The following is a 115,343-nucleotide window of genomic DNA, read 5'->3' on the forward strand; positions in this document are numbered from 1 at the left end:
GCTGCGCGTGTGCCGCTGTCGAAGTTGTCTGAAGAGAATGTGCCCATGAACGGCATTTCGAGGTGGGTGTGCGGATCGATGCCACCCGGCATGATGTAACAGCCGGTCGCATCCAGGGTTTCGTCACCGGACAGGTTGGGGCCGATTTCGACAATGCGGCCACCTTCGATTTTCACATCGGCTTCGTAGGAAAGATCGGCAGTTACAACCGTACCGCCCTTGATCACTTTGCTGGCCATTTGTGTTCCCCTTCTCGTTTGTTCACTCGTCCGGTGTGTTGCGCCGGAAATTTCCTTCGTCAGCCTGCCTCATGGACAGGTTTGTACCGGTGACGTCAGATCCCGGTCTTTCAGGATCATCGCGATGTTCTGCCGCGCTGCGACTTCGCAGGCTTCTTGAAAGTCTATCGGCCGGTCCGTGTATTCTGCATCGAAGATCGGCTTGCCTGCCCGGACATAGGCGTTGACGTCGTCGCACCATTTGTCCTGAAAACAGCTTTCGGCGATCAGGAAGTCCATGTGGCCGATCAAATCGGCAGTCAGGTCGGGCACATTCTTCTGCCCGATGCCGAGATCGAGAGAATGAGCAATGGCGGCCAGTCTGGCGACATAGGCAACAACGTCGTCTGCGGTGATCGGAAACCCGCTGTCGTTGTCATGAACGTCCATGTTGTCAGGTTCAATCGCGTCGAAACCCTCGTTCCTGCAGGCTTCGAAGCGGGATTTCATGATCGGAAGCAGGACATCAAGACGGCGGATATCGAGAAAACGCTCGTCCGGCCAGTCTTCATAGGTTTTGCCGAGCACGTCATCCGGAAATACCTTGAAATCCTCGGAGGTATTTTCTAGGGTTCCGATGCTGACATAGCAAATGGTGCGGACACCTTTTTGCCTGAGAGCTGCCAGGTCATCCGGCGTCACAAGGTCTGGGTGCAGATCCAGAACCCTGACTTTCCTGTCGAGATCGACCGGCTCAGTGAGCTGCCAGTCCCAGCTGTCTCCAACGGAAAAGGCAAAGGCAGGTGCTGCGGCCCAAAAATGGGCGCAGACCATTGCCAATGCCTTTCCGTTAAAAGTCATGTTCCTCTCATTTCCCTGTAACGGGCCTCGGTTCAGGTCCGGGGCAGCCAGGTGTTCGCTCAATCCGGTCGCTGGCGCGACAGGTTGGCCGATGTTTGTGCTATTCCACGATCCCCGCTGTTTCGACCACTGCGTGGAACAAGACATCAGCACCCGCTTTCGCCCAATCCTTGGAGATCTCTTCTGCCTCGTTGTGCGACAGACCGTCGACGCAGGGGCACATAATCATCGCAGTCGGCGCGACCTTGTTGATCCAGCAGGCATCGTGACCGGCGCCGGAGATGATGTTTTGATGGGAATATCCAAGACGCTCGGCAGCGTTGCGAACCGCCTCGACGCATCCCTTGTCGAATTCTACCGGGTCGAAACCGCCGACTTTTTCAAATTCGACGTCCAGTCCCATGTCATCGCAGATCTTCTTGGCGCCTGTCTTCAGCCGATCTTCCATATCCTTGATGACGGCGAGATCCGGAGAGCGGAAATCGATCGTGAAGACAGCCTTGCCGGGGATCACGTTTCGTGAATTCGGGAAAACCTCGATGTGGCCGGCAGCTCCCACCGCATGTGGAGCATGCGACCAGGCGATTTCATCAACCAGTTCAAGAATGCGGGCCATGCCGAGGCCGGCGTTCTTGCGCATGGGCATCGGCGTGGAGCCCGTGTGGCTGTCCTTGCCGGTTACCGTCACTTGCGTCCAGGAAAGGCCCTGGCCGTGGGTCACGACACCAATATCCTTGCCCTCGGCTTCGAGGATCGGACCCTGTTCGATGTGGAGTTCGAACATTGCGTGCATCTTGGTCTTGCGCGCACCGACTTCTTCATCGCCAACCCAGCCGATGCGCTTCAACTCGTCGCCGAACTTCAAGCCTTCGTGGTCGGCCCGGTCATACGCCCAGTCCTGTGTATGAACACCTGCAAAGACGCCTGACGCAAGCATTGCCGGTGCAAAGCGAGTGCCTTCCTCGTTGGTCCAGTTGGTGACCACGATCGGGTGCTTGGTCTTGATGCCGAGATCGTTCATGGTTCGGATGACTTCCAGTCCTCCGAGTACACCCAGAACGCCGTCATACTTGCCGCCGGTCGGCTGAGTATCGAGGTGCGAGCCGACATAGACGGGCAGGGCGTCCGGGTCTGTTCCCGGCCGCGTCATGAACATGTTGCCCATGGTGTCGACCGCCATGGTCATGCCGGCTTCCTCGCACCATTTCTGGAACAGCTTGCGGCCCTCGGCGTCGGCATCGGTCAGCGTCTGGCGATTGTTGCCACCGGCAACACCCGGACCGACCTTTGCCATCTCCATCAGACTGTCCCAGAGGCGTTCTGCGTTGATCCTCAGGTTTTCGCCGGGGGCTGCCATGCTTGTGTCTCCTAAAACGTGTCTTTGTCTCTGGTCTTGCCGGATATCAGTCGATCGCGTTCAGCACGCTGCGCAGCTTGCCGAACAACTCGTCGATCTGTTCCTTTGAAATGATCAGGGGTGGGGACAGCGCGATGATATCGCCTGTCGTGCGGATCAGCAGCCCGTCGTCGTAGGCCTTCAGGAACGCCGAGAACGCCCGTTTCGTCGGTTCCCCTGCAATTGGCGTCAGTTCGATTGCGCCAATCAGACCGAGGTTGCGAATGTCGATGACATTCGGGCAATCCTTGAGTGAATGCAGACCGTCTTCCCAATATTGGGCAAGGTCAGCCGCACGTGTCAGCAGGCCTTCTTCGTCGTAGGTGTCGAGTGTTGCAAGAGCGGCTGCGCAGGCGAGCGGATGCGCGGAATAGGTATAACCGTGGAACAGCTCGATCATGTGTTCCGGGCCAGTCATGAACGTATGATAGATGTCGGACGTACAGAACACCGCCCCCATCGGGACGACGCCGGACGTCAGGCCCTTCGCTGTTGTGACAAGATCCGGCGTTACACCGAAGAAGTCAGTCGCAAACGGTGACCCCAGACGACCGAAACCGGTGATAACTTCGTCGAAAATCAGCAAAATGCCATGCTGAGAGCAGATTTCGCGCAGGCGCTCCAGATATCCCTTGGGCGGGATCAGAACGCCGGTCGATCCGGCGACCGGTTCAACGATGACAGCTGCGATGGTCGATGGATCATGAAGCTGAATGATACGGATCAGCTCTTCGGCATATTCAGCGCCGTTTTCCGGCATGCCGCGGGAGAATGCATTGCGCTCGGGATCGTGCGTATGGCGCATGTGGTCGACGCCGGTGAGCATCGTGCCGAAGGTCTTGCGGTTGGAGACGATGCCGCCAACCGATATGCCGCCAAAGCCGACACCGTGGTAGCCACGTTCACGGCCAATCAAACGGGTGCGAGTGCCCTGACCGATCGCGCGCTGATAGGCGAGCGCGATCTTCAGTGCGGTATCCACGCTTTCAGATCCGGAATTGGTGAAAAAGACATGGTCCAGCGGGGAGGGCATCATGGCCGCGAGGCGCGCAGCAAGTTCAAATGCCTTGGGATGGCCCATCTGGAAGGCGGGCGCATAGTCCAGCTCGGCAATCTGCTTCTGGACCGCTTCAACGACCTTGGGACGGGAGTGACCGGCGTTGCAGCACCAGAGGCCGGCCGTGCCGTCGAGAACCTGTCGGCCGTCGGCGGTGGTGTAATGCATGTCCTTGGCCGACACGAACATGCGTGGGGCCTGCTTGAATTGCCGATTGGCCGTGAACGGCATCCAGAAAGCTTCGAGATTGTTGGTGGCAGCCTGGCTCGATGCTGACATACGTCCTCCTTGCGACCCTTCGTGCTTGAAGCGGCCGACTGTTGCTGATTTGTGATGGAAGGAATAGCACGCGCACTGCGTCAACGGCAGTGCCGACTGCGCTGGTCCTCTCCCCACACTGTTCCCTGGCGTTCCGGATGGGCTTTTGCCTCTTTCCCGTTCGCCTAAATCCTCTGTCTGGCCTTGCAGCCGCCCCGGTTTGCCGGGATTTCCGAACTGGCCGATGGCTGCCGTTTGTTCAAGACATCCCCATTGCGAGGGACGGATCAATCGACTAGCCTTCTGACCATCTGGTCAATTTACCCTAGGAGGGATTTGACCAAATGGTCAAGATGCAAATCCGGTCGTCATGACTAATTTCTGGTCATTCTCTCCGGTGCTGAACTTGCCAGTTGTGAAATCGGTGTTTTTTCCGGAAAAATGCCGTGTGAATTGGGTGTAGGGTTGGGACCCTTCGCGGCAGAAAGCGGAACGGTAGATGGCAGATTTGGGCGAGCAGACGCAGGCATCCTTTAAATCAGGCGGGCTTAGCCGGATCCAGGAAAAGAACCGGTCCCTGATTCTGGAGGCGGCGCTTGGCGAGTTTTCCATGAAGGGATTTTCCGGCGCGACAGTTGAGCGGATCGCTGCAGATGCGGGAATGTCGAAGTCCAACCTGCTCTATTATTTCTCCTCCAAGGAGGCGATCTATAGCGCGACGCTGGCCCATATTCTGGAGGTATGGCTTGCCCCTTTGAAAACGCTCAATCCGGATGGGGAGCCGGCGCAGGAACTGGCTGCCTATATTCGCCAGAAGATCGAAATGTCTGCCAGGTTTCCGGAAGCCTCAAAGCTGTTTGCCAACGAAGTGATGCAGGGCGCGCCACAGATATTGCCGATCCTGCAAACGGATCTGAAGCGTTTGGTGGCCGAAAAAAGTCAGGTGATCGAAGACTGGATAGCGGCAGGCAAGATGCGAAGTGTCGATCCTGTCCATCTCATCTTCACGATTTGGGCAACCACCCAGCATTACGCGGACTTTTCGGTGCAGATCAAGGCGTTGACCGGGAAGGACCTTTCCGACGCCGCCTTCCAGGCCGAAACGGAAGCCGCGGTGACGTCGCTTATCTTGAACGGTGTCGGCCTGAAGTTGCCGACCGAGAGCGATCAGGCGGTATGAGCGGCGAGACGGACGATCCCTTTGCTGCTTCAAAGATTGCGGTGACCGGACGGCTGTTCATCCTCAAGGAGGATCTCACAGAAGATTTCATTCGCGCCTCCGGGCCTGGCGGGCAGAACGTCAACAAGGTCTCAACGGCAGTTCAACTTCGGTTCGACCTTGCCGGCAATGAAACACTTCCCGAAGACGTCAAGACGCGAGCGGCGAGGCTTGCAGGCAGCCGGCTGACACTGGGCGGCGAGATCGTCTTGCAGGCGGATCGGTTCCGGACCCGCGAACGGAATCGGGAAGACGCGTTGGAGCGTTTGCTGGACTTGCTGCGAAAAGCTACGGAAAAGCCGAAACCCCGCAAGGCCACGAAACCGACCCTCGGATCCAAGAAGCGTCGTCTCGACGCCAAGAAACAACGTGGTCAGATCAAGAAAATGCGCGGCCGTTCAAGTGGTTACGACGGTTAGCGGACGTAGAGCATGGCGTCGATTACATGACCGTGCCGTACATGCGTGCAGCAACCCTAGATATATTTACCTATAGTTCACGTTAAACAAGATTCAAGAAGATGTCGCTAGTGTGGTGCGGGAAAACACCTACCTAAAGGCGATTTCTTATGACGTTGTTATTGCCGCAAAGTGACTGGCGAGAAATCGTCGACGCATTTAGTCGTTCTCAAGCGATCATACAATTCAAACCCGATGGCACAATTTTGGAAGCGAACGAGAATTTTCTCAGGACCTTCGGGTATTCACTGGATGAAATAAAAGGACTACATCACAGGATGTTCGTCGATCCGGACTATGCGAAGTCGTCCGATTATGAACGTCTTTGGATCGCTCTGGCGAAGGGAGAGTTCCAGTCTGCTGAATTTGCCCGGATTGCCAAGGGAGGCAAGGAAGTCTGGATCCAGGCAACCTACAATCCGGTCATCAGCAGGTCGGGGACCGTTCGTAAGATCGTCAAGATCGCGACCGATATTACCGAGAAGAAACGAAAGGCGCTTGAAGCCCAGGGGCAGATAGATGCAATCAACCGGTCGCAAGCCGTTATTCAATTTGATCTGGACGGCACGATCCTCGATGCGAATCCGAATTTCCTGAAGTCGCTCGGTTACGAACTTTCGGAAGTGAAGGGCAAGCACCACAGCCTGTTTTTGGATCCGGAAGATCGAAACAAGCCAGAATACAAGGCTTTCTGGCGCAAGCTTGGAGAAGGGGCTTACCAGAGCGGCGAGTTCAGACGCCGGCACAAGGACGGTAGGGATATCTGGATCCTGGCTTCCTATAACCCGATCCTAGATGCCGCCGGACACCCGTTCAAGGTCGTGAAATTCGCGACCGACGTAACCTCCGAAAAGCTTCGAAACGCCGAATATGAAGGTCAGATCGCAGCAATCAGCCGTAGCCAGGCGATGATTTCCTTCACCAGGGAAGGGATCATTCTCGACGCGAACGAGAACTTCCTGCGTACGACCGGGTATTCTGCCGCTGAGGTGGTCGGTAAACATCACCGCATGTTTGTGTCACCCGATTACGCACAGAGCAAGGAATATGCCTCGTTCTGGAAGGAACTGGGGGACGGGAAACATACGTCGGCCATCTATCAGCGCTACGGCAAGAGTGGCGATCCAATCTGGCTGCAGGCGACCTACAATCCGATCTTCGACGCGTCCGGTCGGCTCATCAAGATTACCAAGTTTGCCACCGACGTTACGCAGAACATGAAGTCACGACAGACAGCCATTGCGGCCGCCGAGGAGACACTTGGGACTGTTGAGCAGACAGTTGCTTCTGCCAGGGAAATTACCGGCTCTGCACAAGATGTGTCGCGTGGAATGGACGAGGCGCAGCGCGCGGTCGATGACATGCAAACCCGCTCCGAAGCAGCCGGAAGGTCCACCGAAACTCTCCGCAATGCTGCGGCTTCCATGGACGATGTCGTGCAGCTGATTTCGAAAGTTGCGGATCAGATCAACCTATTATCTCTCAACGCAACGATAGAGGCCGCCCGCGCAGGCGAGGCAGGACGGGGCTTTGCTGTTGTGGCGAACGAAGTCAAGGATCTCGCGAGCCAGACATCTCAGGCAACAACGCGCATTTTCGCCGAGATCGAGGAGATGCAGACCGTTGCGGGAGCTGTAGATGAAGCGCTGAAGGCCATCCAGTCGTCAATCACCGAAGTGCAGGAACTGGTTCAGGGAACATCAACTGCAGCAGAACAGCAATGCGCCGCAACTGACGAAATCAGCAGCAAGTTGATGCTCGCATCCGAAAATGTTGCGTCCGTCTGCAGCAATCTGGACAATTGGGTCGTCGGCATGGAAAACCGGCGGAAAAGCGAGCGAACCCGCGTTCATCAACATGCCGAAATCAGGTTTGGCGACAATGAGTACCTGCAGTGTTCGGTGAGGGACATTTCCGAAACCGGAGCACGGCTTCATCTGACAAATGCCGGAAATGTTCCGAGCCAGTTCACACTTCATTTCAACGATGGAAAGGCTGAAAGAAGTTGCCGCCTTGTGCGCAGGGATGGCGACAACATCGGCATAGAATTCGTGAAGAACGTTCTTGCGTTGAGCGCATGACGGCCAAGTTTCAAATATCCCGTTCTGCCCGAGTAATGCCGTGGGTGATCAGACGATCGATGATCTCCGGATAGCTGACGCCACTTGCAGCCATCGCTTTGGAATACATGCTGATATTCGTAAAGCCGGGGATGGTATTTAGTTCGTTCAGCAGGAAATTCATTTCCTGCGTCACAAAAAAATCGACGCGGGCCATGCCGTCGCACCCCAGGGCCCTGAACGCCCTTGCCGCCAGATCCTGCATCCGGCCTTCGACATCGTGCGGCAAATCTGCAGGTACCTTCAAGGCCGCGCCATCTTCGTCGACATATTTTGCGTCATAGGTGTAAAAGCCATGGCTTTCGGCAGGAACAATTTCGCCCGGCCTGGAGACGAACAGTGTGCCGTCGCTTTCCTCCAGAACCGCGAACTCGATTTCGCGACCAAGAACGAACTCTTCGGCAAGAAGCTTGTTGTCGTGCTTGAATCCTTCCTTCAACGCGGCCTCAAAATCGTCTGCCGTCTGAACCTTGCTGACACCGACCGAGGAACCCTGGCGGGCAGGTTTGATGAATACGGGCAAACCAAGTTCGCGCTTCAGGCGTTCGAAGTCCGGCACATCGTCCGGCCGAATTGTGAGTGATTTGGCCGTGGGGAGGCCGGCCTCGATGAGAAGCCGTTTTGCAAGATCCTTGTCGAGTGCATTTGCGGACCCTGCGATACCGCATCCAACGAGCGGAACCCGGGCGACTTCAGCAAGTCCCTGTACCGCACCATCTTCGCCATGGAGGCCATGAAGCACGGGAAAGACCGCGTCAAGCTTGGCAAAGTCACGAGGCAACCCGTTTTCATCCAGTGCAATCACTCGGCCACAGCCACCTGGAACCGGACAGATTTCAATGCCAGTTGTCGGCCGGCTCAAAAGTCCATTCTCAAAATTGCTCAGCAGCCATTGTCCTTCACGGGTGACGTAGACCGGAACCGCGTCATACTTGGAAGGATCGAGCGCGTTCATGACATTTGTGGCGGAAAGGACCGAGACTTCGTGTTCCGCAGATCGCCCGCCAAACAGGATGGCTACACGCAGTTTTTGAGAAAGATGGGCCAAAAAAGGTCTCCGATAGAATCGAATATGCAAATCAAAAGCTGCATCAGCGATAGCGCGATATTGTGGCTACGCAAAGTCTGGCTGGCGGCGTACTCGGGTCCAATTCACTGAGACCCGGTTTGGACGCACGATAAGACAGTGTTGTTAGCAAATGGCACCGTTTCGCCAGGACGAAGGAGAGGGGGCAGGGATGGTATCTAGAAACACCGGGCTGCCCGGAAAAACCGAACAGGCGCCTTACCTTGATGAACTGACCTTCATGGGGAGTATCAAGCCCCATTGTGTCGCCTGGGAGGTACCAAACACTTCAAAGCCTGCCTTCTCATACGCTGAAATGGCACGAGTGTTGTCCGGGTGGGGATCGGTCGCAACGACCGGGACGCCGGCCTCGAACAGTGCCTTCAGGTGCTGCGCGATAAACGCAGGGCCGTGCCCTTTACCTGTCATGTCTGCTTCGCCGATGTACTGATCGATGCCCCGAGATCCCTTGGGTAGCGAGAAAAAATGGTGATCTTCCCAGTCGTGAACGCTGTAGTCCTGCAAGTAGGCGAAGGGGCGCTGGGTTGTCTCAACAATCCAGCGCTTCACCCGAGTGTCTTTGAGTTTTTGCGCAGTAAAGGGCTCGGCCGTGTCCCACCACTTGCGGACATGCGGTCGCGACTGCCATTCCGCCAAGAGAGGTAGATCTGCCGGGGTCACTTCTCGAAAAGTGTAACGTTCGCTTGCTGACATATCAGAACAATATCATACAGACATAAGCACCGGCGTCAGGCGCGTCGATACTGTGTGCGGTTCAGACTAGCTGCGAGAAGTGCAGTGTTTTTCGGGGAATAATCTAGTAATAACAGTAGCTTATTAACTTGTGCGGGAAGGGGTGTCCAATCCGGATCTGTGATCTGCCGGAGATGAGAGGCATTGTTTGAGGCAGGTTTTGAACCGCCGCAAAGGCCATTTTCACTCGGCAACGACTTCTTTTCCGGGGGGGCATTTGGCTGGCATAAGATGCTGATTTGATTAGAGTTAATGGTAAGATCTTATTGGAAAAGCAACCGTGGACAATATGGAAATCGACCGAAACACAGTTGCGCTTCTCATACGCCAGCAGTTTCCACATCTTGACCATCTACCAATTGAACCGGTTTCCCAACAGGGCTGGGACAATGCCACCTTCAGGCTCGGTGATGCTCTTTCCGTGCGTCTGCCACGAAATGAATCCTATGCCGAAGCAGTGAAGAAAGAAGCGCGTGCGCTGACTGTCTTGGGTGAGCATCTGTCCGTTGAAGTGCCGAGTGTCGTCGCTGTCGGCCTGCCAAGCGATACATTTCCGCTACCGTGGTCGATAAGGCGTTGGGTCGAGGGAGATACACTTGAAAGCGCTGACGGTGTGAATCCGGAAACGTTCGCGGTTTCGCTTGGCAAAACCCTGTGCGATTTGAGAGCGATCGTTACGGATAGCGGGCTCCTTGCGGGGAAGCACTCATTCTATCGGGGTTGTCATCCCAGCGTTTACGGCGACGAAGTTCAAAAGAGTTTGGATATCCTCGGCAGCAAGGTGGACGCAATGCGGTGCCTTGAAGTCTGGCAGCGTGGCATGACGTCGGCCTGGACGGCCAGGCCCGTCTGGTACCACGGAGATGTAGCGGTCGGAAACATCATCGTCACCAAAAGCGTCGTCAAAGCTCTCATAGATTTCGGAACCTGCGGTATCGGTGATCCTGCCTGTGACTTCGTTATGGCCTGGACGTATTTCGATCCCGAAAGCCGGAAGATTTTCCGGGATGCGTGCGAGGTAGATGATCAGACCTGGCAACGGGCCAGAGCATGGGCGCTTTGGAAAGCTCTGGTTTGCAAGTCCGGTCTTTCAAGCCCGGACACCGATGGAACGCAAGCCAAAGCTCTGCAAGCTATCTGCAATGACGTCGACTAGCCGACACAGCCAAGGTCCAGCGCTTGAGCGATGGTGAGAAAGCCCGATAGGTGACATTTGTTGCTGGGAAGATGGAGGGGTCCCAATCCACATCACTAATTCGCATAATCAATATTATGGAACATTTATAGCAAGGCGTGATTGCCTCGCTTTGCCAATGCCTTAGTGATGGATACGTTTGGCGTTGCCAGTCAGTTTGTGTTGCTGAGCGTCATTCCGCGCCTCAGTCGTTCTGTCGTATAGATCAATCGCTGTCGTCCGCGTCGACCACCTTGCGAGAGATTTCAAAGGAAAAGCCCGCCCGGCACATTGCAGCCAGATCCTTGTCGCGCCGGTCATCTCGCGTTCGTGTGGTTCTGTATGGACCAAGCCGCCTGCGTCTTGCGAAGATCCGAGCGGCTTCCTCGTCGCTGCGTTCGTCTTGTGCCAGCACCGTGTGTATCGTTTCTCTGTCAACGCCTTTGGCAGCCAACTGAGCTTCGATTTTTCGCGTTGAGCCACCGCGGCGCCGCAGCCCGGCAGTCTTGGTTTCCGCGTAGGTCTTGTCGTTGACGAGACCTGTCTGAACGCATTTTTCAACGACTGCATTGATCAAGTCGGCATAGTCGGCCGGATCGAGTTCCAGGCTCATGCAGGCTTTCAAAACCTTGCGTTCAAGAACCTTGCGAAGATTGGCGGCCGATGTCGCATAGCGTTCCAGGTAATGAAGCGCAGACTTGATCAGCCGATCTTCCGTCGGTTGTTTGTAGCGTGGCTTACCAGCCATCGGTGGTTAGAGCGCTTTCTTTGCCTGTGCCTGTGTCTTCAACGGACAGGAGCATACCATCATAGGCAGGTTCTATGGTTTCAGGCAGTTCCGCTGACAGGACTTTGTAGTCCAAGTCATTGTGAAGATTGGTGAAAATGGTGCGTTTGGGAGCAATTCTGGAAGTCCAGGACAGCGCATCCGCCAGGCAGAAATGGCTTGGATGAGGTCTGCGGCGCAAGCAATCCAGGATCAGAAGATCCAGGTATTTCAACTGGTTGAGGCTGTTCTCCGGGATGTCCGAGACATCGGGGATGTAAGCTGTGTCACCAATGCGAAATCCGAGCGCATTGATCTCTCCGTGGACAACCTCGAAAGGTTCGAAGGTGATCGGACCGCCGTTTCCCTCAATGGTGACTGGCGTATCCTGACGAAGATCACGGCGTTCCAGAATGGGCGGATAGTTGGAGCCTGCCGGTGTTTCAAAGCAGTAGCTGAATGCTGTGAGTGCCCTCGCGCTTGTCGCTTCGTCCATATAGACGGGAACTCTTTTGCCGGATTGCACCCAAAAGGCCCGTAAATCGTCGATACCGTGCAGATGATCGGCATGCGAATGTGTATAGACAACCGCGTCCAGGTGCTTGACGTTGGCAGCCAGCAATTGCGACCTGATGTCGGGGCCGCTGTCTATCAACACCGTTGTGCACTCGTTATCCACACGCTTTTCCACAAGAAGCGCACAGCGGCTGCGGCGGTTCTTCGGTTCACCGGGATCGCAATCGCCCCAATCATTGCCGACACGCGGCACGCCTCCGGAAGAGCCGCATCCTAGAATGGTCAGCGTCAAGGTCATGAAGCAATCGCTTTTGTCTGCTGGTTCTGACGAGGCACCTTGCTGAAGAGCCTGAAGAAATTCTCTGTGGTCTGCCGCGCAATCTCTTCTTCCGATACGCCCCTGGTTTCCGCCAGAACCGCCGCAGTCATCGCTGTATAGGCTGGTTCGTTGCGTTTGCCGCGTCTCGGCTGCGGTGCGAGATATGGGGCGTCGGTTTCCACCAACAATCGGTCAGCCGGCAAGTCACGGGCAATGTCACGGATCTCTTCCGAGCGCTTGAAAGTCAAAATTCCGGAAAAGGACACATAAAGGCCAAGCTCTATTCCGGTCAGTGCAAGGTCTCGGCCGGACGAAAAGCAATGCAGCAGGGCCGGGAAGGCCCCCTTCCCCATTTCTTCGCGCAAGATGGCTGCCATATCGTCATCCGCGTCGCGTGAATGAATGACCAATGGCAAGCCGGTGCGCCGTGCGGCTTCTATGTGGATGCGAAGGCCTTCCGCCTGTGCATCGCGCGGGGCCTTGTCATAGAAGTAGTCGAGACCGGCCTCGCCGATGGCGACCACCTTGGGGTGGTTCGCCAATTGCACGATTTCATCGGCTGGAATGCCGCGCTCCGTGCCGGCGTTGTGCGGATGGGTGCCAACCGAACAATAGACTTCCGGATATTCCTCGGCGATTGCCAGAACCTGGTCAAACTTGCGGATGTGGGTGCAGATGGTGACCATCAGTTCCACGCCGGCCGCCTTGGCCCGCGCGATCAGATCGGCACGTTCGCCGTCAAAATCCGGGAAATCGAGATGGCAGTGGCTGTCGACAAGCATTGAGGATCCAAATGAGTTTGATCGGTATGGCGCATATAGGTGGTACTGCCGCCTTTTAACAAGAGAATCAGGGCTTGCCCAAGTCACGAACTCTCGCTCGTGACGATTTCCAATCTGTGTTGCCGCCTGGTGGGCCTTGACGGGTCAGGCTGCACGCAAAGCGAAGAAAAAATCCAGCACGACCTGTTTCTTGTCGAGATTGAGCGCGTCCGCATCCCGGATCGCCTTGTTCATTTTTTCCCAGATCTCGACGATCCCATGTGCGTCACGCACCCCCTTGCCGAGATCCCGGCGCATACGGTCATGCAGCCAGATCTGAACGATGTGCTGAAAGCTCTCCCAATTGTCGGATTGGCCGCGTGCGGCCACCAGATCCGCCAATGCATGCGCAGCGGCAAGATCGAGCTGTTGCGGACGGTCGGCGAGCTGACGAACGCCCTTGGCTATTGCAAGACCATCTCCCGAAAGCAAAGTGATGGCAGATCGCAAGCTGCCGTCGGCTGTTTGAGCGAGTTCACGAAGGTCATCCGCCGAGGCAACCGATCCGCCAGACAGGTCGTGCAGGCCCTGACCAACCTCCTGCTCGCTTAAGGGATCCAGATCGAGGCGCCGGCACCTGGACCGGATTGTCGGCAGCAGCCGGCCTGGTGCATGGCTCAGCACCAGGAACAGGCATCGTTGCGGTGGTTCTTCAAGGATCTTCAGGAGCGCGTTGGCGGAACTGATGTTCATGTCGTCCGCAGCATCGACAATGCAGATCCGCCAGGCCTTGGCGGATGCTGTGGTACCGAAGAAGGAAACGGTTCTGCGCACCTCATCTACCGGCAAGTCGGCTTTGAACCGTTTGGATTTCTCGTCCCAGGGGCGACGCAAATGCAGAATGTTCGGATGCCCTCCTGCCTTCAGCTGTCGGGACACTGGATGGTCGGGCGCAACCGCAAGGTCGTGCGCGGCGGCAACCTGCTGTCCGAATCTGTCCGGATTTGCGATCACGAAACGCGCGAAACGAAAGGCAAGCGTCGCCTTGCCGATCCCCTTCGGACCGCCCAGGATCCAGGCATGGTGAAGTCGCTCGGACCTGTAGGCCTCCAGAAGAGCCTGTTCCGTTTTGGTGTGTCCGATCAGGATGTCCCGCTCATGGGGCAACGGATAGCCAGGAAGAGCATCAACTTCAGGAATGTCGATCGGTGCATTGGCACGGGCCATCAGTGCGCCTCTTCAGCAGTGACGCCCGATGCGCCGCCTTCATTCAGGTCGCCGGCAAAGGTTTCCTGCACGGCATTGCGAATGGCCGTTTCGACCTCAGCAGGCTCCCTGGCACCGTCGATCACGGCAAATCGATAGGATTCGCTTCTTGCGAGTTCGAGAAAAAGCTCACGTCTTCGCTGATGAACCTTGAGCTCTTCCCCTTCGAACCTGTCTGGGCCACCGCTGTCATCCGTGCGAGAACGTTCCGCTACACGTCCAAGCCCGACTTCTACCGGAACGTCGATGAGGATCGTCAGGTCGGGATAGATGCCGGCAACAGCGGCCGTTTCCAGCAGTTTCAGATAGTCGCGATCAACGCCCGCCTCGCCCTGATAAACCCAGGTCGAATCGGCATAGCGGTCGCAGAGAACCCAGTCGCCACGCTCCAGTGCCGGTTTGATGGTGGTATCCACGTGGTCTGCGCGTGCCGCGGCAAAAAGCATTGCTTCGCCGCGAGGACCGAGGTCCTTTGCGCCGCCAGACAACAGCATTGCACGGATCTTCTCGGCCCCTGGCGAGCCGCCTGGTTCGCGGGTTACGACAACGGATAGCCCCAGACCTTCAAGATAGGTTTTCAGGCGGGCGATCTGGGTCGATTTTCCGGCCCCCTCGCCACCTTCAAAGGTAATGAAATGTCCTGGCACCCTATCCCGGCTCCGCTAGTTCTTGTTGGTCTTTGTCACCGGCTTTAGCAGCAATTGCAATCTTTGTGCACCGTTTACCCGATCCAGCCGAACAGCAGCTCCTGCAGGCCGTCCAGAGCCCTGCCGATCATGGTGCCTTCCGCAACAGCGCCACCGGTTACCAATGGAGAGCGGTAGACGATCCCATCCTTGCCGATGACCCGGATTTCGCCAACCTGCTCTCCAGCGTTGACTGGCGCGGGGAGCGGTCCGTTGTAGATAACGCGTATCCTGTAATCGAGTGTGCCACCTCGTGGCAGCAGCACGTCAACGCTTTTCTCGGACACCAGCGGAACACTGCTGGTCACACCGCCAAACACCCGGCCGTCCGCAACAACATCGCCCGATGAAAACAATGTCTGGACGGAAAAATACTCCCAGGCGCCTTCGATGACCTCCTTGAGTGTCTGAAGACGGTGTTTGTCCGACGAAAGACCCGCAACCGCAGCAATAACTCTGCGCCCATTCCTGTCCACCGAACCGAGGCCGGAATATCCTGATTCTGCATCATTGCCGCCGCCGAGGCCGTCAAGGTTGCGGATTTCACCGAGCAAGGGGTTCTTGTTGCGCTGGAAAATCTTGTTCCAGGTGAATTCCGGGATAGCGAACATCGGATAAAGATCCGCGTGGCTCTCCAGAATGTACTCCGCAAGCCTTGCCTGATCACGGACAGTGGTCTGGCTTGGGACCTCCGGATAGCCAGTCGGGTTGCCGAAGCGGCTGTTCTTCATGCCGATGGATTGCGCGAATTCGTTCATGCGCACAGCAAACGCTTCTTCGGACCCGTCCAGACATTCGGCAAGCACGATGGCGGAATCGTTGCCATTGTGAACCAGCAATCCCTTGAGCAAGTCTTCTACAGAGATATCGGATTTGATGGCGGCGAACATTGTGGCACCACGACCCGAGGGAGCGCCGCCGGTTCGCCAGGCGTGTTCGCTGACCTTGCAAGTCTGATCAAGCGAAAGATCGCCTTCTTTCACTGCCTTGAAAACCGTTGCGGCTGTCATGACCTTGGCGAGAGCGCCGGGAGCGAAAGGCTGGTCAGGTTCCTTGGCAAAAAGGATTGTGCCGGAGCCGGGCTCATAGAGGAAAGCCATCGGAGCTTTCGTCACGATGGTTTCGGCTGCATTCCCTGGGAGAGCGAACGCAGAGACGACAAAAAAAGCAGAAAACGCCCCTCGCCCGACAAGGCGACGAGACGCTCTCAAAAATCCGGATACAGAATATGCGGAGGCCATGAACCGCTTGCCCTAATTATAGATACAGGCGCGGCGTGTGGAAGAAGCCGGACCTACTCCGGGTTCCGGGCCGATTAGCCGTCGTTTTCCAGTTTGACCACCAGCTCACGCATCGAAAGGCCCGTGTCGGCCACATTTGAAAGCAGCGAATGCGCGTCGGAAATTCGGCGGTTCGCAGCAAATGAGGAAATTGCACTGCCTGACACGAGACCTGCGGACGTTCCCGGAGCCGGGACGCGCAGCACGCCGAGTGTTCCTTCCGCGGGCGCAAGACCCGGAGCGGAATAGGCCGATTCGACCGGCTCGAAGCGGTTGTTGGACGCAACTTCGATTGTCGGCTTGCCGGCTTCGAATGCCTGCGCCGGATCGAAGGCAACCGTCAAGGTTGTCTGCTTCGCCCGGAAAGCCGTGGTCGTGGATGCGGTGGTCAGATAAGGACGTGCGCTTGGCGCCGGAACAGCCCCGAAGGTGACCTGCGGTGTGATTTGCTGAGGCGCAACCTGCTGCGGTTCGGCCTGTGCCAGCATTGTGCCCGGCATTGTCGCGCCAGGTTCGACCGCACCTGGGCCACGGTAAGAGGCCATAAGGAAGCCTTCGTCCTGTCCGTGCAGCGGTGCACGGCCAACGTACTCGACCTTTACCTTGCCGATGCCGGCGCTCTTGGTGCCAAGCATCGTTGCTGCGCGTTCAGACAGGTCGATGACGCGGTTGCCGTGGAATGGGCCGCGATCATTGACGCGAACGATCATCGAGCGGCCGTTTTCCACGTTCGTCACGCGGGCATAGGACGGCAGCGGCATCGTCGTGTGCGCAGCGGTAAGGGAGTTCCGGTCGAAAACCTCGCCGTTGGCTGTCTTGCGACCGTGGAAAGTCGGCCCATACCATGAAGCCAGACCGGTCTTCTTGTAGTCCGGGTCTTCCTTTGGGTAGTACCACTTGCCGGCAATCTTGTATTTCTTGCCGACGATATAGCGTCCGCCACCTTTCGGCACGGGTTGGCCTTCGGCAACCATTTTCGGGCTGCCTTTGACACCATATTTTTCCGGGCTGAATTTTGATTTCTGCTGCTGCGGCGCGGTGCTGCAGGCTGCCACGGCCGAAACCGCTGCTGCCACAATCAATCCCGTGCGCAACTGGGCGCTGAGTTTCCGTGCAGGACGCGATTTACCATCAAGCGTCACAGCTGGTTCCCCTGAAGACGTTCCTGCCACCTGGTTTGTCACCCGGCAAGATTTCCCGCCTGTCCCTTGCATACTGCCGTCCTACTCACTTACGCGCTGGCGGCCCCGCAGCTCACGCGATCATTCCGGCGTGTGGTTCGGTCCACACCGGTTTTCAAGGCATTGTTCCGATCTTCAGATCAGTCCCCGCAAGACGCACTAGCCCCCGCTGCACATCCCGCATATGCCCTTGTTAAAGCGTAGTTTTATTACTTCAAAGTAAACTGCCCGTCGAGGCCGCCGCGTTGCCCAAATTCAACTCTCCACCGGATTCAGACGACCCGAGGTTCATTTCTCAACGTCTGTTTGTTGTAACAGTCTGAAATATATGACTAAAAACTACGTCAATTTGCCTGCTGCCGGCTGTTGCGCACAGGACACAGGTGAGAAGAAATCGTCATTCGGATCAGTTGTGACGTACATCACATTCAGACCTGTCAAATCAGCCTAGGGTGAACTCATTGCTGATGACCGCCCTGTCACAGCAATGCTGGACCCCACCTCCAGCTTCGGCCGCCGGTTCAAAACCCTGCCCACGACACCGGACCGGCGGCCCCTACCCTTTGGCGATGTTCCTGCGCCCGCACTGCCCGTCCTGCCCCTGTGTGCAAGCGGCGCGGGAACATCCCAAAGGAGCTTGATTTCCCCGCACATCCACACGATTTCGCCCGCCTGAACTTCATGCTGGTGATTCCGGCTTGACTTTCCGAGTGAGAAAAAGGAAACGGTTTGCACAGCCGGGCCGCCAAGGCACCGGCATGGTGAGGTGGCCGAGTGGTTTAAGGCAGCGGTCTTGAAAACCGCCGTGCGTGAGAGCGTACCGTGGGTTCGAATCCCACCCTCACCGCCATTCTTTTCCCAGCACATTTCAATTTGATCCGGCGGCTGATGAACATGTACGTCGGTATCACGCGTAATTTGATGCAGATTTCTCTTTCCCCTATCATCTGATCCGGAGGAACCGTCGCTTGTTGCGGCGGCGGCTACTGGGAGGAGATAGCCGTCATGTCAGTGATGCACGAGCCCTGGCTTGTTGCGCTGTCCCTGGTGATGGCCTTTCAGGGTAGTTTCGTGGGCTTGAACCTTGCCGTTCAGGTTCGCAGCGCGATTGACCCGAGACGTCGGCTGTTGCTTGCAGGGGCAGCATTGACCGTCGCCCTTGCCATCTGGTCCATGCATTTCGTCGGAATGCTGGCAGCCCGTCTGCCTGTCGCCGTTGATTTTCTCGTTCTGCCGACACTGCTGTCGTTTCTCGTCTGTGTACTCGTTGTCGGCATTGCTGTTTTCGCAGCGAGCAATGCGCGGCTGACTCCGATTCGCCTCGGCCTTTCCGCTTTTGTTATGGGAAGCGGTATTTGCACCATGCATTATCTCGGCATGTATGCCCTGCATGGGTCTTTGCGCATGGAGCATGACCCGGCCTACGTCTTTGCCAGCTTCCTGATTGCCTTCAACGCAGCCGGTCTCGCCATGTGGCTTCTTTTTGGCCTCGGCCGCCGCCCTCCTCTCGTCATTTCGGCAGCGGTTCTGGCGCTTGCGATTTCAGCCATGCATTACACGGCCATGGCAGGATTGACCTATGAAACGCTGCAACCGGTTTCAGGTACTCTTGCGCCAGCCCTGAGCCCCGGAATGCTGGCGATTCTCGTTTCCTGCGTAGCATTTCTGGTGTCGGGCTTGTTCCTGCTGGCCCTCGTTCCAGCCCAGGAAGACCAGACCGATAGCGGCATGGTCAGGAACCAGCAGCCAGAGGAAGGGCTGCCTGCGGCAAGTGAAGACAAGCAGGGCCAGTCAGCGCAAGCCGCAATGGCTGTTAGCGGCAAAACCGCATCAGGATTGCAGGCGGCGGCTCAAGCGGTCCGGCCAGGTCAGCCACTTGGCAAGGGAATGCTGCCGATCGAGCGGGACGGCCAGAAGACCAAGATCGGCGTGCTGGACATATATGCCATTCACGCGGACGCTCATTACACGCGTCTTTACGATGGCAGCAGAGAATTCTTCTGCCCTCTTTCCATCAGTGAAGCGGAACAGCAGCTTGATCCGCGCACTTTCAACCGTGTCCACCGAAGTCACATCGTCAATCTCAGCCGCGTTGTCAGCTACAAGCGCTCCGGTGACGGTGGAGTTCTTATCCTTGCCGGCCATGCGGGGCAGAGTGTTCCTGTCAGCCGGTCTCGTTGGGGGCGGGTGAAAGCGCGATTGAAGGCGCTTGGGCAAAACAGGCATCAAAGCCACGCGGGCCATGAACAGCCCGCTGCCGCCCAATAATAAGATCATCGGTTAGGTTCACTTTCGGTGTTGCAGTGCATGCAAGGCCGCAAAATACGCCGTTCGTGCAAATGGGCATCAAGCGGACACTCTTCATGGTGGTGGTATTTGCGGCCTGGTCCTCTGTTGTAAGCTATTGTAATTAATTTGCTTTCTTGAAATCATCTGAATTTAAGCCGTGAAATGCGTCAGAAGAGCTGTCGCAGTTCGTGCAGGACAGCACGTCATCCGTGTGGCTAGACAGGCTTTTTGTGCAAGCGTTCTTGAGTGTGCGCCGCACTGTTCCGCACCCTTCTCAAACGTGAACAATTCGGCCGTTTCCAGCGTCCGGATACGACGTTGCCGGTGAAAGGCGAAACCAATCGCTTTTCGGGAAGACCGGCATCCGGCCCAGAGGTGGCCGGCAGATGGAGGAGAAAGACGTGATACCTGGTGCATTCACCTATCACCGGCCATCGTCCGTGGCGGAAGCTGTCGCGATCCTGGTCAGCCATGGCGACGAAGCGCGGCCACTGTCCGGTGGCCATAGCCTGATCCCCATGATGAAGTTGCGCATGGCAGCGCCAGAACATCTGGTCGACCTTGGTGGCATTGCCGATCTCAAAGGCATTTCCGACGACGGCGGCACGATCACCATTCGCGCCATGACCACGCAGCATGAGCTGATCGCCTCGGACCTCTTGGCGTCAAAACTGCCGATCATTCGCGAAACGTCGCTTCTCATTGCCGATCCGCAGATCAGATATGTCGGCACCCTTGGCGGAAATGTCGCCAATGGCGATCCGGGCAACGATATGCCGGCGCTGATGCAGTGCCTGAATGCGACCTATGTTCTGACCGGGCCGGACGGCGAACGAGAAGTGCCTGCACGCGACTTCTATGAGGCGGCCTATTTCACGGCTCTTGCGCCTGAGGAAATTCTGACAGCCGTTCGTATACCCGTCCCGCCTGCAGGGCACGGCTATGCCTATGAAAAGCTGAAGCGCAAAGTTGGCGACTATGCGACAGCCGCAGCTGCCGTGGTCCTGACGTTGGAAGGTGGCAGTGTGTCCTTCTGTTCGATTGCCCTCACCAATGTCGCGGATACACCGCTTTTTGCGCAGGAAGCCGGAGAGATTCTGGCTGGTTCGACGCTCGATACGGCAACCGTTGCCCGCGCGGTCGCGGCGGCTGAGGCGATCACCGAGCCCGCTTCGGACGGACGTGGGCCTGCAGAATATCGCACCAAGATGGCAGGCGTGATGTTGCAGCGGGCGCTCGCAAAAGCCGCAAGACGCGCATCCAACTGAACCAGGATCGAGGGAACCGACTATGAGCGATATTGAACAGATCCCGGTCACCATGACCATCAACGGCAAGAAGGTGCAGCGTTTTGTTGAACCGCGCACGCTTCTGATCCATTTCCTGCGAGAGGACCTCAACCTTACAGGGCCGCATATCGGTTGCGAGACCTCTCATTGCGGTGCTTGCACGGTTGAGCTGAACGGCATGTCCGTGAAGTCCTGCACCATGTTTGCCGTTCAGGCAGACGGCGCGGAACTGACCACCATCGAGGGCATGGCCAATGCGGACGGTACCTTGTCCGCGCTTCAGGAAGGCTTCCGGCAGATGCACGGGCTGCAGTGCGGCTTCTGCACGCCGGGAATGATCCTGCGTGCACACACGCTGCTGAAGGAAAACCCGAACCCCACGGAGGAGGAAATCCGCATGGGCATTTCGGGCAATCTTTGCCGCTGCACCGGTTACCAGAACATCGTCAAGGCGATCCAGTACGCCGCTGCGAAGCTGAATGGCACTGAATTTCAGGAGGCTGCAGAATGAACGACATGACCCCGACACGGGAACAGCGCGAAGCCGCCCTGGAAGGCATGGGCTGCAAGCGCAAGCGTGTGGAAGATATTCGCTTCACGCAAGGCAAGGGCCAGTATGTCGATGATGTGAAACTGCCCGGGATGGTGTTCGGCGATTTCGTCCGTTCTCCCTATGCCCACGCCAAGGTCACGAAGATCGACGCTTCCGAAGCGTTAAAACTCCCTGGGGTGATCGCCGTCCTGACGGCGGAAGACCTGAAAGGCGTCAATCTTGCGTGGATGCCGACACTCGCCGGTGACGTGCAGATGGTGCTGGCCGATGGCAAGGTGCTGTACCAGAACCAGGAAGTCGCCTTCGTGGTGGCCGAGAACCGCTATATCGCCGACGATGCCATTCAGCTGGTGGAAGTCGAATATGAAGAGCTTCCCGTCCTGACGGATCCTTTCAAGTCGATGGATCCGGACGCTCCGGTTCTGCGGCCTGATCTCGACGGCAAGATGGAAGGCGCGCACGGGCCGCGCAAACACCACAACCACATCTTCACCTGGGAAGTTGGCGACCAGGAGGAAACCGACCGAGCCTTTGCCGAAGCCGATGTCACCATCAAGGAGCTGATCTCCTATCACCGGACGCACCCCTCACCGCTCGAAACCTGTCAGTGCGTTGCATCGATGGACAAGATCAAGGGCGAGTTGACGGTCTGGGGAACGTTCCAGGCACCCCATGTCATCCGAACGGTGGCCTCTCTGCTCTCGACTATTCCGGAGCAGAAGATCCATGTGATCGCGCCTGATATCGGCGGCGGTTTCGGCAACAAGGTCGGGGCTTACCCCGGTTACATCTGTGCCATTGTCGCCTCCATCGTCACCGGAGTCCCGGTGAAGTGGGTCGAGGATCGGATGGAGAACCTTTCGACAACGTCCTTTGCTCGCGACTATCACATGACCGCGGAAATCGCTGCGAAGAACGACGGTACCGTCACTGGTCTCAAAGTGCATGTTCTGGCTGACCATGGCGGCTTTGATGCCTGTGCCGACCCGTCGAAATGGCCGGCTGGTTTCTTCAACATCGTGACCGGGTCCTACGACTTCCCAGCAGCGCATCTGGCTGTCGACGGGGTCTATACCAACAAGGCACCGGGTGGCGTCGCCTACCGCTGTTCGTTCCGCGTGACGGAGGCGGCCTATTGCATCGAGCGAGCGATGGATATCCTGGCCCAGAAGCTCGACATGGATCCGGCGGACTTGCGGATGAAGAACTTCGTCAAGCCGGAGCAGTTCCCCTATCACTCGGCCCTCGGCTGGGAATATGACAGTGGCGACTATCACACCGCCATGCAGAAGGCGATGGACACGATCGGCTATCGCGAGCTGCGCGCCGAACAAAAGGCCAAGCAGGAAGCCTTCAAGCGCGGCGAAACCCGCGAGATTATGGGCATAGGCGTGTCGTTCTTTACCGAGATCGTCGGTGCTGGACCGTCCAAGAATTGCGATATCCTCGGTGTTGCGATGTTCGACAGTGCCGAAATCCGCGTGCACCCGACCGGCTCGGTGATTTCCCGCATGGGCACCAAATCGCAAGGCCAGGGGCATGAAACCACCTGGGCGCAGATCATCGCCACGGAAATCGGTATTCCGGCCGCCGATATCATGGTGGAGGAAGGCAACACGGATACCGCGCCCTACGGTCTGGGGACCTATGGTTCACGCTCCACACCTGTCGCCGGTGCCGCGATTGCGCTTGCGTCTCGCAAGATCCGCAATAAGGCGCAGATGATCGCGGCGCACATGCTGGAAGTTTCCGAATACGATCTGGAATGGGACGTGGACGGCTTCCAGGTGAAAGGCAATCCGCAGGCACGTAAGTCCATGAAGGAGATTGCCTGGGCTGCCTATCACGCTCCGCCACCGGGCATGGAACCGGGTCTTGAAGCGGTCAGTTATTATGACCCGCCCAACATGACCTATCCTTTCGGCGCCTACCTCTGTGTAATGGATATCGACGTCGACACCGGCGTTGCAAAGACACGGCGGTTCTATGCGCTGGACGACTGCGGCACCCGGATCAACCCGATGATCATCGAGGGCCAGGTCCACGGCGGTTTGACCGAGGCCTTTGCCATCGCGATGGGTCAGGAGATCCGCTACGACGAGATGGGCAACGTGCTGGGGGCGTCCTTCATGGACTTCTTCCTGCCGACGGCGGTCGAAACACCGCACTGGGAAACGGATTTCACTGTCACCCCCAGCCCGCATCATCCGATCGGGGCAAAGGGTGTGGGCGAAAGCCCGAATGTCGGTGGTGTGCCGGCCTTCTCCAATGCGGTCAACGACGCCTTCAAGTTCCTCGGATCGACCCATATCCAGATGCCGCATGACGCATGGCGTATCTGGCAGGCGGCCAAGGACCTGGGTGCACACGCATAAAGCACTTCTTACCGCAGGCTGGCTCCTCCGGGACAAAGCCTGCGGTGACGTTCCGATCGTCCTCTCGTGACTGATTCTGAATCAGCACCTGAAAGACGATGGATGCGACCTTCTCACCGAACGGACCAGCATGACCCAGACCAAGGATCAGATAGCGCTTCAACTCGCGGATGCCGGTTATATCGCGGACGAAGGTCTTGCGACGGCACTTCTCCTGACCGGAATGCTCGGGCGGCCGCTGCTTCTGGAAGGAGAAGCCGGCGTCGGTAAAACGGAAGTGGCGAAGGCTCTGGCGCGTCTTGAGAACACCGATCTCATCCGCCTGCAGTGCTATGAGGGCCTCGACCGTTCCGATGCCATCTACGAGTGGAACTATCAGCGCCAGCTTCTGGCCATCAAGGCGCGGGAAGGGTTTGGCGACAGCGCGGAAACTGTCGAGGAAGCGATTTTCTCCGAGAAATATCTACTGGAACGCCCCCTTCTGGCGGCCATCCGAAAGGACGTGCCGCCGGTTCTGCTGATCGATGAAATCGACCGGGCAGATGAGGAATTCGAGGCATTCCTGCTTGAGATCCTGTCTGACTTCCAGGTGTCGATCCCGGAACTCGGAACGGTTCAGGCAGTTACAATCCCACGCGTGGTTCTGACCTCAAATGGTACACGCGAACTGTCGGACGCATTGCGCCGGCGTTGCCTTTATCATTTCGTCGATTACCCCTCGCCCGACCGCGAAACACGAATTCTGCTGGCGCGTGTCCCGGATATTGATGCCGCTCTCGCCCAACAGATCGCCGAACTCATGAACAAACTGCGCAAGGAAGACCTTGTGAAGGTTCCAGGCGTTGCCGAAACCATCGATTGGGCGGCTGCTCTTCTGGGACTTGGTGCCAGGAACTTGCAAGACAGCCGGGAACTTGTTTTTGAAACGCTTTCCTGCGTTCTGAAAACCCGTGAAGACAGCGCCAGGGTCAGCCGCGAAGTCACCGACAGGTTGCTTGGAAAGGTGGCTTGAGCAATGTCCGGCCTTTTCCTTGAAACCAGAGCAGACATCGGGCCGATCCTGAGGCTGCGGCTGGCCGGGTTTGTCCGCTCGCTGCGTGACAGCGGCTTCAAGGTCGGATTGGCCGAGACCCGTGATGCCAGCCGGTTGCTGTGTTCGCAGGTAATACAGCGCCCTGGAAGCCTGAAGGCTGCCTTTCGCAGTCTTTTTTGCGGACGCTTGTCCGACTGGCACCGTTTCGACGACATTTTCGACGCCTATTGGACCGGCAAGGGCGTCAAATCTGGGGTGAAGGTCACCGGGACCAGCACGCGCAAGGGCATGAAGACCATTCGCGAGCTGATAGACGCAAGTGGTAACCGCCAGGAGACAATTGCGGGCGACGTCGAACGCCTTCCCGGTGAAGAGGATGAGGCGAGCAACGACGCTCCCTCCGGGCGGCGGGAAGGCGCGAGCATTGCCGCAAACCTCGGCAAGGTGGATTTTCGAGATCTCCACGATCCGGACGCCCTTAAGCAGGCCCATGACCTTGCCGAACGTCTTGCCCGTGCGATGCGCATACGTCTGACCCGCAGGGATCGTCAGAAACGAACAGGCCGAAAGCTGGATCTGCGCCGAACCATCCGGCGTTCCATTGCTCATGGCGGGACCCCCATCGAGCTTGTGCGTAAAGGCCCACGTGAGAAACAGCTCCGGCTGGTGATCCTGCTCGATGCGTCCGGATCGATGAACAACTACACGGGTGTCTTCACTCGGTTCGTGCACGGCTTGCTGGATAACTTCCGCGAAGCCGAAGCGTTTGTCTTCCACACACGCCTTGTGCATGTCTCGTCGGCTCTTTCCGAGCGCGATGCAGGCCGTGCGCTCGATCGCATGGGCCTGATGGCACAGGGGATCGGCGGCGGCACGAAGATCGGCGCGGCGCTGGCCGACTTCAACAGATGGCACACCGCCCGTGTCGTCCACTCGCGCACCTGCGTCCTGATCCTGTCGGATGGCTACGACACAGGCGCGCCGGAAGCACTTGGCGATGAGATGGCAAGGTTACGGCGGCGCTGCAGGCGCATTGTCTGGCTCAACCCGCTGCTTGGCTGGCAGGGATATGAACCGACAGCCGGGGGCATGGCCGCCGCCTTGCCTCATGTCGATTTCTTCGCGCCAGCCCATAACCTCGCCAGCCTTGAAGCCCTAGAGCCTTATCTTGCGAGACTTTGAACGATGGGAGATGTCGAGATGAAACATTCTGTTCCCGTGTCCGGCAAAGAGGCCGCGCCAGAGGTCGTGCAGGACCTACCCCGCCTGATGAACCGTTTGCAGGGTGACAACGAACCCTTCGTTCTGGCAACCGTTGTACGCACCATATCGGTGACCGCAGCCAAGGCGGGCGCGAAGGCCGTGATCGACAGGAATGGGGATATTGTCGGCGGCTGGATCGGCGGTGGCTGCGCAAGATCGGCTGTCATCAAGGCGGCAAGGTCCGCTTTTGAAGATGGTCAGACACGATTGATCTCCCTTCAACCGGCGGACCTGCTGGCCGAGATCGGCGTAGAAGCCGGTGAAGAGCGCGAAGGCATTCAATTTGCCAGGAACATGTGCCCAAGCCAGGGGACCATGGATATCTTCATAGAACCGGTTCTGCCGCGGCCCATGCTTGTCATCTACGGCGCCAGTCCGGTTGCCGTGGCCCTTGCGAGCCAGGCGCCGTCCATCGGGTTTGACCTGACCTTCTGCGCACCTGCAGAAGACCTGCCCGTCTTTTCAGGTGCGGGCAAAAGAGCAGAAGGGTTTGACAGTCCCGTTCGAAGCAACGGGCAGATCTACTCCATTATTTCGACCCAGGGGCGCGGCGATCTGGCGGCCCTGAAGGCAGCTCTTCTGACGGATGCGCGCCACATCGGGTTTGTCGGGAGCCGCCGGAAGATTGCTGCCCTGAAGGCGAAATTGCGCGACGAAGGCGTAGCGGACCAGACCCTCGACCGGATCGAGGGGCCCGCAGGCCTCGATCTGGGAGCCATTGCTCCGGAAGAAATTGCACTCTCCATTCTGGCAGAACTCCTGATGATCCGCCGCAGCGGACACCGCCAGACCAACATCCATCACATTTGACCCCACCAGGGAAGCAATCACATGCAAATGAACGACAGTCAGCGGATCGAAGCTCCAAAGCACAAGGTTTGGGAGGCATTGAATGATCCGGAAGTCCTGAAGGCCTCTATTCCGGGATGTGAAGACCTGATCAAGCATTCCGATACTGAACTTGAGGCGAAGGTTCGTCTCAAGGTGGGCCCGGTAAAAGCAACTTTCGGCGGCAAGGTGACGCTCAACGATCTCGATCCGCCGAACGGTTACACCATTGAAGGCGAAGGCTCCGGCGGGGTAGCCGGCTTTGCCAGAGGTGCTGCAAAGGTTCATCTGGAAGAAGACGGTCCTGACGCGACGATCCTTCACTACGAGGTCGATGCGAAGGTTGGCGGCAAGCTGGCGCAGCTTGGTGCCAGATTGATCGATTCAACCGCCAAACGGCTTGCCGGTGAGTTTTTTACAGCCTTCGGCGAACAGGTCGCCCCGGGGAAACCGGCTGCGACGAACGAAGTGGAAGCCGATACCGCGCCAGCAGACGCTTCTCCTTCAGATGGCGAAGAGAAGAAGGGATGGATCAAAGGCCTTTTCACCGGCAAGAAAAAGCAGAACGTGGCTGGTGACGAGGATAAGATCGACGAACCTGCGGAATAAATCCCGACTGCAAGAGCCGCTTGCCTGGCTCTTGCAGATGTTCAAACCGGAGGAATTGTTATGGCACATACCGAAGTTCAAGCCATGAGTGGCATTCGCGAAATGATGCGTGATCCATCTCTGGTTCTGGCGCTCGTCACCGGTTCGGCCTTGACCGGGTTTTTGCTGGTGGCGCACGCCTGTTGTCTGGGCATCACCGACCAGCATTTCCTGCCGTTGGTTCAGATCTGCTCTTTCACCGGCTAAGACTGTTTTACGATAGATCAGCACAGCCTGCTTAAGGTCTGGGCATGGTGCATTCTTCACCATGCTGCCCATATTCTGCTCAGAATACCATTTGCTTTTGATTGGTTTTGACGAGTTCAATCCAGATTCTATTTCTTAAATTATTGAAACAATGTACGAAATTACCACCTTCGCCTTTCTGGCATTCCCCTTGCTTTGGTCATGATGTGCAGCGCGCCTAGGGATCCGGTCGCAAGACGACGCAGGACCGAGAGGTGCAAGCCGGTTGAGAGGCATATGCCGACATAGACCGGTGACACGGCGGGACAAAAACCCGGGAGACAACTGCACGAGGTTTCGCGCGCGCGAACCTGCTCCCGGCCGTGCGCAAAAACCTCATGACGTAAGTCCGGTTCTGATGACCGGGCCCAAGACAGGAGACGCGCACAGATGTTGAAATCGATTGCCAAAGCTTCCCTCCTCGCCGCAGCGCTGACGCTGCCACTTTCCCTCACTTCGGCCAGGGCCGAGGAAAAGACGGATTTCAAGGTCTGCTGGTCCATCTATGTCGGCTGGATGCCCTGGGGTTATCTGCAGGACAGTGGCCTCATGAAGAAATGGGCCGACAAATACGACATCTCCGTCGAGATCGTTCAGATCAACGACTACGTGGAGTCCATCAATCAATACACCGCGGGGGAATATGACGGTTGCTCCATGACCAATATGGACGCCCTTTCGATCCCGGCAGGCGGCGGTGTCGACACGACTGCGCTTATCGTCGGCGACTACTCCAACGGCAACGATGGCATCATCCTGAAGGACAAGACCGAGCTGGCCGATATCAAGGGACAAAGCGTCAACCTGGTGGAGCTTTCCGTCTCTCACTACCTGCTCGCACGGGCGCTCGACACGGTTGGTCTCAGTGAACAGGATTTGACGGTCGTCAACACATCCGATGCAGACATGATCGCTGCCTATCAGACGCCGGATGTCACGGCAGTGGTCACCTGGAACCCGCTCCTGTCTGAAATCGAAGCGGAAGCAAATGCCACCAAGGTGTTCGACAGTTCCGGCATTCCAGGCGAAATCATCGATATCATGATGGTCAATACCGAGACGCTTGCGGACAATCCCGCCTTCGGCAAGGCTCTTGTAGGCGCCTGGTACGAACTGATGGGGATCATGTCGTCAGACAGTGACGAAGGCATCGCGGCACGCACCGCCATGGCCGAAGCCTCCGGCACGGACCTTGCCGGCTACGACGCGCAGCTCGCGACGACCAAGATGTTCTACACGCCCGCAGAAGCGGTCGCGTTCACCAAGTCCGCTGAACTTCCCGAGACGATGAAATTCGTTGCCGAGTTCCTTTTCGACAAGGGCATTCTGGGTGAAGGGGCACCCAGCCCTGAATTCGTCGGCGTCTCTTTCCCGGATGGATCGATCTATGGCGATACCGGAAACGTGAAACTGAAATTCGACCCGAGTTTCATGACGATGGCAGCAGAAGGCACGCTCTAGGCTTCCTTTGCTGATCCGGTGTTCCGGCGCCTCGGCGCCGGAGCCGCAGCCATAGACTGATCGGACCGTTTCATGCGTATCATCAACCGGAAACCCTCCCGGGTCACCGCCCTGGCGCTTGGGCTCCTGCCTTTCGTGCTGACATTGGTCGCCTACGTGATTGCCAGCCATTATCGCCGGCTCGACAATCCGGCGGACAAGCTTCTCCCCTCCATCACCAGCATGGGAGAAGCCTTCTGGCGCATGGCGGCAGTGCCGGACCGGAGGTCGGGAGACCTTCTGCTCTGGTTGGATACTTTCGACAGTCTCTGGCGTCTTGGGACAGGGATGGCAGTGTCGACGCTTCTGGCAATCTCCCTTGGCATTGCAATCGGCTTCATTCCCCATATCCGAAGCGGACTGGCACCTTATCTCGCGACATTCTCGCTGATACCGCCGATCACCATCCTGCCGATCCTGTTCATCACCTTCGGTCTTGGCGAACTCGCGAAAATCGCCCTGATCGTGATCGGAACGGCACCGGTGATGATCCGTTCCACGGCCCAGGCGGTTCTGGACATTCCGCGGGAGATGATCATCAAGGCGGAAACACTTGGGGCCAGCGTCTTGCAAATGGTTACGCGGCTCGTGTTGCCGCAGGTGCTTCCGCACCTGATCACCAGCCTGCGGCTTTCTCTCGTGCCAGCGTGGATCTTTCTGATTTCAGCCGAGGCCATCGCCTCCACGTCAGGGCTTGGGTACCGGATTTTCCTGGTGCGTCGCTATCTCGCGATGGATGTGATCCTGCCTTACGTCGTCTGGATCACGCTGCTGGCCTTCCTGCTCGACAGAGCCCTGCTCCTCCTGTCGCGCCGCGCTTTTCGCTGGCACCATCTGGGAGGTGACGCGCTATGAACACTGCGTCCAAACTCTCGGTCCAGAACCTGGCAAAGTTATACGACGGCGTGCCTGTTCTCGAACGGGTCAACCTGGAAGTCCAGACCGGGTCTTTTTGCACGATCGTTGGAGCATCCGGCTGCGGAAAATCGACATTCCTGCGGATGCTGCTTTCCCAGGAACATCCAAGCCGTGGACAGATCCTCCTGGACGGCGCTCGCTTGCCACTTGAGCCGACACCCGATCGCGGGATCGTCTTCCAGAAATACTCGGTGTTTTCGCATCTGACCGTGGCTGAAAACCTCATCCTTGCGCAAGAGTTTGAATCGTCGCGCTGGACCGGGCGGCTTTTTGGTACTTCCCGCAAGGCGGCTTTTGGATCGTCCGACGACCTGCTTGACAGGATCGGGCTGCGACCAGCGGCAAACAAGTATCCGGCGCAGCTGTCCGGTGGCATGCAGCAACGTCTCGCGATCGCCCAGGCCTTGATCAAGAAGCCAAGCATCCTGCTGCTCGACGAGCCTTTCGGCGCGCTAGACCCGGGTATACGCGTCGATATGCATGAATTGCTTCTGGGGCTCTGGAAAGAGTTGTCCATGACGGTTTTCATGGTGACGCACGATATTCACGAGGCCTTCAAGCTCGGCACGCGTCTGCTGGTGTTCGACAAGATCCGCCACGACCCTCAAGCGCCACAAGCCTACGGCGCGACCATCACCTACGACCTGCCACTCAAATCGCCAACAGGAGCATCCTTGCGGTCTCCGGAGGCCATCGCAGGTGCAATCGGCGCCCCACAGTCAAACAAGCCCACTCCGTCTTTCCAAAGCATCCATACCCCAAACAATCAGGAATGAGGACCATCCCATGAGTTTCAATCGAGCCTCAGGCCCCAGGACGCACCACCTTGCCGCAGGTCATTTCACCCGAGCCCCCAACCGAAGACAGCATCATCCTGACTTCGACAAACTGCAATTGCGAGGTTGGAAGGCCGCTGAAAAGGAAGGTGCCCTGCCCTCTGCCGCGTGGGAAAAGGAAAAAGCCTGGGCACTGCGAATGGGATTGACAGGATCGGATAGTCTCACCGACAAATCGATCCCGACCTTTGCCCGTGGAGAACTGCCCCACTATGCGGGGATCAGCACCTTCCTGAAGGCGCCCTATATCGAGGATGTGACAAAGGTCGGGGCTTATGATGCGGCCGTCATCGGCATCCCTTTCGATGGGGGCACCACTTACAGACCTGGTACACGGTTCGGGCCGCAAGGAGTTCGGAAGATTTCCGCGCTCTACACGCCCTACAACTACGAGATGGGTGTCGATCTTCGGGAACAGATGACGCTTTGCGATGTCGGTGACATCTTCACCATTCCTGCCAATATCGAAAAGACGTTCGACCAGATTACGCGGGCGGTCTCGCACGTCGCATCGTCCGGAGCCTTGCCGATCATGATCGGCGGCGATCATTCAATCGGCTTTCCTTGCGTACGCGGGATTGCCCAGTGCACGTCCAAGCGCATTGGTATCGTGCATTTCGATCGGCATATCGACATTCAGGAAAAGGATCTGGATGAGCGGATGCATACGACGCCCTGGTTCCACGCGACAGATCTCGTCAACGTGCCGGCCGTCAATCTGGTTCAGATCGGTATCGGAGGGTGGCAGGTGCCGCGAGAAGGGGTGGAAGTTGCCCGGGAGCGGAACACCAACATCTTCACCATGCGCGATGTTGAGGAACTGGGATTAGCGGAAACGGCCGCACGGGCGCTGGAACTGGCATGGAAGGACGCAGATGCAGTCTATATCTCGTTCGATATCGATAGTGTCGACTGCGGCTTCGTGCCCGGTACCGGCTGGCCGGAGCCAGGTGGCTTTCTGCCGAGAGAGGCACTTGAGCTGGTGTCGCTGGTCGCGAAGGAAGGCATCTGCGGTCTGGAGGTCGTAGAAGTTTCACCACCTTACGATTGCTCCGACATCACAGCCCTTCTGGCAACTCGGGTGATTGTAGATGTTCTCGGGACCCTGGTTTCCCATGGAAAAATGGGTTCGCATAAATCCATCATCGACAAGCCGGTGTCCATTCCGGCCGGTCCGGACGTGGAGTAAGGCGATGGCGCGACATCATCACGGCCACGATCACCATGTTCACCACGATCATGAACATGGTCATCACCACCACCACCACCACCACACACATGACCACGATCACGGAGGTCTCGCGGGACATAATCACGTGGGCCCGGACCATCTGCATTCTCATGTTCATGGGGCCTCGCATGCGGACCGGGCCGAAGAACTGCAGGCACTTGCGGTGAGCTTCATCGACGGCTTTCGGGCTGCCGACGACAAGACCAGTTACCTGCGTCTTGCAGGCGTCCCGTTTCACCGCCCCGGTGCCGATGGTCTCATACAGCACCTTGTCGACGCAAAGATCGTCAGCAATTGGCAGGTCGGCACAGCCTCGCCGGCCTTTGCTTCCCGAGAACTCGTCTACATGAGTTTTCCAGGTTCAATGGTCCAAGCCCGGGAAACCATGACCTTCACCTTTGTATCCCTGTCGCAACGGTCAGACATTGACCTCATCGACATCCTCACCACTCGTCTGGCCCATGGAGATATCGCAGAATGAAACAGCTTTTGATGACGTCAATTCTTGCCTTGGCATCCACCCCTGCATTTGCACACCCTGGTGCGCACGGTCATCTGACCGGTTGGCAAGGCGCAGGTGAGCATCTGCTTGGCTCGCCATTTCATCAGCTGCTGCTCGTCGTGGCTGTTAGCGGGCTGGTTCTGGCCGTTTCCCTGGTCCGGAAATCGAAAAAAACCACGAGGAAACTGCCTGTAGAACGCAGGTCCTGAGGGTCTCTCTCGTTAAAGCGGGGCCCTTGATACCAACCGAGGTGTCAGAGCCCCGCCAAAGTGCTTTTGGAATGATCCGAGAAGAACAGGGTCGTTATGTCGTCGATCGCCATCGGACCGCCGAACAGGTAGCCTTGGCCGATGGTGCAGCCGATATCGACCAGTACATCGCGTTGCTCGACTGTTTCGATGCCTTCGATCAAGACCTGAGAGCCCATGGTTTCGGCAATACCAAGGACCATCTTGAGAATATCGCGAATTTTCTTGTCCTTGACCGCCTTGGTGGCAAACGACCTGTCGATCTTGATTTCGTCCCAGTCAAAGTCCGTCAGGTAAGACAGGGCGGAATAACCGACGCCAAAGTCATCCAGCGAAATGCCGATACCCAATGATCGCAACTCAACGAGTGTCGTCTGAATGCGGCGCAGATCGCTCATCAGGGTTGTTTCGGTCACTTCCAGTTTCAGCCTGGAGGCTGGCAGACCGGTCCGACCGAGGCATTCGTCGAGCATTGCAACGACGTCGTCGCTCAGAATCTGCGCAACTGAAAGGTTGACCGACAGGCTCAGGTCCGATGGCAACAACTGTACTTCCGAACACGATGTTTCCAGGATCTTCCATCCCAGCGATACGATATCGCCATTGCGTTCAGCGATCGGGATGAATTCCGAGGGTGAAATCCAGCCCAGTTCGGAATGGTACCAGCGTGCCAAGGCTTCAACGCCGAAAATCCGCCCGGTCATGAGATTGAACTGTGGCTGGAAGTGCGGAAGGCATTCGTTCGCCTCTATGGCGCGGGCAAGTGCGTTTTCGACGATTGTCCGCCGTTCCATTTCCGCGCGCATGGCCGGTTGGTAGGTCACGACGCGGCGGCGGCTGTAGCTGACGGCGTTACCAACCGCGAGATCCGCATTCCGAATGATGTCGGTGGCATCTCGATCGACGGTGGTTGAATCCGCATAGCCGATAGCTGGTGAAATCAGGAAGGATCCGAGTGCCGTTGGGACCGGGCGCAGGAAGATGTCGTGGATCCGGTTTGCGACGACGGAAGCAGTCAGCCCAACCTCTTCATCACTTACAGTCATGAGGAGAAATCCCTTGCCTCCTGAGCGGGCAAGGCAATTTACACCTTCCATCCGGTCTACTGCGTGACGCAACAGGTCCGCAGTCGATGCCAGGATAGCTTCCTCCGTTACAAGACTGAACTTGTTGATAGCCGGCAGTCTGGACTCCAGATCGATGTTGAGAATGCTCAAGGTCTGATCAGGAGCGAGTGTATCGTGAGCAGAGCGCACGATCTCTGCAAAGACACGGGAATTTACCAGGCCTGTAACACTGTCGTGGTCCAGCCGGTGCTCCAGAAGCCTGGTTTGCTCGCGAGTTGCCTCTGCCTGTCCTTGCAGCACCTGGCTGCGCTTGTTGGAGAACCAGATCCATCCAAGGCTGACCAGAAGGAAAACAACAACGAGCACGTCTTGTACAATCTGGTGGAAATGAAAGCTCTTTCTCGCCGCCGACATTTGCTTGGCAGCTTCTTGGGTCACCATCTGATTGATTTGTTGAAGGGAACTTCCTATCCCCTGCAAGATGATCAGTGCATTGCTCACGGAGGTCTGGTCATTGAGCGTATCCAGGAACGGTTTCACCCGGTTGCTCGTACGAACGATGTGGACCAGTTTGTCCTGGATGTAGTCCGACGGCCCCACAATTTCGCTATAGGCGTCGCTGGGCCACGTTTCGAAGGCGTTTAGCAGTGCTTCGTAGGTTTTTCCGGCCTCTGCAGCATCTTCCGGGCTTTTCAAGGCACTGTACCGTGCAATCAGTTTTTCCAGGGCCGTAGTGTTAAAGCGCAGCGTGTCGTTGAGGACCGAACGTTCCAACTGATCCTTGTGAACGTAGTCGGCTTGCGCGCTATAGAGCGAGTAGGCGTTTACACCGAGCAAAAGCGTAAGGGAGGCGCAAAGCGCCGGAAATCCTATTCGCAACAGTTTATCAAAAATCATTGGCTCAACCGCCTTGATGACAGATTACACCGCCCCAATTGGAGCTTATCGATAGTCCTTTCCGGCCCAATGTCTCTGTCACAGACGAACCGGTGCCCCCCGGCTTGCCATTTCCGGTATCAGCGGCAGGCCATCTACCTGCTGCGCTGGACCAGCGGTGGATTACGCCCGATTGTTAGCGCCGCAAACTTTCACGAAACTTGCGAATAAAAAACGGTTGTAGACCCCGATCGCGGAAAGATCTTTCTGCCCTTCAATCCACGATGTGGGAATTTAGACCCGACAACGGTTAAGACCGTCTAAATGCCAAAAGACGCAACGTAAATTATGCTTGGTTTTGCGGTGGATAACGGGGATGGGCACAAGATTGCTGTCATGTTGCCATTGTTTACCCAAGGTTGTCTTGACGCGATCATTCCAACACGAAATCCTGCAGCTGGATCATGAAATCGTGTTGGGAGCGGGTGCAAATGCCGATCTTAAGGACACTCCGAGATGGGCTTACGCCAACCGGGCTCATTGTAGCGGCCAGTTTCTTCGGTGCCGCACTGACGCCGTCGATGATGCCGAGGGAACCAATTGTGCAAGCGACCCTCGCCGCCGTGGCAGCGACGTTTGGCTATGAGGTGACCCTTCTGGCAAGGAGTGTCTGGCGTTATCTGGAGTTGCCGGAGCCCAGGGGACGTTTGTGGACACTCTGGCTCCTTGCCGCTTGCGGTATCAGTCTTGCGATCATGGTCTACAGTCTGTCGAAAGCTGCCAGTTGGCAGAACGCGACCCGTGAAGCTGTTGGTTTGCCGCCGCTCGAGAGCGCAGCGCCGTTCTTCATCGTCACTGTTGGCGTGTTGATCGCACTTTGCTTGTGGCTGGTTTTCCGGGTTGCAGGTGCCTTGCGTAGAGCCGTCGCTGTTGTTCTGGACAAGATGCTTCCGGGGCGCGTCGGCGTGGTCCTGTCCATCGTTCTTGTTGGCTGGTTCCTGTGGGCACTTGTCGATGGAGCCCTTGTACGTAATGCGTTTCGTATGGCCGATACGTCTTTTCTGGCTGCAGACCTGCTTCTTGAACCTGATATCGAAAAACCTGCGGATCCGGAAAAAACCGGTAGTACCCGGTCGCTGGTCAAATGGGAGGAGATGGGGCGTTGGGGTCGTCACTATGTCGCGACGGCTCCGACTGCAGCAGAGATTTCCGAATTCTGGCCGGATAAAGCCGTTGATCCTATCAGGGTCTATGTTGGACGAAGGTCTGGTGACACCGCAGAAGAACGCGCCCAACTTGCTTTGCGGGAACTGATCCGTGTCGGGGGTTTCGACCGATCGGTACTTGTGGTCGTGGTACCACCCGGCACCGGTTGGATGGACCCGGGAGCTCACGACACAATCGATTTCATGCTTGGCGGTGATGTGGCGACAGTGGCTGTCCAATATTCCTATCTGACCAGTTTTCTGGCGCTGCTTGCCCATCCAGACTACGGGGTAGATCAGGCTCGAGCCCTTTTCAACGCGGTCTATGCCCACTGGACGCAGCTGCCCAAAGACAGTCGGCCGGAGCTTTATGTTCACGGGCTCAGCCAGGGGGCCTTCAACTCCCAGGCGACACTTCCCCTGTTTGACATGCTGGGTGACCCGATCCAGGGCGCCTTTTGGGCTGGGTCTCCTTTCTTCTCGCGATATTGGTCGGAGGTCCGGGACCGGCGCAAGGCAGACAGTCCGGCATGGCGTCCGAAATACGGAAACGGCTCGCTTGTCCGGGTGATGGATCAATATGGCGGACTGGAGGGGAACTATGCGCCCTGGGGGCCAATTCGCGCGGTGTTTCTGAATTATGGCAGCGACCCTATCGTGAACTTCACGTTCGATACGGGCTTCAGGCCGCCAGCCTGGATGGCCTCACCGCGTGCGCCGGATGTTTCAGAAAAACTGTCCTGGTTTCCCGTGGTGACAATGCTTCAGATTGCGCTGGATTCCATGTTTGCGCTGGATGTTCCCAGATACGGGCACTACTACATTGCGCCTGATTACATCGACGGATGGGCTGCAGTTGTCGATCCGGACGGCTGGTCACCAGAAAGAGCGGAAGCGCTGAAAAAGATATTCGAGCGCCGTGATCCTGCGATTTAACGCCTGGAACCAATTGGTTCGACTATCGATTTTCCAGGAGGCTGGCCAGGCCACGCTTGAAGGTTTCTCCGGCTGGTTCTGCTGCTTTCACGATGTCCGCGACCTTGAAGAATTCCATGGTCTTGAAACGGCCGACTGGCGGCTCAATCAACAAATCAGGTTGATTGCAGGCCAATTTGGCGGCGACCAACGAGTGAAGGGTGATCGAGAACGAGCCGATCCAGGTCTCCAGGCCGGTTGGAAGCCCGCTTTTTCGCTCTTCGAAATTGCTGCCAGTGACATCGACGGCGACTGTCGGAATGCCGTCGTCCTGAAAGACATCGAATGGTGTCGGGTTGACGAAGCCCCCGTCTATCAAAACCTGGCCGTCTATCCTGACAGGCGTCAAAAGCATGGGGAGAGCGGACGAGGCTGCAATTGCAGGCAGCAGGGGCCCCTCCTCCAGAACCACCTGCGACTGGGTGTAAAAATCCGTCGCAACGATCTTCATTGGCAGTTTCAAATCCGAGAACTGCTCGGCCAGGTCTTCAGGAAACACCGTTTCGAAAAGAACGATGGGATCGATAATCGCCGGACGGACGACATTGAAGAGCGACGACCAGGTTCGGCCATCCGTCAGAAACAACTTTTGAAGCAATTGCGTTTTCTGGGTGAAGAGATCAACTGCAAACTGTCGGATCTCTCGACCGCTCATACCGCTGGCGTAAAAAGCACCGAGGATCGACCCCATTGATGTCCCGGCAATTTCGACGGGTTTGACACCCAGGTCATCCATCACTTCCAGAATGGGAATGTGAGCGAATGCCTTTGCGGCTCCGCCACCAAGGGCCAGACGGAACCCCTGGGCAGAGCTGCGGCTGTGTGTTGTCATTTCTGCCTCTGGGGCGCTGCTGGCAGAGGCCAAGCCAGCCATGCTGCCAGATCCAGCAGCGGCCGCGGCGAGCATCAATTCTCGTCTGCGGATCATTCGTCAAAGGTCCGTATCGTGTGCATGCCGGCGATCCATCCTGGATGGAAACGAAATTATAGTTTCGTTTGTAGAGTTGTCGATGTTGCGATTCAACGTTGCGGAGATTTCTGCGCAAGTCTTCAATCAGAACGATCGCGATGGGAAGCAGGTGCTTTACACACAACATTCAGACAATCAGTCACCGGATATGAAAACGGCCCGGAACCACTGGCTCCGGGCCGTCCTGGATAGGTGATAACCACGATTATTGCGGCAATTTGTCGTCGATACCCTGCACGTACCAGTTCATGCCGAGAATGGCTCCATCGTCGAGGGCGACGCCATCTTCAGCGGCAACCGAGCCGTCCTGCTTGGTGATCGGGCCGGTGAACGGCTCCCAACCGCCGGCGATCTTGGCTTCGGTTTCCTTGGCCATTGCAACAACATCATCCGGGAGATTGGTGTAAGGTGCCATCACGACGTGACCTTCGGCAAGGCCTGCCCAGGTGCTCTTGGGCTCCCAGGTGCCATCCATGACTTCCTGGATGCGTTCGATGTAGTACGGACCCCAATCGTCGATGATTGCCGTGTACTGGGCTTCCGGTGCGAACTGGATCATGTCGGATGCCTGACCGAAGCCATGCGCGCCACGTTCCTGTGCGACCTGAAGCGGTGCGGTGGAATCGGTGTGCTGGGTAATGACATCGGCACCCTGATCGATCAGCGCCTTTGCAGCGTCGGCTTCCTTGCCCGGATCGAACCAGGAATTGACCCAGACGACCTTCAGCTTGAAATCCGGGTTGACGGACTGAGCACCGAGCAGAAATGCATTGATGCCGGACACAACTTCCGGGATCGGGAACGAGGCGATGTAACCTGCGACGCCGGATTCGGACTGTTTGGCGGCAATCTGACCGATTATGTAACGGCCCTGGTGGAACTTGGAGTTATAGGTCGCGACGTTGTCGGCAGTCTTGTAGCCGGTCGCGTGTTCGAACTTCACATCCGGAAACTTCTTGGCGACCTTGATCGTCGGGTTCATGTAGCCGAAGGACGTGGTGAAGATGACATTGCAGCCTTCACGGGCGAAACGCTCGATCGCGCGCTCTGCATCCGGACCTTCCGGCACACTTTCAAGATATGCGGTTTCCAGCTTGTCGCCGAAATGCTTTTCCGCATCGAGACGACCCTGGTCGTGCTGATAGGACCAACCGAAGTCACCAACTGGTCCAACGTAGATAAAGCAGGCTTTGACGTCTGCAGCGTTTGCGGCAGAGCCGGCAGCTGCGAAGGCAACGGCGGCAACGGTTGCTTTCAAAAGAGATTTCATCTGGTTCTTTCCCCTCTGTTTCGATCTCTCTGTTGCGATCTTGTTTAAGGCCAAGCCCCCGATCGCACCGGGGCCGGGCCGACCGGTGGCTGGGAGGCTTACCGATCTGGAACGAATGGCTTGCCGAGACAGGCTGGCGTGTTGACGAGCGTCAGTCTGCGGTTTGCCGAAATGAGCACAAGCACCAAAATAGTCGCAAGGTACGGCAAGCTGGACAGCAGTTGGGACGGAATGTCCAGCTCAACTGCCTGGGCGTGGAGGTTCAGGACGCTGACTGCACCAAACAGATAGGCGCCAATAACCACGCGCAGCGGCAGCCAGGACGAGAACACGACCAATGCCAGCGCAATCCAGCCTCGGCCTGCAGTCATGTTTTCAACCCACTGAGGCGTATAGGCAAGCGACATGTAGGCACCCGCCAGACCTGCACAGGCGCCGCCAAAAAGAACCGCTGCGAACCTGATGCGAATAACGGAATAACCAAGAGCGTGAGCCGACACATGGTTGTCACCAACAGACCGAAGCACGAGGCCAAGCCGGGTCCGGAACAGGAAATAGGCAACTGCGATGACCAATGCGAAACTCACATAAACGAGCGCGTCCTGCTGGAAGAAGACAGGCCCGAAAAACGGAATGTCGGACAGCACAGGAATGTAGAGATCCGGAAGTTTAAGGCCTGGAATGCCGATGAAGGCCTCCCCGATCAGGCCCGAGAAGCCGACGCCGAGGATGGTCAGGGCAAGACCGGTTGCCACCTGATTGGTTACCAGGACGAGCACCAGGAAGCCAAAAAGTGCCGACATGGCCATGCCGGCGGCAATTGCCGCAAAGACGCCGAGCGTCCCGGATCCGGTCTGATTGGCGACGGCGAACCCGACCACGGCCCCCATGATCATCATGCCTTCGACACCAAGGTTCAAAACACCGGAGCGTTCAACGACGAGTTCGCCGATCGCAGCAATCAACAGCGGTGTTGCCGCGGTGATTACGGTCAGGAGAACGGCTTCAAACATGGGAGACCTCCCCTGCCGAACCACGCCGGCCGACAAATCTGATGCGATAGAGGATGAGTGTGTCGCAGGCGAGCACGAAGAACAGCAGAAGGCCCTGAATGACACTGGCAATCTTGTTGGAAACACCCATCGCCGATTGCACCGCTTCGCCGCCGATATAGGACAATGCCAACACGAAACCCGCGACGATGATACCGAAGGGATTCAGCCTTCCCAGAAAGGCGACGATGATGGCTGTAAATCCATATCCGGGAGAGATGGTCGGAAGGAGCTGGTTGAGTGCGCCGGACACTTCCATCGTGCCGGCAAGGCCTGCAAGACCACCGGCAATTGCGAAGGAAAACAGCGTCAGTTTCTTGGCAGAAAAACCGGCAAAGCTGCCTGCGCGAGGACTTTCGCCCATTACCCTGATCTCGAAACCCTTAATGGTCTTGCCGAGGACCACCGCAAGCACGACTGCGACGATCAACGTGATCGGGGCGGCATAGCTGAGCGACGTGCCGGGGACGGTGGACAAGGTGGCAGCGTCGGAGAAGAGCGCCGATTCCGGGAAGTTGTAACCGCCGGGATCCCGCCACGGTCCGCGAACCAGGTAGTCCAGCAGGAGACTGGCGACATAGACCAGCATGAGGCTGGTCAAGATTTCGTTGGTATTGAACCTGGTTTTCAACAGCGCCGGGATCAGGGCCCAGAGTGCCCCACCGATAGCGCCGAAAGCCATCATCAAGGGAAGCGTGGCAGCACTTTCGAAGTCCGGCATTAGAATGGGCAGAGCAGAGCCGAACAGCGCACCGACGACAAACTGGCCTTCAGCACCGATGTTCCAGTTGTTCGACAGATAGCACACCGACAAGCCGCAGGCGATCAGGATGAGCGGTGTTGCCTTGGCAATTGTCGCGTTGAGAGACCATTCTTGTGTCAGAGGTTCAATGAAGAACTTATATAATCCGAACAATGGGTTATGTCCGGATATTGAGAAAATGAGTCCGGCTGCGATTGCGGTTAGACCAACAGCGATCAACGGCGACAGCAGTGCCATCTTTCGGCTGTGCTCTTTTCTTTTCACGAGTTCGACGCGCATCAGGCAACCTCCCCTTGCGCTTCCGCGCCGCCTGCCATGAGCAGGCCGACCCGCTCGCGGTTCATGTCTGAAGTCGGCTCGGCCGCAGACAGATAGCCTCTGGAAATAACCGCAATCCGGTCGGCGATTTCGAAGATTTCATCCAGGTCCTGGCTGATCACCAGCACCGCCGATCCGGAGCGGGCAAGGTCGATGAGCGCCTGCCGGATAAGAGCGGCGGCACCGGCATCGACACCCCAGGTTGGCTGGTTCACGATCAGCACACCAGGTTTGCGGTCCAGCTCGCGGCCGACTACAAATTTCTGAAGATTGCCCCCTGAAAGGGAACGCGCTTCCGGATCGTCATGGGACATGCGCACGTCGAAGGACTTCTTGATGCGCTGTTCCATCTTGCCTGCATTGGCATTGGAGACGAAGAAACCACTGACCAGCTTGTCGCCGGTTCTGTGGCGCGTCAGAACGATGTTCTGCGATAGTTTCATGCCCGGTACGGCGCCGTGGCCGAGACGTTCTTCTGGTACGAAAGCCGCGTTCTGCCTGCGTCGCCAGGTAATGTTCCTGTTGCCGCAGGGCTTGCCGTCCAGAACGACCATGTCGGCTGCCACTGGCATTTCGCCGGAGATCGCGTCGAAGAGCTCACCCTGGCCGTTGCCTGCAACGCCGGCGATCGCGACCACCTCTCCGGCCCTGAGATCCAGCGACACCTTGTTCAGCGCTGTTGCGAATGGCGTTGCGGCTTTTGCGGACAGGTTCTTCAGGGCAAGCCGGGTTTCGCCGATTTGCGGCTTTTGAGAGCTGGCGCTTACGGAGGCAACGTCGGCTCCCACCATCATGCTGGCCAGAGATGCCGGTGTTTCCTTGGTCGGGTCACATTCGCGCACCACCTGGCCATGCCGAAGGATCGTCGCGTGGTGACAGATGCGTTTGACCTCTTCCAGCCGATGGCTGATGTACAGAACGGCGCAGCCTTCCTTGGCCAGGCGCTCCAGCGTCAGGAAGAGAAGATCCGCTTCCTGGGGCGTAAGCACCGATGTCGGTTCGTCCATGATGATCAGCTGCGGTTCCTGAAGCAGGCATCGGACAATCTCGATACGCTGTCGGATGCCGACCGGCAAGTCTGCAACAATGTCGTCCGGATTCAGGGGCAAGCCATAATCGCGCGACACGGATTGGATCCGATTGGCGAGTTCAGACATCCGCCCCGGATTTGGCAATGCCAGCGCGATATTTTCTGCAACCGTCAAGGCTTCGAACAGCGAAAAATGCTGGAACACCATACCGATGCCGAGTTCGCGGGCAACTGCCGGATTGCCGATGTCGACCCGTTGGCCCTGCCAGAGAATTTCACCGCCATCCGGCTCCAGTGAGCCGTAGAACATTTTTACGAGGGTCGATTTGCCTGCGCCATTTTCGCCAAGGAGTGCATGTATTTCACCCTTGTTTATGACGAGATCGACCCTGTCGTTCGCCAGAATGTCGCCAAATCTTTTGGTCAGGCCCCGGGCATCGAGCAAAGTATCCTTTCCGGATCTGCTTTGCCGCGCCGTGCCGCCGTCCCCTGTCATCGTTTCTGTTTCTGCCACGCCGTCCCCCAAGCGAATGCCGCTTTATTGACCAAGTGTTAGTTTTTGTGCAAGCCCCCCGCCTGCAGCGGCCTGTTGATGATTTCCAGCTTCGTCCCGAACCAGCAGATCGACAGCTATTCCTGCAGCGATTGCAGCCGGTTGTTTTGATTTGACTGAAGTCACCCCGACAGGACAGACCATGTTTGCCGTCAAAGTGTCATTCAGCCCCCGGGCCTTCAGTCGTTTCAGGAAGCGCGCCCGCTTGGTTTTGGAGCCGATTACACCGCAATAGGCAAAGCGTTGTTGAAGCAAGGCACGTACCATGATGTCTTCATCCAGGGCGTGCGAGTGGGTCATCGCCAGGACAAAGGCACCATCAGGGGCTTGTTCAAGGCAGACAGCTGGATCAGGGTTTGAAACTTTCCGGACATTTCCCGGAACCGCAGCCGGAAACTGGTCCGCCCTGCTGTCGATCCATGTCACGCTGAAAGGCAGAGGTGCGAGCGCCAGGACAACGGCTTTTCCTACATGCCCTGCACCAAAAAGATAAAGTTCGCGCCGCTTGCTGCCAAATTGCTCGATCAGCAATTGCTTGCCCGTTTTTTGGTCAAGTTGAAGGAAGAAGCGGTTCGTTGAAACGTCCGGCAGCAGATCGCGAGTCTGCACCACACCATTCACAACGCTGGCCTCGGTGGAAAACCGCGTTCCGTCGTTTTCCCGAAGCGAGAGTGTCTGAGCCATTTCAAGCGATGACGTTGTCAGCACCTCGATGGCGATTTGGGTACGTCCACCGCAGCACTGACCGAGGTCCGGGCCAAGCGAGACATTGTGGAGCTCGAAGCTGGCCACGCCATCCCGGATAGCTTTGTGGGCACGGCGGATGGCTTCGAACTCAAGCGTGCCGCCACCAATCGTGCCATAAAATCCACCACCAGCCGTTACCACCATACGAGCACCGTCTTCGCGTGGTGTCGAGCCATCGGCACGAGCAACGGTTACGAGTGCACAAGCGCCGTTTCGCTTCAAACAGTCGGCAATGTGCCCCCAGACCTTCATCAGGAGATCTTCCTCCGGCGCATATCCTGGACGGCTTTCATGATTGCCTCAGGTGTTGCCGGTGCGTCCAGATTGGGAACAACTCCCGGGCTGAGGCTCGCGACGGCATCATTGATCGCGCAAAACACTGCATTGGCCAACATGACAGGCGGTTCGCCAACGGCTTTGGACCGGTAAACGGTTGCCTGAGGGTTGCCGCTGCCTTCATAGAGACGGACGTTGAATTCCTCGGGAATGTCGGATGCTGTCGGGATCTTGTAGGTCGAGGGAGCGTGTGTACGAAGGCGCCCCTTTTCGTCCCAGACCAGTTCTTCGGTGGTAAGCCAACCCATCCCCTGAACAAAGCCACCTTCGATCTGCCCCAGGTCAATCGCAGGGTTCAGCGAATGGCCGACATCGTGAAGAATATCCACCCGGTCGACGGTCATCTCGCCGGTCATCGTATCGATTGTCACCTCGGCGCATGCGCCGCCAAAGGCAAAATAATAGAAGGGGCGCCCGGTCGCGCTTTCCCTCTCCCACGTTATCCCTGGCGTTGCGTAATAGCCTGCGTGTGAAAGCTGAATACGTGCCATGTGCGCCAGCTTGGCGACTTCCGAAAGGGCAAAGCTCTGGTCACCGACAACCACCTTGTTATCGCCGAAGAAGATTGCTTCCGGTCCGCATTGATGCAGTTCGCACAGGAAGGTTATCAGGCGGTTCTTGATTTCCTTCGCCGCCAGCTTGGCGGCCATGGCGTTGAGGTCTGTTCCGGAAGATGCAGCCGTTGGGCCCGTATTGGGAACCTTTGAGGTGTTGGTGGCGGTGATGCGTACCTTGTTCAGGCTGACACCGAATTCTTCCGCAACAACCTGCGCCACTTTCTGATACAGCCCCTGACCCATCTCGGTGCCACCATGGTTCAGATGAATCGAACCATCGGTATAAAGATGAACGAGCGCACCGGCCTGGTTGAGATGTTTCAGCGTGAAGGAAATGCCGAACTTAACCGGTGTCAGGGCCAGTCCCTTTTTCAGAACAGCGTTGTTTTCGTTGAAGAAGCGCACATCATCACGTCGTGCCCAATAGTCTGAACTCTCTTCCAATTGGGCGATCAGGTCATGCATGACCTGAAACTCTTCCACCGGCATGCCGAAAGGCGTCAGGTTCCGTTCTCCGTCATAGAAATTCAGCTTGCGAATTTCGAGCGGGTCCTTGTCGAGACTGATCGCGATCGCATCGATCATGCGTTCGGCAGCGAGCATGCCTTGCGGTCCACCGAACCCGCGGAATGCGGTGTTGGAGCAGGTGTCCGTGCGCAAGCGCCGGGAGCGGATGAGTGCATCCGGGTAGAAGTAGCTCGAATCGGCATGAAAAAGAGTCCGGTCGTTCACGCCAAGAGACAGGTCGACCGAGTAGCCACAACGGGCCAGGAATTCCATGTCGACAGCACGGATGCGACCTTCGCTATCGTGGCCGACCTGCCAGTTGACCTTAAAGTCGTGTCGCTTGCCGGTCATGATCATGTCGTCGTCGCGGTCGAGGCGGATCTTGCAGGTTCGGCCCGTGTGACTGGCTGCGATGGACGCCAGGGCAGCCCATTGGTTCGCCTGCGATTCCTTGCCGCCGAAACCGCCTCCCATGCGGCGAACCTCAGCCGTGACAGCGGCATCGGGCACACCGAGCACCTTGGCAACCGTGTGCTGAATTTCGGTCGGGTGCTGGGTCGAGGAATACACCAGCATGCCGCCGTCTTCCTGTGGCTGGGCCATGGCGACCTGGCCTTCCAGGTAAAAATGCTCCTGTCCGCCGATTTTCATGCTGCCAGTGAGGATTTCCTCGGCTGCGTTCATGCCGGTTTCAGGCGAACCACGCCGGAACTGATAATCCGGAAGCACTGTGGTGTCGGCGTCGACAGCGTCTTCAGCCGTCAGGATGGGGGTGATCGGTGCAATATCGATCTTTGCCTTCAACGCCGCTTTGCGCGCCAGGTCTCTTGTTTCGCCGACGACGGCAAAGGCGACCTGCCCGTAAAACAGGATTTCATCCTCGGCGAAAACGGGATCATCGCCAAAGGCGGATGAACAGTCATTCTTTCCCGGGACATCCTTTGTGGTCAGGACGGCAACCACACCTGGTGAAGCCTGGACCTCTTCAAGATCCATTGCCAGGATCCTGCCCCTGACAGCCTGCCTAGACCAGCCGGGCACAACGTGAAGCGTGCCAACGGGTTCGACCATGTCGTCGATATAGGTCGCCGTACCGGAAACGTGTTTAGCCGCGCTGTCATGCGGCAACGCCTTGCGGACATGCTTCAGGGGTGTTGTCAGGTCGTTGGGGTCAAGCTGCGCGGTCATGGCCTGCCTCCCGCTTGGCAAGCACACGGAGTTCTTCCGGTGCGGTGCCGCTGACCTCCATGAGGGCCTTTGCGAGCAACGCCCGCGCCGTTTCCATTCGGTACTCGGCACTTGCGCGCATATCTGTCAGTGGCGTGTAATCGGACAGCAATGCCTGCATGGCAGCGCCCCAGGTGGACGGATCGTCCAGCGAAGCTCCTTTCAAGGCAGCTTCCGCACCGGTTGCCCGTTTCGGTGTTCCTGCCATGCCGCCGAAGGCGATCCGGGCATCCGTAACCATGCCTTCTCCATCCACCGTCAGGCGGAATGCTCCCATGACGGATGAGATGTCCTGATCGAAACGCTTGGTGATCTTGTAGCAACGGAAAGCCTGATTGGCAGAAAGCCGGGGCACGAAGAGACCGGTGACGAACTCTCCCGGTCTGCGATCCTGCTTGCCGTAGTCGATGAAGAATTCTTCCAGCGGCAACGCCCTTGAGCCTTCTGCGGAATGCAGTTCCAGAGTTGTCCCCAGAGCGATCAATGCGGGTGGTGTGTCGCCGATCGGCGAGCCATTGGCGATGTTGCCACCGACTGTTCCCGAGGCGCGAACCTGCTTCGAGCCGATCCGGCGCCAGAGTTCACCCAGGTTTGATGAAATGCCGGTCATGGCTTCTTCGGTCGCGGCATAAGTAGCCGTTGCGCCGATCAATACCCCGGACGGACTGTCTTCGACACGGTCGAGGCCCTCTATTCGGCCAAGCCAAATCATCTTGGGCAAGTCGCGCAGATGCTTCGTGATCCACAGACCGACATCTGTCGCCCCGGCAACGAGGGTCGCATTGGGGTGCTGGCCGTAAAGAGCTGCCAAACCGTCAAGCGTTGCCGGCGAGGAAAAGAAGCAGTCGCTATCTCCGATGTAGACATCGCTGCTGTCGGACAATTGTCGCAACTGTTCCCGCGTTTCATGAGCACGCCAAGAAAAAGCATCGTCTGCAGCGTCAAAACAAGAGTCCAACGCCGCGTCGATAATCGGCCTATAGCCGGTGCAGCGACAAAGGTTTCCAGCCAGCCATTCGGTTACGGTCTTGCGTGACTTTTCCGCCCCTGCGTCATGATAGAGCGTGAAAAGCGTCATGATGAAGCCGGGTGTACAGAACCCGCATTGTGAGCCATGCATCTCGACCATCGCGGCCTGAACCGGGTGGAGCCTCGTATCGTCGGAGAGATCTTCGACAGTCACCAGTTCAGCGCCATCAATCATGCCGAGCAACTGGATGCAGCTGTTCACGGGCTGATAGACCAACTTGCCGTCGATCAATCGGCCAAGCGCGACGGTGCAGGCCCCGCAGTCACCCTCGCCGCAGCCTTCCTTCGTTCCGGTTTCTCGGCGGCGGAGGCGCAAGTAATCGAGAACGGTTTCCGTTGGACCGACATTCGCAAGTTCAACGATTTCACCACCCTTGAGGAAACGGATCGTGTCACGCATAGGCCTGATTCCCCATGTTAGCCAAAAACGGATCGGAGACATCTGATGCGTAACAGTTTGAACACTCCGCATGCATTGGGAGCATTGCATCACGAGCCGTAAAATGGTGGTCATGGAGTACCCGGTGCGAAGCATGCGGACGAGGTGCCTTACCCATGCTCCACAGCCTGCTCAGCAGGCCGCTTTCGGGCCCTACCAGGGCTGTATTCAGATCGTGCGTAGGCAAACGCCCCATCAGTTTTCTCCCTCGCACGGCGCATTGCCGCAAAACTGTCACAAAAAATGTGCCTTAAAAAAACATGGAACCAAAGCGCTCATTTGAGACCGCAATGTTGCCTATTTGGCATCAAGAGCTGAAAGTTGGTCCCTCAAAGCGAACACGGCATGGTCGAAAAACATGCCCGGCGCAAGCGCAAGAGCACGCAGAGACGACGTTACCACACAGAGTCGGTCGGCCTGAAGCGGCGTATCGGACAAAGGTTTGAAGATCAGGAAACCGTTGGCAAGGTCGTCTTCGCAACCGATCATCGTCTGAAAGCCAATTACCTGTTCCTCCCTGGCAAGGGCTCGCATCAGCCTGAGCGAATTGGCTTCCACATAAGTGCGCGAAGCGCCGGGTATCCGGCTTCGAACGATGTCCAGGCGGGTGCGCAGTGACAGTCCTTCTGCGGGCAGCGCCACCGGATATTTCAGGCAGTCTTGCAGTCCAAGTGTTTTCGCTCCGGCCAACGGATGATCCGGACGCATGAGTGCTCCGATCACGAGATCATGGTGAAAGGCGGTTGTGAGCGCCGAGGTCTCCGGCGGGTCGAAGGTGAAGCCGACATCCGCTTCAGCCGCCTCTACCTTTCGGGCGGCTTCTCTGGATGAGGAAATCGAGACATTCACGTGAATGCCGGGATAGCTCTTGCGAAACGTGCTGATGACCGCCGGGAGGAGCTTTTCGGCAACGCTTTCGACGCTTGCAATCGAAACCGTACCGCGTCGCAGTCCCTTCAAGGCGTCGAGTTCGGCAACCGTGCCTTCGAAATCGGAATAGGTGCGCCGGATATGTGCCAGCAGCAACTCTCCGGCTTGCGACAGACGCAGGCGCCGGCCGACACGGTCAAACAACTGCAGTCCGAGAGCCTCTTCCAGCCAGAGAACCTGCCGGTTGATGGCAGATGACGCCACGTTGAGCTCCCGGGACGCGGCGCGGATCGAGCCGGCCTCGGCGACGGCCAGAAAATAGCGCATCGCCGGGCTGTAAAGATTTCGAGAAAGATCCTGTGCTCGTCCGGACCGCATGAAATTCCTGCTCTTAGGGGATCAGGACCGTGGTGCCGGTGGTCTTGCGGCCTTCAAGGTCCTGATGCGCCTGGACGGCATCGGCAAGCCTGTATTCCTGGTTGACGCCGATCTTGACGATGCCTTTCTGGACGACATCGAACAATTCGCCCGCGGTCGCTTCCAGTGCTTCGCGGCTGGCGATGTAGCTGAACAGCGTCGGCCGGGTTGCGAACAGAGAGCCTTTCTGGGCGAGGAGCGCCAGGTTGAAGTCGGCGATCGGCCCAGAGGACTGACCGAAAGTGACCCAAAGACCCCTCGGTTTCAGGCAGTCGAGCGATCCGGGATAAGTGTCCTTGCCGACACTGTCATAAACAACATCGCAGCCCTTGCCGCCGGTAATATCCTTTACCCTGTCGACAAAGTTTTCAGTCCGGTAGTTGATCACGTGCTGGTAGCCGTGTGCCTTTGCAAGTTCGACCTTTGCTTCCGAACCGGCAGTGCCGATGACAGTGGCGCCGAGATGTGCTGCCCATTGACCGGCAATCAGGCCGACGCCTCCGGCAGCAGCGTGAAACAGCAGCGTCGTGTCCGGGCCAACGGAATATGTCTGGCGCAGAAGATACTGTGCCGTCATGCCCTTCAGCATCATGCCGGCAGCGGTCTTGTCATCAATCCCGTCTGGCAGGACGACAAGACGATCAGCGGGCACGATTCTTTCCTGCGCGTAGGCGCCGAGCGGGCCAACATAGGCAACACGGTCGCCGGGGCTGAGATGTGTCACACCCTCACCGACCGTCTGTACGACCCCAGCCCCCTCGTTGCCGGGGCTGAACGGCACGCCGGCAGGCGCGGGATAGAGGCCGGAGCGGAAATAGGTATCGATGAAATTGAGGCCGACTGCTGTGTGGCGGATGCGCGCCTCACCTGGGCCGGGCTCACCGACTTCGATATGTTCCCAGCGCATGACATCCGGTCCACCGGTTTCGTGTACGCAGATTGCTTGAACCATGACTTTATCCCCGGGGTGATGGGCCGAGACCGATTTGGTCTTGCGGCAATTGAAGTTGGCAAGACCATAAATGATTTCAACGCCATCGGAAAAGGTCATTCCGAAGCATAAATGGCATCAGGCGTTCGTGACGCTTCCTTCCGGTCAGCGCTTCAAGAGAAAGCGCGGCACAACACCGGCGCCTTGGTTCGCGCCAGTGCCAAAACTGTATTTTGAATGTAGGGAAAGGTCAGTCGACCCTGTCGAGCAATTGCTGAACAGCAGAGACCAGCAGCAGATAGAAGCTGGCTGCCGTGAATGCCCAAGCGAGCGGGCCGTTCAATGCCATACCGTCCAGAATTGCGTAGGCGGCCAATCCCATCCAGAGCAGTGTCACCGGCAAGGTAATCATGCGCCAGCGACGCACGCGGACAGGATGGACAAAGCGGACCGGAGCGAACGTCAATGCGCAGCACAAGAGCACGAACATGATCGTGAAGCTTTGCGATGGCGACAGAACCATAAGGCCGAAAACGACCATGTTCCATCCAGCGGGAAAACCCTTGAAGGATCCGTCGGGTGTCTTCATGCCGTTGTCGGCAAAATAAAGAGCGCCGGTAAAGACCACGAGCCCGCCACAAATCCAGTTCCAAGGACTTGTCAGCATCAAGCTCCAGGAAAGCGCGAAAGCGGGAAGAAACACGTAAGTGGCATAGTCGATCACGAAATCCAGCGAGGCACCGGACCAGCGAGGCAGACGCTCTGCAATCTTGTAACGGCGCGCCAGCGGGCCATCGATGCCATCGATGAAAAACGCCAGTCCAAGCCAGGCGAACATCTCCGCCCAGTTTTCACGCGCACCTGCCAAGAGGGCAATAAGAGCGATCGGAGCACCGGAAGCCGTCAGGATATGGATCAGGAACAGAGCGGGCTCAGTCCTCTCTTTACCTGGTGTAATATCCGCCACGGGGTTCCCTCACTTTATGATCTGAACGCAGTAAACTGGTGCATTTGCGTTCTGAGATGTGTGCGGTTCACGATTGACCCGCTGGCCCATGGATCACACACTGACGCTGATACGGTCCTTTATTGCAATCGTATGACAGTGTGAACCTAAAAAACAGTCCCCGCACCAATAGCAGTGAATTTAGGTTGCCGCATTTCCCAAAAGGATGAGGGAAACGAGGAGACCTGCCCAGACCAGCAGAACAGCCCCGATGGCAGGTGGCAGAATGCGGCTCGGGAACGTTTTTTCAATGGCCATCAACGCGCCGAGCAGCGCGATCCAGACGATGTTCATCAGGCCGACCGCGAACATGACAGTCATTACCGCCCAGCAGCAGCCAAGGCACACCCAGCCCTGCACCAGCCCTTCCCGCAAGCCAGACATCGCACCCGGCCCAGCATCGTCACTGGCAAACACCCAGCGCGGATACCAGCAGCGCCGGAGACAGGCCTTCTTGGAGGGGGTGAACTGATATAAACCAGCGGCGAAGAGGACCGACGTCGTCAGAGCCATGCTTGCAGGAGCTATCATATTCGTCATGGCACCCGCCCTGGACAAAGCCCATTGCGCCGCGGTTGCTGCGACCGCGTAGCCAAGCCAGACCGCCAGATAGCCGAACATTGCGGTGACAACGAGAAGTACCGGCGTTGCCGTACTGCCGGACTGTGCCGAAAGCTCGGTGTAATAGGCCCGAAGCATCGGCACGGCCGTAGGCAACATCATGGCAAGGGCCATCATTGCCCACATCAGGAAGATCTTCACAAGATCAACTGTCGTCATGTCCGCACCAGGCATGCCGAATGTTGCGCTGGTCGGCAGGCAAAGAACCGCAAGTGCGGCCCGCGCTTCCGCAGGCAAACCTGCGTACTGGTTGAAACTGTTGAGAATCACCATGCCGGGTCCGGCTTCGCTCATATCCATGACCGGCACCATGTCGGCTACCATTGCAATCAGGTATGCCCAGCCGGCGGCGGCCAATATCGAGACCAGCACAAGCACTAGCGGCCAGCCACGCATGTTTTGTTCCGGCTTGGTGGAACCGGCCTGATTGGAAGATGTGCGCGTCAAACTCGTCATTTCGGCCTTTAGGTGGCGTGTGTGTCCGGGGTCTTGAGACGTCTTAGCGGATTAGTCGAGGCAGGCATTTGATCTTACTCATGGTCGACCTTGAATGCCCTGCGTGTATTCGTCCCGTTGATTTTGAGCCCGCAAACAGCAATTTAGATCTCAAGATCAAATCAGATGGAATTTTACCATGTCCAGCAGCCACGCGCCGGAACAGTTTGACATTGCAATCGTCGGCGGAGGGCCATCCGGGCGAATTGCAGCTCTTGCTCTGGCCCAGCAGGGATTGTCGTGTGTCCTGATTGCCCCCTCAATGGAAATCAAGGATGGCCGGACAACCGCGCTGTGGCAGCGTTCCATCGATCTGTTGCGCGATATTGGCGTCTGGTCGGACATAGAAGACAACGCCGCATCCTTGAAGAAGATGCGCATGATCGACAGCACGGGGCGGCTTTTTCGTGCACCTGAAGTGGTCTTCGACAGTTCTGAGCTTGGCCTTGAAGAGTTTGGTTTCAATATCTTGAACAGTGAACTTAACGCAGTACTTGAAAAATTTTGTGCTGCGCAATCCGGACTGGAGGAGATTTCGGACACTGTCGAGAGTGCCGAATTCGGAGACGATCACGCTACCCTCGTCACCAGTGGGGGTAGGACGATTTCAGCCAAATTGGCCGTAGCTGCAGATGGCCGCCGATCGACACTGCGTGAAGCAGCCGGGATTGAAGTCAAAAGCTGGTCCTATCCGCAGGTGGCTGTTGTTCTGAACCTTGAGCACCGGCTTCCACACCAGCAGGTCTCGACCGAATTCCACACTTCGACTGGTCCGTTCACACTGGTACCGCTCCCCGGCAGACAGTCATCACTTGTTTGCGTGGAAACTGCGGACGGTGCTGCAGATCTGTTGGCGATGACGGACGAGGACCTGGAAGCGGACCTCGAACGGCGGGCACATTCGATTCTGGGTCGGTTCAAACTGTCTACGAAACCACAAAGTTTTCCGCTTTCAGGACTGACTGCCACTTCCCTAGTTGGGCCGCGTCTGGCGCTTGTGGGCGAGACCGCGCATGTCTTTCCGCCCATCGGCGCGCAGGGTCTGAACCTGTCTTTGCGTGATATCCGGGACCTCATCTCCGTCGTGGCATCGGCCAAGCGCGCGCACGCCGACTTTGGTGGCAAGACCGTTTTGAGTGCTTACGAGAAGAAACGGTTCAGCGATATCCGGACACGGACAAACGCGGTGGACATGCTGAACAGATCGCTGCTGACAGGCTTTCTGCCGGTTCAGGCTGCGCGAAGCGCGGGCATGTATCTGGCCGGCAAGGTTGGTCCGCTGCGGCGCCTGCTCATGCGGGAGGGCATTGCACCGGGAACCGCCTTTCAATTGCATCGATAGACGGTTTTCGGGTGCTGCATTCAAACCTGTGACCGTGCTGCTGATCGCTTGGCGCCGTGATACGTCAGCGCCATGCCGATCATCTGACGGAGCGCATCCTCTGGTAACGGCTGGCCTTGAGTGAAGTGAACGCTTCTATCGCCGCCGAAGACGAGGTCCGGGAACATTGTGCGCCAGTCAGACACCAGTGAAGATTGACAATTTACAAAGAGAGCAACGTCCCCTGCCCCGGAATTGTCTCGGTCTATCCGGATTGTCGTTCCGGTTTTCGGGCGCTTCGTCAGATAGCTGGCCTGACCCCATTTCATGGTTTCTTCCAGTTCTCCGATATCGTCGCGCTGCGTCGCCGTCTCGGTGATCAATGACCTGATGGTCAGCAGTCTTTCGCGGATATCCGCCGGATATCTTTCGAATATCGCAAGGACTTCCGGATTGTCTTTCACCACAAGTCCTCTTGTTGCGACCAGGATGGCTAGCTTGATCTTCTAGCCACCGGTTGGAAGGAAACCGCTCGTCAGCGCCCAGATGAAACCGGTAACGGTGACGATCGACAAGGCCGTGCCTATCAGTACGAAGCTCGACGCCCGCTGAACATACGTCCCATATTGCTGCGCGATAACAAAGACGTTTGTCGCCGGCGGCAGGCAGGACATCAGAACCGCGGTCGCGATCCAGTTGGGATCGAAGCCGCCAAGCCAGGTCAGGAGCAGAAAAATCAGGATCGGGTGCAACAGCAACTTCACACCCAGCACCAGCGGCAGTTCCAGCGGTATCCGACCGATCGGACGAAGCGCAATGCTGACGCCCATGGCAAAAAGGGCGCAAGGTGCTGCTGCATTGCTGAGATAGCGCAGAAGCGTATCTATCGCTTGAGGTGGCTTGACCTCCAGCGCGGCGGCGAAGACACCGGCAATCGTTGCCACGATGAAGGGATGGGTGAAGATCCTGACCACAATCTTCTTCAAGGTCCCAAGGATCGATTCTTCTTCGGTACCGGCCAATGCCATCATCAGCGGTGCCAGAATGAACATCAGCGCATTGTCAAAGGCCAGGATGAGTGCGGTCGGTACGGTTGCCTGCTCTCCCAGAACAGCCAGCGTCAACCCCGGCCCCATGTAACCGATGTTGGAATAGGCCCCGGCAATGCCCAGGATCGTGGATTCGCCGATGTTGCCGCGTGTTGCGACCACACCTATGCAGAAGGAGATCGCGAACACAATGTAGGTCGTGAAGGTCGTGGCGGTAATGTAGGACGCGTTTGCGAGCTCTTCGATCGGCGTCTCAGACAACAGACGGAAGAAGAGCGCCGGAAGGGCCAGGTAGATCACGAAGAAGTTCATCCAGCTCAGGCCTGCCTCGGGCAGGTTCTTGATCTTGCCGGCACCGAAGCCGAGAAGGATCAGTCCGAAAAACGGAAGAGCCAGTGAAATGACGTTCTGCATTCAAATACCAAAGATGAAGACGACGCGCTGTATCGCGGTTGGTTGGGTTTGAAGGCGCTTGCATCTTGCGCCTGGCTTGGATATGGACGCGTGACTTGGAGGTCACCTCGGTGATCCGCATTCCAATCAGGTCTGAGGGCGCATCGCAAGGCCCCAATCAGTCGGACAAGGTCGGAAGTGCCCTCTTTTCAGGACGGGCGGACAACATGAAAGCATTCGGTCGTAATGTCCCGCAAAAAAAAGCAGCGTAAACACCCGAAGCTCACAGCTGTGCAAAACCGGGTGGAAGGCTTTGCGCTGACGGTAGCCATCTGGCTGTTCCGCCTGATCCCCGTGGACGTTGCCTCCTATGTCATGGGCGCCTTCTGGCGTCGGCTCGCACCGTTCAATCCCAGACACAAGCGTGCTCTGCGCCACTTGAAGAAGGCCTTTCCGGGCATGCGGCGCGCGGAACGAGAACTGATTGTGCGTGGAATGTGGGAGAACCTCGGCCGCGTGGCAGCCGAAACTTTCCACATCGACCGGCTTCTGAAACAGGACTACCGGTTTGAAGCAGTTGCGGATGAAATCACCGAACAGGTTCTGAACGGCGAGCGTGCCTGTTTGTTCGTTTCATTCCACAGCGCAAACTGGGAATTGTGTGTTCAGCCCGCCGTCCGGCGCGGTATCGAGATAACGGGCGTCTATCAGGCTCTGCGCAATCCGGAGGCCGACAAGGCCCTGCAGGCACTGAGGAAAGACCTCTACAAAGGCGGTCTTTTGTCGAAAAGCCACCAGACCGCTCGCAAGATTCTGGCGACCCTTAAAAGCGGCGGTATCGTCGCGATGATGGGAGATCTCAGGGAAACGCGCGGTGTGCAGGTGCCCTTTTTCGACCAGATGGCTTACGCCACTCCGGTCCCGGCTTCGCTCGCCCGGTCCTGCAACGTGCCGATTGTTCTCGGCCGGGTCGTGCGCAAGAAAGGTGTGCATTTCCGGATTGAGGCCCAGGCCGTCGAAGTGCCTGTAACGGATGACAGGCAGGCGGATATCGAGGTCGCAACCGCCAGGATCCACGCAATTTTCGAAAGCTGGATCCGCGAGCACCCCGAACAATGGATGTGGATCCACAAGAAGTGGGCGCCTCCAGGTAAAACGTCTGCCCAGAAACAGGCCCGGCGCGCAGCAGCGGCTCGCCTGGAAGGCGATTAAGCCTGTTCTCCTTTCGGGGTATGGTTGCAGCGCAGCATTGACGTTATAGCTATTCCTCAAACTGGTGGAGGACAGCTGTTTCATGAAAACCCCAAGCGCATTCTACAAGCCGCTCGCAATCGGCGCGCCGGACCCGTATCGCGAGCTTCCCGTCTCGCTGGAGCGCATGATCCATTTCGTCCCTCCGCATATTGAAAAGATGCGGTCCAAGGTGCCGGATCTCATCAAGAACGTCGATGTCGTACTCGGCAACCTTGAAGATGCAATTCCCGCCGATGCCAAGACCGATGCCCGCAGGGGCTTCATTCAGATGGCGCAGGACAATGAATTCGGAACCACTGGCCTGTGGACCAGGGTAAATTGCCTCAACAGCCCCTGGTTTCTTGATGACCTTCTTGAAATCGTTCCTGCGGTCGGAGAAAAACTCGACGTGGTGATGCTTCCCAAGGTGGAAGGCGCCTGGGACATCCATTATCTCGACCAACTGCTTGCGCAGCTTGAAGCCAGGGCCGGTCTTTCCAAGCCGATCATGATCCACGCCATTCTGGAAACGGCCGAAGGCGTCAAGAACGTCGAAGAGATTGCAGCGGCCAGTCCACGGATGCACGGCATGAGCCTGGGACCGGCAGACCTTGCGGCTTCCCGCGGAATGAAAACAACACGTGTGGGCGGCGGCCATCCCGACTATGCGGTTCTTTCAGATGCTGACGGCGCAGGTGGCAGAACCGCATATCAGCAGGATCTCTGGCATTACACGGTCGGAAAGATGGTCGATGCCTGCCTGTCTTACGGCCTGAAGCCCTTCTACGGCCCCTTTGGTGATTTTTCCGATGCGGCAGCCTGCGAAAGCCAGTTCCGCAATGCATTCCTGATGGGCTGCCTTGGCGCGTGGTCCCTGCATCCGACGCAAATCCAGATCGCGAAGAAGGTTTTCTCTCCGGATCCGGGCGAAGTCGCCTTTGCCCGCAAGATCCTTGAGGCTATGCCGGATGGAACCGGTGCCGTGATGATCGACGGCAAGATGCAGGATGACGCAACCTGGAAGCAGGCAAAGGTGATCGTTGACCTTGCAAAACTGGTTGCATCCAAGGACGCGGAACTCGCGGAGGTCTACGGCCTTTAGACTTTCGCAAGGCTCGTCGTCTAAGGTTTAATGTTACAATGCTTGCACGCCGGCTGCCGACACGGTATCCCGGCAGTGCATGCAGTATGCGGACGAGTAACCATGCGAACGGCAAAATTCAGAATTGGCCAGGTCGTCCGGCACCGGATCTACCCCTTCCGTGGCGTTATTTTCGATGTCGATCCGACCTTCAGCAATACGGAAGAATGGTGGAACGCCATCCCGGAGGACGTGCGTCCTTTGCGCGACCAGCCGTTCTATCATCTCCTCGCCGAGAACGAGGAGACTGAATATGTGGCCTATGTCAGCGAACAGAACCTGGAAGCGGATATGACCGGTGAACCGGTGCGCCATCCGCAGGTTGAAGAGATTTTCGAAGAACAGACGGACGGCTCATATCTGCCGCGCAGCGTAGAGATCCACTAATCGTCCCAATTCCCGGCGATTTTCAGTCTTGATCTTCAAATACAAAAAAAAGGCCGGAACTTTCACAGTTCCGGCCTTCTTCATTTCTGGCAAAGCAGCCTGTTACTGGCTTTGCTTCTGAGCGTCGATCAGCTTCTGACGCGCTTCGTCAGCGCGCTTCTGCAATTCGCTCTGCAGTTCTTCCTGACGCTTTTGCAGCTCGGCAATGTTCATCGGCTCGCCGTCGTAAACCTTGGTGAAGCCGATCAGGGTCATCTTGAAGACGATTTCCTTGGCTTGCTGGTTATACGGCGCCACAATCACCTCACCGCCCTGCTTCATGGTGTTGATGAACGAGTCATCAATCGCCAGTTCTGCGTAGCAGGCATTGGGTGCGCAGATGCTGTACTTGCCCTGTACGGGCTTGCCATCATCGATCTGGATACGCACACCCGGCTGGATAAGAACGCCGGTCGGTACAGCGACCAGCAGTTTCTTGCGGGCTTCGCCCTCAGTTTCCTGAATAGCAATGTTACTCAGGAACTGTCCGGTATTTGTGCGCAATTCAATCGAAATAAAGCAGATTTCCTTCTGCGTGTTCGGATTGGTGTTACACGCTTTCGTCCATGGGCTTTTTTCTTCCTGGGCGATTGCGGGTGCACCTGCAAAAGAAGATAGGGCTACGAACGCACCTACTGCACATCCGAACAATCCTCTTTTCAAAACACTCGTCATCGATACGTCCTCAATCGTGCGTGTACGAAACTTTCGCGTTGTTCTGAGCCATTCCGGAACCAACCGCAAGGCCCGTAACGACATTCAAACCGTGAAACCATGGTAAGACACTTAATTTGGGCGAGAGGGTGGCCGATTTGCAACGCACCCCTGTCAGCGAATTGAAACCTGAATATCTTGCGGTTTGTTGCTTGTCCCGGGCGCGTCCGTGGGAACCCTGTGCTACTGTAATCGCTGAGAATCAACAGAATCTCCGGCGGTGGTGATGCGTAGTTCGATAGTTTCCGGTCTTCTTTTTCATGCCGGCAAGGCGATCGGTTTGGCAACCTCGTCTGCATGCCTGCTTGCCTTGACAATCAGCCTGCCCGCCAGCGCGGACGATGAAAACGTCCCCTGGACGCATGCAATCGCCATGCACGGGACACCTGCACTTGGACCTGACGAACCATTTCCCTATGCCAACCCCGATGCGCCCAAGGGCGGCACAATCACGCTTGGTGTACAGGGAACCTTCGACAGCCTGAATTCCTTCATTGTACAGGGTGGCTGGACCTCGGCACGTGGAATGCGCGAACGCGAATTCGGCAACAACATTCTGGAAAGCCTGATGGTCCGCTCCTATGCAGAACCCTTTTCCCTTTACGGTCTTCTGGCGCAACGTGTGCGCATGCCGGACAGCCGGGAGTGGATCGAGTTCGAGCTTAATCCGGATGCAAGGTTTTCCGACGGGACGCCAGTCACAGTCGATGATGTCATCTTTTCTCTGGAAGTGATCCGCGACAAGGGGCGCCCGCCCTATCGAAACTGGTATGCAGCTATCACCGAAAAACAGGTCACCGCACCGAACCGGTTGAAGCTGGTATTCGAAAACGGTGAAAACCGCGAACTGCCGCTGTTGATCGCGTTGGCTCCAATTTATTCCAAGGCAGCCACGGACGCGGAGAATTTCGACAAATCGTCGTTGAACCCGCCGACCGGCACAGGGCCGTACACCTTCAAGACGATCGAGCCAGGCAGGCTCGTCGTTTATGAGAAGAACCCGGACTATTGGGCCAAGGACCTGCCTGTCAAAGCCGGTTTCGACAATTTCGACGAGATCCGGGTAGAATATTTCCGCGACGAGACGACCTTGCAGGAATCCTTCAAGAAGGGTCTGGTCCAGGCGTTGCAGTTCCGGGATCCTGCCCGTTGGGCAACGGGGCTTGATTTTCCGGCAGTGAAAAATGGCGATGTTCTCAAGCGGGCAATTCCGCTCGGGATTCCCGCCGCCATGCAGGGCATCGCATTCAACACCCGCAAAGACCAGTTCTCCGACCCGGCCGTGCGCAAGGCCTTGCGCATGCTTTTCGATTTTGAATGGGTAAACCGCAATCTCTATTACGGACTTTACACGCGCACGGCAGGGTACTGGGACAATTCCGAGCTTTCATCGGTTGGCCGTCCGGCAAGCGACCGGGAAAAGGAATTGCTGGCTCCCTTCCCTGACGCCGTCGATCCCGAGGTTATGGACGGCACATGGCGTCCGGCGGAAGCGGACGGTTCAGGACGTGACAGAAAGGTGCTGCGGGCAGCGCTGGAAGCCTTCGGCGAGGCCGGTTACAGCCTCAAGGACGGAAAACTCCTGCACTCCGAAAACGGCAATCAGCTTTCCTTTGAAATTCTTGCCAAGAATGAGGACGAAGAAAAGCTGGCTCTCGCCTATATCCGTACTCTTGAGTTGCTCGGCGTATCCGCAAGCGTACGCAGTGTAGATCCGACGCAATTCGAAGACCGCAGGACGAAACGCGAGTTTGATATGGTGTTCAACACCTGGTTCTCCTCGCTGTCCCCTGGCGCTGAGCAATATGGACGCTGGTCGTCAAAAGCAGCGGAAACGGAAGGATCCTTCAACTTTGTGGGCGCACATGAACCGGCGATCGATGCGATGATCGACGAGATTGTCGGTGCAAGGAGCCGCGACGAATTCGTGGCTGCCGTTCGCGCATTCGACCGCGTTCTGATTTCGGGAGCCTACGCAGTCCCGCTTTATCATGTCGCGGACGATTGGGTGGCGCACTGGAAGCAGATCGTTCCGCCGCAAAACGAGTCGCTCTACGGCCACGAGTACGACACCTGGTGGTCGGCCACGGCGCAATAATCGGACCAATGGACGAAAAACAAGATGAAAGCCACGCCTGAAAGCCTGTCCACGGAGTATCATGAGAGCGGAGCCTGGTCCGATGTGCCGCTTGATGAAATGTTCCGCAAGACAGCCGCAGAACACCCCGACCGGCTTGCGCTGGTTGATGCTCCCGACAGGGCTACCTGGACAGGTGGTGCTCCCCGAGCGTTGAGTTATGCCGAAGCCGATCGGGAAATTGATCGTCTTGCCGCTTTCTACACCACCGTCGGGCTGTCATCCGACCATGTCGTCGGTGTGCAGGCTCCCAACACAGTCGATACCGTAATCGCGATCCTGGCAGCCCTGCGAGCAGATCTGATCATTTCTCCCTTGCCATTGCACTGGCGGCAGAAGAACGTTCTGGAAGCCTTGAACTCCATAGGCGCCAAGGGATTTGTCGCGGCTGACCGGGTAGAAACACGCGAGGTTGGTGTTGCCGCACGCGATGTTGCTGCAGACCTGTTCTCGTTGCGGTTTGTTTTCGGCCTAGGCAAGGACGTTCCCGATGGTTTGATCGAATTGGGGCCGATGCTTGCCGAAATGGGTGACGATCTGAAGTTCACTCCGAGTGAGCGCCCTGATCCGGCTGACCACACTGCGACCATCTGCTGGAGCCGAAGCGGAGAGGAAAACGTTCCGGTTACACGCTGCCATAACCATTGGGTATCGGTCGCACATATGATCGTACAGGAAGCTCATGTGCGCGATGCCAGCGTGATGGTCCTCCCCTATTCGCTCAGCGGCTTGACCGGCCTGGGCGGAGGACTGGTTCCGTGGTTGCTGACCGGCGGCACCTTGCATCTGCACCACCCGACTTCACTTGCCAATCTCGCTGCTCATGCCAACGAAGTTCAGGCGGATATCGTCATGACACCCGGGCCGCTGGCACAGACGCTCGACCGTAAACTTGAAAACACCAAGACGACGCTACTTGCAGCCTGGAATATTGCGGCCCCGCACCCGACGACTTTCGTTGCGAGGCGCCGTCTGATCGATCTTCACATCGCTGACGAATTCGCACTCGTTGCCAAGGCGCGAGGTCCCTCGGCGAAGATGAAGGCCACCGCGCTGGGAAAGCATAGCGGGCCGATAGGGTGTGAAAGCGGGCCAGCCCTTCTCGAGATTGCGGTCACCGACGAGGTAGATACGCAAGCTCCAACGCTTCTGGTGAAGGGACCAATGGTTCCCGATGTCGGGTGGCGAACCATCAATGGTGACCAGCGGCGCGTCCGCTGGGAAGGAACCGGTTTTCTGAATACCAACATCAAGGTTGAACTGACGGATGGCGGCATCGCAGGTTTCGGTATCCCGGGCCACTATGCCCTTGGCACCGGCAACCTTGAAACGGTGGATGTTGTCTACGCAGGGTACCCGGGCGTCAAGGAAGCTGCTGCCTTCATAGTGGAAGATCCTCTCCTCGGAGCCAGGATGTACGCAGCGCTTGTACCCGAGGCCGGGAACGTTCCAGATGCTGGTGCCTTTTTCGCGTATCTGGATGCCGAAGGCGTGGACCTTGCCAAGATCCCCCATCGTGTGTTGATTTTACAGTCTCTGCCGCGGAACGAGGATGGAACCATCAGCCGGGAACGGCTGACCATGCGGACACAGCGATTGCCTGCTGCCGTGGCGTAGGTGGGGATAAGGAATGGATGTTGAAACCTCGCTTTCCTGGCGCGGCCCGTATTGGTATGCGGGACGTCGGCCAAGGCGGAGCAGCAATGGTGATGCGCCAGAAGATTTAGACGTGTCACTTATCAGCATGTTCGACCGTCGCAGCAAGCTGCCCATGGCGCTGCCTGCAGCGATCGTGGTTGATATCAGCATCCTGGAAGACGACCGGAGAGACGAATTCTTTTCCTGGCTGCTTCCGCAAATCAGACTCCTGGCAAGTGAAGTCCCTTTCTACATCCTCACCGGCAGCGACGATATTCTGCCCCCCGGTCTGCAACCGACTGCAATCATCGACAAGGTCGTTCCCGATGAAGTCCTGCTGATGTTGATATGCATTCATCAGCGCGCATTGCTTCGGTCAGAGGAAGCCCAACTTCGCAGACGAATTTTTGGCAGGATTCCAGGTTTCGGGAGCGCTCCGCATCATTCAGGAACCAGCAGCCTGCTTGTCGTTGGCCTGAGCGGTCGGTTTCTGGAATGGCAGGACGCCAGTGAAGAAAAGGTCGAGGTTGTCGGTGCATTCGACGGCAGCATGGCCGTCGAATTCATGTCCAAGCGCGCATTTGACGCCGTGGTCATTGATGCGCCCTTTGAAGATGCCGTCGACTATATGCAGCAGATCCGCAGGGATGCCCGCTTCGCGGGGTTGCCGGTTCTGGCTGTCTGTGAGCGCGAGGAAGATCTCGTTCAACTGTTCCGAAACGGAGCTTCGGACGTGCTGGTTGGAGAAAACCGCAAGGAAACCCTCGCCCGCCGACTCAACTCCGCCACCCGCTTTGGCAAAAGGCGCCGTCTTGCAGACAGGGTGCTTGCGGAAAGCCACATGTGGTTGCGCCAGCAGATCCATCAGGGCGGGCTTGGCGTTGATGAATATACGAATTATCTCGAAGCCTGTAGCAATGGCCTTGCGGCGCGCGGCCTTGATCTTTGGGAAATGAGGCTTCAGCCTGAAAACTTCGGCATTGCGGTCACTTCCGCTGAAGAACTTGAAGACATCAACACGACCTTGCTGTCCATCGCGGACGCCACGAGCCGGGACGAGGATCTTGTTTGCCTGGTGAAGGACTTCGGGCCGGTTGCCGTCTTGAAGAACGAGGCTGGCACGACAAGGCTGCAGAAGCGGATCAGCTCGATCCTCACACACACTGTTCTGTGAACAGACGCTGGTCTGTATGCGTCTTTTGTCTATTGCCTTAACACTGCCGCGAATTTGGGGTTGGCATATTTGTCAGAGTCTTTAGCCTGACAAAAATATCTCCAACGTTCTGGATGTCCGATGACCCTATCATCCGCCCTTACCGTCGATGTCGTATCCGATGTAATGTGCCCCTGGTGCTTCATTGGAAAAAGACGCCTTGAAGCGGCGTTGAAGTCGGTTCCGCAGCTCGATGTGCTGGTTCGTTGGCACCCCTTTCAGCTTGACGCCACCTTGCCGAAGTCCGGCAAGGACAGAAAACAGTATCTGAGCGAAAAGTTCGGTGGTCTGGAGCGGGCGGACACGTTCTACAAACAAATCCGTGCAGCGGGACAGGAAGAAGGCATCAACTTTGCTTTTGATGATATCACCTTGTCGCCGAATACCCTTGATTGCCACAGACTGATCCTTTGGTCACGTGACGACGATCTTCAGGACGAAGTCGTGGAGCTTTTGTTCAAGGCCTATTTCCTGAACGGAGAAGATCTGACACGCCCCGAGGTTCTTGTGCGAATTGCCGAGGAAGCGGGGATGCAGTCCGATCTGGTGGAGCATCTATTGGGAACCGAAACCGATCTCGACAAGGTCGAGGCCCAGATTGCCAATGCTCAAAAGTCCGGGATCACAGGTGTGCCATGTTTCATTATCGATGGCAGGTTTGTTCTGGCAGGTGCCGAGAAACCGGAAACAATTGCCGCAGCGCTTCTGCATGCCGATGAAACACGGACCGATCCACAAGCGGCAGTTTCCAATTAAAAGCAGCTTGAGTCGCCGAAACAAAAAAGCCCCGCACGAATGCGGGGCTTTTCTGATTTTGATGACCTGATAAGATCAGCCGCGCAGTATGGAACGGCCTGCATAAACCGCCTGTGCACCCAGTTCTTCCTCGATACGGATGAGCTGGTTGTACTTTGCGAGCCGGTCAGACCGTGCAAGCGAACCGGTTTTGATCTGGCCGCAGTTGGTGGCAACCGCGAGGTCAGCAATGGTGCTGTCCTCTGTCTCGCCCGAGCGGTGGGACATCACAGCAGTGTAGGCAGCCTTGTGTGCGGTTTCGACGGCGTCCAACGTTTCGGACAGCGTACCGATCTGGTTGACCTTGATCAGGATCGAGTTGGCAACGCCGAGGTCGATACCCTTGCGCAGACGCTCGGAATTGGTGACGAACAGGTCGTCGCCGACCAGTTGGCACTTGTTGCCGATAAGGTCGGTCGTCGCTTTCCAACCGTCCCAATCGTCTTCTGCCAGACCGTCTTCGATCGAGATGATCGGGTAGCGGGAAACGAGGTCGGCGAGATATTTTGCCATTTCCTCAGGAGCCAGCGTCTTGCCTTCGCCTTCCAACACATATTTGCCGTCCTTGAAGAACTCGGTCGATGCCGCGTCCAATGCCAGGAAGACATCTTCGCCTGGCTTGTAGCCGGCGGTTTCGATCGCCTTCATGACGAAGCCGATAGCTGCGTCGGTCGATTCCAGATTGGGAGCAAAGCCGCCTTCGTCGCCAACATTGGTGTTGTGACCGGCTGCGTTCAGTGCCTTTTTCAAGGTGTGGAAAATTTCAGAACCCATGCGCACAGCATCGCCAAGGGACTCAGCGCCAACCGGCATGATCATGAATTCCTGGAAATCGATCGGATTGTCGGCATGCGCGCCGCCATTGATGATGTTCATCATGGGAACCGGAAGCGTGCGCGCAGACGTGCCGCCGACATAGCGGTAGAGCGGCAGACCGGACGCCTGGGCAGCGGCGCGGGCAACCGCGAGCGATACGCCCAGTATGGAGTTGGCGCCAAGACGCGACTTGTTGTGTGTACCGTCGAGATCGATCATGGCCTGGTCGATCTGAAGCTGATCTTCAGCGTCCAGACCGCCAACGGTCTCGAAGATTTCGCCGTTCACGGCATCAACTGCATTCTGGACACCCTTGCCCATGAAGCGGTCACCGCCATCGCGCAGTTCGACAGCTTCGTGTGCACCGGTGGAAGCTCCGGACGGAACGGCTGCCCGGCCGAAGGAGCCGTCCTCCAGGAAAACGTCGACTTCAACGGTCGGGTTACCACGGCTGTCAAAGATCTGACGGCCGATAACATCGATAATGGCGGTCATGGAAAGAACTCCCTTGTCGCATGCACCTGAATTGGCGGTCTGCCGGAGAATATCCGGCCGTTTGGAAGCCGGAGTACCGGCGTTTTTCCGGAGCTCTTGCCCCTCAAAGGAAAGCCGCACACGAGGTGCGGCTGAAATTGACTATTCTGCAGCGGTTGCCGGTGCCTTGACGACGTTGTCCAGTGCCTTCAACTGGGCCAGCAACGCTTCGAGTTGGTCGAGCGGCACCATATTCGGACCATCTGACGGGGCGTTGTCCGGATCAGGGTGCGTTTCGATGAAGAGACCTGCAACACCCACGGCCACTGCAGCACGCGCAAGAACAGGTACCATTGTCCGGTCACCGCCGGTGGAAGCACCCTGCCCGCCCGGTTGCTGCACGGAATGTGTTGCATCAAAAATGACCGGCGCACCGGTCTGTGCCATGATCGGCAGCGAACGCATATCGGTAACAAGCGTGTTGTAGCCGAAGCTGGCGCCGCGTTCGGTCAACATGACATTGGCATTGCCCGAACCGGTCACTTTCCCCAGAACATTTTTCATGTCCCAGGGCGCCAGGAACTGGCCTTTCTTGATGTTGACCACGCGGCCGGTCTTTGCGGCAGCCACAAGCAAGTCCGTCTGGCGGCAGAGGAATGCCGGGATCTGCAGGACATCGACAACTTCCGCAACCGGTGCGCATTGCTCGGGGCTATGCACATCGGTCAAGACAGGCATGCCGAATTTTTCCTTCACTTCGGCAAAGATCGGCATGGCTTCTTCCATGCCAACACCCCGTTTTCCTGCGAGAGATGTCCGGTTGGCCTTATCGTATGAAGTCTTGTAAATGACGCCGATACCGAGACGATCCGTAATTTCCTTGATCGCGGCTGCGCATTCCAGTGCGTGTTCGCGGCTTTCAAGCTGGCACGGGCCGGCAATGAGACTGAAAGGCGCATCATTGCTGAAGGTTACATTGCCAACGGAAACTACGCGGTTTGCCTCGGTCATTTTCCACCTTATGCCATGCGGTTGCCGTTTGAGCGCGGCAACTCGTTCAGGAAACAAGTCCGATCTTGGAACTTGCGGAGTTCCATAGCGTTCTTTTTGCCTGCCCGCAACATCGCTATGGCGGAAAGCGGACAGGTCTTAAATCGATTTAAAAGTGTGTAGTCTCACCCCGACATAAAATGATCACTTTGTCGAAGTTATTGCGTTAGTATTGCAGTGCACAAGCTTGCAACCGGTCATAGACCTGAGGGTCCGGCTAATTGCCACTTGGGCTAACTGCAACGTCGCGCCCGCGGACGATCTGAGTTTAGAACGTGTATTCGACGGCTCATGTGACTATTAGTGGGTAAAAGAAGATTGAGTTCGTATTTGTAGACCATCGGAAGGCCTGACATGAACAAGCCCATTCGCAAAGCGATCCTGCCCGTGGCAGGTCTTGGCACTCGGTTTCTGCCCGCGACCAAGGCAGTACCGAAGGAAATGCTGACGATCGTTGACCGTCCGATCATCCAGTATGTGGTGGATGAAGCACGGGCCGCAGGTATCGAACATATCGTTTTCGTCACCGGGCGAAACAAACAGGTTATCGAAGACCATTTCGATATGGCCTATGAGCTGGAAGATACCCTCAAGGCGAGAAACAAGACTGCTGCTCTGGAACTGCTTGAAAAGCACCGCCCGGTTCCGGGTGCCACTTCCTTCACCCGTCAGCAGGCCCCGCTTGGCCTCGGCCACGCTATCTGGTGCGCACGCGATATTATCGGCAACGAGCCCTTCGCCATTCTGTTGCCGGACGTGATCATCAAGTCTCAGGTCAGCTGTCTCAAGCAGATGGTAGACCTCTATCAAAATACGGGTGGCAACATCATCGCCGTGGAAGAAGTTCCCGAAGACCAGACAGATCAGTACGGCATTGTGGAACTCGACGGAGAACTCGGTGCAAATGCGCACAAGATCTCAAACATGGTCGAAAAGCCTGCCCCCGGTACGGCACCTTCCAATTTGATGATCACCGGCCGCTACATTCTACAGCCGGAAATCTTCGATCTCCTGTCCAACCAGGGCAAAGGTGCAGGTGGCGAGATCCAGTTGACCGACAGCATGCTGGCCTTGATGAAGGAACAGCACTTCGCGTCGCTCAAGTTCGAAGGTCGGAGCTACGACTGCGGTAACAAGGCCGGCTTCCTGAGCGCCAATATCGCATTCGGCATGGACGATCCGAAACTTGCTCGGGAACTGGTTCCGTTCATGGAAGAGATCATTCGCAAACCCCTGGCCGCCGAATAATTTGCGATCGTTTTCACTGCGGACTTGAAAAGGTTCGCCAGAAGCCTTTAGGAGTGGGCCGGGTCTTGCGCAAGACCCGGCCCTTTCCGTTTGCTCCAATCCCGGATGCCTCATGCACGACAATTCCATTCACTCCACCAAGATCGCGGTTATCGGTCTGGGTTATGTCGGTCTGCCCGTGGCGGTGGCCTTCGCTGCGAAGGGTTTTGACGTTCTCGGGTTCGATATCAACGAAAACCGGTTGAACGAGTTGCGCAGCGGTCAGGACAGCACGTCGTCTGTCGATGACGCAGATTTGCAGCAGGAAACGCTGGTATTTTCCAACAACGAAAAGGATCTGAGCGATAGGGATATCTTGATCGTGGCCGTGCCGACACCTGTCGATCACGCCAAACGACCTGACCTTTCGCCTTTCAGAAACGCAGCAGCAACCGTCGGTCGCAATCTGAAACCAGGGGCCATCGTTGTCTTTGAATCTACCGTGTATCCGGGGGCAACCGAAGAGATCGCAGTTCCCGTCCTCGAGACGGAATCGGGGCTGCTCTTCAACAGGGATTTTGCCGTCGGTTATTCGCCAGAGCGCATAAATCCCGGCGATACCGAGCGAGGCTTTGCGGACATCACCAAAATCGTTTCGGGTTCCAGCCCGGAAACAGCCGAAACGCTCAATACGCTCTATGGAGCGGTTGTCACGGCTGGTATTCACCTTGCTCCGTCGATCCGCGTAGCGGAAGCGGCGAAGGTGATTGAGAACACACAACGCGATCTCAATATTGCTCTCATGAACGAACTGGCGATGCTATTCCACCAGATGGGCATCGATACCCGGGACGTGTTGAAGGGGTCTTCGACCAAATGGAACTTCCTGCCGTTCCAGCCGGGACTGGTCGGGGGGCACTGCATCGGTGTCGATCCCTATTACCTGACCCACAAGGCACACGAGATCGGCATGACACCTCAGGTTATTCTGGCAGGTCGCGGTACCAACGAGGCAATGCCGGCGTTTATTGCAGGCAAGATCATCCAGGAAAGCGTAAAGCTTGGCATGCCCATGCCTCCGAAAGTTGTCGTTCTCGGCATCACCTACAAGGCGAATGTGCCTGATACCCGTAATTCCAAGGTCGTTGATCTCATCAGGGAGCTGGAAAAGTTTGGGGCGCGTGTTCAGGTCTGTGATCCACTTGCACATCCCGATGAGGTTGCGGCCGAATATGGAATCACCCTCACCCGGCAAGAGGACCTTGATGCTGCGGATGTTGCCGTGCTTGCGGTCCCCCATCGGCATTTTTTCCAAGATGGAAGCGGTTGGCAGGTCCTGAAAGACGTCCTGAAAGATCAACGCGGCCTGGTCGCTGATATACCGGCGCTTTTGGATCGCTCCACTTGTCCGGAGGGAATCCAGCTCTGGCGCCTTTGATTTTACAGGACTATTTCACGGTTTTGTTGTGCCGCGGTACGCGTGACGAGAATTCGCAGTTCAAGGACTGCTGAAAAACGGATCAAACTGCCGGGAATTGCCGCAAGGGTTTGCTCGTATTTTAGCAATCTGAAAAGGGTTTCGAGCCGTATACTATTCGGGTTTCAGGAAAGGAGACACCGAACATGGCTCATGCTCGTTTCTGGAAGATGGTGGCGGTGGCCGGCGTCAGCGCGTTGCTGGCTACAGGGTCTGTCCGCGCCGAAGAAGGCCTCGATAGCAGCGCCTTTCACAAGATCATCAAAAATCAGATGAGTGCGTTTGCGACGGGTAATGCCCAGGCTGCCTTCTCGTTCGCAACCAGTTCCTTGCAACAGCGGTTTCAAACACCAGAGTTCTTCATGGAAATGGTGCGGCAAGGCTACCAGCCAGTTTACAAGCCTCAAAGCGTGACGTTCGGCCGGTCAAAAATGACCAAGCTCGGGCCAACGCAAGAGGTCTATGTAACCGGTCCAAATGGTCAAAACTGGTTAGCTCTCTACAGTTTCGAGCAACAGGATGACGGCAGTTGGAAGATTTCCGGGTGCTATCTGACCAAAGCGGATGGATTTTCCGCCTAGTCAGTTTCAGCCTGAACCTGGATTGAGTGTGCCGGGTTACAGCGCGGCAATATCGCCGCGCGCCCAGTCTTCCTTGGTCTTTGCGTAGAAGTCTTCGAAAGACCCGGCGTCAATCGCGTCGCGCATGCCCTGCATCAGGTACTGATAGTAGGCGATGTTGTTCCAGGTGAGCAGCATGCCGGCCAGTCCTTCGCCAGCTCGCACCAGATGGTGCAGATAGGCTCTGCTGTAGACGCTAGACGCGGGACAGGTGCTCGCCTCGTCCAGCGGGCGTGGGTCGTCCTGGTGACGGGCATTCTTGAGGTTGACCTTGCCATAGCGCGTATAGGCGAGACCGTGACGTCCTGCGCGGGTCGGCATCACGCAATCGAACTGATCAATCCCGCGCTTCACGCTTTCCAGAAGATCGTCCGGTGTCCCAACGCCCATCAGGTAACGTGGCTTGTCCACCGGCATAACTGGCGTCGTGATGTCGAGCATGCTCAGCATGACGTTCTGAGGTTCACCAACGGCCAGACCGCCAACCGAATAGCCTTCAAACGGCATTTTGCCGAGTTCTTCTGCCGAGCGAATACGAAGGTCGGGTTGATCGCCACCCTGAACGATACCGTAAAGCCCCTGTCCTTTCCCTGGTCCACCCATGACTTCGAACTGGTTGCGAGAGCGTTCTGCCCATCTGAGAGACAGCTCCATAGCTCTTTGGACTTCTTCACGGGGGCTCGGCAACTTGATGCACTCGTCCAGCTGCATCTGTATATCTGACCCGAGGAGACCCTGTATCTCGACTGAACGTTCCGGTGTGAGATGGTACTTCTGACCGTCAATGTGGCTTTGGAAACGCACACCATCTTCATCCAGCTTCCGCAACTGAGCCAGCGACATCACCTGGAACCCGCCACTGTCGGTCAGGATCGTGTGAGGCCAGTTCATGAAGGTGTGCAGTCCGCCAAGTCTGGCGACCCGTTCAGCAGTCGGGCGAAGCATCAGGTGATAGGTATTGCCGAGAACCACGTCTGCACCGGTTTCACGCACCTGCTCCGGGTACATCGCCTTCACAGTTGCCTGAGTGCCAACCGGCATGAAAGCGGGAGTGCGCACGACACCGTGGGGCGTCGTGATTTCGCCGCGCCGCGCCGCGCCGTCCGTGGTGATCAGCTTGAAGCTGAAGGTCTTGCCGGTTTTTTCGGTCATGATTGGTCCTCAGACAGCGCCTTCCTGCGGTAAAAGCAAGGAAGCGTCGCCATAGCTGTAAAAACGGTATTCCTGAGAAATAGCGTGTGCATAGGCACGCCGCATCGTGTCCAGACCCGAAAGAGCCGACACCAGCATGAACAATGTAGAACGCGGTAGATGGAAGTTGGTCATCAACGCGTCGATCGCCTTGAAGCGATAGCCGGGCGTGATGAAGATCGAGGTTTCACCCGCAAAGGCGGCTATGGCGCCACTTGCCTGGGCGGAGCTTTCAAGGATCCGCAGGGATGTCGTGCCGACGCTGACAACCTTGTTTCCCCTTGCCTTGACGGCCAGAAGTGCGGCAGCGGTCTCTTCGGAGATTTCGCCCCATTCTGCGTGCATCTTGTGATCTGCGGTGTCTTCCGCCTTTACCGGCAGAAAGGTGCCGGCTCCGACATGCAGTGTTACGCGGTGCTGTTCGATACCGCGCTCGCTCAATGCCTTCAGCAGTTCAGGCGTAAAATGAAGACCCGCAGTCGGTGCGGCAACGGCACCGTCCTTTTCGGCAAATATCGTCTGATAGTCCTTGCGATCCTGGTCGTCTTCGCCACGCTTTTGCGCAATATACGGTGGCAAGGGTATGTGTCCAACGGATGCGATTGCAATGTCGAGATCAGGTCCGGACCGGTCGAAAGTCAGCAGTACTTCACCGCTGTCGCCCTTTTCGGTCACTTCCGCCGTTAGCCGTGTACCGAACCCTTCGAAAAGGACAGTATCGCCAACCTGCAACTTCTTTGCCGGCCGGACGAAGGCCTTCCAGCGGTCCGGCCCGGTGCGCATGTGCAGCGTCGCCCCGATGCCCGCGGTAATGTCTCCTCGCAGACGTGTTCCTTCAAGCTGTGCGGGTATCACCTTGGTATCGTTGAAGACCAGCGCATCACCGGGCTCCAGCAACAGCGGCAATTCGCGAACACCCGTGTCGGACAGTTCAGGTTCAGCACCTGGTTTAACGACAAGCATGCGAGCGGAATCACGTGGCCGAGCCGGGCGCAAGGCGATCCGCTCGTTGGGAAGAACAAAGTCGAATTGGTCGACGCGCATGGTGATTTGCTACTGACGGATCTCTGGAAGGTTTCGGGGTGCGGCGCCATTCCATACCAGAGCGGCAACCGGACTTTCAGTCAGCGGCTCTTACTGGCGACGGCGGAGCAGGTCAACCGTCTGACGGTACATCCAAAACAAAACAGCGCGGATGACTGATCCGCGCTGCATCGTTAAAGCCACTTTCAGGTGGTTCAGGCCGCGTCGGCCGCCACTTTCAAGGAGACGATATTGTCCGGATTGGAAACCGGTTCGCCACGCTTGATCTTGTCGACATTGTCCATGCCTTCGACCACTTCACCCCAGACGGTGTACTGACCGTCGAGCCAGGGTGCATCGGTAAAGCAAATGAAGAACTGGCTGTCACCGGAGTTCGGGTCCATTGCGCGAGCCATGGAGCAGGTGCCGCGCACGTGCTTCTCATTGCTGAATTCCGCTTTCAATTTCTTGCCGGAACCACCAGTGCCAGTCCCCTGCGGGCAGCCGGTCTGTGCCATGAAGCCGTCGATTACGCGGTGAAACACGATGCCGTCGTAAAAACCTTCGCGGACCAGTTCCTTGATGCGTGCGACATGCGTCGGCGCGAGGTCCGGCTTCAGTTCGATAACAACCGGTCCCTGGCTGGTTTCCATGAGAAGGGTGTTTTCGGCGTCTTTGATTTCAGCCATCGAGTATCTCCTTGGGTATTTTCGAAATTGTAGTCTCGTGAACGTTATTGTGCGTCCGAGGCGACCTGCATCTTGATGATCTTGTCCGGATTTGCCGGCGGTTCGCCGCGGGTGATGTTGTCGACGAATTCCATACCATCGACGACTTCACCGAATACGGTGTACTGGCCATTCAGCCAGTCGCCATCGCCGAACATGATGAAAAACTGGGAATTGGCGCTGTCCGGGCTAGTGGAACGTGCCATGCCGAGCGTGCCACGCTTGAACGGTGCGTTGGAAAACTCAGCCTTCAGGTTAGGTTCGTTGGAACGGCCCGTGCCGGTGCCCGTCGGGTCACCGGTCTGGGCCATGAAGCCGTCGATGACGCGATGGAAGACGATACCGTCGTAAAAACCTTCGCGGGAAAGCTTCTTGATCCGCTCAACGTGAGCCGGAGCAAGGTCCGGACGAAGCTGTATGACGACGCGTCCGTCCTTCAAATCGAGATAAATTGTGTTTTCCGGATCGGTGCCTTGGGCACTGGCGGCCGAAGGCAGGATCAGAAGTGAAGCCAGAACGGCAAAAATTGCAAAAAAGCGCGACACTGGAGACTCCTAAGGTTCAGGTCTAGAGCTTGGCTTTGAATTACGCGCCGGGTTTCGCGCGCGATCTCAATGGTTCGGCAACCGGCTCCGGCACAAAAGCGGAGATTTCTCCGCCCATCTTCGCGATTTGACGTACCAAGGTGGCCGTGATGTGGCGCACGTTCGGAGAAGCCGGAAGAAATACCGTACGAATGTCCGGTTCCAGCGTGCCGTTCATGCCCGCCATCTGCATCTCGTAGTCAAGATCCGTGCCGTCCCGCAGACCGCGAACCAGGTAAGCGGCGTTTTGCTGGCGTGCCGTTTCGATGACCAGATTGTCGAAGGCGATGACATCAATCCGTTCAGCTTCCTCCGGAGTGAATTCCGAACGAGCCGAAGCATGGATCAATTCGACCCGTTCCTCGAAGGAAAACAGGGGAGACTTGCCGGGGTGAATGCCGATGGCAACCACCACCTTGTCCGCCAGCGCAAGCGACTGACGCAATATATCCATGTGGCCATTGGTGACGGGATCGAAGGATCCAGGATAAAGCGCAATACGATTCATGGCACCTTCCTTACTCTGCCTGCACCGGCCTAACAAGTAGAACGCAGGCATGAACGCGTCTTTTGCCAGTAACTGACATTGTGTGATGACCGTCACAACTCTCTTTGCAAACCTAGGTCAAAGTGGCTCCATCGAAATCAATTGGCGTGAGCAGGAGCCAGCATCATGAGGAGCAATACTACAATCGACCGGACCGCAACGGCTATCGCGGTACGTCCTTTCGCCTTTCAGTCAAAGGCAATCGATCCGGCTGGACAATTCAAGATGGCCGCTATTTTCGTTCTGGCGTTGTTGACGATGATTGCCGCAGGCATGATGAGCATGCACCCGAGCAAAGCGTCGCAGGCAGAAGGTCTAACCAGCCTGGCAACGCAGGGACTTGCTTCCACCAAGTCCGACCGCGCTGTGCAAATTCCGGCATCAAAAACATGTGAAACACAAGCTTGGGGCGCCTGGAGCGAAGACTGTGCAGCGGCACTGACCGGTGCGAACCGTGTACGCAACGTGTCCTTTGTCACCGTCGAAAAAACGGCACCCACCGTAAATGAAACAATTCTGGCCCGTTACCCCGTGGCCAACTGAGCTTCGTCTCAAACCTCCCTCCCCGTAACGGCAAACAGCGGCTCAGGTTCCACCCTGGCCGCTGTTGTCGTTTTCAGGTCTAGCCAATCAGAGATCAGGCTTCCGGAGGCGTTTCATCTCCTTCGGCGGAATCGTTCCCGGCGTCATTCTCACCCGGTTCAGCTGAACCCTCAGCTTCTCCTTCCAGGGCGTCTTCGAGGACGTCGTCTTCATCGACTTCGGAGATCCCTTCGACCGCAACGACTTTTTCATCGGCTGCCGTCTTGAAGACGATCACGCCCTGGGTCGCACGTCCGGCGATGCGGATACCGTCCACCGGACAGCGGATCAACTGGCCACCATCCGTCACCAGCATGATCTGGTGGCTGTCTTCGACAGGGAAAGAAGAGATCAGACCGCCATTCCGGCTGTTGACGGCCATGGCCGTGATGCCTTTGCCGCCTCGGCCGGTGACCCGGTACTCGAACGAAGACGTCCGCTTGCCGTAGCCGTTTTCAGAGATGGTCAGGATGATCTGCTCGGCTGCACTCATCTGAGCGTAACGTTCCTGAGGCAGATCGCCTGCAACTACGCCCTCTTCATCTGCACCGTTACCGTTCTCATCTGCTTCACCACGCATTGCACGGGAAAGCTTCAGGTAAGCGGCGCGCTCTTCTGCCGTCACATCGATGTGGTGCAGGATCTGCATGGAGATCACACGATCCTCATCGGCCAGACGAATTCCGCGTACCCCGACAGAATTACGACCAGCGAAGACACGAACATCCGTTACGGGGAAGCGGATACACTGACCGAAGTTGGTCGTCAGCATCACATCGTCATGTTCAGAACAGGTGTCGACGCCGACAATGCCGTCACCGTCTTCCAGCTTCATGGCAATCTTGCCGTTGCGGTTGATGTTGACGAAATCGGACAGTTTGTTGCGGCGGATGGTGCCACGAATGGTCGCGAACATAACATCCAGGTTTGCCCAGCTGTCCTCGTCTTCTGGCAATGGCAGGATCGAGGTGATCTGTTCGCCCTGTTCGAGAGGTAGCAGGTTGATCAATGCCTTTCCGCGCGAGGTCGGTCCGCCGAGTGGAAGACGCCACACCTTCATTTTGTAACAGATGCCGCGCGAGGAGAAGAACAGAACCGGCGTGTGGGTATTGGCGACGAACAGCCTGGTGACGAAATCCTCGTCCTTGGTTGCCATGCCGGACCGGCCCTTGCCTCCGCGTCGTTGTGCACGGTAGGTCGCCAGCGGCACGCGCTTGATGTAGCCACCGTGAGACACGGTAACGACCATGTCTTCGCGCTGGATCAGGTCTTCTTCGTCGAAATCTGCCCCGCCTTCGATGATTTCGGTTCGGCGCGGAGTTGCAAATTCTTCCTTGATCTCAAGCATTTCGTTGCGAACGATCTCCTGGATCCTGGCCCGGGAGCGCAGGATGTCGAGATAGTCGGAAATTTCCGCACCGATCTTGTTGAGTTCTTCCTCGATTTCATCGCGGCCCATCGCCGTCAGGCGCTGCAGACGCAGATCGAGAATGGCTCGTGCCTGTTCTTCTGACAGTTTGTAGGTGCCGTCGTCCTGCACCATGTGGCGCGGATCGTCGATCAGAAGAATGAGCGATTCAACATCCTTTGCCGGCCAGTTGCGCTCCATCAGCTGCGCTCTCGCCGTTGCCGGGTCCGGTGCGCTGCGGATGAGCTTGATGACTTCATCGATGTTGGCAACAGCGATGCCCAGGCCCACCAAGATGTGGGCACGGTCACGGGCTTTCTTCAGCAGGTAGCGGGTGCGTCGCTGGATCACCTCCTCGCGGAAGGAGACGAAGGCGCGCAGCATGTCGGAGAGGTTCATCTGCTCCGGCTTGCCGCCGTTCAGAGCAACGATGTTGGCACCGAACGATGTCTGCAACTGACTGAAACGGTAGAGCTGGTTCAGGATCACGTCCGGAACCGCATCGCGCTTCAGCTCGATCACGACCCGCATGCCCGAGCGGTCGCTCTCGTCACGGATGTCCGAGATGCCCTCGATACGCTTGTCGCGCACCAGTTCGGCAATCTTCTCGATCATCGTCGATTTGTTGACCTGATACGGAATTTCCGTGACGATCAGTGCCGTCCGGTCCTTGCGCACTTCCTCGACGTCGACTTTCGCCCGCATGACGATCGAACCGCGGGCCGTTTCATAGGCACTACGGATACCCGACCGACCGAGGATCATGCCACCCGTTGGGAAATCCGGGCCTGGAACGATCTGCATCAGTTCTTCGAGTGACATCGCCGGATTTTCCATCACGGCAATGGCGGCATCGATCACTTCGCCCAGGTTGTGCGGCGGAATGTTGGTTGCCATGCCGACTGCGATACCGCCGGCACCGTTGACGAGGAGGTTCGGGAACTTGGCAGGAAGGACGACGGGCTCACTCTCGGAGTTATCGTAGTTTTCCTGAAAGTCGACCGTCTCCTTGTCGATATCGTCCAGCAGTTTGTGGGCGACCTTTTCAAGACGGCACTCAGTGTAGCGCATGGCCGCTGCTGGATCGCCGTCGATGGAGCCGAAGTTACCCTGCCCATCAATCAACGGCAGTCGCAGCGAGAAATTCTGCGCCATGCGCACCAGCGCATCGTAAATCGCGCTGTCGCCATGCGGGTGATACTTACCCATGACGTCACCGACCACGCGGGCCGACTTGCGATAGGGCTTGTTCCACTCGTAGCCGTTTTCGTGCATCGAGTAGAGAATGCGCCGGTGAACCGGTTTGAGGCCGTCGCGGACGTCAGGCAGCGCACGCGACACGATCACGCTCATCGCGTAATCGAGATAGCTGCGCTTCATTTCATCGACGATGGAGACCGGTTTGATATCGGACGGGAGACCGTCAGTGGGCGTGCTATTGTCCTGGTCAGCCAAGGAAGACACTCATTTCATTGTTATTGCTTGCTCTTTTATATCCGATTCAAGACGCCGCTCCAAATTCTCGGTGCTTTTCCACCTAAGTAATAGAGGTTTATTTTCAATGCCTTACGAGGAGTATACACAGGGGGCAAAAATCATTTGGCTTGAGAACATGCCACCACATCGCAAAGCTCTATAGTAAGGCGACAAAAGCGCCTTAAAAACCGGTCCGGGAATCGCCATGCTCGACTACTACATCAACGCCTTCGCGACCCTATTTGTCACCATTGATCCGGTCGGCCTGGCCCCGATGTTTCTTGCAATCACGGCTGGAATGAGCAAGCACGACAGGCGCAAGGTCGCCATTCGGGCAACCATTACGGCGGCGGCCATACTCCTTGTTTTTTACGCGTCCGGACAGACGGTGCTGAATGTACTCGGCATCTCCGTTTCCGCTTTCAGGGTCGCCGGAGGCATCCTGTTGTTCCTGATCGCGATCGAGATGATTTTCGGCAAGCGCCAGGCGCGTAAAACCGAAACCGCCGAAAAGGCGATGGAATCGGAAGCGCATCATGGAACGATCAATGAACTCGCCATCTTTCCTTTGGCGATACCGCTTATTTCGGGACCTGCGGCAATCTCCGCGATCATCCTGTTGTCCAGTCAGGCTCCGGATACCCTCGCCTATGCAGGCCTCGGCGGCGTCATCGCGATCATCCTGCTGAGTTGCATGGGTGCCTTTCTCTTGGCTGACAAGATTGAACGGCTCCTGGGAGAAACCGCACAGCTGGTTATCACCCGTCTTCTCGGCGTGCTGTTGGCAGCTCTATCCGTACAATTCGTTGCGGATGGCATTTTGGCCTTTATCCGCACCTGACTGAGGCAACGCTTAACGGTCCAGGTTCAACTTGTATTCTTGTGGCGAAACACCGTGCACCGTGTCTCGTGCCCGGATGATGACCTGTGACACGCCCTCTGGGATCGTGATGCCCGATTGGGATCGCGTGAAGGGTTGCTCGTCGACATGGGGGTGAAGGAGCACTCTCTCGCCTAACAATTCTCCGTCTGGCGTAAAGACCTGCCAGAGGTCGGCGTAGTGGTCCCAACCCGTATCGTCATGCCTGAGAGTTACTGCGAAGGTCCATGTGCCTGCAGATCCGGTTGCTTTTGCCGAGACAATCTCGACCTCACCTGCCCGTGCTGAGCAGGCTCCGAACACTGAGGACAGGAGCAACACCGCAAGCGCTGTCGAACATCTTAGGTTCATGACGCATTTCTCCCTTGGATTTCGCGGGAGCATCCTCGCAACGGGCCGCGGATTGACAAAGTCACGAATGCGTCAGGAGGCTCAATGGTTTGCGAGCGACAAACGAAACTCATCTGCCTGGAAAAACGTCAGCCTGCCTGCTGAAGGTGGCTGTCCCGTTTAAACCCTTTTGGCCAGAGCGTCTTGTTTTCGTTCCCCCAGCGTGCAAGGGCCTTCACCACCGGCTCCAGCGACACGCCAAGGTCGGTCAGTTGATATTCAACCTTCGGCGGAACAACAGGATAGACGGTCCTCACGATCAACCCGTCAGCCTCCATACTACGGAGTTGAGCGGTCAAGATCCGTTGTGTGATGTCCGGAAGCGCTTTCTGGAACTCGTTGAAGCGCATGACTTCTTTTTCCATCAACAGGAACAGAATGACGCCTTTCCACTTGCCGTCGATCAAACTGAGCGCTGCTTCGACGGCACAGCCGGGATGACAGCCATAAACGTCCTTGACAAGCTTGGGTCCTGATTTTCTAACGGTATCCATTTTGTGCCTAAGGTTCATTTTTGTGAGTAACGGCTAGAATTGTGCATTCTTGCGCCAAACAATTTTATGATCAATTTGATTGGTACGCAAATCAGGAGAACACAGCATGCGTGCCATCGGATTTTTTGAACCACTTCCTATTGATGACCCAAAGTCGTTGACTGATCTCGACCTACCAAGGCCGGCGCCTTCCGGAAAGGATCTTCTCGTTGAGGTCAAGGCTGTTGCGGTCAACCCAGTCGACACCAAGGTGCGGCAATCCCGAGCTTCGCAAAACGGCGCGCCAGTCGTCCTTGGATACGATGCGGCCGGGATCGTCGCCGAAGTGGGTCCTGACGTTGCCAGCTACAAGGTGGGCGATGAGGTCTATTATGCCGGCGACATCACCAGGGACGGAACCAACTCGGAGTACCATCTCATTGATGAACGCATTGTGGGCCGCAAACCCACGAGCCTGAGTTTTGCCGAGGCAGCAGCAATGCCCTTGACGGCAATCACCGCCTGGGAAGCCCTGTTCGACCGGCTGAAGGTGAAGGATCCGGTTCCGGCTGGTTCGAACACTCTCCTGATCATTGGCGGTTCGGGAGGCGTCGGTTCCATTGCGGTTCAACTTGCCCGCCAATTGACGAACATGACGATTATCGCAACTGCTTCAAGACCGGAGAGCCGTTCCTGGGTGAGTGAACTTGGTGCGCATCATGTTCTCGATCATTCAGAACCGATGGCGCCTCAGATCGAAGCTCTGGGACTGGAAGCCCCCGGCTATGTTTTCTCGACAACGCACACAGAGCAACACGTGAACGATATTGCAGAATTGATCGCGCCACAGGGCCGTTTTCTGCTCATCGACGATCCCGACAACGTCAGCATTGGGCCCTTCAAACTGAAGGCGATATCGATCCACTGGGAGATGATGTTTACCCGTTCCATGTACCAGACGACCGATATGGATGAGCAACGCAAGCTGTTGAACAACGTCGCTGACCTTGTTGATGCAGGCAAGCTCAAGACCACATTGACGGAAGTGATTGAACCCATCAATGCAGATAATCTGCGCCTGGCGCATCAGAAGATTGAAAGCAACAAAACCATTGGGAAGATCGTTCTTGCCGGATTTTAGGTTCAAGTGATGCCGTTTAACAGGTGACACTTGCCTCCTCTTGCACATCCTGGCCGCCGTCTTCATGCTTTCGCTGGAGGCTTGGAGATGGCGGAACACAACGTTGAAGACATTCGGATCAAGCTCTTGTCGCTCAAGTCCGAACTTGAAACATTGAGCGAATTGTCCGGGGAAGCCCGCGCCACGGTGGAGCTAGATCAACAATCAGTCGGTCGATTGTCGCGTATGGACGCGCTTCAAGGACAAGCGATGGCACAGGCAGCCGAACGGCAGCGCCGGGCGACAATCCAGAAAATCGACGCGGCCTTATCAAGGTTGGAAGCTGGCGAATACGGTGACTGCGTGGAGTGCGGTGAAGAGATTTCCGTGAAACGGCTACAGGTGGACCCGGCCGCAGCATTCTGTATCAAATGCGCAAGATAAGGGCACACATTTCGCTCTCAGGTCTATCGCTCGAAATGTCGACGCAAGCCTGTCAGGAAATCCGACACTTTTCGTGAAATCTCAACCAGCGGGAACGCCTTCAGCCGAGATTCCGTCCAGTCTGACTGCGGAGCAAGCTGCATCTGCAGTTCGACTATTGCTTGTCGTTCCCCGATACCAAGCGGAAGTTTTTCAGCCGCTGCCAGGAGCAGCAGTTTCTCATGAATTTGCCGTAGGATGGAAAGCGCCTCACCCATCCGTTCCGTAAGTCCGGGATCTTCCCGCCATGTGTGCCCGTGAAACACTTCCTGCGTCACACGTTGTCCTGCACCGTGACAATCATAGGTAATGCATCCACTGAATCCGAGACGCGACCTGTCATCGAAGATAGCACAACGTCCGCAGCTATCCAGGTTCGGGCAAACCTCGCCTGCTGCCTTGTCGATACCAAAGGACTCGGATTGGTCAAATGCAAAGACAACACAGCAAAGGGCTGCACAAGAAGCACAGTCTGGTGTCAGGTCCGGATGCCGTGGTGTATTCATTCACGCTCAAATCTCAACAAGGCGCTGAGCCACCAATTTCGAAAGCTCGTTTTGAGATCTTTCGAAAGCCTGTCGGTTATTCAAATCTATTAAGTTGAGCAATCCAGTCTCTTTTCAAGAAGAGACTTCTTCCCCGTCAACTCTGACAGCCATGAAGGACTTGGTCAAAAACAGGAATTTTTCCTGCTTGACGAGCGCATCATCGAAAAGCGCCTTGAACATGGACTTGCTCAGCAGGCGCGCACTTTCGACGATTTCGACGGCCTCATCGGTATTGGCACCCTTTGCCCAATGCCCCAAGGAAAAGTGAGCAACAAGCCAGACCCTTAAAGGCTTCGGCAGCCAATGGAAAAAGAGCGTCATGCAATGCGGCTCAATGGGGAACCAGAAATTTGGTGTCTGGACAAAATAACCGCCGTGGAAATCCCGGATATTTGACGCAAACCGCTTCATTTGCGCCCAGTCGCCAACATGCTCGATTACCGAATTTGAATGGATCAGGTCATAGTCCTGCGGGTCCAGGTAACTCCAGATGTCTTCTGTGGCGTTACCTGTCAAAAAATCAAATCTCCCGTCTGCCTCAAAGGCTTGAGATCCCGGGAGATTTAAAAGGGTAATCTGTACGTTGTTGCGATCCAGAAAATCTTTGTCGATGATGTTCCAATATTGAACAGTCCCGCCAATATCTAGTATTTTTACACGGCCCTTCTCAGAAAATTTACTCTCTATCAATTCACAAAAATACTTAATTCTCTTTTTTCTAGCTGCTTTGCCGAGACTGAAGCCGTCATTTTCATATCCAGAAATAATTTTAGTTAATTTACTCACTTCAATCATTCCCATCTTTATTCGGCAAAGCAACTGACAGAGCAACAGTTTGAGGACTGTTTATATGAGCGCCTGCAAATATTCAGTTAATCGAAGCAAATTGCAGTTCGCACACAGCATCGAGGCGCTATAAACAAAAGCAAATGCACGAGCACAATCATTGACCTTTCGCCAATGCATGCAGGCTCGACAATCGTTCGTGCAATCACATTCCTGCGTTCGCAGAGTTACCTGCGATATTTCGGTCCGCACACGTCAAGACCCGCCAAGCGACGTCGGGTCCAAGTGATCCAAAGCCTTGCTTATTCCCACTCAATAGTGCCGGGTGGTTTTGACGTAATGTCATAGGTTACGCGGTTGATGCCCTGTACCTCATTAATGATACGGGTTGCCGTCTCACCCAGGAAATCATGCGTGAAGGGGAAATAGTCGGCAGTCATGCCGTCGACAGACGTCACGGCTCTCAACGCGCAGGCGTAGTCATATGTGCGGCCATCGCCCATGACACCAACCGTTCGCACTGGAAGGATGGCAACGAAAGCCTGCCAGATATCGTCATAGAGACCGTGCTTACGGATCTGGTCGATATAAACCGCATCAGCCTTTCGAAGAATTTCAAGTTTCTCGCGGGTGATTTCACCTGGACAACGAATGGCAAGTCCAGGTCCCGGGAAGGGGTGGCGGCCGATGAACTTCTCGGGAAGGCCGAGTTCACGGCCAAGCGCCCTCACCTCGTCCTTGAAGAGCTCACGCAGCGGCTCGACCAGCTTCAGTCCCATCTTTTCCGGCAACCCGCCGACATTATGATGCGACTTGATGGTGACCGACGGACCTCCGGAGAAGCTGACGCTCTCAATCACGTCCGGATAGAGCGTACCTTGAGCGAGAAACTCAGCGCCCTCAATCTCATTCGCATGTTTCTGGAAAACGTCGATGAACAGTTTTCCGATGATCTTGCGTTTGGTTTCCGGGTCGGAAACACCGTCCAGCTCTCCCAGGAACAGTTCGCTCTCATCCGCATGGATCAAGGGAATGTTGTAGTTATCCCTGAACATGGACACCACTTCTTCCGCCTCGTTCAGGCGCAACAATCCGTGGTCCACGAAGACACATGTGAGCTGATCCCCGATCGCCTCATGGATCAACACAGCAGCAACGGAGCTGTCGACACCACCGGAGAGACCACAAATGACCCTCTTGTCACCGACCTGCTCGCGGATGCGCGCAATGGCGTCGTCCTTGTAGGCTCCCATGGTCCAGTCACCGGTGAAGCCGGCAAGTCGGACGAAATTCTCATACAGTTTCTTGCCGTTCGGCGTGTGGTGCACTTCCGGGTGAAACTGTACGGCGTAGAAGTTTCTCTCCTTGTCCGCGGTAATCGCGTAGGGAGCGTTTGGCGATGTGCCGAAGACCTCAAAGCCCGGTGCGATCCGGCTGACATGGTCGCCATGGCTCATCCAGACCTGTTCTTTCCCGTCGGCAAACCATCCATCCAGGATCGACAGTTTGTTCTCGACAGGTGTCACGAATGCTCTGCCAAACTCGGCCGTGCCGCCACCGCCGGAAATCTTGCCACCGTCAACCTGTCCGCCCAACTGCCGAATCATCACCTGTTGGCCGTAACAGATCCCCAGGATCGGAACGCCCATTGTGTAGACACTTTCCGGCGGACGCGGTGAACCGGCTCGCGTAACCGAATCCGGCCCACCTGAGAAAATTACCGCCTTGGGCGAAAACTCGCTCAAAAAGGCGTCGGTAACATTCTGATATGGATGGATTTCGCAGTAGACATTTAACTCGCGCAGGCGCCGCGCGATGAGCTGCGTGACCTGGGAGCCGAAGTCGATGATAAGAAGGCGCTGATGCTGGGTCATGGCCAGCTTCTAACCGGTCTTTTGAGTAAAATGAACCCGAATTTCACAGCCGATGCTGTCCCGCACAAGATTTTGCCGCCAACTCCGGTTCCGCGGCTTTCTTGTGTCGTAACTTTGGCAGGCAAATGTTTCCGGCGGACAAGCTGTGTACGGCTGAAATTCGCTTTTGACCGGCGCGCGCCTGCTCCTTAGGTTAACCATAAGCCCCCGTGCTTCGTCTCCGGTGAGACAAGCTGCTGGCAGGTGCTTTTAGGAAAACCGACCCAGATGACCGCAGCTGCCCGTAAAGCGTTTGAAGAAGCCGTAGCCCTTGAAAATGCGGGCAATCTTGACAGGGCGCTGGTGTCTTATCTGAAAGCCCAGGAACTGTCGCCGGACGACACGGAAATTGCCTACAGAACGGCATCCGCGTTGCTCCAGACCGGTTATCTGGACGAGGCGCAATCGCAGTTGCGCCGCATCGTGTTTGCCGAACCAGACCACCTGAATGCTCGCGCGAGCCTCGGGAACTGTCAGTTGCTGCTCGGTGACATGGCAAACGCCCGGCAAAATTTTGCCGATGTGCTCGCGCAAGCACCAGACAATCGAAACGCGCTCTATGGTCTTGCCAGTGTTTTGCTGAAAGAAGACAAACCCGAAGAAGCTTCCGTTCCGGCCCGACGCCTGGTCGAGCTACTGCCGGATACGCCAGCTGTCTTGTCTCTTTTCGCAGACACACAGGCGCGTATTGATCAAAAGGCCGCAGCGATCGCGGCTTATCGGAAAGCGCTGAAGGCCGATCCGGATTACGGTCCTGCACTAATTGGTCTTTCGCAGACATTGTTGCTGCGTAAGCGCTTTGACGAAGTGATCGAACTGACGATCCGGGCAAGTGAGCGAGCGCCGGCAGACCCGCTTCCCCTTGACTTGTTGTCCGATGCACTCGCCGGGAAAGGCGCCCTGGAAGATGCTCGTGAAGCCGCGCTTGCCGCGTTGAAGCTATCTCCGAGATCAATACAGACCCACGTTCGGCTCAGCAGTATTGCGCGTAAGTTTGGTGATCATGGCGCAGCTCTGAAACACGCCCTGGCCGCGCACGATCTCGACAAATCTGCAAAAGAACCTCTGAATGCACTTGGAGCCGCCCTCGCCGCACTCAAATATTCCAACCAGGCCAGATCCGTCCTGACGGCCATGTCTCGAGGCGACGGTCTGGAGCCGGCTATTCGAGAACTCGTCGAAGGCCTGGTTGTCGCCGAAAGGAAATCACCGGAAGCAAGCTCAGTGAGCTCGCCTGCGACTTCAGCAACGGAAGAACCCTCGTCAGATAATCCCGACGATGCTGCAAAAATCGCTCAAGAAAAAGAAATCAAACAGGTAATTCAACACCAGGAAAGCCTGGAGCCCGTGACTTCGAAGAAGATACTTGCAACAGACGCCGATCAATTGCCGAACGTTCTCGGGCTGCGCCGTCAGGACAGATCCTGACGGCAAATACTGTTTGAACTCACTGCACCCGCCGGAACAGGGCAATGAAGAAACCGTCCGTTTGGGTCGATCCGGGCGTCAGCAGAATGTCGCCACGGTCGGAAACGTATTTCGGGAGCCGTGCATCCGGCAGAGTTGTTTTCCAGATATCCAGTGCGGAAACAGACTGGAACGACGGATTTTGCTCCAGGAACCAGTCCGCCTGGGCCTGGTTTTCCTCACGCAGGACGGAACAGGTCGCATAGGCAAGACGTCCCCCCGGCTTGACGTATCTGCTCGCGCTTTCCAGTACACGGCGCTGGTCTTCGATACGATCCTGCAAGGCCTTTTCCGCCAACTTCCACTTGGAGTCCGGGCGGCGACGCCATACGCCGGTCCCCGTGCAAGGGGCGTCGATGAAAACCAGGTCCATCTGATTGACAAGATCTTCGAGACTTGAAGTTGCCGGATCTCTCACCTGAATGTTTCGAACACCGGCCCGCTGCAGTCTTTCGTGGATCGGAGCAAGCCTGAGACGGTCGGCGTCATAGGCGTATAGCTGCCCCTTGTTCTGCATGGAGGCAGCCAGAGCCAGTGTCTTGCCACCACCGCCAGCGCAAAAGTCCAGCACCTGTTCGCCAGGTTTGGCTTGTGCGAGATGAGCCGCCAGTTGGCTGGCCTCGTCCTGCAATTCAAACCAACCCTTTCGATAGCCTTCCTCAGCCTGAACATGCGGCATTCGGCCAAGATCAGGCTTGGCCTCGATGCGCGCACCAACCGGTGACAGCGGTGTTACCTTTGCCCCGGTATGAGCCAACCGCTTGAGAACCTTGTCCCGGTCAGATTTGAGCGTATTGGTTCTCATGTCGACCGGAGCGCGTGTTGCCAGCGCCTGGCCTTCTTCAATGGCGCTTTCGCCGAAGACGGTCTCAAAATGCGGCCAAAGCCATTCTGGAATATCTGCCTGTTCAAAAGGCGACGGCGTGCTGTCAGGCTCCTGCGAGAGGCAAGCGATTTCATCAGCTGACAATGCAGCCGGAGCATGATGATCCTGCTCAAGAATGTCGCTTAACGCCTGCAGGCCTTTGCCCCAACCCAGGCAATAGGTCGCTAGAACGACGGCTCTTGCCGAACCGTCTTTCATTCTTGCACCAAGCGAAGCCTTGTTCCGAAGTGCGTCAAACACAAGATTGCCGATGACTGTCCGGTCACCGGAACCTGCAAACCGGTGTGCGGAACCCCAGTCTTTCAGGGCAAGCTGCACAGGCCTGTGCCGCGTTTCCACTTCTGTCAGGACTTCAATTGCCGCCGCCAGGCGTCCGCCATCTTTCATGCTGTTCCTTTGCGGGGCGCCTATAGCAAAGCGCCCCGGTACCGAGTGGTTTAAACGTTGGACGGGTAATTTGGGCTTTCTCGTGTAATCGTCACATCATGGGCATGGCTTTCCCGCAAGCCTGCACCAGAGATCCGTACAAAACGCGCCTTTTCCTGAAAATCAGGAATGTTGCGGCCGCCAACATATCCCATTGCAGCCCTCAAGCCACCTGCCAGCTGATGCAGAACGCTGCCAAGCGCGCCTTTGTAAGGCACCTGACCTTCGATGCCTTCCGGTACAAGCTTGAGACTGTCGCGTACTTCCGCCTGGAAATAACGATCGGCCGAGCCACGTGCCATGGCGCCGACGGACCCCATGCCCCGATAGGATTTGTAGGATCGTCCCTGGTGCAAATAGACCTCGCCCGGGCTTTCTTCAGTGCCTGCCAGAAGAGAGCCGACCATGACGGACGCCGCGCCGGCGGCAATCGCCTTGGCCAGGTCGCCGGAAAATTTGATGCCGCCATCAGCGACCACAGGTACGCCCTGCTTGTCGGCTTCGTTCACTGAATCCATGATGGCCGTTAGCTGCGGAACGCCAACGCCAGCGACAATTCGGGTGGTGCAAATGGAACCCGGGCCAATGCCGACTTTTACCGCATCTGCACCGGCGTCAATCAAAGCCTTGGTTGCGTCACTGGTTGCCACGTTGCCTGCAAGTACCTGCACGGAATTGGAAAGGCTTTTTACCCGGCCGACCATGTCGAGAACCTTCTGGGAATGGCCATGGGCCGTGTCGACCACAAGAAGGTCCACACCTGCGTCGATCAGACGTTCTGCGCGGGCAAACCCTTCTTCCCCGACGCTGGTTGCCGCTGCAACGCGTAATCGGCCCTGATCGTCCTTGGACGCATTCGGATTGAGCTGCGCCTTTTCCATGTCCTTGACGGTGATGAGACCGATGCAGTTCCGGTTGTCATCCACGACCAGAAGCTTTTCGATGCGGTTCTGATGAAGGAGCCGCTTGGCGTCTTCCTGGCTGACGTTCTCGTTGACAGTGACGAGATCGTCCTTCGTCATCAGCTCATGGATTTTCTGGTCGGGATTGGACGCGAACCGCACGTCCCTGTTTGTCAGGATGCCAACCAGCTTGCCAGTGGTCTGACCGCCTGCTCCGCCGTTTTGAACGACCGGAACGCCGGAAATGCCATACCGTTTCATCAGGTCAAGAGCGTCCTGCAGGGTCGCGTCCGGCCCGATGACCAGCGGATTGACCACCATCCCAGATTCGAACTTCTTGACCATCCGGACCTCTTCGGCCTGCTGGTCGAGAGAAAGGTTGCGGTGAATGACGCCAATGCCACCAGCCTGAGCCATGGCGATTGCCAGACGGCCTTCGGTAACTGTGTCCATTGCCGACGAGATGATCGGAATATTGAGTTCAAGTTCCCGTGTGACCCGGGTGCGCAGGTCAACTTCACCCGGCATGACTTCCGAGTGGCCAGGGATCAGCAAGACATCGTCAAACGTCAGGGCTTGCTGTCCAGTGGTAGGGACATAGAAGGATGCCATTGCCAATTCCCCTTTGTAAAAAAATAGCTGAGACGCACGCTTTGATCAAAAGCCTGCATCTTTCGAGTCGCTTCGGCTGTGCCGGAGAAGTTGGCGCGGGTCAATAACACGCAGGTGACAGAAAGAAAAGGGGTGACGCCCGCTATGGTGCGTTCCCCCTGTATCTCTTGGCAAACCGGCTTCCCGGTCGAGTTGAAAACGGTTCAGTCCGGATCAAGATCACTTCCGCGAAAGCCCTTCGCGATCACATAAAGTTCCGGGCTTTCCTTGCGGCTTGCCGGCGGTTTCAAATGGGCCACCGATTTGAATTCGCGTTTCAGGTCGTTAAGCAGTGCATTTTCCGTCCCGCCCCGAAAAACCTTCGCCAGGAACGAGCCACCCGGAACGAGGTTGCGTCTCGCGAAATCGATTGCGATCTCGAAAAGATGCGTTGTGCGCAAATGGTCGGTCTGCTTGTGGCCGGTAGTCGGCGCCGCCATGTCGGACAGAACGACATCGGGCTTGTGGCCACCGAGCGCTTCCAGCAAGGCGGCTGGAGCATCGTCGTCCAGGAAGTCTTTTTGCAGGAATGTCGTTCCTCGCACGTGGTCCATTTCCAGATAGTCGATCCCGACCACCTTGGGCGCTTCCACGGAGGACTGCACTCTTTCCACAGCAACCTGACACCAGCCCCCCGGTGCGCAACCAAGATCGACCACCCGGTAACCGGGTTTCAGCAATTTGTGCTTGTCGTCGATCTCTATCAGCTTGTAGGCAGCTCGCGACCTGTAACCGTCCATCTTCGCGCGGCGCACATATGGATCGTTCAATTGCCTCTGCAGCCAACGCGTGGAGGATTCGCGCCGACCAGCGGACGTCTTCACCTTGACGTGGAGACCTCGGTCGCCTGTTCCCTTTTTGCCCTGACTCATGTTCTGTTCCCTTGGCGCCCGCGATTATGCCGAGAGCCGTTTTTGCGGTGCGACCAGACACCATCGGCCGCCATCAATTCTGTAAGAATGCCTTCGCGAAGTCCTCTGTCCGCGACGCGCAGACGTGAGCAACTCCAGCGGCGGCGGATAGCTTCCAGGATGGCACAACCTGCCAGAACAAGATCAGCCCTATCCGCACCAATGCATGGATTATCCACGCGTGCCTCATAAGGCATGTCGCGCAGCTGATCAATCATTCTGGAGACGTCCCCATCTTCCAGCCAGGTACCGTCGACCCTGCGCCTGTCATAACGTTTCAGGCCCAGATGGACACCGGCCAGTGTGGTGACCGTACCAGATGTTCCGAGCATATGGACCCTGCCCGACGCGATAGCTTCGGTCAGGTTATTAGCAAGATTGAACGCTGCCAGATGTTCGGCGGCATCTTCAATCATGGCTTCGAAGATATCCGGTGTCACGTGAACACCGCCGTGACGCTCTGCAAGGTTGACGACGCCGACCGGCAACGAGATCCAAGACCGGATGAAGCGGGTCAATGCATAGCCCCGCGCGCCACATCGGTTGCGCAGGTCCAGCCAGACGATCTCCGAGGAACCTCCGCCGATATCGAACAGAATCACGCCATCGGCGTCGTGATCCACAAGCGAAGCGCATCCGGCGACTGCCAGGCGGGCCTCTGTCTCGCGGTTCACGACCTCGAGCGCCAAACCTGTCTCCGCCTTCACCCTTTCGATGAAGTCAGCGCCATTTTCGGCTGCCCGGCAGGCCTCTGTCGCGATAAGCCTTGAGCGAGCAACCCCTCTGTCGGCAAGTTTCCGGTGGCATTGGGCAAGAGCATCGATTGCCCGCTCCATGGCCGCATCGCTCAACATTCTGTTCGAGCCGACACCTTCTCCGAGGCGCACTATTCGGGAATAGGCGTCGACCACACGAAATCCGCGATCTTCAGGTCTGGCGATCAAAAGACGACAATTGTTGGTCCCAAGATCAAGCGCGGCATAAAGCGGTGAGTTGTTCCTGCCCGTAGACCGATCATATGGTGCAGGATTACGAGAACCGTCGACCTGTTCCTTCCGGCTTGCTGACGGGCGATTTTCACCATCCCGACGCATGCGCAATTCATGATTACGGTGGGAGGGTGTACCGGTACTCTTTTCGAGTGTCTTTGAGCTGACAACGATGTCGCCATCGTTTGTCCGTGCAACAGGGACTGATTCTGCTCCGTTGGCGGACTGTTTGCGCCGTCGGCCGCGTCTACGGGCTGCCTTCTTTCCCTTCAGGCTCGTCGTGGTGTCAGGTTGTCGTTCCGCACCATCCTGGTTCAGTCCGCCTGCCTGGACGTTTAGCACGCCCTCACCATTGGCTGCCCGCCCGCGCTTCCGTTTTTTGCGACGTTTCTGGGAAGTGGACGCACCCTCACTCTTTCGCGCAGGTTGTTCCTGCGCGGCGAGTGCTTGATCGACGGGTCCGGTCACAGCACTGGACGGAATTTGCCCGTCCGTTTCAGGCACTCCGTTGACGACACCGTTTGCCTGTGTCGCAGAGTTGCCCTTGGGGCGCTTGCCAGACTTGCGCTTTCGGCGTCGTCTGGATGTTCCCCCGGGCTCCCTGGGAGCCCCGCTGGTTCCGGACACATCAGGGGTACGACGCCCTTTCTCGGGCGGTTCCTGACCTGACTGAGTCACGTTTTTGCCTTTCAGATCTCCAGTGCTGCCGCCGTTTTTCAAGGGGCGCTGCTGGGGACTGCGTCTTTCGTTGACAAAACTGTAACAGGTTGACCCTCGCCGGAAAAGCTTTCCTTGAAACGAATGCATACAGTCTTTCGCGAGACTTTCCACAGGCATGCAATTTCACAAAAAAGTCGTCGACGGGTCTTGCAATCGTGAATGTGATGGATGTATATGCGGCACACCAATCGAGAGCGACCAATCATTTCGCCCTGTACCGACGATTGGCAGCTCGCCTTGTGAGCATTGTTGGGGAATAGGTTAACGGTAGACCCACGGACTCTGACTCCGTTAGTCCTGGTTCGAATCCAGGTTCCCCAGCCAACCTCGTCTTCTGAAAAAACTAGCCTGATGCTGAAGACGCACCTGTCCGTGTCAGTTTACATCTAGTTCCGTTCGATCAAGTTGCTTGCCGTCTGATTACCTTGCTGGCACAGCGCAGTGCGCCATTTGCATGGGCAAGGCTTTCCCAGCCGAAGACCAGCTTGGGATCGAAGCCGAGATCTTTCCAGATCCTGGCGTTCTCCGCGTCGAATTCCGTGAACCTGCTCTCTTCGCCGAAGCATGGCAACCACATGATTGGTTTGCCATTTCCCTCTCGTACCGCATTTTCCAGAATAACGTTGTTGTAGAGTCGCGGTCTGACTGCGTTCTTTACGTCGACCCCACAGGGAACTGGATTGCGGATGATTTCGAAACCCTGGTCCCTCAACCAATGTTCCGACGCATCGAGAAGTCTCTTTTCCCGTTTTGCCTTGCTGATGGCTTCTGGGGCCACGGCCACCGGGTCTGCCAGCAATAACAAGTGCTTGCCGTTGTGGCGCAAACCTGTTGGAGAGACATATCTGTCAACATGGCTTTCGCACCGCTCAATGGTCGTAACCAGATCCGGCCTTAAGTGATAAAATGGAAGGTCCCCGAGCAAATCATTCGCTGTTTGCCAGTCCAGGTCTCTCTCACGGTTAGAATCTGCAGTGTTCTTGCCGGCCCTGATTTCTTGAGCATCGACGGCGGGCTTTTCGAACAAGTCTTGTCTTCGGTATCCCCAATAGCAGACAGGTCTGTTATCGAGTTCACCGATACGTCGATCTGCGGCAAGCAAAGTGCTGTCACCGCCATACTTGTTTGAGGCTGATCTCAGCCGGCTTGTGTGACCGATGAGACGAAAGCCCTCACCAACGATCTCGTCTCCACCCGGCAAAAAGAGTGGCAGATCGTGGCAGGCGACAGAAAGGTGTTCGGCCAATAACCCCGGCAAGATGCCCCTGGGCCAGTCGCATGCTGGAGCGGCAATCCGCAGGTCGTTGCCTCGCATTTGTACCAGGATGGAATCCTGTGCCCAGATATCTGCACTTTCAAGCGGCCTAGCGCCTGCCAGGACAATGTCAAAGCGACACTCGGTCTGTGTTTCGATCCAGCTTCTTGCAGCCGCCTCGTTAAATGCATCGGCAAATACCAGGATTGAAACGCTCGAAGGCATGGCCTTGAGCAGATTTCCGATCGCGGCGAGTATCTTTTCGGCGTGAGGATTGCCGGGATCAAAGACCTTTTGAGGTAGTGAGATCGCTATCGTTTCAATCAGACCGCCACAATCCGGCACGATTGACCATGTGGTCCTGGCTTTTACAATCTCCATTTTCATTAGCTGTCACCTGCCAAGAACTTCTTTTTCAAGTGACTTGAGAAAAAGGGTGTTCTGTATTTTCCAACTGTCCTGACCATCATGCGTCTCAATCTCGATGTTCTCTTTCAGATTGGTCAGGAGCTTTTGAGCGTCTTGTCGTTTCAAGCTCTGCTCGAACTCGGGCAGGCACTTCAGAAAGTGAGCGCTTTCAGCTTCGGAAAGTCCTGTTTCGCTCAGCACGCGCACCCAGGTGCGCGTGGAAAAATGCAGACCGGTTGCAGCTTTCAGCAATGCATCGTGTGCGCTCTCGACAATGAACCCGCCTTTCAAAGCTGCAGACAGAGTCGCCTCCGCATCCACCAGCGCCAGTGTCAGCGGGCGATAGCCCAGTTCTGCCGGAGCGTGCGAAACAGCAACATCCGCATCCGATTGACGCCTTCCCGCTTGGTAGTCTGCAAAAATTGCCCCGACACCAACCATCCCGAATGGGAAACACTCTGCAGCCCGTAATGCGCCCATGCTGGCCGCGCCGTACACCCTGCACCCCTCCTGTAGGGCGAACAGGATTTCCTTGTGCCAGACAGAAGGTGTGGAATTGAAGTAACCATCAATCAATCCGATCACGCGGCGCCCCTGCCCCACGGCTCGCAGAATGTCTCCGCGTGCCGCAGGTGGGAACACGTCTAGGCTATCAAAAAGATCGCCGGCCAAGCCGTGAACGCTCGGTCCTGCAAAAACGACGGGTTTCAACATGCAGTGCTCAGCACTTCCGTCGTCAGCAGTATCGAGTTCATGGACATTTCGGAGAAGCTGCCGGAATGCGCGTCAAGGCCTGTGACGATCGTCCTCACCACGTGAACGTCCGGGACCGGCGATTTGAGCGGAAACATGTAGGCATCTTCAATGCCAGCCGCCCGCATCAGCTTCAGGACATCCTGCCACCCCATGGACGACTGCCTTGCAGGGCGGAACTCAGCCTCAAGTTTGGCAAGAGGAATGAGTGGTGGCTGGTTCCTGGCTACGCCATCCTTGGACTGCTGAAAACGATCCATCGCAAGGTCGTCGCGCGCACCGGCGATGTCCGTCAGACGTGACTGCACCGCTTCAAGCAAAGCTGCGAGTATCGCCTCGGCAACGTTCGTCCGGCAGGCAATTCCGGCAGGAGCACGCGAAATGACACCGGATGGCCCATTCACCTGCCGCGAGATGACAGCGGCAATGACCGGAAGTTTCACGCGTCCTGGAAGAGCGTATATGTGAAGATCAAGCCCGGCTTTTGAGACCTTCTCCAGAATGGCGTCTAGATCGGCGTTCGCGCCCTCGTAGTCGGTGACCTCCCGGATATTATTGACGAACAAACCGAAAGTATCGACCACACTGGACGCGTCATGTTCCACGAGCTCAAGCAGGGCGTGTTCGATGGCCTTGTCGATCGAGAAATGTGCCGCCAACCCCTGGGATGTCATACGGAAGGCATGACGGTCCCAAGGCATATCGCTACGCATGTCCATCCCGACCAATTCGTAGGGCGCGAAGCGTTGCTCGCCGGAAATCAGGGACGTTCCAGGAACCCAGGCGCGCTGGCGGGTCGGGTCGAGCTGATGCGGGTTGACCCTTGCTAGATCAAAGAACGGAATGACGCTCCTTTGCTGACGCGCCATGTCTTCGATCGTCGCGAATTCCGTGACGTGCTGTCGCGGTTGTTCGGCGACAGCACATTCCACGGCTTCCATGATCGCTGAAATCTTCGCCTGATCGTCGGTCACACCTTTTCCCTGGGAAACGGAAAGAGACCTGGAATTCGGCCTGGTTGCGAACCAGACCGGGATCCCGATCGTGTCCAGCCCGGTGATCTCACCCAATCTGGTAATGCCGAAGCTGCGCAGGAATTGCGGAGAGAAAGGATCGGATTGCACAGCGAATACCTCCTGTAGCGGTGCGATTTTGCCAGTCAGGCCGCCTTCCGGATCAATCGTCCGAAAGCACGGCATCCTGAAGCGTGTCGGGATTTCCGGAATCAGAACCAGAGCCGGTCTTGGAAACCGGATCCTGGATCGGCGCCCAGCTCAGCCTGTTGAGGTCCCAATCGCTGTCGTCGACATCAGTGAGGAAGGCAAAATCGACATCCGAGATCGTGCTGCCTTGTTTGATTGCCTGGTAGATACCTTCCGACTCGACCTGGCTGAGGCTTGTTTCCGGATTGCCGTCACTTTCGGCGAACAGGACGCGGGCAGCAGCAGCAATGCGTGCATAGCCGTCGACACCGGCATTTTGCGCTTCGTAAGCCAGAATTGTCTGGTGCGACACACGAGATACGCGCAGCGGATCCATTCGCAAAAAAACAACTCCATGACCGCGTTTTCCGATCACGTAAAATGACGAATTAGGCATAATTTTCTCCTGTAAATGGGTTTACTTAGTCGAAGCCGGCGAGTTTCAGACCTTCCAGAAAGATCTTGTTGTTCTCTGGATTCTTGTCTGGTTGGAAGCGAACGATTTCCTGTGCGGTCATCCCCGGATAAACATCCATGAGACGCCGTGCATATTGTCTTGCGCTCTCGATTTGCCCGTCGAGAGCGAGGCTTGCCGTCAGGACGCGCAATGCAGGTTCCTCGTCGTCCATCTGCTTGCACAGCCGGACGGCCTCTGCGTAGTCGGCCAGCTTGAAGGCGATGCTCGCACCCGCCCACCAGTAGATGTCCGGTGCAAGTGGATTGAGATCGATCGCGTGCTTGAAACGCTTCCAGGCGTCCTTGGGCTTGCCGAAATGCGCAAGCGCATCTGCGTGCTGTATGAGCAGATCCGAAGAGTTGGGGCTCAAGGTCTCGGCTTCCTGGAACTTGGCTTCCGAGGTCGTGTAATCACGTTGGTAAAGCGCGATGACCGCAGCCATCCAGTAGCCGATACCGGCCGTCGAATCGATCTCGATGGCTGCGTCCGCTTCCGCCTTGGCGCGGTGAAGAAGGTGCGGATCCGTCCCCCCGAGCAGCAACCATTCCAGTTGCATTGTCTGCGCTATGCGAGCGCGGGCGATGGACAGGTCCTTGTCGTACGTGAGACCTTGCCGGAATTCCTTTCTGGCCCGGCGGATCATGCTCAGATTACAGGTCTTGATGAGGTTCTGCCCCCGCAAGACGTGCAGATAGCTCTGGGCATTGATCGACCGACCGGAGTCGAGCATCTGTCGCTCGATCTGCTGGGCGAGATTGGCTGCCACGGTTTTTGCAAGAAGCCGGAAGGTATAGTGAAGGTCCTCCGGCTCCATCGAATACTCCGCAGACCAGATGATCTCCCCTGTGCCGTCATCGATAACGGTAAAGGAAATCTTTTGGCTGCCCGGGAGCAGAAAACTCTGCACGGAGTAGTTGGACCGAATTTTTTCCCAGTTGCTTAAATTGCCGCCGCGAAAGTCACGCATCGTACTGAACGGCGAGACCACGACAAATGTCTTGAATCTGGAGAAACTGTTCGCGACATCCTCGACGAATGCCTCGGCAAGCTGCGCATCCGGATGTTGATCGATGTGGCGGGGCGACGAAAAGGCAACGCGCGGAACCGGTGGTTTGGGAGGTGCCGGACGCTCCTCAACCGGTTTGACCCCCGTCGGTGCGACCCAGACTGTTCCTGAAGGCTTGCTGCTTGTATTGCCAGGCACACGAGGCAAGGCAGGATTGAGAACCGAATTCATCAACCGGTCGATACGATCGACGCCATCCTGATCGCCACACCTGCCATAAGCTTTTGAAATGATACGATAGCATTCGGGGCTGTCAGGTTCGAAAGCCAGAAGCCGATCAGCGATCTTGCCGATGTTGCCGCCACGATCCGCTCCGAAGCGTGTCGTTTCCTCAAGGGCTGCTGCTGCTCTGTTAAACAGTTTCTCCCTCAGGCTCGCGCGCTCGGTCAGCAGCCAAAGGTTCAGCTGTTCACCTTCGAACTCCATGCCATCGAGCAGTTCACCGGTGAACTGCTCTATCCCGGACATCATGCCTTCAAGGTCGGTAGCCTTGCAGGACTGGAGAAAAGCGGCCAGATCGGAACTTTGCGCCCCGGGCCCAAGACTGATTCTGGTCTGGGTCGTTTCAATGAGCGGTCCGGCTTCGGGCTGCCTGCTTTGAACCCTCACAAGCAGTTGCCTGAGGTTTGCCATGGCCCTGGTTTGAGCGACATCCTCCCAAAGCAGGGCAGCCGCCTTTTGACGCGCAAGCTCGTTGCCAGGAACAAGCAACAATACTGCAAGCAACGCGTATCCCTTGGCAGGAAAAGGGGTATTCCGCGAGTAATACACTGACGGAACGCCAAGTAGTCGAATATTAGTGCCTGAACTACTTTTATTCATCACGTTGCCCCCTGGTAATTTTTTCTAACACAGTTCCCCCCACAGAAGAACACCACTGCCGTGACGGAGTCACGCCTGTGTGACGGCGCTATTGGGAATGTAGCTTTGCCGAAGGGACGAAGAGTGATCACACTTCGCGGCCAATAGCAAAAAACTACGTATTATCAGATAGTAAGGAAACCATTCATGTCTGGTAAGATCTCCTTCAGGAGGACCTATGCGGGGTACGGAGACAATGTACGACCATTTGAAAGGGCTAACGACATAGGATCCGTTATTACGGAATTTCTTTGGTACGAAGGTTCTCCATTTTATCCTCTTGGCGATTTGATCTCCGCAAATATCAGTTCCGTCTGGCTTGGTGCGGGAGAGCCGACGAAAGACGACGAAGACAATCTGGATCTCGTTTTCAAAATGCCTGAAAGCGACGGGGGCAATTTTTTCGAAATCGTTCTCAGGTCCAGCGGTGGCACTTCTTATGGTGGCTGGGCCTGGGGTCAGGATCTGGAAGTAACCGACACAGTGGTTTCCGGTCACAGAGTGCTTGTCGCTCATGCAAACGAACTTAGTGTATTTCTCGAATATTCTCTCGAAAAAGGAAAATACGTTCAGCGAAACGTAGAATCCGATTGCAAGATCACGACTTCTACAGTCAGAAAACTGACAAAAATGGCAAAGAGACACTGATTTTTTTAGGAATAACTAGGCACACCGAGCGTATTTGAGGTGAAAACGCCGCTTTTGTTTGAGGCTATTGAAAGGATTACCCGTTCAAAGAAGTTCGTTCATCTTCTTTGAAAGCCCGGGCCGCTCCCGGAAGCAACTGATTGTATCCCACCACAATCGCTTCCGGGGGCGGTCTTATTCGTTCAACCAACCCCGAAAGCTCCAAGAAGCCCTTGGCTAACCGGCCTTCCGGTCGGTGCTTTGTCGTGTTGCGGTTTTCAGTCGGTTGAACCCCATGGAGAGATGTGCTCGCCTAATCAAGGCTGCGGCCTGGAAGTCTCCAAGTCGAACAGCATTCGAAATTTCCGCGATTTCGCCGCAGAAGATGGCGACCTCCGTTGGCAGGTCCTTTTCATCTATCAAAGTCAGCCAGATGCGACAGGTCTTGTAGAACAGCTTTTCAGAAACTTCGCGCAGCGGCATGTTCAGTGTGAGCTGCAAGAAGGCCTGAAAGAAATCGATATTGAGTCGGGCAAAAACCGCACGATCCGGCGTTGAGCTCAATCGCTCCGCCCGAATTTTGAGACTGTTGAATGTGGCTTCCAGTTCCGAGTCGAGAGAACGCGGGCCCAACCTGCCGGTCAATTCATTCAGCTCAAGCCTGAGTTCATAGACCTGCGCCAGCTCTTCCAGATCCACTTCAGTCACCAGTGTGCCTACGCCTTGCTGCGACAACAACAACCCGTCTGCTTCGAGTATCTGCAGCGCCTTGCGCAATGGCGAGCGACTGACACCGAATTCAGATGCCAACGCCTCTTCACTCAGTTGCGTTCCAGGCGGATAGACAAGCATGCAGATCCGGTCTCTCAGAACGGAATACATGATCTGAAACCGTTCCTGAGCGCTTGCGGCCTGGTTCAACAGGTCTGCAACGTCGGCCGTCGCTGTTATGTCCTGATCGGTCATGAGGCCTGTAACAAGGTCCTTTCCAGTCCCGTGAGCATGTCGAGACATTTTTCGAGCTGGTCAACGGCCAGATATTCATCAGGCTTGTGCGCCTGTGCGATGGACCCCGGGCCACAAACCACAACGGAAAGCCCCAGGGCCTGAAACAACCCGGCCTCGGTGCCAAATGAAACGACATCACACAGGTTCGCGCCAGTGAGCGATGTAACGATGTCCCGTGCTTCGTTTTCCGGCATCACGGCCAGTCCGGCGACTTCTCCTATAATTTCGGTGACAATCTCAGCATCGGGATAGACGGACGTCATTTGAGGCAACAGCACGTCCTGGCAATAGGCTTCCAGGGCAGACTTTATCTCAAGTGCGTCCTGCATCCGAACCGGGCGCATTTCCCACTCCACCGCGCAATGCCGAGCAATGACATTGCGTGCAGAGCCGCCGTCTATCCGGCCAACCTGAAGTGTGGTCCATGGCGGTGAGTAGCGCTCGCTGTCAGGACCTGACTTGTCCTTCATGGTTTCTGCCAGTTCCATCATCCTGGAGATGAAAGCGGCGGCAACGTGGATAGCGTTGACCCCCTTGTCCGGTTCGGAGGCATGCCCATCGGTGCCGTGGAACGCTGTCGTATATTCGTAACACCCCTTGTGCCCCTCAATGACCCGCATTTCCGTCGGCTCACCGATAATCGCTACGGAAGGACGAATATCACTGCGCTTCAGTTCCTCAACCAGATGCCTGGCGCCAAAGCAGCCGACTTCCTCATCATAGGTCAAGGCGACATGCAGCGGCCGTTTCAGGTCGAGTAGCGCATAGTCCTGCGTTTTCGTGAGGACCGCAGCGATATAGCCTTTCATGTCGCAACTGCCTCGCCCGTACAGCAAGCCACCTTCTTCGCGCATCTGATACGGGTTGCAGGTCCACTCTGTGGGATCTGCCGGTACGACGTCCGTGTGCCCTGACAAGACAATTCCGCCGGAGACATTTGGGCCAATTGTTGCGAACAGGTTGGCTTTCTTGCCGGTCGCATCCTTGGAAACTGTCACTTGAGCACCAGCTTCACGAAGCAGGGTCGCGGCAAAGCTGATCAATTCAAGATTGCTGTCTGCCGAAACCGTCGGAAAACCGATCAAGCGATCCAGTATGGAAATCGTCCGGGTCAACAAGTCCGAGCGCATATTCACCTCAGGACTTCACGAACAATCTGCGGGGCCTGTTGCACAGGCATTCTGCAGGTCCGTTTTCCTTGATGAGGATGCTCTCTGTGATTTCCAGTCCCCACCCATCCATCCAAAGCCCCGGCATGAAGTGAAAGGTCATGCCGGGTTTCAGAACGGTGTTGTCTTCTTCGCGAATGGAAATTGTGCGTTCGCCCCAATCAGGTGGATAGGAAATGCCGATCGGGTACCCTGCCCGCGCGCCGCGTTCGATCCCCGCGGCCTCAAGAGGTTTCGCCAATGCACGTGCGATGTCACCCGCGGTATTGCCGGCCCTTGCGGTGTCCAGGCCGGCTTCGAGCCCCTCGACCAACGCCTTCTCGGCATCAAGCAGGTACTGTTCCGGCTTGCCAAGAAAAACGGTGCGGCACAACGGGGCATGATAGCGGCGGAAACAGCCGGAGAGTTCGAAAAATGTCGCCTCGCCTTCCTGCATGAAACGTCCGTCCCACGTCAGGTGCGGAGCGGACGCATCCGCGCCACTGGGAAGCAGCGGCACGATAGCCGGATAGTCCCCCCAGGCGTCGTCCAATCCTCGGATGGCGTCGGCGTAGATCTCTGCAACAAGGTCGGCCTTGCGCATACCCGGCACAACACGCTCCAAGACACCGTCCATGATTTTCTCGGAAATCCTGGCTGCCTTGCGCATGAACACGAGTTCTTCGTCGGATTTGACTGCCCTCAACCAGTTGACCATGCTTGTGGCGTCGATGAATTCAGCGTTCGGCAACTCACTTTGCAGCGTCAGGAACGCCTTGGCCGAGAAGTAGTAGTTCTCAAGTTCAACGCCAATCTTCTTGTTCGCGTACCCCCTCAATTCCAGCAGCCTGGCAAGGTCCTGCATGGGGTGGCGCTCAGACGACTGAATGAAATGATCGGCGTAGGAAGCGACGCGTGCGTCGTCCATCCAGACGGTTCGACGGGCACCATTGGCATCCTGCCTGCGTCCCCACCAGATCGGTTCTTCGTCCAGAAAGACAACGACCCCCTGATGCACATAGAAAGACCATCCGTCATAGCCTGTGGTCCAGGCCATATTGGAAGGGTCTTCGAGAAACAGGACATCTATTCCCCGTTTTGACATGTCGCTACGGACAAGATCGAGACGGCGTTGATACTCGGCACTGCTGAAAGGAAGGTCGTGACCTGGCATGATTGGGCCTCGTCGTTTATTTGTACACAAATAAGAACTCAGCCATTTCAGAAATCAAGAAAATAAACACATCAGAACATCATCACTTGCACTTTAAAGGTCATTTGTACACAAATGAGCATGTTCCCCCTTGCAGGATCTTCATGATGACCACGAGCGATACCGGAAATAGTCCATGCAACTGACGCTTACGGATATTTTCGAAGCGCGAAGAGCCATCGCCGGGAGAGTGGTCAGGACACCCCTCCTGCCCTCGCGATTCATGACCGAGCAAACCGGACAGCCATTCTTCCTGAAAATGGAGACGATGCAGCCAACAGGTGCGTTCAAGTTGCGCGGTGCGACGAACGCGGCCCGCAATGCGCCCGAAGGCACCACGACGCTCACATGCTGCTCGACCGGAAATCATGGCCGCGGTGTTGCCTATGCGGCACGGGAACTTGGCTTGAAGGCGATTATCTGCATGTCATCCCTGGTTCCGCAGACCAAGCTGGATGGCATCAGAGCCATTGGGGCCGAAACTCGTATCGTCGGCAACAGCCAGGACGATGCTCTTGCCGAGTGCCGTAAGCTGGGTCAGGCAACCGGCGTCTTTGAAATCTCACCGTTCGACGATCCATACGTGATTGCAGGCCAAGGCACCATCGGGCTTGAGATTCTGGAAGATGTTCCAAACCTCGACACGCTTCTTGTCCCCCTTTCAGGAGGCGGGCTTGCCGCGGGTGTCGCGCTTGCCGCTAAATCCATCAATCCACAGGTCCGTGTTGTCGGACTAACCATGGACAGAGGCGCGGCGATGAAAACATCGATCGACGCCGGCCGGCCAGTGGAAGTGCCAGAGGTGGCAAGCCTCGCGGATTCGCTTGGAGGCGGCATAGGCCTCGACAACCGGCTTTCCTTCGCAATGTGCCGGGATCTTCTGGACGAGATCATTCTGGTAACTGAAGGCGAAATCTACCGGGCCATGCAGGCTCTTTATTACGAGGATAGTCATGTCGCGGAAGGCGCTTGCGTGGTTGGCATTGCAGCAATCCTGGCCGGAAAGCTGACCGCGCCAGAAGGTCCGGTCGCAACGATCATTACGGGTCGAAATGTCGACATGGTTCAATTCACAAAAGTCATGACCGGTCAGGACGTTATGCTTGGGGACTATCTGTTGGAAGGAAAACGTTATGGCGCATGAAATCAGGCTGGTGAACGAGGCCGATCTGCGCCGGGCTGTTCATCTTGATCTTGAAGTCATCGACTGCATTGAAAAAGCATTTGCAAAGCTGGCCACGGGTACAGTCGTGATGCCTCCCGTGCTGTCCATGGCCCTGCCGGAGGTGAATGCGGAAGTTGATGTGAAAACCGCCTACGTGCCAGGTCTCGACGGTTTTGCGATCAAGGTATCTCCCGGCTTTTTCAACAACCCTGCTCTCGGGCTTTCAAGTCTCAACGGGTTGATGGTGCTTTTTTCGGCGCAAACCGGTCTGGTTCAGGCTGTCTATCTGGACAATGGTTATCTGACCGACATCCGCACGGCTGCAGCCGGAGCGGTTGCGGCGCGCCACCTTGCTCCTGCAGTCGTTTCAACGATCGGCATTCTGGGAACCGGCGTTCAGGCCAGGTTGCAGCTGATTGCGGCGGCAAAGGTACGGCCCGCGGAAAGGGCGCTGGTCTGGGGACGAGACCGTGACAAGGCCAGAGCCCTGGCAAAGGATATGACTGCAGCGCTCGGGATAGACGTGGTCGCAACCGAGGATCGGCAGCAACTGGTTGCCGACAGCCAACTTGTCGTCACCACGACCCCTGCGAAGGAGGCTATCCTGGGCGCGGATTGTCTGCATCCCGGCTTGCATATCACTGCAATGGGATCTGATCAGGAGGACAAGAATGAACTTGCCCCGGAGATCCTGGCTAAGGCCGATGTCCTGGTCTGCGATCGGATAAGCCAATGCGAAAAACTCGGAGAGCTGCGTTCCGCCCTTGCGAACCGCACTTTGCAGGATGTGAGCCGTGTACGTGAACTCGGTGAGATTGTTTCAGGCAAGGCGCAAGGCAGGACTTGTGATGCTGATATCACCGTCTGCGATTTGACCGGCACCGGCGTTCAGGATACGGCCATTGCCACGCTGTCTCTTGGCAAGGTCAAGAAGGCAAATGCGGGCACGATGCTCGTTTCCTGAACCGGCAAGAGACATTGATGCTGAAACTGGACAATCGAGACCTGGAAATCCTGAAGGTACTTTCCGAGGAAGGACGCATTTCCAAAGCGGATCTCGCAAAGCGTATAAATCTTAGTCCGAGCCCGTGCTGGAAGCGCCTTGAGAGGCTTGAGGCTGCTGGAATCATCGAGGGATATGGCGCGCGTTTCTCGCTCAAGAATATCGCGCCTCATGTCACCGTTTTCGTGACGCTCGAACTGGAACATCACCGCGCCGAATATTTTCAGGCCTTTGAGCGGGCAATCCGCAATTGCGATGAAGTCGTTGCCTGCTGGGCGATCGGTGGCGGGCTCGATTATCTGATGCAGACCGTCACGCGTGACATCGACAGCTATCAGCGGTTCATGGATGCCCTGCTGGACCGTGGCCTTGGCGTCGTTCGCTACTTCACTTACGTGGTGACAAAACCGGTGAAACAGAGCGCTGCTCCAGCACTCGATATGTTGCTGGCCGGGATGCTTGGAACAGATACGACTGCTGAACACTCCGAATAAGAACGAAACGGCTGCCAAGCTTGTCAAGAAAAGGCGTTTCGTTCCCGGGTGCCATTCTAGGCTCTGCTCACCACTTTGGAGAGCAACGCCATGCAGTCCCGAATCCTTGCCGAGACATCCCTTGAAAGCTCGCTTTTTCACCTAATTGACAACCGTCACCTGGTAAAGCACTTCGCCTATGTCGGTGGACGTTGGGCAGCGGCACGTGATGGTGCCGTGTTTCGAGTAACCGATCCGGCGGATGGAAGTCTTCTCGGGGAAGTGACATCTCTTTCCAGCGCACAATCCGCCGAAGCTATCGATGCCGCCAATGACGCCTTTTCGAGTTGGTCCACCTTGCTGCCTCAGGAAAGGGCATCCTTTCTGTTGGCCTGGCACGACTTGATCTTGGAAAACCGGGAAGATCTCGCTCGTCTGATGACGCGTGAGCAAGGAAAACCACTTTCGGAATCCCGCGGCGAGATCGATTATGCAGCCTCCTTCGTATCGTTTTACGCCGAAGAGGCCAAACGACCCAATATCGAGAGCATCACTTCCCACTTGCCTGACGCAGAGATGGAAGTCTGGCGGGAACCTGTTGGCGTTGCCGCATTGATCACGCCGTGGAACTTTCCATGCGCGATGATCACGCGAAAAGCAGCTGCCGCACTCGCCGCCGGCTGTACCGTTGTCGTGCACCCTTCACAGGAAACGCCGTATTCCGCACTCGCCCTAGCTGAACTTGCTGACCAGGCTGGGCTTCCGGCAGGTGTTTTCAACGTGCTTCCCGGGAACGCGGAAGACATCGTGAAACCGTGGATGTCAGACCCGCGCGTCAGGGCGGTTTCGTTCACCGGATCCACGGGTATCGGACGGCTTCTTTATTCGCAGGGTGCTCAGACTGTAAAACGACTTGTGCTGGAACTCGGCGGTCACGCCCCCTTCCTCGTGTTTGCAGATGCTGATCTTGACCATGCCGTCGATCAGGCAATCGCCGCAAAATTCGCAACATCCGGTCAGGATTGCCTCGCGGCAAATCGCGTTCTGGTAGAAAGACCGGTCTACCAGGCGTTTTGCGAAGCCTTCACCAAACGTGTTGAAGCCTTGTCTGTCGGACCTGGGCTTGAAGATCCTGACATCGGACCGCTGATGCATGAGCGGGCGGTTGCCAAGCAGGAGGACCACGTTCGAGATGCACTCGCACGAGGCGCGCGCCTCCTCACCGGTGGCCACCGTCATGCGGCCGGCCCATTGTTTTATCAGCCGACCGTTCTGGCGGACACTCCCGCTGATGCATCGATTTTCCGGGAAGAAACATTTGGTCCGGTGGCAGCCTTGGCAGCCTTCGATAAGGAGGAGGACGCCATCGCACGGGCAAACGACACCGAATACGGCCTTATCGCCTATCTCCACACGCAGGACCCGCGCCGCATCTACCGTGCAAGCCGCGCGCTTCAATACGGCATGGTTGCCGTCAATCGCACAAAAGTGACCGGCTATCCGATCCCCTTTGGAGGCGTGAAACAATCCGGCCTTGGCCGCGAAGGTGCCCGCTACGGACTGGAGGCCTTCACCGAAATCAAATACGTCTGCCGGGACTGGAGCTGACCTGGCCCAACCAACACTAGAAGGACTTGAATATGCTCAAGAACGACCAACTGGATGCCTGGGACAGAGAGAACTTCTTCCATCCCTCGACCCATCTTGCCCAACATGCGCGCGGAGAGAGCCCTAACCGGATCGTCACCGGTGGCAGCGGTGTCTATATCGAAGACCGTGACGGCACCAAACTATTGGACGCATTCGCCGGACTTTATTGCGTCAACGTCGGCTATGGCCGTTCCGAAATTGCTGACGCCATTGCGGAGCAGGCTCGTGAACTGGCCTATTACCACGCATACGTCGGCCACGGCACCGAAGCCTCCATCACGCTTGCACAAATGGTGATGGAGCGAGCGCCCGACCACATGTCCAAGGTCTATTTCGGACTGGGCGGATCGGATGCGAACGAAACCAACATCAAGCTTGTCTGGTACTACAACAACATTCTCGGCCGCCCGGAGAAGAAGAAGATCATCTCGCGCTGGCGCGGCTATCACGGCTCGGGCCTGATGACCGGTTCTCTCACGGGCCTCGAGTTGTTTCACAAGAAGTTCGACCTGCCGCTTTCACAGGTTTTGCACACAGTCGCGCCCGACTATTTCCGCAGGGAAGACCTTTCCCTGTCCGAAGCAGAATTTGTGGCCTATTGCGTTGCTGACCTGGAAGCCCTGATCGAACGCGAAGGCGCTGACACCATTGCAGCCTTTATTGGCGAGCCGGCCCTTGGTACGGGCGGGATCGTACCGCCCCCAAGCGGGTACTGGGAGGCCATTCAGGCCGTGCTCAAGAAACACGACATTCTGCTGATCGCAGATGAAGTTGTTTCAGGCTTTGGACGTCTCGGCACGATGTTCGGGTCAGACCACTACGGTATTCAGCCGGATTTCATCACCATCGCAAAAGGCCTGACATCGGCATATGCTCCCCTGTCCGGCTCCATCGTTTCCGACAAGGTCTGGAAGGTGCTGGAGGACGGTACCGACGAATTTGGTCCGATCGGCCATGGGTGGACCTATTCCGCACACCCGATTGGTGCCGCAGCCGGCGTTGCGAACCTCAAGCTTATCGACAGTCTCGGCCTGGTGGCGAATGCCGGATCCGCAGGTAGCTACCTCAAGAATGCACTTGCGAATGCACTCGGAGATCACGCCAACGTTGGCGACATCCGCGGAGACGGCCTGCTTTGCGCGATCGAATTTGTATCGGACAAGGCCAGCAGAACCTATCTCGATCCGGCAAGCAAAACCGGCCCACAGGTTGCAACTGCCCTGTTGAAGGAAGGCGTCATCGGCAGGGCGATGCCGCAGGGCGACATCCTGGGGTTCGCCCCCCCCCTGTGCATTTCTGAAGCTGAAATCGACAAGGTTGTTGATGCAACCGTGAAAGCAGTAAAATCCGTCTTCTAAGAAGCGGCGCCACCAAATAACAAAGCCCGTCGGAGCAATCCGGCGGGCTTTTTGGTATCTTCGGTAGGAAAGCTGCCTATCCGGCTTTCGCGGTCTGTCCCATGAGTGCCGGTACTACTTGTTCCGGTGGCCCCATCATCGCAATCTGGCCACCTCTGAGCACAACCACCCGGTTGGCCATTTTCATGTGGCTAGGACGCTGGGTGTTGATGAGGATGGTCGCCTTGCCCTTGAGTTCCTCGATCATCGCCATGAATTTTTTGTCGCCCTCGAAATCGAGATGCGTTCCCGGATTGTCGAACAGATAGAGCGGTGCCGCCTTCACGAAGGCACGGGCCAAAACGATGCGTTGCTTCATATTGTCCGGGATCTGCTTCAGGACCTCGCCATTGAGGCGCGTTTCAAGTCCGTTGAAGTTCTCCTCCAGGTAGGACAGCAAGCCAAGTTTACCGGTAACCTCGATCAGTCGTTCGTCGGTAGCGCCCGGATCCGACATCAGAAGGTTCTGTTTTACCGTGCCGTAAAAGAAGTCGAGATCGTCGGGTGCATAGCCAATGGAGGAGCGCCACTCTGCGGTATCCAGCTGGCGCACATCCAGACCGTCGAACAGGATGGACCCCACCTGGGGCTGAAACAAGCCGATGACAGCCTGGAACAATGCGGTCTTGCCCGAGCCGCTCGGGCCCGTGATGGCAACAGTTTCGCCTTCCTTCACCGTCAGCTCAAGGCCCTTCAGCGAGGCTTCCGTTGCCCCTGGATACCTGAGGACGAGTGAGGACACTTTCAGATCACCGCGAATGTCACGTGTGATTTTCGGCAGATGCCCCGGCTCGCGCTCGAGCTGCACTTTCATGAGGTTGTTGATCTGTTCGATCACCGTGCGGCTTTGCGCGAGCTGCGTGATGCTGAGAAATGCCTGGTTCATCGGGTTCAGAACCCGCCAGCTGAGGGCCATTGTGGCAATCAGGGCGCCCAGGCTCATTTCTCCTTCCATGACACGCATTGCCCCGATCCCCAGAACCAGGACACCGCAAATGGTCATCAGCGTCTGCGACAGTGTCTGCAGCACATGCGTGATATGACGTGCATGGATGTTGAGTTTGTTGAAGTTGGTGGAAAGCGCCGAAAATCGCTCCAGCCAGGTATCTTCTACAGAAAGGTTCCTGAGAGCCCGCTGGTTGCGAAAGGTCTCGATCATGAAGCTGTTGAGTTTCGACTTCTGCTCGCCAACGGCAGCGACTTCGCGTTGGACCTTGGGCAGGACATAAACGGCCAGCAGCGTGTAGATGGTCAGCAGCGCGAGCGGCGGCAGCGCAACAGGTCCGCCGATCAGGAAGATCGCGACAATGAAGATCAGTGTGAAGGGAATATCGACGATCGCGTTGAACAGCGAACTCTGGAATATGTCGCGCACGCTGTCGAAATAGCGCAGCCGCATGACCTGGGTGCCGATCGGCGCTTCGGACAGCATCGCATATGGAAGATGCAGGATGCGCTCAAAGGTCTTGTTGCCGACAATCGCATCAACCCGTCCGCCGAGATAGGATTGTAGCCATGTCTTCATTCTGCGCAGCGCAACTTCGCACAGAAGAATGATTCCAACGCCGACCGCCATGGTCAGAAGCACTTCAGTCGATTTTGCTCCCATTGCCTTGTCGTAGATCGCCATGATGAACAACGGCGGTGCAAGAGCGAGAATGTTGAGAACAAAACCGAGGGCCAGAATGGAGATGATACTGGTCCGGAACCGTTTGGATACGGTCGAGAACCAGCTTCGGTTATTTTGAACCTGCCCCTGTTCCGCAGTGTCTTCGGCCGCGAGATAGATCTCGTTTTTCAGAATATCCGCAGCAGGAACTGAAATTGCCTCTCCCTGACGGCCGGAATAGGCGCGAAACTCACCCGTTCCGGTTTTTCCAACGAGAACCTGAACGTCGTCCCTTGTCACACGCAGACACGGCATCTGTGCATGGGTCAGTTCCCCGGCACTTCCATGAAAAGGTGTCGTCTTGACTGTCAAGCGGCTGAGGACGGTCCGCAAGACCTGGAAAGTTTCGATCCGGTCAAAGTGAGGCAATGCCTCGAACAGAAGCCGGTCATTGCCCTGCCAGCGCATCTCTCGCAAAAGCGGGATCAGGCACCTTTCCGCGGGTGCCGCCCCGTCTTCAGGAAGTCCTAGCCGGCCTGTCGCGGTTCCATCGGCAGCCAGTTCGGCCGACAGATCGCGCCACTGCCGGTGCACGGCGTTGTCGGCAGCGTGGACGTCTTCAAGGTTGAATAGAGGTCTGCTCACGCCGGCATCCCCATTTTCTGAGGTGTACCGGTTACGTTCATCGTGCCGAGGTCATGCACGCTGCCGTCCCTGAGTTCGTATTGGTGATCCGCGACTGCCAGCATGGAGGGACGGTGGCTGATGATGATAACCGTCAGATAGCCCTTCAGACGGATCAGCGCATCGACAAGCGCCTTTTCTGCCTGTTGGTCCAGTTGCGCATTCGCCTCGTCCAGGATCAGGATCTTTGGCTCGCCCGCCAATGCCCTTGCAATGCAGATACGCTGCAAGGTAGCCGCAGGAACCTTGCCACCCAGATCTGACCCAAGCTGCGTTTCATAACCGCGCGGCAAGAGGTGGATTTCCTTTTCAAGCCCGATCAGCTTCGCCGCCATACGCGCATGAGCGATGTCGGATACGGCACCGAACATCGTGATGTTTTCAAGGATCGTGCCGTTGAAGATAGCAGACTGGTTGTCGACATAGGCAACGGTCTTGCGTAGTGCATGCTGGTGGAGGCCATCATAATCCTGCCCGCCGATCATGACCTTGCCGGTCGTCGGCGTCATTTCACCGGTCAGCAATTTCATGAGTGTGGACTTACCGCTGCCGTCCGCACCGCGGAAACCGACGAATTGTCCGGATTCAATTGTCAGGTTGATGTCCTCGAACACCCGGCGCTGGCTTTCGCCCAGTTCGACTGACACGTTGATCAGGTGAATGGAACCGTCGGTATCGACCGTCAAAGGCTCCTGCTGCGCAACCTCCGGCAGCTTGAAGAGCGAATTGACCTGAGCGTAGTCGTGCTTCAGTCGTTGCATGTCTGTCAGCTGGTTGATCGCGCGAAGGAAAGGCTGCACGAACTGACCGGACAGGAGTGTGCTGGCTGCGACACCGCCGACGCTGAAATTGCCATAGATGGCCATCAACGCGCCGCAGATGACCACAAAGATAGTCGTGAGGGTTCCGAAAAGTGCGGACGCATCCCTCGCCTGGCCGGACAAGCGCATATATCTGGAGCTGAGCTCTGCCGTTGCCCGCTGCAATCGCTCGAAGCGGCGCATGATCAGTGCTTCCATCGCCTGGGACTTCACGGTCTTGGCGCCGGACAGTACCTCCAGGATGAAATCGGATTTGCGATCGTCCTGATCTGCCCGGTCGGCGACAACCTGCTGCAGCACCTTGTTTCTGTTGAGGGCAAACAGCATGAAGATGCCCAGCAACGTGATCGGCACCAGCGCCAGCGGCCCTGCGATGAAGATGAGCGCCGCCAGGAAGATACCCCCTGCGGGCAGGTCGATGGCGAGAAGACGGTTCTGGTCGCCATAGTGATCTGCAACCGATTGCAACGCCCGAAGCTGGTGCACCTGTACGGAAACAGGCGTTTTGGCAAACTGGGAAGGCTCGGCATCAAGCACCCGGCGGAAAAGTTCGGTGTGCGCCTGATGATTGAACCCTGCCCCGAGCCTGCCGACAACCGCGGTACGGGAGACCTTGATGACGGCATCGGCAATTAGAACGACAGCCACCCCGAGGATGAGCACAAGCAGCGTGTCGGTGGAAGCATTTGGCAGAACGCGGTCATAAACCTGAAGAATGGCCAGCGGCATCGCCAGCCCCATGACATTTGCGAAAACGGAAGCAACTACAACGTCGCGCGGCAATCCGGGCGAAGAAATCCAGCGTCCGGACGGAGAATGCCGGATCCTCAGACGAGGCAAAAAGAAAGATGAAAATACCGATTTCAGCATATGTGGGCCAGAGTCGTGTAGCTACTCGCTCAAACTGTGCTGATCGGGTTTAAAAAGCGTTTACCCTACGCCGTGTTTCCCGAATTTTATTAGAACTAAACTTCAGATTCCAAGAGGAATTTTGCGCTTTGTTAAGGACGCCGACGTTCATTGGCATTATCGGAAATTGTGCGGACGTGCGACCGAAATGGCAAGCGACACTCAGAATCGAGACACCCAGGAAAACACCTCGTCAGAAGGTAACACTACGGAAACCAGGACGACCCTGAATTCCGATAGCATCCTGCATTCGGGGCTTCTCGATAATCGAGATGAGCATCTCGACAAGGCGCACGACTATCATCTCGACCAGGACATGGGCGAATCCATGGAACAGGTCAACGCCAACCTGCACCTTGGAAGCGACGAGGAAGAACAACGCTACGTCGAACAGGAAGACCCATCGTCCGGCGCGCAAGGTATCGGGTTTGAGGATGATGGCACGGAGCTTTCTGCGCTTGAAAACAGCGATGCAGTCAATGCATACGCTGAGCAATCTTCCGACAATTCAACCGGCACACAGGACTTTTCAGGGTCGAACAGCGACGATTTGCCGTTGGGCGGCGGCACGTCCGCAAGCATAGCTTCTGCTCTGGATGATGGATCGAACCAGACCTATTCGAATGGCTCCGCAACCAACCCGGGCGACGGCACCTTCAGTAGCCAGAATGGCCAGGTGCAGTCAGGCGCAGGTTTCGATGACGGCAACGACGACCTTGCTGCGGGCATCGTCGCTTCCGATTTGTCTGCGGTCACCGATATCGATGCAACTGAAAACGCCGTTGACGAAAATTCAGCAGTCGGATCTGCAACCGGCATTCGGGCAAGCGCAACCGCCGCAGAAGGGGCCAGCGTAACCTACAGCCTCCTGGACGATGCGGGTGGTCTGTTCTCCATTGATCCCGAGACGGGCATCGTTACGGTAGCAGGTTCGCTCGATGCCGAAACGGCTGGAAGTCACCAGATCATCGTGCTTGCCACCGGATCCGACGGAGCGACGCAGACAGAAACCTTCACGATCAATATCCGTGACGTGAACGAATACGACGTCAGCCCGATCAGCACGGTCGGCGCTGTTGCGAACACAATTTCCGAAGGTGTAGACGGCGGCAGTCAGGCTGGCATCACTGTTGTGGCGACCGACCGGGACGTGAGCGACAGTGTCTCCTACTCCATAGACGACCCGCGCTTTGTCATCGATGACCAGGGTGTGGTCAGCATTGCCGAAGACGCCGTGTTTGACGCTGAAACCGAAGCGACTGTCTCCTTCACTGTGACCGCCACCTCCACCGACGGCTCGCAGTCCACGCAAAGCTTCACATTGAAGGTCGAAGACGAAAACGAATACGCTACGTCCGCAGTTCAGGACACAGACACTTCCGCCAACACCATCGCGGAAGATGCTGCGGCTGGTACGCAGGTGGGCGTCACCGCATTCGCCGAAGACAAAGATGTAACGGACACCGTCTCCTACACCGTCGATGATCCCCGTTTCACGGTTGATGAGAATGGCGTCGTTCGAGTTGCGGATGGCGCGAGCTTCGATGCCGAAACCGAAGGTTCCATCGATATCATCGTGACAGCAACCTCGACCGACGGTTCGACCTCGGAAGAGACATTCACGATCGCGGTATCTGACGTCGATGAGTATGACGTCACCGCTGTTACCGACACGGATTCTTCGGCCAACACCATCGCGGAAGATGCGAGCGCGGGCACCCAGGTTGGCGTAACTGCACTGGCGACTGATGCAGACGCTACAGACACTGTCTCCTACTCCGTCGACGACGCACGTTTCACTATCGATGAGAACGGCGTGGTTCGGGTTGCGGACGGTGCTAGCTTCGATGCCGAAACCGAAGGGTCCATTGACATCACTGTCACGGCGACTTCCACCGACGGTTCGACCTCGGAAGAGACCTTTACGATATCGGTGTCCGACGTCGATGAATATGATGTCACCGCCGTAACCGACACAGATACATCTGCCAATACAATTGCAGAAGATGCTGCAGCTGGCACGCAGGTGGGCGTCACTGCATTCGCCGAAGACCAGGACATCACCGACACGGTTTCTTATTCGGTTGATGATGCCCGCTTCACGGTTGATGAGAACGGTGTTGTTCGGGTTGCCGACGGCGCAAGCTTCGACGCGGAGACCGAAGGGTCCATCGACATCACCGTGACCGCTACCTCTACCGATGGATCGACTTCGGAAGAGACCTTCATGATCTCGGTGTCAGACGTTGATGAGTATGACATCACCGCGGTGACCGACACAGACACTTCCGCCAACACCATCGCGGAAGATGCTGCGGCTGGTACGCAGGTGGGCGTCACTGCATTTGCCGAAGACAAAGATGTAACGGACACCGTCTCCTATTCCGTGAACGACGCCCGTTTCACCGTTGACGAAACCGGCGTGGTTCGGGTTGCAGACGGCGCGAGCTTCGACGCGGAAACTGAAGGGTCCATCGACATCATCGTGACGGCGACCTCGACCGACGGTTCGACCTCGGAAGAAACCTTCACGATTGCGGTTTCCGACGTCAACGAAAGCGCCGTTTCCGCTGTCACCGACACGGATTCCTCGGCCAACACCATCGCCGAAGATGCGAGCGCTGGTACACAGGTTGGCGTGACCGCTCTGGCAACTGATGCAGACGCCACCGACACGGTTTCTTATTCGATCAACGACACCCGTTTCACCGTTGACGACAATGGTGTGGTTCGGGTTGCGGCTGGCGCGAGCTTCGATGCCGAAACCGAAGGCTCCATCGATATCATCGTGACGGCGACCTCCACCGATGGATCAACTTCGGAAGAGACCTTCACGATCTCCGTTTCTGACGTTGATGAGTATGACGTCACCGCCGTGACCGACACAGACGCATCTGCCAATACCATTGCAGAAGATGCTGTCGCTGGCACACAGGTTGGTGTCACCGCATTCGCCGAAGACAAGGACATCACCGACACGGTCTCCTACACCGTCAACGATGCCCGTTTCACCGTTGACGAAAACGGTGTGGTTCGGGTTGCAGATGGCGCGAGCTTCGACGCCGAAACCGAGGGCTCCATCGATATCATCGTCACGGCGACTTCGACTGACGGTTCGACTTCGGAAGAGACCTTCACGATTTCCGTTTCAGACGTCAACGAAAGCGCAGTCTCCGCTGTCACCGACACGGATTCTTCCGACAACACAATTGCAGAAGATGTAGCTGCCGGTACCCAGGTTGGCGTGACGGCCCTGGCAACAGATGCAGACGCCACCGACACTGTCTCCTACTCCGTTGACGACGCACGATTCACTATCGATGAGAACGGCGTGGTTCGGGTTGCTGACGGCGCAAGCTTCGACGCAGAAACCGAAGGGTCCATCGATATCATCGTGACGGCGACCTCCACCGACGGCTCGACCTCGGAAGAGACCTTCACGATCTCCGTTTCTGATGTTGATGAGTATGACATTTCAGCTGTCACCGACACAGACACATCTGCCAATACCATTGCAGAAGATGCTGTCGCTGGCGCACAGGTTGGTGTCACCGCATTCGCCGAAGACAAGGACATCTCCGACACGGTCTCCTACACCGTCAACGACGCCCGTTTCACCGTTGACGAAAACGGTGTGGTTCGGGTTGCAGACGGCGCGAGCTTCGACGCCGAAACCGAGGGCTCCATCGATATCATCGTCACGGCGACTTCGACTGACGGTTCGACTTCGGAAGAGACCTTCACGATTTCCGTTTCAGACGTCAACGAAAGCGCCGTGTCTGATGTTACCGACACGGATTCTTCGGCCAACACCATCGCGGAAGATGCAAGCGCAGGCACCCAGGTCGGCGTGACGGCCCTGGCAACAGATGCAGACGCCACCGACACTGTCTCCTACTCCGTCGACGACGCACGATTCACTATCGATGAGAACGGCGTGGTTCGGGTTGCTGACGGCGCAAGCTTCGATGCCGAAACTGAAGGGTCCATCGACATCATCGTGACGGCGACCTCGACCGATGGTTCGACCTCGGAAGAGACCTTCACCATCGCGGTGTCTGATGTTGATGAGTTTGACATTTCAGCTGTTACCGATGCCGACACTTCTGCCAACACCGTTGCGGAAGATGCTGTGGCAGGTACCCAGGTTGGTGTGACCGCATTTGCCGAAGACAAGGACGTCACAGATACTGTCTCGTACTCGGTGAACGATACGCGCTTCACTGTTGATGACAACGGTGTCGTCCGTGTGGCTGAGGGGGCGAGCTTCGATGCGGAAACCGAAGGTTCCATCGCCATTAACGTGACGGCGACCTCAAGCGATGGATCGAGCTCTAAAGAGACCTTCACAATCGCTGTTTCCGATATCAATGAAAGTGCCATCACTCCCGTAACTGATACGGACGCAACGGCAAATTCGATTACCGAAGATGCCGCCGCCGGAACGCAAG

The 115,343-nt window shown here is 56.7% G+C and carries 99 protein-coding genes, 2 tRNA genes and 1 riboswitch (2 of these 102 only partly in view); of the genes, 45 read left to right on the forward strand and 56 right to left on the reverse strand.

Translation table 11 applies throughout. The features are described 5' to 3' along the window. From hydA to aptA, 4 genes are all read right to left on the reverse strand, one after another. On the reverse strand, positions 1–239 hold the start of the coding sequence (hydA, locus tag B0E33_RS26240) for a dihydropyrimidinase (protein ID WP_077292829.1). 1,219 nt of this gene lie to the left of the window's left edge; the window shows 239 of its 1,458 coding nt (coding positions 1–239); the start codon lies at positions 237–239; its stop codon lies off the left edge, out of view. 69 nt (positions 240–308) lie between these two features. Beyond that, a complete protein-coding gene (locus tag B0E33_RS26245) occupies positions 309–1,079 on the reverse strand; it encodes an endo alpha-1,4 polygalactosaminidase (protein ID WP_077292830.1) in 771 nt (256 codons plus the stop codon). 100 nt (positions 1,080–1,179) lie between these two features. Continuing rightward, positions 1,180–2,436: a Zn-dependent hydrolase gene (locus tag B0E33_RS26250; RefSeq protein ID WP_055654352.1), complete on the reverse strand. Its 1,257-nt coding sequence runs from the start codon at positions 2,434–2,436 to the stop codon at positions 1,180–1,182. 46 nt (positions 2,437–2,482) lie between these two features. Beyond that, complete coding sequence (gene aptA / locus B0E33_RS26255; protein WP_022998597.1) at positions 2,483–3,811, reverse strand: omega-aminotransferase AptA; 1,329 nt, start codon at positions 3,809–3,811, stop codon at positions 2,483–2,485. A 478-nt stretch (positions 3,812–4,289) separates the two neighbouring features. On the opposite strand from aptA, the gene B0E33_RS26260 reads away from it, so the two are divergent. The 3 genes from B0E33_RS26260 (at position 4,290) to B0E33_RS26270 (ending at position 7,548) form a co-directional block, all read left to right on the forward strand. Then, a complete protein-coding gene (locus B0E33_RS26260; RefSeq protein ID WP_022998598.1) occupies positions 4,290–4,970 on the forward strand; it encodes a TetR family transcriptional regulator C-terminal domain-containing protein in 681 nt (226 codons plus the stop codon). Then, entirely contained in the window at positions 4,967–5,428 is a 462-nt protein-coding gene (gene arfB / locus B0E33_RS26265) for an alternative ribosome rescue aminoacyl-tRNA hydrolase ArfB (RefSeq protein WP_077292831.1), read from the forward strand. The genes B0E33_RS26260 and arfB overlap by 4 nt, the downstream gene beginning before the upstream one ends. 149 nt (positions 5,429–5,577) lie before the next feature. After that, positions 5,578–7,548: a PAS domain S-box protein gene (locus tag B0E33_RS26270; RefSeq protein WP_167579601.1), complete on the forward strand. Its 1,971-nt coding sequence runs from the start codon at positions 5,578–5,580 to the stop codon at positions 7,546–7,548. Between the two features lie 10 nt (positions 7,549–7,558). On the opposite strand, the gene B0E33_RS26275 is transcribed toward B0E33_RS26270, so the two are convergent. Next, the gene (locus B0E33_RS26275; RefSeq protein WP_077292832.1) at positions 7,559–8,635 is read right to left on the reverse strand and encodes a D-alanine--D-alanine ligase family protein; all 1,077 of its coding nucleotides are present in this window, start codon (positions 8,633–8,635) and stop codon (positions 7,559–7,561) included. 237 nt (positions 8,636–8,872) lie between these two features. After that, complete coding sequence (locus B0E33_RS26280; protein ID WP_077292833.1) at positions 8,873–9,367, reverse strand: GNAT family N-acetyltransferase; 495 nt, start codon at positions 9,365–9,367, stop codon at positions 8,873–8,875. Positions 9,368–9,695: 328 nt separating this feature from the next. Between B0E33_RS26280 and B0E33_RS26285 the strand changes: the two genes are divergently transcribed. Then, complete coding sequence (locus tag B0E33_RS26285; protein ID WP_077292834.1) at positions 9,696–10,562, forward strand: aminoglycoside phosphotransferase family protein; 867 nt, start codon at positions 9,696–9,698, stop codon at positions 10,560–10,562. Positions 10,563–10,806: 244 nt separating this feature from the next. Here the strand turns inward: B0E33_RS26285 and B0E33_RS26290 are convergent, their stop codons facing one another. The 7 genes from B0E33_RS26290 to B0E33_RS26320 all read right to left on the reverse strand — a co-directional run bounded on the left by B0E33_RS26290 (position 10,807) and on the right by B0E33_RS26320 (position 17,316). After that, positions 10,807–11,328, reverse strand: coding sequence for a regulatory protein RecX (locus B0E33_RS26290; RefSeq protein ID WP_077292835.1), 522 nt, complete (start codon positions 11,326–11,328; stop codon positions 10,807–10,809). Continuing rightward, positions 11,318–12,160: an MBL fold metallo-hydrolase gene (locus tag B0E33_RS26295; RefSeq protein ID WP_077292836.1), complete on the reverse strand. Its 843-nt coding sequence runs from the start codon at positions 12,158–12,160 to the stop codon at positions 11,318–11,320. The genes B0E33_RS26290 and B0E33_RS26295 overlap by 11 nt, the downstream gene beginning before the upstream one ends. Further along, positions 12,157–12,963 (reverse strand): TatD family hydrolase, encoded by an 807-nt coding sequence (locus B0E33_RS26300; RefSeq protein WP_077292837.1) that lies wholly within the window; start codon positions 12,961–12,963, stop codon positions 12,157–12,159. The genes B0E33_RS26295 and B0E33_RS26300 overlap by 4 nt, the downstream gene beginning before the upstream one ends. 144 nt (positions 12,964–13,107) lie before the next feature. After that, a complete protein-coding gene (locus B0E33_RS26305; RefSeq protein WP_077292838.1) occupies positions 13,108–14,169 on the reverse strand; it encodes a DNA polymerase III subunit delta' in 1,062 nt (353 codons plus the stop codon). Then, the gene (gene tmk, locus B0E33_RS26310) at positions 14,169–14,855 is read right to left on the reverse strand and encodes a dTMP kinase (protein ID WP_022998608.1); all 687 of its coding nucleotides are present in this window, start codon (positions 14,853–14,855) and stop codon (positions 14,169–14,171) included. The genes B0E33_RS26305 and tmk overlap by 1 nt, the downstream gene beginning before the upstream one ends. A gap of 74 nt (positions 14,856–14,929) precedes the next feature. After that, positions 14,930–16,009, reverse strand: coding sequence for a D-alanyl-D-alanine carboxypeptidase family protein (locus tag B0E33_RS26315; RefSeq protein WP_208997714.1), 1,080 nt, complete (start codon positions 16,007–16,009; stop codon positions 14,930–14,932). 200 nt (positions 16,010–16,209) lie between these two features. After that, the gene (locus tag B0E33_RS26320) at positions 16,210–17,316 is read right to left on the reverse strand and encodes a septal ring lytic transglycosylase RlpA family protein (protein WP_416384076.1); all 1,107 of its coding nucleotides are present in this window, start codon (positions 17,314–17,316) and stop codon (positions 16,210–16,212) included. Positions 17,317–18,115: 799 nt separating this feature from the next. Here B0E33_RS26320 and B0E33_RS26325 point away from each other — a divergent pair. The 16 genes from B0E33_RS26325 to B0E33_RS26400 all read left to right on the forward strand — a co-directional run bounded on the left by B0E33_RS26325 (position 18,116) and on the right by B0E33_RS26400 (position 33,075). Continuing rightward, positions 18,116–18,205: transfer RNA gene (locus tag B0E33_RS26325), tRNA-Ser, on the forward strand. Between the two features lie 155 nt (positions 18,206–18,360). Next, the gene (locus tag B0E33_RS26330; protein ID WP_077292840.1) at positions 18,361–19,623 is read left to right on the forward strand and encodes an MHYT domain-containing protein; all 1,263 of its coding nucleotides are present in this window, start codon (positions 18,361–18,363) and stop codon (positions 19,621–19,623) included. Between the two features lie 422 nt (positions 19,624–20,045). Next, on the forward strand, positions 20,046–20,912 hold the full coding sequence (locus tag B0E33_RS26335; RefSeq protein ID WP_077293699.1) for an FAD binding domain-containing protein: 867 nt from the start codon (positions 20,046–20,048) through the stop codon (positions 20,910–20,912). Positions 20,913–20,934: 22 nt separating this feature from the next. Beyond that, positions 20,935–21,444, forward strand: a complete 510-nt coding sequence (locus B0E33_RS26340) for a (2Fe-2S)-binding protein (protein WP_022998613.1) — start codon at positions 20,935–20,937, stop codon at positions 21,442–21,444. Beyond that, on the forward strand, positions 21,441–23,861 hold the full coding sequence (locus tag B0E33_RS26345) for an aerobic carbon-monoxide dehydrogenase large subunit (protein ID WP_077292841.1): 2,421 nt from the start codon (positions 21,441–21,443) through the stop codon (positions 23,859–23,861). The genes B0E33_RS26340 and B0E33_RS26345 overlap by 4 nt, the downstream gene beginning before the upstream one ends. A gap of 130 nt (positions 23,862–23,991) precedes the next feature. Continuing rightward, positions 23,992–24,873 carry an AAA family ATPase gene (locus tag B0E33_RS26350; RefSeq protein ID WP_077292842.1) on the forward strand — a complete coding sequence of 294 codons (882 nt, stop codon included), beginning with the start codon at positions 23,992–23,994 and terminating at the stop codon, positions 24,871–24,873. Between the two features lie 3 nt (positions 24,874–24,876). Further along, complete coding sequence (locus tag B0E33_RS26355; protein WP_077292843.1) at positions 24,877–26,076, forward strand: vWA domain-containing protein; 1,200 nt, start codon at positions 24,877–24,879, stop codon at positions 26,074–26,076. An 18-nt stretch (positions 26,077–26,094) separates the two neighbouring features. Beyond that, positions 26,095–26,967: an XdhC family protein gene (locus B0E33_RS26360; protein ID WP_439126673.1), complete on the forward strand. Its 873-nt coding sequence runs from the start codon at positions 26,095–26,097 to the stop codon at positions 26,965–26,967. Between the two features lie 21 nt (positions 26,968–26,988). Then, the gene (locus tag B0E33_RS26365; protein WP_207106377.1) at positions 26,989–27,594 is read left to right on the forward strand and encodes an SRPBCC family protein; all 606 of its coding nucleotides are present in this window, start codon (positions 26,989–26,991) and stop codon (positions 27,592–27,594) included. A 60-nt stretch (positions 27,595–27,654) separates the two neighbouring features. Then, the gene (locus B0E33_RS26370) at positions 27,655–27,840 is read left to right on the forward strand and encodes a hypothetical protein (RefSeq protein ID WP_077292845.1); all 186 of its coding nucleotides are present in this window, start codon (positions 27,655–27,657) and stop codon (positions 27,838–27,840) included. 206 nt (positions 27,841–28,046) lie between these two features. Next, positions 28,047–28,162, forward strand: a riboswitch (guanidine-I (ykkC/yxkD leader). Between the two features lie 107 nt (positions 28,163–28,269). Then, positions 28,270–29,340: a putative urea ABC transporter substrate-binding protein gene (locus B0E33_RS26375; RefSeq protein WP_077292846.1), complete on the forward strand. Its 1,071-nt coding sequence runs from the start codon at positions 28,270–28,272 to the stop codon at positions 29,338–29,340. Between the two features lie 72 nt (positions 29,341–29,412). Continuing rightward, complete coding sequence (locus tag B0E33_RS26380; protein ID WP_077292847.1) at positions 29,413–30,234, forward strand: ABC transporter permease; 822 nt, start codon at positions 29,413–29,415, stop codon at positions 30,232–30,234. Further along, positions 30,231–31,073, forward strand: a complete 843-nt coding sequence (locus B0E33_RS26385) for an ATP-binding cassette domain-containing protein (protein WP_077292848.1) — start codon at positions 30,231–30,233, stop codon at positions 31,071–31,073. Before B0E33_RS26380 ends, B0E33_RS26385 begins: the two co-directional genes overlap by 4 nt. 10 nt (positions 31,074–31,083) lie before the next feature. Continuing rightward, complete coding sequence (locus tag B0E33_RS26390; protein ID WP_077292849.1) at positions 31,084–32,322, forward strand: agmatinase family protein; 1,239 nt, start codon at positions 31,084–31,086, stop codon at positions 32,320–32,322. Positions 32,323–32,326: 4 nt separating this feature from the next. Then, positions 32,327–32,845, forward strand: coding sequence for a hypothetical protein (locus B0E33_RS26395; protein WP_077292850.1), 519 nt, complete (start codon positions 32,327–32,329; stop codon positions 32,843–32,845). After that, positions 32,842–33,075, forward strand: coding sequence for a hypothetical protein (locus B0E33_RS26400; protein ID WP_077292851.1), 234 nt, complete (start codon positions 32,842–32,844; stop codon positions 33,073–33,075). Before B0E33_RS26395 ends, B0E33_RS26400 begins: the two co-directional genes overlap by 4 nt. Positions 33,076–33,119: 44 nt before the next feature. Here the strand turns inward: B0E33_RS26400 and B0E33_RS26405 are convergent, their stop codons facing one another. Further along, positions 33,120–35,078 (reverse strand): putative bifunctional diguanylate cyclase/phosphodiesterase, encoded by a 1,959-nt coding sequence (locus tag B0E33_RS26405; RefSeq protein ID WP_077292852.1) that lies wholly within the window; start codon positions 35,076–35,078, stop codon positions 33,120–33,122. 581 nt (positions 35,079–35,659) lie between these two features. On the opposite strand from B0E33_RS26405, the gene B0E33_RS26410 reads away from it, so the two are divergent. Further along, positions 35,660–37,198, forward strand: coding sequence for an alpha/beta hydrolase (locus tag B0E33_RS26410; RefSeq protein WP_208997715.1), 1,539 nt, complete (start codon positions 35,660–35,662; stop codon positions 37,196–37,198). A gap of 22 nt (positions 37,199–37,220) precedes the next feature. Here the strand turns inward: B0E33_RS26410 and B0E33_RS26415 are convergent, their stop codons facing one another. From B0E33_RS26415 to B0E33_RS26470, 12 genes are all read right to left on the reverse strand, one after another. Beyond that, a complete protein-coding gene (locus tag B0E33_RS26415; RefSeq protein ID WP_228148038.1) occupies positions 37,221–38,069 on the reverse strand; it encodes a patatin-like phospholipase family protein in 849 nt (282 codons plus the stop codon). Between the two features lie 343 nt (positions 38,070–38,412). Continuing rightward, positions 38,413–39,477 (reverse strand): BMP family ABC transporter substrate-binding protein, encoded by a 1,065-nt coding sequence (locus B0E33_RS26420; RefSeq protein ID WP_022998629.1) that lies wholly within the window; start codon positions 39,475–39,477, stop codon positions 38,413–38,415. A 98-nt stretch (positions 39,478–39,575) separates the two neighbouring features. Beyond that, positions 39,576–40,490 (reverse strand): ABC transporter permease, encoded by a 915-nt coding sequence (locus B0E33_RS26425; protein WP_077292855.1) that lies wholly within the window; start codon positions 40,488–40,490, stop codon positions 39,576–39,578. After that, positions 40,483–41,571, reverse strand: a complete 1,089-nt coding sequence (locus B0E33_RS26430; RefSeq protein WP_022998631.1) for an ABC transporter permease — start codon at positions 41,569–41,571, stop codon at positions 40,483–40,485. The genes B0E33_RS26425 and B0E33_RS26430 overlap by 8 nt, the downstream gene beginning before the upstream one ends. Continuing rightward, positions 41,571–43,136 (reverse strand): ABC transporter ATP-binding protein, encoded by a 1,566-nt coding sequence (locus B0E33_RS26435; protein WP_077292856.1) that lies wholly within the window; start codon positions 43,134–43,136, stop codon positions 41,571–41,573. The genes B0E33_RS26430 and B0E33_RS26435 overlap by 1 nt, the downstream gene beginning before the upstream one ends. Before the next feature lie 42 nt (positions 43,137–43,178). Continuing rightward, entirely contained in the window at positions 43,179–44,192 is a 1,014-nt protein-coding gene (gene xdhC, locus B0E33_RS26440) for a xanthine dehydrogenase accessory protein XdhC (RefSeq protein ID WP_077292857.1), read from the reverse strand. Beyond that, complete coding sequence (gene xdhB / locus B0E33_RS26445; RefSeq protein WP_077292858.1) at positions 44,192–46,528, reverse strand: xanthine dehydrogenase molybdopterin binding subunit; 2,337 nt, start codon at positions 46,526–46,528, stop codon at positions 44,192–44,194. The genes xdhC and xdhB overlap by 1 nt, the downstream gene beginning before the upstream one ends. Further along, positions 46,512–47,996 (reverse strand): xanthine dehydrogenase small subunit, encoded by a 1,485-nt coding sequence (gene xdhA / locus B0E33_RS26450; protein WP_077292859.1) that lies wholly within the window; start codon positions 47,994–47,996, stop codon positions 46,512–46,514. Before xdhA ends, xdhB begins: the two co-directional genes overlap by 17 nt. 336 nt (positions 47,997–48,332) lie before the next feature. Continuing rightward, positions 48,333–49,283 (reverse strand): LysR family transcriptional regulator, encoded by a 951-nt coding sequence (locus B0E33_RS26455; RefSeq protein WP_022998636.1) that lies wholly within the window; start codon positions 49,281–49,283, stop codon positions 48,333–48,335. A 13-nt stretch (positions 49,284–49,296) separates the two neighbouring features. After that, on the reverse strand, positions 49,297–50,274 hold the full coding sequence (locus B0E33_RS26460) for a quinone oxidoreductase family protein (RefSeq protein ID WP_031268497.1): 978 nt from the start codon (positions 50,272–50,274) through the stop codon (positions 49,297–49,299). A gap of 229 nt (positions 50,275–50,503) precedes the next feature. Then, the gene (locus B0E33_RS26465) at positions 50,504–51,220 is read right to left on the reverse strand and encodes a CDP-alcohol phosphatidyltransferase family protein (RefSeq protein ID WP_055654288.1); all 717 of its coding nucleotides are present in this window, start codon (positions 51,218–51,220) and stop codon (positions 50,504–50,506) included. Positions 51,221–51,400: 180 nt separating this feature from the next. Further along, entirely contained in the window at positions 51,401–52,336 is a 936-nt protein-coding gene (locus B0E33_RS26470) for a DUF2182 domain-containing protein (protein WP_077292860.1), read from the reverse strand. Positions 52,337–52,514: 178 nt separating this feature from the next. Between B0E33_RS26470 and B0E33_RS26475 the strand changes: the two genes are divergently transcribed. Then, a complete protein-coding gene (locus tag B0E33_RS26475) occupies positions 52,515–53,717 on the forward strand; it encodes a UbiH/UbiF family hydroxylase (protein ID WP_077292861.1) in 1,203 nt (400 codons plus the stop codon). 20 nt (positions 53,718–53,737) lie between these two features. Here the strand turns inward: B0E33_RS26475 and B0E33_RS26480 are convergent, their stop codons facing one another. After that, positions 53,738–54,160 (reverse strand): DUF1801 domain-containing protein, encoded by a 423-nt coding sequence (locus B0E33_RS26480; RefSeq protein ID WP_077293703.1) that lies wholly within the window; start codon positions 54,158–54,160, stop codon positions 53,738–53,740. Between the two features lie 42 nt (positions 54,161–54,202). Further along, positions 54,203–55,159 (reverse strand): AEC family transporter, encoded by a 957-nt coding sequence (locus B0E33_RS26485; RefSeq protein WP_077292862.1) that lies wholly within the window; start codon positions 55,157–55,159, stop codon positions 54,203–54,205. Between the two features lie 225 nt (positions 55,160–55,384). Here B0E33_RS26485 and B0E33_RS26490 point away from each other — a divergent pair, with 225 nt between their 5' ends. The 3 genes from B0E33_RS26490 to hspQ all read left to right on the forward strand — a co-directional run bounded on the left by B0E33_RS26490 (position 55,385) and on the right by hspQ (position 57,899). Next, positions 55,385–56,350, forward strand: a complete 966-nt coding sequence (locus tag B0E33_RS26490; protein ID WP_077292863.1) for a lysophospholipid acyltransferase family protein — start codon at positions 55,385–55,387, stop codon at positions 56,348–56,350. Positions 56,351–56,432: 82 nt separating this feature from the next. Continuing rightward, positions 56,433–57,473, forward strand: a complete 1,041-nt coding sequence (locus B0E33_RS26495; protein ID WP_077292864.1) for an HpcH/HpaI aldolase/citrate lyase family protein — start codon at positions 56,433–56,435, stop codon at positions 57,471–57,473. A 102-nt stretch (positions 57,474–57,575) separates the two neighbouring features. Continuing rightward, the gene (gene hspQ, locus B0E33_RS26500) at positions 57,576–57,899 is read left to right on the forward strand and encodes a heat shock protein HspQ (protein ID WP_022998644.1); all 324 of its coding nucleotides are present in this window, start codon (positions 57,576–57,578) and stop codon (positions 57,897–57,899) included. Positions 57,900–58,001: 102 nt separating this feature from the next. Here the strand turns inward: hspQ and B0E33_RS26505 are convergent, their stop codons facing one another. Next, positions 58,002–58,613, reverse strand: coding sequence for an invasion associated locus B family protein (locus B0E33_RS26505; RefSeq protein WP_022998645.1), 612 nt, complete (start codon positions 58,611–58,613; stop codon positions 58,002–58,004). A 265-nt stretch (positions 58,614–58,878) separates the two neighbouring features. Here B0E33_RS26505 and B0E33_RS26510 point away from each other — a divergent pair, with 265 nt between their 5' ends. The 4 genes from B0E33_RS26510 (at position 58,879) to B0E33_RS26525 (ending at position 64,396) form a co-directional block, all read left to right on the forward strand. Further along, positions 58,879–60,750, forward strand: coding sequence for an extracellular solute-binding protein (locus B0E33_RS26510; RefSeq protein ID WP_055654272.1), 1,872 nt, complete (start codon positions 58,879–58,881; stop codon positions 60,748–60,750). 24 nt (positions 60,751–60,774) lie between these two features. Beyond that, the gene (locus tag B0E33_RS26515; RefSeq protein ID WP_077292865.1) at positions 60,775–62,406 is read left to right on the forward strand and encodes an AMP-binding protein; all 1,632 of its coding nucleotides are present in this window, start codon (positions 60,775–60,777) and stop codon (positions 62,404–62,406) included. 112 nt (positions 62,407–62,518) lie between these two features. After that, on the forward strand, positions 62,519–63,601 hold the full coding sequence (locus B0E33_RS26520; protein ID WP_208993325.1) for a PleD family two-component system response regulator: 1,083 nt from the start codon (positions 62,519–62,521) through the stop codon (positions 63,599–63,601). Positions 63,602–63,721: 120 nt separating this feature from the next. Beyond that, positions 63,722–64,396: a DsbA family oxidoreductase gene (locus B0E33_RS26525; protein ID WP_077292866.1), complete on the forward strand. Its 675-nt coding sequence runs from the start codon at positions 63,722–63,724 to the stop codon at positions 64,394–64,396. A gap of 75 nt (positions 64,397–64,471) precedes the next feature. On the opposite strand, the gene eno is transcribed toward B0E33_RS26525, so the two are convergent. Next, entirely contained in the window at positions 64,472–65,746 is a 1,275-nt protein-coding gene (gene eno / locus B0E33_RS26530) for a phosphopyruvate hydratase (protein WP_031268504.1), read from the reverse strand. 141 nt (positions 65,747–65,887) lie between these two features. Continuing rightward, entirely contained in the window at positions 65,888–66,736 is an 849-nt protein-coding gene (gene kdsA / locus B0E33_RS26535; RefSeq protein ID WP_077292867.1) for a 3-deoxy-8-phosphooctulonate synthase, read from the reverse strand. Positions 66,737–67,129: 393 nt separating this feature from the next. On the opposite strand from kdsA, the gene galU reads away from it, so the two are divergent. From galU to B0E33_RS26550, 3 genes are all read left to right on the forward strand, one after another. After that, complete coding sequence (gene galU / locus B0E33_RS26540; RefSeq protein WP_022998652.1) at positions 67,130–68,023, forward strand: UTP--glucose-1-phosphate uridylyltransferase GalU; 894 nt, start codon at positions 67,130–67,132, stop codon at positions 68,021–68,023. Between the two features lie 112 nt (positions 68,024–68,135). Continuing rightward, complete coding sequence (locus B0E33_RS26545) at positions 68,136–69,440, forward strand: nucleotide sugar dehydrogenase (RefSeq protein ID WP_077292868.1); 1,305 nt, start codon at positions 68,136–68,138, stop codon at positions 69,438–69,440. 185 nt (positions 69,441–69,625) lie between these two features. After that, the gene (locus B0E33_RS26550) at positions 69,626–70,060 is read left to right on the forward strand and encodes a DUF4864 domain-containing protein (protein ID WP_022998654.1); all 435 of its coding nucleotides are present in this window, start codon (positions 69,626–69,628) and stop codon (positions 70,058–70,060) included. 36 nt (positions 70,061–70,096) lie between these two features. Here the strand turns inward: B0E33_RS26550 and tgt are convergent, their stop codons facing one another. From tgt to coaD, 5 genes are all read right to left on the reverse strand, one after another. Beyond that, on the reverse strand, positions 70,097–71,251 hold the full coding sequence (tgt, locus tag B0E33_RS26555) for a tRNA guanosine(34) transglycosylase Tgt (RefSeq protein ID WP_077292869.1): 1,155 nt from the start codon (positions 71,249–71,251) through the stop codon (positions 70,097–70,099). A 9-nt stretch (positions 71,252–71,260) separates the two neighbouring features. Beyond that, a complete protein-coding gene (gene queA, locus B0E33_RS26560; protein WP_077292870.1) occupies positions 71,261–72,334 on the reverse strand; it encodes a tRNA preQ1(34) S-adenosylmethionine ribosyltransferase-isomerase QueA in 1,074 nt (357 codons plus the stop codon). A gap of 194 nt (positions 72,335–72,528) precedes the next feature. Then, positions 72,529–72,993 carry a peptidylprolyl isomerase gene (locus tag B0E33_RS26565; protein WP_208997921.1) on the reverse strand — a complete coding sequence of 155 codons (465 nt, stop codon included), beginning with the start codon at positions 72,991–72,993 and terminating at the stop codon, positions 72,529–72,531. Positions 72,994–73,046: 53 nt separating this feature from the next. Further along, complete coding sequence (locus B0E33_RS26570) at positions 73,047–73,586, reverse strand: peptidylprolyl isomerase (RefSeq protein WP_208997716.1); 540 nt, start codon at positions 73,584–73,586, stop codon at positions 73,047–73,049. A gap of 40 nt (positions 73,587–73,626) precedes the next feature. Beyond that, on the reverse strand, positions 73,627–74,133 hold the full coding sequence (gene coaD / locus B0E33_RS26575) for a pantetheine-phosphate adenylyltransferase (RefSeq protein ID WP_022998659.1): 507 nt from the start codon (positions 74,131–74,133) through the stop codon (positions 73,627–73,629). A gap of 264 nt (positions 74,134–74,397) precedes the next feature. On the opposite strand from coaD, the gene B0E33_RS26580 reads away from it, so the two are divergent. After that, positions 74,398–74,715, forward strand: a complete 318-nt coding sequence (locus B0E33_RS26580) for a hypothetical protein (protein ID WP_208997717.1) — start codon at positions 74,398–74,400, stop codon at positions 74,713–74,715. A 94-nt stretch (positions 74,716–74,809) separates the two neighbouring features. Here the strand turns inward: B0E33_RS26580 and gyrA are convergent, their stop codons facing one another. After that, positions 74,810–77,617: a DNA gyrase subunit A gene (gyrA, locus tag B0E33_RS26585; RefSeq protein ID WP_077292873.1), complete on the reverse strand. Its 2,808-nt coding sequence runs from the start codon at positions 77,615–77,617 to the stop codon at positions 74,810–74,812. Positions 77,618–77,843: 226 nt separating this feature from the next. Between gyrA and B0E33_RS26590 the strand changes: the two genes are divergently transcribed. Next, on the forward strand, positions 77,844–78,479 hold the full coding sequence (locus B0E33_RS26590; protein WP_022998662.1) for a MarC family protein: 636 nt from the start codon (positions 77,844–77,846) through the stop codon (positions 78,477–78,479). A 12-nt stretch (positions 78,480–78,491) separates the two neighbouring features. On the opposite strand, the gene B0E33_RS26595 is transcribed toward B0E33_RS26590, so the two are convergent. After that, complete coding sequence (locus B0E33_RS26595; RefSeq protein WP_077292874.1) at positions 78,492–78,869, reverse strand: hypothetical protein; 378 nt, start codon at positions 78,867–78,869, stop codon at positions 78,492–78,494. 128 nt (positions 78,870–78,997) lie between these two features. Further along, the gene (locus tag B0E33_RS26600) at positions 78,998–79,402 is read right to left on the reverse strand and encodes a winged helix-turn-helix transcriptional regulator (protein ID WP_022998664.1); all 405 of its coding nucleotides are present in this window, start codon (positions 79,400–79,402) and stop codon (positions 78,998–79,000) included. Positions 79,403–79,508: 106 nt separating this feature from the next. Between B0E33_RS26600 and B0E33_RS26605 the strand changes: the two genes are divergently transcribed. Then, entirely contained in the window at positions 79,509–80,522 is a 1,014-nt protein-coding gene (locus B0E33_RS26605; RefSeq protein ID WP_077292875.1) for a zinc-binding alcohol dehydrogenase family protein, read from the forward strand. A gap of 87 nt (positions 80,523–80,609) precedes the next feature. After that, positions 80,610–80,945 (forward strand): TraR/DksA family transcriptional regulator, encoded by a 336-nt coding sequence (locus B0E33_RS26610; RefSeq protein WP_022998666.1) that lies wholly within the window; start codon positions 80,610–80,612, stop codon positions 80,943–80,945. Positions 80,946–80,968: 23 nt separating this feature from the next. Here B0E33_RS26610 and B0E33_RS31040 read toward each other — a convergent pair whose 3' ends face one another. The 3 genes from B0E33_RS31040 to guaA form a co-directional block, all read right to left on the reverse strand. After that, a complete protein-coding gene (locus B0E33_RS31040; protein WP_156912491.1) occupies positions 80,969–81,490 on the reverse strand; it encodes a hypothetical protein in 522 nt (173 codons plus the stop codon). Between the two features lie 114 nt (positions 81,491–81,604). Next, a complete protein-coding gene (locus B0E33_RS26620; protein ID WP_031268507.1) occupies positions 81,605–82,327 on the reverse strand; it encodes a class I SAM-dependent methyltransferase in 723 nt (240 codons plus the stop codon). Between the two features lie 293 nt (positions 82,328–82,620). Continuing rightward, on the reverse strand, positions 82,621–84,192 hold the full coding sequence (guaA, locus tag B0E33_RS26625; protein ID WP_077292877.1) for a glutamine-hydrolyzing GMP synthase: 1,572 nt from the start codon (positions 84,190–84,192) through the stop codon (positions 82,621–82,623). Positions 84,193–84,459: 267 nt separating this feature from the next. On the opposite strand from guaA, the gene B0E33_RS26630 reads away from it, so the two are divergent. Beyond that, positions 84,460–85,659: a tetratricopeptide repeat protein gene (locus B0E33_RS26630; RefSeq protein WP_077292878.1), complete on the forward strand. Its 1,200-nt coding sequence runs from the start codon at positions 84,460–84,462 to the stop codon at positions 85,657–85,659. 19 nt (positions 85,660–85,678) lie between these two features. Here B0E33_RS26630 and B0E33_RS26635 read toward each other — a convergent pair whose 3' ends face one another. From B0E33_RS26635 to B0E33_RS31320, 4 genes are all read right to left on the reverse strand, one after another. Continuing rightward, positions 85,679–86,971: an RsmB/NOP family class I SAM-dependent RNA methyltransferase gene (locus B0E33_RS26635; protein ID WP_077292879.1), complete on the reverse strand. Its 1,293-nt coding sequence runs from the start codon at positions 86,969–86,971 to the stop codon at positions 85,679–85,681. A gap of 50 nt (positions 86,972–87,021) precedes the next feature. Continuing rightward, positions 87,022–88,524 (reverse strand): IMP dehydrogenase, encoded by a 1,503-nt coding sequence (guaB, locus tag B0E33_RS26640; RefSeq protein WP_077292880.1) that lies wholly within the window; start codon positions 88,522–88,524, stop codon positions 87,022–87,024. A 203-nt stretch (positions 88,525–88,727) separates the two neighbouring features. Next, positions 88,728–89,435, reverse strand: a complete 708-nt coding sequence (locus B0E33_RS26645; RefSeq protein WP_022998673.1) for an RlmE family RNA methyltransferase — start codon at positions 89,433–89,435, stop codon at positions 88,728–88,730. Further along, on the reverse strand, positions 89,432–91,090 hold the full coding sequence (locus tag B0E33_RS31320) for a Ppx/GppA phosphatase family protein (protein WP_228148141.1): 1,659 nt from the start codon (positions 91,088–91,090) through the stop codon (positions 89,432–89,434). Before B0E33_RS31320 ends, B0E33_RS26645 begins: the two co-directional genes overlap by 4 nt. A gap of 343 nt (positions 91,091–91,433) precedes the next feature. Between B0E33_RS31320 and B0E33_RS26655 the strand changes: the two genes are divergently transcribed. Further along, a tRNA-Gln gene (locus tag B0E33_RS26655) sits at positions 91,434–91,507 on the forward strand. Positions 91,508–91,583: 76 nt separating this feature from the next. Here B0E33_RS26655 and B0E33_RS26660 read toward each other — a convergent pair. The 5 genes from B0E33_RS26660 to B0E33_RS26680 all read right to left on the reverse strand — a co-directional run bounded on the left by B0E33_RS26660 (position 91,584) and on the right by B0E33_RS26680 (position 97,050). Then, the gene (locus tag B0E33_RS26660; RefSeq protein WP_077292882.1) at positions 91,584–92,825 is read right to left on the reverse strand and encodes a hypothetical protein; all 1,242 of its coding nucleotides are present in this window, start codon (positions 92,823–92,825) and stop codon (positions 91,584–91,586) included. A gap of 6 nt (positions 92,826–92,831) precedes the next feature. Continuing rightward, complete coding sequence (locus B0E33_RS26665) at positions 92,832–93,557, reverse strand: TfuA-like protein (protein ID WP_077293707.1); 726 nt, start codon at positions 93,555–93,557, stop codon at positions 92,832–92,834. Further along, positions 93,554–94,723: a YcaO-like family protein gene (locus B0E33_RS26670; RefSeq protein ID WP_035909488.1), complete on the reverse strand. Its 1,170-nt coding sequence runs from the start codon at positions 94,721–94,723 to the stop codon at positions 93,554–93,556. The genes B0E33_RS26665 and B0E33_RS26670 overlap by 4 nt, the downstream gene beginning before the upstream one ends. A 52-nt stretch (positions 94,724–94,775) precedes the next feature. After that, complete coding sequence (locus tag B0E33_RS26675; protein ID WP_201030400.1) at positions 94,776–95,138, reverse strand: hypothetical protein; 363 nt, start codon at positions 95,136–95,138, stop codon at positions 94,776–94,778. An 85-nt stretch (positions 95,139–95,223) separates the two neighbouring features. Further along, positions 95,224–97,050 carry an SARP family transcriptional regulator gene (locus B0E33_RS26680; protein ID WP_145915778.1) on the reverse strand — a complete coding sequence of 609 codons (1,827 nt, stop codon included), beginning with the start codon at positions 97,048–97,050 and terminating at the stop codon, positions 95,224–95,226. Positions 97,051–97,332: 282 nt separating this feature from the next. On the opposite strand from B0E33_RS26680, the gene B0E33_RS26685 reads away from it, so the two are divergent. Next, positions 97,333–97,833: a hypothetical protein gene (locus B0E33_RS26685; RefSeq protein ID WP_062488783.1), complete on the forward strand. Its 501-nt coding sequence runs from the start codon at positions 97,333–97,335 to the stop codon at positions 97,831–97,833. Positions 97,834–98,049: 216 nt separating this feature from the next. On the opposite strand, the gene B0E33_RS26690 is transcribed toward B0E33_RS26685, so the two are convergent. From B0E33_RS26690 to doeA, 3 genes are read right to left on the reverse strand one after another with little or no spacing between them, the layout of a single operon-like run. Further along, positions 98,050–98,778, reverse strand: coding sequence for a GntR family transcriptional regulator (locus tag B0E33_RS26690; RefSeq protein WP_055654211.1), 729 nt, complete (start codon positions 98,776–98,778; stop codon positions 98,050–98,052). Beyond that, entirely contained in the window at positions 98,775–99,950 is a 1,176-nt protein-coding gene (gene argE / locus B0E33_RS26695) for an acetylornithine deacetylase (RefSeq protein ID WP_077292883.1), read from the reverse strand. The genes B0E33_RS26690 and argE overlap by 4 nt, the downstream gene beginning before the upstream one ends. 7 nt (positions 99,951–99,957) lie before the next feature. Next, positions 99,958–101,142 carry an ectoine hydrolase DoeA gene (doeA, locus tag B0E33_RS26700; protein WP_077292884.1) on the reverse strand — a complete coding sequence of 395 codons (1,185 nt, stop codon included), beginning with the start codon at positions 101,140–101,142 and terminating at the stop codon, positions 99,958–99,960. Between the two features lie 175 nt (positions 101,143–101,317). On the opposite strand from doeA, the gene eutB reads away from it, so the two are divergent. The 5 genes from eutB (at position 101,318) to B0E33_RS26725 (ending at position 106,830) form a co-directional block, all read left to right on the forward strand. Further along, the gene (eutB, locus tag B0E33_RS26705) at positions 101,318–102,325 is read left to right on the forward strand and encodes a hydroxyectoine utilization dehydratase EutB (protein ID WP_077292885.1); all 1,008 of its coding nucleotides are present in this window, start codon (positions 101,318–101,320) and stop codon (positions 102,323–102,325) included. Then, positions 102,315–103,310 (forward strand): cyclodeaminase, encoded by a 996-nt coding sequence (locus B0E33_RS26710; protein ID WP_077292886.1) that lies wholly within the window; start codon positions 102,315–102,317, stop codon positions 103,308–103,310. Before eutB ends, B0E33_RS26710 begins: the two co-directional genes overlap by 11 nt. 17 nt (positions 103,311–103,327) lie before the next feature. Beyond that, entirely contained in the window at positions 103,328–103,843 is a 516-nt protein-coding gene (locus B0E33_RS26715; RefSeq protein ID WP_197923274.1) for an Lrp/AsnC family transcriptional regulator, read from the forward strand. A 90-nt stretch (positions 103,844–103,933) separates the two neighbouring features. Next, positions 103,934–105,430, forward strand: a complete 1,497-nt coding sequence (locus B0E33_RS26720; RefSeq protein ID WP_077292887.1) for an NAD-dependent succinate-semialdehyde dehydrogenase — start codon at positions 103,934–103,936, stop codon at positions 105,428–105,430. A 32-nt stretch (positions 105,431–105,462) separates the two neighbouring features. Beyond that, a complete protein-coding gene (locus tag B0E33_RS26725) occupies positions 105,463–106,830 on the forward strand; it encodes an aspartate aminotransferase family protein (RefSeq protein ID WP_077292888.1) in 1,368 nt (455 codons plus the stop codon). A 76-nt stretch (positions 106,831–106,906) separates the two neighbouring features. Here B0E33_RS26725 and B0E33_RS26730 read toward each other — a convergent pair whose 3' ends face one another. Together B0E33_RS26730 and B0E33_RS26735 are read right to left on the reverse strand one after the other, a co-directional pair. Next, positions 106,907–109,123 carry a peptidase domain-containing ABC transporter gene (locus B0E33_RS26730; protein ID WP_077292889.1) on the reverse strand — a complete coding sequence of 739 codons (2,217 nt, stop codon included), beginning with the start codon at positions 109,121–109,123 and terminating at the stop codon, positions 106,907–106,909. Continuing rightward, positions 109,120–110,766: a peptidase domain-containing ABC transporter gene (locus tag B0E33_RS26735; protein ID WP_167579602.1), complete on the reverse strand. Its 1,647-nt coding sequence runs from the start codon at positions 110,764–110,766 to the stop codon at positions 109,120–109,122. The genes B0E33_RS26730 and B0E33_RS26735 overlap by 4 nt, the downstream gene beginning before the upstream one ends. Positions 110,767–111,040: 274 nt before the next feature. Between B0E33_RS26735 and B0E33_RS26740 the strand changes: the two genes are divergently transcribed. Then, positions 111,041–115,343, forward strand: partial view of a cadherin domain-containing protein gene (locus B0E33_RS26740; RefSeq protein ID WP_077292891.1) — the 5' portion only. It continues 5,393 nt past the right edge of the window; the window shows 4,303 of its 9,696 coding nt (coding positions 1–4,303); its start codon is at positions 111,041–111,043; the stop codon falls past the right edge of the window.

The sequence above is a fragment of the Roseibium algicola genome (assembly GCF_001999245.1).
In the GTDB taxonomy this organism is placed as follows: Bacteria; Pseudomonadota; Alphaproteobacteria; order Rhizobiales; family Stappiaceae; genus Roseibium; species Roseibium algicola.

Bases quoted from the DNA above. Each gene is read 5' to 3' on its own strand.
- B0E33_RS26690 (WP_055654211.1), bottom strand. From the start codon at position 98,778: ATGACCGATCAGGACATAACAGCGACGGCCGACGTTGCAGACCTGTTG.
- B0E33_RS26430 (WP_022998631.1), bottom strand. From the start codon at position 41,571: ATGCGCGTCGAACTCGTGAAAAGAAAAGAGCACAGCCGAAAGATGGCA.
- B0E33_RS26250 (WP_055654352.1), bottom strand. From the start codon at position 2,436: ATGGCAGCCCCCGGCGAAAACCTGAGGATCAACGCAGAACGCCTCTGG.
- B0E33_RS26495 (WP_077292864.1), top strand. From the start codon at position 56,433: ATGAAAACCCCAAGCGCATTCTACAAGCCGCTCGCAATCGGCGCGCCG.
- B0E33_RS26490 (WP_077292863.1), top strand. From the start codon at position 55,385: ATGTCCCGCAAAAAAAAGCAGCGTAAACACCCGAAGCTCACAGCTGTG.
- B0E33_RS26435 (WP_077292856.1), bottom strand. From the start codon at position 43,136: ATGACAGGGGACGGCGGCACGGCGCGGCAAAGCAGATCCGGAAAGGAT.
- B0E33_RS26280 (WP_077292833.1), bottom strand. From the start codon at position 9,367: ATGTCAGCAAGCGAACGTTACACTTTTCGAGAAGTGACCCCGGCAGAT.
- galU (WP_022998652.1), top strand. From the start codon at position 67,130: ATGAACAAGCCCATTCGCAAAGCGATCCTGCCCGTGGCAGGTCTTGGC.
- B0E33_RS26590 (WP_022998662.1), top strand. From the start codon at position 77,844: ATGCTCGACTACTACATCAACGCCTTCGCGACCCTATTTGTCACCATT.
- B0E33_RS26510 (WP_055654272.1), top strand. From the start codon at position 58,879: ATGCGTAGTTCGATAGTTTCCGGTCTTCTTTTTCATGCCGGCAAGGCG.
- B0E33_RS26545 (WP_077292868.1), top strand. From the start codon at position 68,136: ATGCACGACAATTCCATTCACTCCACCAAGATCGCGGTTATCGGTCTG.
- B0E33_RS26550 (WP_022998654.1), top strand. From the start codon at position 69,626: ATGGCTCATGCTCGTTTCTGGAAGATGGTGGCGGTGGCCGGCGTCAGC.
- B0E33_RS26350 (WP_077292842.1), top strand. From the start codon at position 23,992: ATGACCCAGACCAAGGATCAGATAGCGCTTCAACTCGCGGATGCCGGT.
- B0E33_RS26725 (WP_077292888.1), top strand. From the start codon at position 105,463: ATGCTCAAGAACGACCAACTGGATGCCTGGGACAGAGAGAACTTCTTC.
- B0E33_RS26365 (WP_207106377.1), top strand. From the start codon at position 26,989: ATGCAAATGAACGACAGTCAGCGGATCGAAGCTCCAAAGCACAAGGTT.
- B0E33_RS26525 (WP_077292866.1), top strand. From the start codon at position 63,722: ATGACCCTATCATCCGCCCTTACCGTCGATGTCGTATCCGATGTAATG.
- B0E33_RS26620 (WP_031268507.1), bottom strand. From the start codon at position 82,327: ATGATTGAAGTGAGTAAATTAACTAAAATTATTTCTGGATATGAAAAT.
- B0E33_RS26630 (WP_077292878.1), top strand. From the start codon at position 84,460: ATGACCGCAGCTGCCCGTAAAGCGTTTGAAGAAGCCGTAGCCCTTGAA.
- B0E33_RS26305 (WP_077292838.1), bottom strand. From the start codon at position 14,169: ATGGCCCGTGCCAATGCACCGATCGACATTCCTGAAGTTGATGCTCTT.
- B0E33_RS26415 (WP_228148038.1), bottom strand. From the start codon at position 38,069: ATGACAACACACAGCCGCAGCTCTGCCCAGGGGTTCCGTCTGGCCCTT.
- B0E33_RS26285 (WP_077292834.1), top strand. From the start codon at position 9,696: ATGGAAATCGACCGAAACACAGTTGCGCTTCTCATACGCCAGCAGTTT.
- B0E33_RS26470 (WP_077292860.1), bottom strand. From the start codon at position 52,336: ATGACGAGTTTGACGCGCACATCTTCCAATCAGGCCGGTTCCACCAAG.
- B0E33_RS31040 (WP_156912491.1), bottom strand. From the start codon at position 81,490: ATGAATACACCACGGCATCCGGACCTGACACCAGACTGTGCTTCTTGT.
- xdhC (WP_077292857.1), bottom strand. From the start codon at position 44,192: ATGAAGGTCTGGGGGCACATTGCCGACTGTTTGAAGCGAAACGGCGCT.
- B0E33_RS26505 (WP_022998645.1), bottom strand. From the start codon at position 58,613: ATGACGAGTGTTTTGAAAAGAGGATTGTTCGGATGTGCAGTAGGTGCG.
- B0E33_RS26475 (WP_077292861.1), top strand. From the start codon at position 52,515: ATGTCCAGCAGCCACGCGCCGGAACAGTTTGACATTGCAATCGTCGGC.
- eno (WP_031268504.1), bottom strand. From the start codon at position 65,746: ATGACCGCCATTATCGATGTTATCGGCCGTCAGATCTTTGACAGCCGT.
- B0E33_RS26580 (WP_208997717.1), top strand. From the start codon at position 74,398: ATGGCCGCTATTTTCGTTCTGGCGTTGTTGACGATGATTGCCGCAGGC.
- arfB (WP_077292831.1), top strand. From the start codon at position 4,967: ATGAGCGGCGAGACGGACGATCCCTTTGCTGCTTCAAAGATTGCGGTG.
- B0E33_RS26635 (WP_077292879.1), bottom strand. From the start codon at position 86,971: ATGAAAGATGGCGGACGCCTGGCGGCGGCAATTGAAGTCCTGACAGAA.
- kdsA (WP_077292867.1), bottom strand. From the start codon at position 66,736: ATGACCGAGGCAAACCGCGTAGTTTCCGTTGGCAATGTAACCTTCAGC.
- B0E33_RS26420 (WP_022998629.1), bottom strand. From the start codon at position 39,477: ATGAAATCTCTTTTGAAAGCAACCGTTGCCGCCGTTGCCTTCGCAGCT.
- B0E33_RS26605 (WP_077292875.1), top strand. From the start codon at position 79,509: ATGCGTGCCATCGGATTTTTTGAACCACTTCCTATTGATGACCCAAAG.
- B0E33_RS26345 (WP_077292841.1), top strand. From the start codon at position 21,441: ATGAACGACATGACCCCGACACGGGAACAGCGCGAAGCCGCCCTGGAA.
- B0E33_RS26385 (WP_077292848.1), top strand. From the start codon at position 30,231: ATGAACACTGCGTCCAAACTCTCGGTCCAGAACCTGGCAAAGTTATAC.
- B0E33_RS26245 (WP_077292830.1), bottom strand. From the start codon at position 1,079: ATGACTTTTAACGGAAAGGCATTGGCAATGGTCTGCGCCCATTTTTGG.
- B0E33_RS26515 (WP_077292865.1), top strand. From the start codon at position 60,775: ATGAAAGCCACGCCTGAAAGCCTGTCCACGGAGTATCATGAGAGCGGA.
- queA (WP_077292870.1), bottom strand. From the start codon at position 72,334: ATGCGCGTCGACCAATTCGACTTTGTTCTTCCCAACGAGCGGATCGCC.
- B0E33_RS26710 (WP_077292886.1), top strand. From the start codon at position 102,315: ATGGCGCATGAAATCAGGCTGGTGAACGAGGCCGATCTGCGCCGGGCT.
- B0E33_RS26380 (WP_077292847.1), top strand. From the start codon at position 29,413: ATGCGTATCATCAACCGGAAACCCTCCCGGGTCACCGCCCTGGCGCTT.
- B0E33_RS26685 (WP_062488783.1), top strand. From the start codon at position 97,333: ATGTCTGGTAAGATCTCCTTCAGGAGGACCTATGCGGGGTACGGAGAC.
- B0E33_RS26295 (WP_077292836.1), bottom strand. From the start codon at position 12,160: ATGACCTTGACGCTGACCATTCTAGGATGCGGCTCTTCCGGAGGCGTG.
- B0E33_RS26260 (WP_022998598.1), top strand. From the start codon at position 4,290: ATGGCAGATTTGGGCGAGCAGACGCAGGCATCCTTTAAATCAGGCGGG.
- B0E33_RS26270 (WP_167579601.1), top strand. From the start codon at position 5,578: ATGACGTTGTTATTGCCGCAAAGTGACTGGCGAGAAATCGTCGACGCA.
- B0E33_RS26675 (WP_201030400.1), bottom strand. From the start codon at position 95,138: ATGGATCCGCTGCGCGTATCTCGTGTGTCGCACCAGACAATTCTGGCT.
- B0E33_RS26595 (WP_077292874.1), bottom strand. From the start codon at position 78,869: ATGAACCTAAGATGTTCGACAGCGCTTGCGGTGTTGCTCCTGTCCTCA.
- B0E33_RS26395 (WP_077292850.1), top strand. From the start codon at position 32,327: ATGGCGCGACATCATCACGGCCACGATCACCATGTTCACCACGATCAT.
- eutB (WP_077292885.1), top strand. From the start codon at position 101,318: ATGCAACTGACGCTTACGGATATTTTCGAAGCGCGAAGAGCCATCGCC.
- B0E33_RS26375 (WP_077292846.1), top strand. From the start codon at position 28,270: ATGTTGAAATCGATTGCCAAAGCTTCCCTCCTCGCCGCAGCGCTGACG.
- B0E33_RS26660 (WP_077292882.1), bottom strand. From the start codon at position 92,825: ATGAAAATGGAGATTGTAAAAGCCAGGACCACATGGTCAATCGTGCCG.
- B0E33_RS26300 (WP_077292837.1), bottom strand. From the start codon at position 12,963: ATGCTTGTCGACAGCCACTGCCATCTCGATTTCCCGGATTTTGACGGC.
- B0E33_RS26360 (WP_439126673.1), top strand. From the start codon at position 26,095: ATGAAACATTCTGTTCCCGTGTCCGGCAAAGAGGCCGCGCCAGAGGTC.
- B0E33_RS26720 (WP_077292887.1), top strand. From the start codon at position 103,934: ATGCAGTCCCGAATCCTTGCCGAGACATCCCTTGAAAGCTCGCTTTTT.
- B0E33_RS26600 (WP_022998664.1), bottom strand. From the start codon at position 79,402: ATGGATACCGTTAGAAAATCAGGACCCAAGCTTGTCAAGGACGTTTAT.
- guaB (WP_077292880.1), bottom strand. From the start codon at position 88,524: ATGGCATCCTTCTATGTCCCTACCACTGGACAGCAAGCCCTGACGTTT.
- B0E33_RS26340 (WP_022998613.1), top strand. From the start codon at position 20,935: ATGAGCGATATTGAACAGATCCCGGTCACCATGACCATCAACGGCAAG.
- B0E33_RS26405 (WP_077292852.1), bottom strand. From the start codon at position 35,078: ATGATTTTTGATAAACTGTTGCGAATAGGATTTCCGGCGCTTTGCGCC.
- xdhB (WP_077292858.1), bottom strand. From the start codon at position 46,528: ATGACCGCGCAGCTTGACCCCAACGACCTGACAACACCCCTGAAGCAT.
- B0E33_RS26290 (WP_077292835.1), bottom strand. From the start codon at position 11,328: ATGGCTGGTAAGCCACGCTACAAACAACCGACGGAAGATCGGCTGATC.
- doeA (WP_077292884.1), bottom strand. From the start codon at position 101,142: ATGCCAGGTCACGACCTTCCTTTCAGCAGTGCCGAGTATCAACGCCGT.
- B0E33_RS26715 (WP_197923274.1), top strand. From the start codon at position 103,328: ATGCTGAAACTGGACAATCGAGACCTGGAAATCCTGAAGGTACTTTCC.
- B0E33_RS26390 (WP_077292849.1), top strand. From the start codon at position 31,084: ATGAGTTTCAATCGAGCCTCAGGCCCCAGGACGCACCACCTTGCCGCA.
- tgt (WP_077292869.1), bottom strand. From the start codon at position 71,251: ATGACCGAAAAAACCGGCAAGACCTTCAGCTTCAAGCTGATCACCACG.
- B0E33_RS26400 (WP_077292851.1), top strand. From the start codon at position 32,842: ATGAAACAGCTTTTGATGACGTCAATTCTTGCCTTGGCATCCACCCCT.
- B0E33_RS26610 (WP_022998666.1), top strand. From the start codon at position 80,610: ATGGCGGAACACAACGTTGAAGACATTCGGATCAAGCTCTTGTCGCTC.
- aptA (WP_022998597.1), bottom strand. From the start codon at position 3,811: ATGTCAGCATCGAGCCAGGCTGCCACCAACAATCTCGAAGCTTTCTGG.
- B0E33_RS26425 (WP_077292855.1), bottom strand. From the start codon at position 40,490: ATGTTTGAAGCCGTTCTCCTGACCGTAATCACCGCGGCAACACCGCTG.
- B0E33_RS26455 (WP_022998636.1), bottom strand. From the start codon at position 49,283: ATGCGGTCCGGACGAGCACAGGATCTTTCTCGAAATCTTTACAGCCCG.
- B0E33_RS26355 (WP_077292843.1), top strand. From the start codon at position 24,877: ATGTCCGGCCTTTTCCTTGAAACCAGAGCAGACATCGGGCCGATCCTG.
- B0E33_RS26330 (WP_077292840.1), top strand. From the start codon at position 18,361: ATGTCAGTGATGCACGAGCCCTGGCTTGTTGCGCTGTCCCTGGTGATG.
- coaD (WP_022998659.1), bottom strand. From the start codon at position 74,133: ATGAATCGTATTGCGCTTTATCCTGGATCCTTCGATCCCGTCACCAAT.
- guaA (WP_077292877.1), bottom strand. From the start codon at position 84,192: ATGACCCAGCATCAGCGCCTTCTTATCATCGACTTCGGCTCCCAGGTC.
- B0E33_RS26485 (WP_077292862.1), bottom strand. From the start codon at position 55,159: ATGCAGAACGTCATTTCACTGGCTCTTCCGTTTTTCGGACTGATCCTT.
- xdhA (WP_077292859.1), bottom strand. From the start codon at position 47,996: ATGCGTGACACGATCCGTTTCCTCAAGGGTGGTGAAATCGTTGAACTT.
- argE (WP_077292883.1), bottom strand. From the start codon at position 99,950: ATGCGCTCGGACTTGTTGACCCGGACGATTTCCATACTGGATCGCTTG.
- hspQ (WP_022998644.1), top strand. From the start codon at position 57,576: ATGCGAACGGCAAAATTCAGAATTGGCCAGGTCGTCCGGCACCGGATC.
- B0E33_RS26370 (WP_077292845.1), top strand. From the start codon at position 27,655: ATGGCACATACCGAAGTTCAAGCCATGAGTGGCATTCGCGAAATGATG.
- B0E33_RS26645 (WP_022998673.1), bottom strand. From the start codon at position 89,435: ATGAGTCAGGGCAAAAAGGGAACAGGCGACCGAGGTCTCCACGTCAAG.
- B0E33_RS26460 (WP_031268497.1), bottom strand. From the start codon at position 50,274: ATGGTTCAAGCAATCTGCGTACACGAAACCGGTGGACCGGATGTCATG.